Genomic DNA, 113,052 nt, shown 5'->3' on the forward strand with positions numbered 1-113,052 from the left:
CGCCGACGCTCCCCTACGAGATCAAGTCCCGAACTGAGTGAACGGCACGCGGTTGAAGAACGCGCGCTCGGCCCCGCGCGGGTCGTCCTCCAGCCGCGTCGTGGTGTCGAACACCATCGTCTGGCGGCGGGGCAGGGTGTAGGGCTCCCACTTCGGCAGGGCGCCGCCGTTCGGATCGCCGTTGCGGGCGAAGTTGACGAAGGTGTCGCTCATCGTGTTGGACATGGCGACCGACTCCGGCCCCGTCCCGACGATCGAGCCCTTGGCGTCCAGCGTGCCGAACACCAGGCCGATGTCGATGGTGTGCGGCGCGCCGAAGATCCCGCCGTCCTTGGGCGACTTCCAGTTGACCTGGTAGGCGAAGGCCGGAGCGCCGGCCTTGGCGCGTTCCTCGTCCTGGATGATCGCGGCCTTCCACGAGCGGCCGGCCGTCGAGGCGGCGAAATAGACGTCCGACGGCGAATAGGTCGGATAGGTCGCGCGGTAGAAGGCCACCACCGTCTCGGGATCGATGTCGATGCGGGCGTTGAACTGCCCCGGCAGACGGGCGATCACCTCGTCCCAGCTCTTGGGGAACGCCCCGGCGTCCCAGCCGATGAAGCCCTTGGTCTCGTCGTGGGTGTTGCCACACATCATCGGCACGCCAAGGCCCACCGGCGAGGCGTCGGGGAAGAACGGGTGGCGGTCCAGGGTCCGCTCGTCCAGCACCGGCCCCATATAGACCCCGCCCGCGCCGGCGATCGGATCGACGGCCCGCAGCCCTTCGACCATCTTGTCGGCCGAGAGGGCGCGCAAGGACGCCAGGTCCTGGGCGCCGACCTTCTCCATGAACGCCTTGGCGCGCTTCGTCGCATTGAACGGGCCGCCGGCGGTGACCTGCTGGCCGCTCATGGTGGCGGCGCGGTGGAACAGGCCCTTGGCGTTGGGCTGGGCCAGCAGGGTGGCGATCTTGGCCCCGCCACCGGATTGGCCGAACAGCATCACCCGGCCGGGATCGCCGCCGAAGGCGGCGATGTTGTCGCGCACCCATCGCAGGGCCAGGACAAGATCCAGCTGACCCGCATTGCCGCTGTCGGCCACCGACGGATCGTTGAACAGGCGGGCGAGATACAGATAACCGAAGGCGTTCAGGCGGTGGTTGACCGTCACCACCACGACGTCGCCGCGCTTGGCCAGCTTGGTCCCCACGTACCAGGGATGGCTGCCCGAACCGGTGTTGTAGGCGCCGCCGTGGATGTAGACCATCACCGGCCGCTTGCCGCCATCCGCGAGGCCGGTCTTGCCGGCCTTGACCGGGGTCCAGACGTTGAGGAACAGGCAGTCCTCGGACTGGACCTCTTCCTCGCCCTTGCCCTGGGGGCAGGACGCGCCATAGGCCAGGGCGTCCTTTATCTCGGTCCAGGGCTCGGGCCTGACGGGCGGCATGAAGCGCCGCGCGCCGCCGGTGTCTTGGCCGTAGCGCAGGCCCTTGAAGACGCTGACCCCGTCCTCGACATCGCCGCGCACCTTGCCGGCGGTGGTGGCCACGACCGGGGAGCGCTTCTCGGCCGCATGGCCGGCGCGGGGCAGGGCGGCATAAGCGGCCAGGGCGGCGGCGCCGGTGATCAGGGTGCGGCGGGTGGCGGTGTGCACAGCGGTTCCTCCGGCGCCTTCCTGGCGCGCTTTGCCGTAGCGGTAGCACGAATGACACCGGTAACAATCCACTTTCGCCCCGCCGGGACTTCGCACCTTTCGTCGTTTTAACGTGGCGTAGCGGCGTTCGGCGACTAGGAGGCTTGGCGGAGCTTTCCGGGGAGCCCTTCATGATTTCGCGCCTCAGCGCCGCCGTCGCCGCCGTCGCCCTGATGGGCCTCGCCGCGCCCGCCCTGGCCTACGATCCCGCGCCGTGGATCGAGGACGCCCGTCAGATTCGCGCGGCGCTGGGCAGTCGCTACGCCAATCTCGACTGGTTGACGATCGACCGGGGCCTGAACCTCGACACCAGCTTCAAGGCGGTCGAGGCGGGGTTGGCCAAGACCACGTCGGACGCCGAGGCGCGCGCCCTGCTGGATCGCGCCCTGTCGTCGCTGGCCGACGGCCACGTGCAGGTCGACTGGAGCCCGGCCGCGCCAGCGTCCAAGGTCTCCGCCGCCGCCCCGCCCTGCGCCGACCAGCGCCCTTTCCGGCCGCGCCCGGCGGTCGCCTCGGGCCTGCCGGGCTGGACGCCGCTGGACACGGGCGAGGGCGCGCGCGAGTTCCCCGGCGGTCTGGTCACCGTCGACGACCGCAAGATCGGCGTCGTGCAGATCTCCATCTTCATGGTCGACCCCGCCGTCTGTGAGGCCGCGGCCGCCAAGTTGAAGCTGCCGCTGGACAAGCCGTGCGACGGCGACTGCTCGAGCAAGCTGGACACCGCCGTCTACCAGGAACTGACCGATCGTTTCGCCGCGCGTCTGGCGACCGTGAAGGCCGCGGGCGCGCAGGTGCTGATGATCGATCTCGCCGGCAATGGCGGCGGCCGCGAGTGGGCCGAGATCGCCGCCCGCATGGTCACGTCCATACGCCTGAAGAGCGCGCCGGTGCGGCTGGTGCGCTCGCCCCAGGCCGCCGACCAGCTCGACGCCCTGGCCTTGGATATCGAGAACAATGTCGGCGGTGAGCGGGGGGCCGCCAAGGCCGCCCTGCTGGCCGAGGCCAAGGAGCTGCGCCGTCGCGCCGCCGAGGCTCGCGCGCCCTGCGTCGAGGGCCAGGCCTGCCCGTTGCTGATCGACGCCGGCTACAGCAGCGGCGTCCGCGCCTCGGGAGACCCCCTGGCGCTGGCCGACAAGCCGTGGGGCCAGTCGGTGTTCGAGCCGGTGAAATGGTCGTGGCGCGAAGGGGTCTGGTCCGGCCCGCTGATCGTGCTGGTCGACGGCAAGTCGGCCAGCGCCTCCGAGGAATTCGCCGCGATGATCCAGGACAACAGGGCCGGGATCATCCTGGGCTCGCCGACCCTGGGCGCCGGCTGCGGCCACGCCACCGAGGCCGGTCCGGTGGTGCTGAAGAACAGCGGCGGCCGCTTGTCGCTGCCCGATTGCCTGCGCCTGCGGGCCGACGGCTCCAACGAGATCGGCGGGGTCGAGCCCGACGTCCTGGTCGGCTTCCGCGGCACGGACGGCCCAGCCCTCAAGGCCCGCCGCCTGGCCCCGCGCCTGCCCGAGGCGGTGCGGCAGGTTCTGGCGCTGACGGCCGCTCCCTAGAGCGCCTTTACCGCCGCCGCATGCTCGGCGATCACCGCCAGGGTCGCGGCGTCGGTGTCGAAGACGCCGTAGAGGCCCTGCTCCTCCTGGGGCGGATCGCCGACGAAGCTCTTGTCGCCGGGCGCGAACCAGGCGTCGCCGTGCTGGGCGCGGCCCTCGCCGTTCCACGCCCAGAAGTTGGTCCCGGCCGTCGGGCCGCCGGCATTCATGTCGTCCAGGGCCAGACCGTAGATCGTGCGGTAGAACCGGTCCTTGTCGGTCGTCGCCGAGCCGGGCGCGAAAGCGCGGGTGTCGCGGATCAGGCCGAACTCCTCGATGACCAGCGGCTTGTTGAGCGACCTGGCCAGGGCGATGTGGCGGGCCACGTACTCCCGGCAGCGGGCCTCGCCAGCGGCGTAGGTCGCCGGCTGGTTCTTGGGATCGATCCAGCTCCAGTTGTTGGGCCAGACATGCAGCGTGACGTAGTCGATGGTCGCCGGCCGGTGAGCCTCCAGCGCGCAGGCCTCGCTGCGCAGGCACCCCATGCTGCCCTCGCTGCCGGTGCAGACCAGGTGGCGCGGGTCCAGGGACTTGATCAGGGCCGAGGTCTCGCGGATCCACGCGTAGTAAGGCGGAAGTCTGTCGGCGTTGGCTTCCGTCCCGCCCGGGCGGGGTTCGTTGGCCAACTGCCAGGCCATGATCGTGGGGTCGTCGCGATAGGCCTTGCCGGTGACGCTGTTGGTCCGCTGGACCAGGCTTGTCAGGTAGCGGCGGAACAGGGCGTTGGCCTTGGCGTCGGCATAGAACCGGGCCGAATAGTCCGGATACTCCGGCCACGGATGTTTCGGATCGCCGGCCTCGAACCAGGGGCCATTGCCGACCCAGTTCAGATAGGCCGGCATGCCGCCCGACCAGTCCCAGAAGTTGTTGACGTAGATCACCGCCTTCATGTCGCGGCGGGCCATTTCGGCCAGCAGCCAGTCGAGGCCCTTCAACAGGTCGGCGCTGTAGACGCCGGGCTCCTCCTGCATCGTCGGCGAGACGGCGGCCTTGGCCGGCGAGCGCTCGCCCGCGCCCAGGACCCGTAGGTTGGTGACCCCCAGGGCCGTCAGCCGGTCCAGCTCGCGCCCCAGCCGCGCGCGGTCGCCTGTGGGGCCGGGCGAGCCCAGCCAGGCCCCGTACCAGAGGTTCGCGCCGACGAAGCGGTAGGGCTTGCCGTCCAGCGCGAGGCGGCCGTCCTTCACGGCGACGAAGCCCGCCGGCGGCGCGGCGGCCGCGCCGAGCGCAGGCAGGGCGGCGAGGCCCGCCAAGAGCTGGCGGCGCGAGGCGGTCATTTCTTCGCCGCGTGGGCGACGGTCCAGTCGACGATCGTGGCTAGGGCGACGGGAGCGATGGTCTCCTCGATCTGGCCGTACTCGATGACCAGGCCGGTAGCGGCGGTCTGCAACAGGTGGTTCAGGCCCGGCAGTTCCTTGACCGTCACGTCGGCGTCGCCGGCCAGGGCCGCGCGGATCGCGGCCAGGTTGGTCTTGGCGTCGACCTGCAGGTCCTTCGAGCCGCCGATGGCCAGGACGGGGACCTTGATCTTGGCCAGGGCGTCGGCGGGGCGGGCGTTCAGCATATAGTGTCCCGCCGCGCTGGAGAGGGCCAACACCTGGGCGCGCTGGGGCGAAGTCGCGGGAAGGCCTTGACGGTCGAGCACCGCGTTCAGCCGCGCGCGCCCGTCGTCGACGTCCTGGGCGTCGCGGGCGGCCTGGAACCATTCGGCTCGGTTCTTCATCATGATCTCGACCTGATCGGCGGGCAGGCCATTGGCTATGAACAGCGCCCGGTTCTGCGCCAGCAGCAGCGCGGTTCCGTCGACGCCCGGCGCGGCCATCAGCACCAGAAAGGCGATGCGGGGGTCGTCGGCGGCGACCAGCGGCGCGATCTGGCCGCCCTCGCTGTGGCCGATCAGGCCGATGCGGGCCGGGTCGATGTCTGTCCGCGCGCGCAGGAAGGCGACGCCGGCGGCCACGTCGGTGGCGAAGGCGGGGATGCCGGCCGTCGCAGGATCGCCCTTGTCCGAGCCACCGGCCCCGCGATCGTCGACCCGCAGCACCGCGACGCCCTTGCGCGTCAGGGCGTCGGCGATGACCAGGAAGGGCTTGTGGTCGAAGATCGTCTCGTCGCGGTCCTGCGTGCCGGAACCACTGATCAGCACCACGGCCGGGAACGGTCCCGGTCCCTCGGGCAAGGTCAGGGTTGCGGCCAGTTTCAGGCCCGAGGCCGGATTGCGGTACGAGACCTCCTCGGCGCGATAGGGGAAGGGCGGCTTGGGCGTCTGCGGACGGTTCACGACCGGCGCGGCGCGGCTGATGGTCAGAGGCAGGCCCGCCCCGCCCTGGGACCATTCGCCCTGAACGGCCTGACCGTCGGCCGAGACCGTTCCCTCGAAACCCGCCGGCGCGGCGCTCAGCGTGAGGGTCATCTTGCCCTTGGCCAGGGTCGCGCTGGCCGGCATGCCCTTGACCATCTGCCGGGGGCTGTCCAGCGTGGCCGAGCCGTCCGGCTTGATGTGGAACACCACCGGCAGCTTGCCGCGCGGGGTGTCCAGCGTCCCGTACCAGTCACCGACGATCGGCCCGACTTGCGCCGAGGCGATAGCGGGCGCGAACAGGGCGGCGGCGACGACCGCGCGAGGCAGGAAACGCATGTGATCCGAAACTCCCCTAACTCTTGTCGGGAAGCTTAGGCGCTACGCGTGACGGTTGTGAAGATGGGCCATTCAAGATTCAGGAGCGCTGTCTAACGGTCCTCTAGACTGTGCCAGATTCGGGTGACCGTCACATGGGAGCCACTGACGCGATAGCGGATGATGTAGGCGTCGCGACCGAACGGAACCTTGATCTCACGTGTCGTGGGTCCTGTGATGCGGCCCCGCAGAGGCATTTCGGTCAAGCTGTCGAACGCCTTCATCAGCGCCATGCCCAGGCGTTCGGCCGCTTGAGGGGCGAAGGCCGAGAGCCAGTCATCAAGACGCGAAGCGTCTTTCTCGGCTTGCTCGGAAACCAAGACGGTGAAGGTCAATCACGACCGCCGAAACGGCGTAGCTGTTCGCGAAATTCCGACAGAGGAATGGAAGGCATATCGCCCCGCTCAACGGCGTCGGCGATGGCTTCGTCGATGGCGGGATCTGGGTCGATGATCCTTGGCGGGGCGCCGGTCAGGCCGGCCTCGATTAGAGCCAAGGCGTACTCGGACACCGACATGCCGAATCTGTCCGCCCCAGCCTTCAGCTGGGCAGCCTGCTCGTTGTCGATATGGATGTCGAAGCCATCGGCCATGGGCGCATGGTCTCGCCGGCGGCCGATGGCGTCAAGTCCTACAGATTCAGCAACGCCGGGTCGCCGCCCTGGGCGGTGATGTTGACGCTGACCGCGCGCTCGACCGCGAAGCGCAGCAGGGCGTGCGGGCCGCCGGCCTTGGGGCCGGTGCCCGACAGGCCCTCGCCGCCGAACGGCTGGACGCCGACCACGGCGCCGGTCATCGAGCGGTTGACGTAGGCGTTGCCAGCCGGGACCAGGCGCTGGACTTCAGCCGCGAAGCTCTCGATCCGCGAGTGGACGCCCAGGGTCAGGCCGTAGCGACGGGCGGCCAGCGCGCCGGCGACCTGCTCGAGGTTTTCAGGCTTGTAGCGCACCACGTGCAGAACGGGTCCGAACACCTCGCGCTCCAGGAAGTCGGCGGCGGGGATCTCGGCCAGCACCGGCGCGAAGAAGGTCCCGTTCGTCGGCGTCGTCAGGACGTGCAGCACCTTGGCTTCCTCGGTCAGGCGGACATAGTGCTTGGCGAGCGCGTCGCGGGCCTCGGCGTCGATGACCGGGCCGACGTCGGTGACGGCCAGGGCCGGGTCGCCGATGACCAGGGCGTCCATGGCGCCCTTCAGGCCGTCGATGATGTGGTCGGCGGTGTCTTCCGGCAGGAACAGCAGGCGCAGGGCCGAGCAGCGCTGGCCGGCCGAGCCGAACGCCGAGACGATCACGTCGTCGATCACCTGCTCGCGCTGCGCCGTCGTGTCGACGAACATGCCGTTGAGGCCGCCGGTCTCGGCGATGAACGGCACGATCGGACCTTGGCGGGCCGCGAGCGTCTGGTTGATCCGCCACGCGGTGTCGGTGCCGCCGGTGAAGGCGACGCCGTCCAGGCCCTCGTGGCTGGTCAGGGCCGCGCCGACCGTCTCGCCACGGCCGGGCAGCAGGGCCAGCAGGCGCGGGTCCAGGCCAGCGGCGTGGTAGAGCTTCACGGCCTCGAAGGCGATCAGCGGGGTCTGTTCGGCGGGCTTAGCCAGCACGGCGTTGCCGGCGGCCAGGGCTGCGGCGATCTGGCCGGTGAAGATAGCCAGCGGGAAGTTCCACGGGCTGATGCAGACGAAGACGCCGCGACCGGCCAGACGCAGGGTGTTGGTCTCGCCGACCTGGCCCTTCAGCACCTCGCCGTCGCCGAACTGATCCTCGGCCAGCACCGCGTAGTAGCGACAGAAGTCGACGGCCTCGCGGACCTCGGCGATCCCGTCGCTCAGGGTCTTGCCGGCCTCGCGGGCCAGGATGGCGATCAGGCGATCGATGTCGGCTTCCAGGGCGTCGGCCATGGCGCGCAGCACCTTGGCGCGAGCGGCGCCGCCGGCGCGGTCCCAGGCCGGCTGGGCGGCGCGGGCCAGGCGGAAGGCCTCGTCGATCTGCGAGGCCTGGGCTTCCGAGACCGCGCCGACCACCTTATGGTCGTCGGCCGGGGCGACGACCGGCAGCGGCGGGGTTCCGGCGCTGACCTTGCCGTCGATCAGCGGGCCAGCCGCCAGGGTGACGGCGTCCAGGGCGGTGACGGCGGCCTCCAAGCGCTGGCGGTCGGCCTTCACCGACAGATCGAGGCCGGCGCTGTTCTTCCGGCGCGGGCCATAGACCTCGATCGGCGTCGGGATCTTGGCGTGGCGGTCCGGGTGGGCCTCGACGGTGTCGATCGGGTCGGTGACGACCTTCTCGACCGGCACCCGCTCGTCCAGCAGGGCGTGTACGAAGCTGGTGTTGGCGCCGTTCTCCAGCAGGCGGCGGACCAGATAGGGCAGCAGGTCCTCGTGGCCGCCGACCGGCGCGTAGGCCCGCAGCGTGACGCCGTCATAGAGGTCGTCGGCGGCCTTGTAGAGCGCCTCGCCCATGCCGTGCAGGCGCTGGTGCTCGATCTTGACGCCGGCGTTCTTGGCCATGCGCACCACGGCCGCCAGGGTGTGGGCGTTGTGGGTGGCGAACTGGGCGTAGAGATGCGGGGCGCCGGCGATCAGGGCCTTGGCGTTGACCAGGTACGACAGGTCGGTGGCCGGCTTGGTCGTGTAGACCGGATAGTCCGGGCGGCCGGCGACCTGGGCGCGCTTGATCTCGCTGTCCCAGTAGGCGCCCTTGACCAGGCGGACCATCAGGCGGCGACCGGTCTCTTCGGAGAGGGCGCGCAGGCGGGCGATGACCTCGCCGCAGCGCTTTTGATAGGCCTGGACGGCGAGGCCCAGCCCTTGCCAATCGCCCAGCTCCGGCTCGCGGCACAGCTTGTCCAGCAGCTTCAGCGACAGGGCCAGGCGGTCGGCTTCCTCGGCGTCGATCGTGAAGTTGAGGTTGTGGTGGGCGGCGATCTTGGCCAGGCGCAGGGTGCGGGGATAAAGCTCTTCCCACACACGGTCCTCGTGCGTCGCTTCGTAGCGCGGGCACAGGGCCGAGAGCTTGACCGAGACGCCGTGGCCCTTCTCCGGACCGGCGCCGTTCGACAGCTTGCCGACCGTCTGGATCGCGTCGGCGTAGGACTTCTCGTAGCGCTCGGCGTCGGCGGCGGTGCGGGCGCCTTCGCCCAGCATGTCGAACGAGCACATGGTGTTCTCGCCGGCCGCGCGCTTGATGGCGGTCTCGATCGTCCGCCCAAGGACGAATTGCTCGCCCATGATGCGGATGGCCTGGCCGACGGCGGCGCGGATGACGGGTTCGCCCAGGCGACCGGCCATCTTCTTGATGAAGCCGGGCAGGTCCTTCTTGGCGTCGTCGTCGGGCTCGACGATCTTGCCGGTCAGCATCAGGCCCCAGGTCGAGGCGTTGACGAACAGGCTGTCGCTGCCGCCCAGGTGGCTGGCCCAGTCGGCCGAGCCGATCTTCTCGGCGATCAGCTTGTCACGGGTGTCGTCGTCGGGGGTGCGCAGCAGGGCCTCGGCCAGGCACATCAGCGCCAGGCCCTCACGGGTGCCCAGGCTGAACTCCTGCAGGAAACTTTCGACCACGCCCTGCTTGCGGACGGACCGACGGGCCCCGCGGACCAGGGCCTCGGCCTCGGCGCGGACGGCGGCGCGGTCCTCGCTGGACAGGGGCTTGGCGGCCAGCAGGTCGGCGATCACCGCGGCTTCGTCGCGATACTTGCCGTCGTCGAGGCTGTCCCAGTGGGCCAAGTCGGTCATGGTCGTTCCCTTGGTTTAGGATATCATCGGTCTAACTCGGCTTCGGGCAAAGGTGCTTCGTTTGTCGCGTGGCAGCGCTGTATCTTCTTCGGTAAAGTCGCGGAAAATGATCATCCGCTCCAGCATGGCGGAAGGCGCGCGCCGAAGCATGCTCCGGAAGCGAGGATGAAGAAATGGGGAGGGAGGAAGGGGCGCGTGCTGGGGGAGTATCGCGCCCCTTCCTCTCTTGCGCGACGCCCGGTTAGGGGGAGAGGGGCGAGCGTCGCGTGTGTTCCACCCCTACGGGCTGGCCGTTTTCGCCGGGCGCCTTTTAAGGGGGAGGGCGCGGGGCGGGGCTGGAACGATCGGAGGTGTAACGCTAGACATTACGAATGTGCTACGTTTGTATCCGCTGATTTTCGAAGCTTCTTCGGCGAAAGTTCAATATGGCCATTTCCGCTCTGGATGACACCGATCGCCGCCTGTTGAGGGTTTTGCAGGCCGACGGCCGTGTCACCAACGCCGAGCTCGCCAAGCGCTGCAACCTGTCGCCGGCGGCCACTTTCGACCGCGTCCGGCGACTGCGCGAGCGCGGCTATATCACCGGCTACGCGGCTCTGCTGGATCCGGCCAAGGTCGACCGGGCGCTGCTGATCTTCGTCGAGGTGGTGCTGGAGCGCACGACCGGAGAGGTGTTCGAGGACTTCGCCGCCTCGGTGCGCCGCGCGCCCGAGATCCTGGAGTGCCACATGGTGGCCGGCGGATTCGATTACCTGATCAAGGCCCGGGTGCGCGACATGGAGGCCTATCGCGGCTTCCTCGGCGACATCCTGGTCAAGATGCCCGGCGTGCGCGAGACCCGGACCTATGCGGTTCTGGAAGAGGTCAAGAGCACGGTGCAACTGCCGCTCTAGACGTTGGGCTGAGGGGGCGAGAGACCGCGCCAACCTGTGGGGCAGTGGCGCGGCCTTGCCGAGACGACGCGGTTGGATGCGTCGGCCCTGACGTTCGTCACAAGGGTGGACCTTGGGAGAGCCGCCTTCGTGTCGATAGGCCTACATTTATCGCAATCATCTGTCGGGTCACACAACCTCTGGCATGATCCGCCCCATTCCGGGTTGGCCGGTCCGTTCGCGTGCGCGCTGAAGGGGGCGGAACGGGCAAGTCCCACCACAAGGGTGGAAGGGCGCCTCCAGGGATGGGGGGAGGAGAACGCCCTTCCGTTCGCGACCATCGGGGTGGGGGATGATGGCCAGCGAACCACCCCGGCTCTCGCCGGGGAGCTCGTGTTCGTTTCAGCCTCAGGCCGCGGGCGCGCCGCCGCCGAGGGTCTTGTAGAGGGTGACGAGGTTGGTCGCCCGCGCCAGGCGCGCCGTGATCAGGCCCTGCTGGGCCGAATACAGGGTGCGCTGGCTGTCGAGCAGGGTCAGGGCGCTGTCGAGGCCGGCGTCGCGACGCTGTTGCGACAGGCGCTGGCTGTCGGTGGCGGCCACGACTAGGCGCTCCTGGGCGGCGAGGCGGTCGCCGACCGTGTCGCGCACCGACAGGGCGTCGGAGACTTCGCGGAACGCCGTCTGCACGGTCTTCTCGTAGGTCGCCACGGCGATGTCGCGGTTGGCCTTGGAGACGTTCAGGTTGGCCACATTGGCCCCGCCGGCGAAGATCGGCAGGCTGATCTGGGGCGTGAAGCTCCAGGCCTTGCTGCCGCTCTTGAACAGGTCGCCCAGTTCGGTGCTGCTCGAGCCCAGCGAGCCGGTCAGGCTGATGCGCGGGAAGAAGGCCGCGCGGGCCGCGCCGATATTGGCGTTGGCGCCCTGCAACTGGTGCTCGGCCGCCAGCACGTCGGGGCGACGCGCCAGCACGTCCGAGGGCAGGCCCGCCGGCAGGTCGGCCAGGATCCGGGCCGAGGCCAGGCTACCGCCCGGACCATTTGACGGCAGCAGGTCGGCCGGCACTTCGGCGCCGACCAGCAGGGTCAGGGCGTTGCGGTCCTGGGCGACCTGGGCGGTGTAGACCGCCATGTCGCTCCGAGCCGTCTCGGCCTGGACCTGGGCGTTGCGCAGGGTGGCCAGCGAGCCGACGCCGCCGTCGACCTGCTGCTGGGTCAGGCGCAGCGTGTCCTCGCGGGTGGTCAGGGTGTCCCTGGCGAGCGCCAGGCGCTCCTGGTCGGCGGCCAGGGTCAGCCAGGCGTTGGCGGTCTCGGCGATCAGGCTGATGCGAACCGAACGGCTGGTCTCCTGCGTGGCGAAGAAGCTTTGCAGGGCCTGGGCGTTCAGGCTGCGGACGCGGCCGAACAGGTCAAGCTCATAGGCCGTGAAGCCGATGGTGGCGCTGTAGACCTCGGTGTCGATCGACCCGCCGGTCGCGCCGGGGATCTGCGAGACCGCCGCCGGGGAGTGGTTGCGTTGCTCGCTGAGCACGCCGTTGATCCCCGGGAACAGGGCCGATCGCTGGACGCCGTACTGGGCGCGGGCCTTCTCGATGTTCAGCACCGCCACGCGCAGGTCGCGGTTCTGCTTGAGGGCCAGGTCGACCACGCCTTGCAGGCGCGGATCGACCAGCACCTGGCGCCAGTCGAGGTCGGCGGCCGTGACGGACGCCGTGGGCTCCGGCGTCGGCGTGGACCAGGCCTGGGCGACCGGCAGGGCCGGGCGCTCATAGCGCGGGGCCATGGTGCAGGCGCTGACCGCCGTGGAGGCCAGCAGGATCAGGGTAAGACTACGGAACATGATCAGTGGGCCTCCGTCGACGGCGCTTCGCCAGCTTGGGCGACCGCTTCGTCATGGCCTTTGTGCTTGGGTTTGAAGATCTTCTCGACGACCACGAAGAACAGCGGGACGAAGAAGATCGCCAGGAGGGTGGCCGAGATCATGCCGCCGATCACGCCGGTGCCGATGGCGTGCTGGGCCCCGGAGCCGGCTCCGTTGGAGATCGCCAGCGGCAGAACGCCGAAGACGAAGGCCAGCGAGGTCATGATGATCGGGCGCAGGCGCAGACGAACCGCCTCCAGCGTCGCGTCGATCAGGCTCATGCCCTTCTCGTACAGGTCCTTGGCGAACTCGACGATCAGGATGGCGTTCTTGGACGCCAGGCCCATGGTCGTCAGCAGGCCGACCTGGAAGTAGATGTCGTTGCTGAGGCCGCGGACGAAGGTCGCCAGCAGGGCGCCGACGATGCCCAGCGGGATCACCATGATGACGGCCAGCGGGATCGACCAGCTCTCGTAGAGGGCGGCCAGCAGCAGGAACACCACCAGGATGGAGATGCCGTACAGGGCCGGCGCCTGGTTGCCGGATTCACGTTCCTGGGCCGACAGGCCGGTCCACTCGTAGCTGACGCCAGGCGGCAGTTGCGCCGCCAGCTTCTCCATGGCCGCCATCGCCTGGCCCGAGCTCTTGCCCGGGGCGGGCGAGCCCTGGATGTTCATCGACGACAGGCCGTTGTAGCGCTCGAGGCGCGGCGAGCCGTAGGTCCAGCTGGCCGTGGCGAAGGCCGGGAAGGGAACCATCTGGCCTTGGTCGTTGCGGACGTACCAGCGGTTCAGGTCCTCGGGCGTCATGCGGTAGGGCGCGTCGGCCTGCAAGTAGACCTTCTTGACCCGGCCGCGATCGATGAAGTCGTTGACGTATGAGCCGCCCCACGCCGCGCTGAGCGCGCTGTTGATGTCGGCGGTGGTCAGGCCCATGGCGCCGGCCTTGGCCTGGTCGACCTCGATCTTCAGCTGCGGGGTGTCGTCCTGACCGTTGGGGCGCACGCCCACCAGGTTCGGATCCTGCGCCGCCATGCCCAGCATCATGTTGCGGGCGTTCATCAGCGTCTCGTGGCCGACGCCGCCGATGTCCTGCAGCTGGAAGTCGAAGCCCGACGAGGTGCCTAGCTCCGGCACGGACGGCGGGATCACGGCGAACACCATGGCGTCGCGGATCTGGCTGAAGGCGCCCATGGCGCGGCCGGCGACGGCCTGGGCCTTGAGTTTGGCGGCCTTGCGGTGCTCGAAGTCCTTCAGACGGACGAAGGCGAGACCGGCGTTCTGGCCGGCGCCGCTGAAGCTGAAGCCCGAGACGGTGAACACCGACTGCACGGCGTCCTTCTCGGCGCCCAGGAAGTGCTCGCGCACCTGGGTCAGCACGGCCTGGGTCTTCTCCTCCGTCGCGCCGGCGGGCAGCTGGACGAGGGTGATCATGATCCCCTGGTCCTCTTCCGGCAGGAAGGCGCTGGGCAGGCGGACGAACAGCAGGGCCATGACCACGATGATGGCGGCGTAGATCGCCATCCAGCGGCCGCTCTTGCCCAGGATGCCGCGGACGGAGCCCTGGTAGCGCGAAGACAGGTCGTTGAAGCTACGGTTGAACCAGCCGAAGAAGCCGGTCTTGTGCTCGTGGTGGCCGGCCTCGACGGGCTTCAGCAGCGTGGCGCACAGGGCAGGCGTCAGGATCAGGGCGACCAGCACCGACAGGGCCATGGCCGAGACGATGGTGATCGAGAACTGGCGATAGATCACGCCCTGCGAGCCGCCGAAGAAGGCCATCGGCACGAACACCGCGGCCAGCACCAGAGCGATGCCGATCAGGGCGCCGGTGATCTCGTTCATCGACTTGCGGGTGGCTTCCTTGGGGGAGAGCCCCTCTTCGGACATCACGCGCTCGACGTTCTCGACCACGACGATGGCGTCGTCGACCAGCAGGCCGATGGCCAGCACCAGGCCGAACATGGTCAGGGTGTTGATCGAGTAGCCAAAGGCCGACAGCACGCCGAACGTACCCAGCAGCACCACAGGTACGGCGATCGTCGGGATCAGGGTCGCGCGCCAGTTCTGCAGGAACAGGAACATGACGATGAAGACCAGCACGATGGCCTCGATCAGCGTCTTGACCACTTCCTCGATCGAAAGCTTCACGAACGGCGTCGAGTCGTAGGGGACGACGTATTTGTAGCTGGCCGGGAACGACTTCTCGAGCTGGGCCATCTTGGCCTTGACGGCGGCGGCGGTGTCCAGCGCGTTGGCGCCGGGGGCCAGCTTGATGGCCAGACCCGCGGCCGGGTGGCCGTTGAACTTGGCGACCGAGATGTAGTTCTCGGCGCCCAGCTCGACGCGGGCCACGTCGGCCAGGCGCACGGTGGCGCCGCCCGTGCTGTTCTTGATGATGATCTGGCGGAACTGCTCGGGGGTCTGCAGACGCGACTGGGCCGTGATCGTGGCGTTCAGGCCCGTGCCCGGCAGGTTGGGCGCGCCGCCCAGCTGGCCGGCCGAGACCTGGGCGTTCTGGGCCCGGATCGCGGTGGCGACGTCGGCCGGGGTCAGGCTGAAGCTGGCCAGCTTCTGCGGATCCAGCCAGATGCGCATGGCGTACTGGGCGCCGAACAGTTGGATGTCGCCGACGCCGTCGACGCGGCTCAGCGGGTCCTGGATATTGCTGGCCAGATAGTCGGCCAGGTCGGTGTTGGTGGTCTTGGGATCCTCCGAATAGAGGCCCACCACCATCATGAAGTTACGCGCCGACTTGGCGACCGTCAGGCCTTGCTGCTGCACTTCCTGCGGCAGCAGGGCGGTGGCGGTCTGCAGCTTGTTCTGGACCTGGACCTGGGCGATATCGATGTTGGTGCCGGCCTTGAAGGTCAGGGTCACCGTGGCCGAACCCGAGCTGTCGCTGGTCGAGGACATGTAGTCCAGACCATCGAGGCCCTTCATCTTCTGTTCGATGACCTGGGTGACGCTGTCTTCGACCGTCTTGGCCGAGGCCCCGGGATAGTTGGCCGAGATGGCAACCTGGGGCAGGGCGATCTCAGGATATTGCGCGATCGGCAGGGTCCGGATGGCGAGCGCCCCGGCCAGCATGATCACGATGGCGATGACCCACGCGAAGATGGGCCTGTCGATGAAGAAACGCGAAAGCATCGTGGGCCCGCCTTAGTGTTGGGCTTGCTGCGGAGCGGCGGGCTTGCTGCCGGCCGGAACGGGCTTGATCGGCGCGCCGGGGCGCAGCTTCTGCAGACCCTCGGTGATGACCTTGTCGCCTGGGTTCAGGCCGCTGGTGACCAGCCACTTGTCGCCGACCGTCTGGCCCAGGGTCACCGGACGCGGCTCGGCGCCCTTGGCGCCGACCACGCTGACCATGGCGGCGCCCTTCGGGTCGCGCTGGATGGCCGCCTGCGGGATCAGGATGCCGGTGGGCGCCACGCCCTGGCCCAGGGCCGCGCGGACGTACATGCCGGGCAGCAGCTGGCCGTTCGGATTCGGGAAGATGGCGCGCAGGGTCACCGAGCCTGTGCCCGGATCGACCGTGATGTCCGAGAACTCCAGGCGGCCCGGGATCGGATAGGTCGAACCGTCTTCCAGCGTCAGGGTGACCTGGGCGGAATTGGTGCGGCCGACCTTGCCGCTGGCGAACTGCTGCTGAAGCTTGAGCAGCTCGGCCGAGGTCTGGGTCAGGTCGACATAGATCTTCGACAGGTCCTGGACCGTGGCCAGCGGAGCGGCCTGGCTGGCGGTGACCAGCGCGCCCGGCGTCACCGCGCTCTTGCCGATGCGGCCCGAGATCGGCGAGACGACGCGGGTGTAGTTCAGGCTGATGCGGGCGTTGTCCAGCGCGGCCTTCTGCACGGCGACGGCGGCGGCCGTCTGCAGGGCGGCGGCCTGGGCGTCGTCATTGTCCTGCTTGGACACCGCGCCGGTCTCGACCAGACCCTTGTAGCGGTCGGCCTTCAGCCTGGCGGCCGTGGCGGTCGCCTGGGCCTGGGCCAGGGCGGCCGCGGCGCTGTTGACGGTGGCCTGATAGGTCGCCGGGTCGATCTGGTAGAGCGACTGGCCGGCGCGGACGGTCGAGCCTTCGGTGAACAGGCGCGCCTTGATCACGCCGCCCACCTGCGGGCGAACCTCCGAGACCAGGAAGGCCGAGGTGCGGCCCGACAGTTCGGTGGTCAGGCCGACCGGCTGGGTCTGGGCGACGACGTAGCCGACCTCGGCCGGACCGCCCATGCCCATGCCGCCAGCGCCTCCCTTGCCCTGACCGCAGGCGGCGAGGGTGAGAGCGACGGCGGAGAGCCCCGCGGCCGTGATCGCGGCCGAGCGTTGGAATTGCATATTTGACCCCGGATGCGGTGGCTTCGCGGGCTATTGCCCTTGACGAAACCGGCATGATGAACAATTTGAGAATGAACGTTCATTCTCAAGTGGGCTGGACATAGGTGCGGTAGTGTCGCAAGTCAACCTCCGCACCCCATGCCGTCGCCTGACCTAACGGAAATGTAATGCCAAGCGGGAAATTCCCAAGTGAAACCTTCGATGTCTGACGAGACGCATCCGAGCCGACCGTCGCCGGAATCGCGTCGCCAGCAGATTCTGGACGCGGCGTGCGAGCGGGTCAGGCAGTCGGGCTTCCACGGCGCCAGCATGGCGGACATCGCCAAGGCGGCCGGCCTGAGCGTCGGGCAGATCTATCGCTATTTCGAGAACAAGGAGGCGATCATCGCCGCCATCGTCGCCCAGGACCTGGCCGAGATGCGCGACAAGTTCGCCGAGATGGAGAGTCGGCCGGGCGCCCTGCTGGACGCGATCGAGGCGCACCTGCCCGAGGGCATCGACAAGTGCTTCGATCCGCGCCGCGCGACGCTGGCCCTGGAAGTCGTGGCCGAGGCCGCCCGCAATCCCAAGGTCGCCGCCATCGTCCGCGCCGCCGACGATCAGGAGCGGGCCCTGGCCCAGACCATGATGGGGCGCGATCGCAAGCCCGAGTGGAGCGAGGCCGAGTTCCAGGCGCGCTGCGAGGTCGTCGGCATGATCTTCGACGGCCTGCTGATGCGCGGCGTCAACCACCCCGATCTCGACCGCGAGGCCCTGGCCGCGGTGCTACGGTCGACGGTGCGGCACCTGTTGGGGTAGGGGCCGAAAACCCCCAGCGCCGTGTCCCGGGCCTGACGGTCATCCTCGCACCGATGATGGTGGTCGTGGCCGATACGCGGTGTGGGGCGACTAGCTGGACCTTCGGTCGTTCGTTAGGCTAAGCGCGATCTGAGGTTGTCGGAGTCGGGGCGTGAGGCGTTTGTCCGTCGGGGTGCTGGTCGCGCTCCTGCTGGGGGCCGCGGCGAAGGCCGAGCCCGTCCGCTACGCCCTGTCGCCGGTCATCGAGAACGGCGCGCTGAAGGCCCTGGCGGTCGATATCGACTTCAAGGGCGACAAGGACGGACTGACGGTCCTGAAGTTCATCGACAGCTTCCAGGGCGACACCCGGCCTGGCCGCTTCGCCGAAGGCCTGGAGATCACCGGCGCCAGGTCTGTCACGCCCAGGCCCGAGGGCGGGGCCGAGATCCACGCCGCGCCGGGCGCGGCGCTGCACGCGCGCTACCAGATCCGTTCGGGCTACGACAAGGCGCCGACCACTCAGGACGAGACCCAGACCAAGCCGATCATCCTGCCCGACTGGTTCTATGCGGCGGGTGAAGTGGTCTTCGCCTTTCCGGCCGGCCGGCGCGACGAAGCGGCGACCTTCGCTTGGGGCGGCGCGCCCGAGGGCTTTCGCCTCGTCTCCGACCTGAGCGCACCAGGCCCCCAGGCGGTCGAGGACGTTTTGCATGGCGTCGTGATGGGTTCGCCGCGCTTGCGGATCATCAACGGCGCTGGCGCCAACGCGGGGACGCGGATCGCGGCGCTGGGAACCTTCGACCGCTTCGACGATCCGATCTTCGCCGACGCGGCCTTCCGCATCATCAAGGCCGAACGCGACTTCTGGGGCGATGGCGCGAGCCCGTTCCTGGTCACCCTGGCGCCGCTGGTCCCCCGGGTCTTCGAGGCCTACAGCGGCACGGGGCGCACCGACGGCTTCGCGCTATGGGTCGGAACCTCGCTGAGCCTCAAGGAGGTGCTCCCCCTGCTGGCCCATGAGTATTTCCACACCTGGAACAATGGCCAGCTAGGCGCCCAAGCCGCGCACCGCTCGACGGCCTGGCTGTCAGAGGGCTTCACCGACTTCTACACGAAGCGACTGCTGCTTCGCGCCGGGTTGTTCAGCCTGGAGGATTACGTCGCGTCTTGGAACGAATGGCTGCGCGCCTATGGCGTCTCGCCGGCCCGTAACGCTACCGAGAAGCGCATCACAGAAGTCTACTGGACGGATCACGACGTCGAGGACGTCGCCTACAAGCGCGGGGCGATGCTGGCCGCCCTGTTCGACGCCCAGCTACGCCGGGACGGGCGCGGTCTGGACATGGTGATGCGACAGATGCGCCTGCTGAAGAGCCGGAATCCCGAGAGTGGGCTGCGGCCGAACTTCGAGGTGGCCTTCGAGAAGATCGCCGGACGCTCGGCCCTGCCGGACATCGACCGCTACGAGATGCGCGGCGAGACCTTGATCCTACCGCCCGACGCTTTCGCCTGCCTGACGGTGGAGACTGTCATCCAGCCCAATTTCGATGTCGGCTTCGACACCGACGCCACCGCCGCGAAAGGTGTCTTCGCGGGTGTCGATCCAGTTGGGCCCGCATATGCCGCGGGCCTGCGTGACGGCATGAAGCGGCTGGGCCGCGAGGGCGGGGCGGCGAACGACTCCAGCGTTGATCTGACCTATCGTGTCGCTGACGCGGCCGGCGTGGAGCGGGAGATCCGCTACAAGCCCGAGGGCAAGACGCGCGTGACCTTCCAGCGCCTGTCCGTTCCGCTGAATCTGCCGCCGGACCAGCGGCAGGCCTGCGTCAGAACGCTGACCGGCCTTTGAGGCTCTATTTCAAAAGTTTAGAGCATTTTTCGATCCGATAGCCGCTTCACACTTATCGGAAATCTAGTCCAGCGCCCGGTACTGGAAGTTCCGGAACCGCGCCGAGCCCTTGCCAGCGGCGTAGAGGCCCGGCTTCAGCATCAGGAAGCCGCCGCGGACATTGTGGTGATAGCCGCTGACCTCCATCCCACGGTCGAAGCGCTTCCAGGTCTGGCCGCCGTCCCCGCTGGTGTGGAAGGCCACGATGTGGCGGGTGTTGCGCAGCCTCATCAGCATTCGGGCGCCGTGCGGGTTGGCGGGCCGCCCGCGCTCGATGCCGTACTGGTGGGTGACGAAATTCTTCGCGTCGAAGCCCAGGCCGCAATAGAGCTGGCGGTCGTAGAACAGGATCAGGCCGGCGCGGGTGTCCGGGTCGACCTCGATCTCGCACTCGATCTCGTAGGCCTGGTCGCCGTTGACGAAGATCAGCGGCGCGCCGCTGGACGGGGCCTCGCCGGCGCCTTTCAGGGTCATGACGCCATGGGCGCGACTGATGCGGCTCCGCTCGCCGGGCTTCGGATCGAAGAACGCCCACTGCACGCCGTACTTGTCGGTGCGGAAGTCGTCCGACAGGGCCTTGCCGTGCGGGCCGGGCTTGCCGCCTTTCGGCTTCCTGATCGGCTGCGAGAGATCGCCGCCGCCGACCTCGAACCAGCCGTCGGCGGTCCAGGTGACCGGGGCCAGCAGGGTCTGGCGGCCAAGCGTGTAATAGCCGTTCTCGTAGCCGTGATAGACGGTCCACCAGTCGCCGGGCGTCGGCCCCTCGACCAGGGTGGCGTGGCCGCGCGACCACCACTTTTCGCTGTTGTCGACGGTGCGGACGACCGGGTTGCGCGGGTGGTCCTCCCACGGGCCGGCCAGCGACTTCGACCGCGCCACGATGACCATGTGGCCGGTCGGCGGGCCGGCCGTGCCGCCCACGGCGGTGACCAGATAGAAGTACTCGCCGCGCTTCATCACCTTGGGACCCTCGGGCGAGAAACCCTCGACGTCCCACGTGTCTGGATAGCGCCACGGATTATAGACGTGCTCGGGCTGGCCGACGGTCGACAGGCCGTCCGGGGCCAGCTTGATGCGGTCGCCGCCCGACAGGAACAGCCAGCGCTCGCCATGCTCGTCGACGACGTGGCCGGGGTCGATATAGCGGGGCAGCTTCAGGTCGATCGGCTCGGACCACGGGCCTTCGATCCTGTCGGCCCAGATCACATAGCTGGTGTTGTTGTTGGGCTGCTTGGCCGGCAGGTAGATGTAGTAGCGGCCCTTGTGCTTGCAGATCTCCGGCGCCCAGATCGAGCCGACATTGGTCTTCAGCGTGGTGACGACCGGCGTCCAGTTCACCAGGTCCCTGGAGCGCCAGATCAGCAGACCCGGATAGGCGTCGAACGAGCTATGGGTCATGTAGTAGTCGTCGCCGTCCTTCAGGATCGACGGGTCGGGGTGGTCGCCGGCCAGGATCGGATTGAGGAACGTGCCGTCGCCGAGGTCGGCCTTGCGCTGGCCCTCGATCCCCTTGACCCAGGTCGGGCCGCCCATGACTTTTGACGTGGTGTTGGCGGGCGGCAGGCCCATCTGGGCCGCTTCGCTGGCGGCGGGAAGGGCGGCGAGGCCGGCGCCGGTCAGCAGCGAGCCCAGCGCGCCGCGGCGGTTGATGTCGACCATGGTAATGCCTCCCGAACCCTACGCCCCCTTGCACGAAGAGGCGCTCGTTAGCGCCAAACTATCGGTAGGGCGAAGGTGATGTCCACCGGTGTCATTTTTTGTCGCACATGGGGAAGCGGCAAAGAAAAAGCCCGGGAGGCGAACCTTCCGGGCTTTCGCATTCAGCGGGTGGCGGGGGCGCTTAGCCCTCCATCGCCTCCAGTTCCTTGCCGCGCGTCTCGTCGATCAGCTTCTGGACCAGGAAGAACGAGATCACGGCGCAGACGGCGTAGAAGCCATAGGTCGCCGGCAGGCTCGCCTTCTTCATGATCGGGAAGCTGAACGAGATCGCGAAGTTGGCGATCCACTGGGCGAAGCCGCAGACGGCCAGGGCCGAACCGCGCATCTGGTTGGGGAACATCTCGCCCAGCATGACCCACATCACCGGACCCCAGGAGAGGTTGAAGAAGATCACATAGAGGTTGGCGGCGATCAGGGCGATCGGGCCGACGCTGGCGTCCAGGTGCAGGGCGCCGTTGATGGTGGTGGCGGTCGAGAAGCACCAGGTCATCACGCCCAGAGTCACGGCCATGCCGGCCGAGCCGATCAGCAGCAGCGGCTTGCGGCCGATCTTGTCGATCAGGCCGATCGCCAGCAGACAGGCCAGGATCGACAGCCCGCCTGACAGGATGTTGATCTTCAGGCTGTCGTCCTCGGTGAAGCCCACCGACTGCCACAGCACCGAGCCGTAGTAGAAGACGATGTTGATGCCGACCAGCTGCTGGAACACGGCCAGGACCAGGCCGGCCCACAGGATCAGGCGCAGCTTCTTGGTCGTCGGATCCAGCAGATCCGAGAACTTCGGCTGATGGTCGGCGGCCAGCGAGGCGCGGATCTCGGCCACCTTGGCGGCGCCCTGACCGGGGCCGAACAGGCGCGACAGGATGGCTTCGGCCTGGGCGTCCTTGCCCTTGGCGACCAGGTAGCGCGGGCTCTCCGGGATCACCAGCAGGGCGAAGAAGAAGATGCCGGCCGGGATGACCTGCATCCAGAACATCCAGCGCCAGGCCGGCAGGCCCAGCCAGAACTCGGCGGTCGAGCTGCCGGCGGTGTGGGCCAGGGCGTAGTTGGCCAGGAAGGCGCCGGTCAGGCCGGTGATGATCATGATCTGCTGCACGGACGACAGGCGGCCGCGAATATTGGCCGGCGTGACTTCCGAGATGTAGACCGGGCACAGCACCGAGGCGGCGCCGACGCCCAGGCCGCCGATCAGGCGGAAGATCACGAAGACCAGCGAAGTGTGGGCCCCGCCCGTGCCCAGGGCGCTGACCACGAACAGCAGGGCCGAGATGATCATCACCGTGCGACGGCCCCAGACGTCGGCCAGGCGGCCGGCGGCGAAGGCGCCGAAGGCGCAGCCGAGCAGGATGGCGGCCACGTTGAGGCCCTCGCCGGCCTCGGTCAGGTTGAAGGCGGCCTTCAGGCCGGTCTGCGTGCCGTTGATGACGCCGCTGTCATAGCCGAACATGAAGCCGCCGATGGTGGCGACGGCGACGATCGCGGCGATGAAGGCCATGTTGACCTTCAGCCCGTCGGCGCTCATGCTGGCGCTCGGACCGGCGTTGGATACTGAAGCCACAGGTTTCCTCCCCGTTGGGCCTACCGGCCCCGTTTGATGCCCTCGCGGTCCTTGTCAGACCTTTGGTTGCCGGCGACCTTAGTGTTACCGGTATCAGCGCGCAAGCGGTGGTTCTGGCGACCCCATGCCCGTGCGCGGGACTCACCCCTGCGCCTCATCGATAGCAGAGGCGCGCGGGTTTCCGCGACGTCCGTTTCGTAGGACGCGCGAGGGCGGACAAGGCGGAATGGAAATCGGGTGTCCGGCGGCGAGGCCGGACGGCGGCGCTACATGATCGTCCGCGGCGCGCGGAAAAGATGCGCCCGGCGATCCTGGGCTTCGCCGCCAGGTTCGGCGGGGGACAGGCGCGGCCCGAGCTGTTCGATCTCATGCCAGGTCCAGGGCCGGGCGCTCAGCCGCTTCTCGTAGCGCCAGATCTTCAGAGGGTACCAGCCGCCCGGAATCTCGGTCGGAATGGTCTGGGTTCCGGTCAGGACCCAGCCGGCCTTCTGGTAGAAGCGCGCGGCGCGGGTGTTGCCGATGGCGCAGGCCAGCCAGGGCGTCTTGACCCCGGCTTCCAGCAGGCGGTCCTCGGCGTCGGCCATCAGCAGGGCGGCGATGCCGGCGCCGCGGGATTCTTCCTCGACATAGAGCTGGTTCAGCTCGTTGTCCTTGATCAGGTGGAAGCCCAGCGGCGCGCCGACCGGCCCCACGGCGCGGACGTGGGGCAGGGCCATGGCCATCCGGACGATGAAGCTGTCCAGCGTGCGTCGGGTCGCCAGGGCCTTCGGGACCAGCGGCACATGGGCGTCACGCCAGCCCTGCCACCACAGGCGGGCCAGGGGGCCGAGGTCCGGAGTCTGGGCGGCGCGAATGCTCATGACTTGTCCTCCTCGATTGGCGGCGAGGACACGGCGGGCCGCCGAAGGAGGGCGCGCACGGTTTTGACCGTCAGGATGGTTAAGGCCGCGATGGCGGCGGGGATGAGAACCAGCAGCCAGACCAGCACCACCAGGGCGAGCTGGAGCGCACTCGTCACGACCACCAGGGTCGGCGATTCCTTGCGTTCATCCAGGGCTCGGCTCACCGATAACATGCTGTCCGCGCTCAAAAAAACCGCCCCCGGTCTCGTGAGCATAACCTCGTTTTGAGTTTCAACCTAGGAGAGAATTTTACAATTGACTGCAGATTTTTTAGGACTTTCTTAATGTCCTTTTGGGTGGTCAAACTGGTTTACTTGGCTGCGACTGCGTCGCGGTAGCCTGGTTGGGCGGACAACAGCGCCGCACCGGCCAAGCCGCCATGCTGACGCCCCATTGGGCCTTGACGGCCAGCGCCGTCGCCGCCACGGCGGCCGAGGCGCTGGCCCACGGCCGTTCTCGGCGACGGGCCGAGCGGCGATCGTTCTCGCGCGGCGAGGACTAGAAAAAAGCCCCGGATCGCTCCGGGGCTTCTTCGGTCTCAGTGGTTGTGCCGGGGTAGTTTCGACGCCAGGTCCTGGTACTTCACGGCGAACTCCAGCACCCCGCCGGTCTCCAGCTGGCCCGTGTGGGCGCGGTAGATTTCCTGCCAGGGAGTCATCGTCGCCGGGACAGCCGGAATGCCTTCCTTCCGGCGCTCGGCGATGGTCGCCTCATCCACCAGGGCGTCGCAGCGGCCGGTGTTGAGGTCGATGCGGATGGTGTCGCCGGTGCGCAGCCACGACAGGCCGCCGCCGATGGCGCTTTCCGGCGAGGCGTTGAGGATCGAGGGGCTGTCGGCGGTGCCCGACTGGCGGCCGTCGCCCAGGGTGGGCAGGCTCATGATCCCCTTCTTCAGCAGGTGATCCGGCGGCTGCATGTTGACCACCTCGGCCGAGCCGGGCCAGCCGATCGGACCCGCGCCCCGGATGACCAGGATGCAGTGCTCGTCGATCTCCAGCGCCGGATCGTTGATGCGGGCGTGATAGTCGTCCGAGCCGTCGAACACGATGGCGCGGGCCTCGAAGATGTCCTCTTGCCCCGGCTGGCTCAGGTAGCGCTCGCGGAAGTCCGCGCCGATCACGCTGGACTTCATGATCGCGAAGTCGAACAGGTTGCCCTTCAGCACCAGGAAGCCGGCCTTCTCGGCCAGGGGCTGGGCGTAGGGGAAGATCACCTCGCGGTCGTGGGTCTCGCGGCCCTCGAGGTTTTCGGCCATGGTCTTGCCGGTGACGGTCAGGACGTCGCCGTGCAGGCGGCCCTGCTGCAGCAGCTCCCACAGCACGGCGGGGGCGCCGCCGGCCCGGTGGAAGCGCTCGCCCAGATACTTGCCGGCCGGCTGCATGTTGACGATCAGCGGGATGTCGTAGGCCGCGCGCCAGTCGTCGGCGGTGATCTCCAGGCCGGCGTGACGGGCCATGGCCGCGATGTGCGGCTGGGCGTTGGTCGAGCCGCCGGCCGCCGCCACCAGGGCGATCGCGTTCTCGAAGGCCTTCTTCGTCAGGATGTCGAGCGGCTTCACGTCTTCGTAGGCCAGGTCGACGATCCGCTGACCGGTCTTGTAGGCCATCTGGCCGCGCTCGCGGTAGGGAGCCGGGATGGCCGCGCAGCCGGTCAGCGACAGGCCCAGGGCCTCGGCCACGGCGTTCATGGTCGAGGCCGTGCCCATGGTGTTGCAGTGGCCGGCCGAGGGGGCCGACGAGGCGGCGCGGTCGATGAACTCTTCCTCGGTGATCTCGCCGGCCGCCAACTTGCGGCGCGAGCGCCAGATCACCGTGCCCGAGCCGACCAGCTCGTTCTCGTGCCAGCCGTCCAGCATCGGACCGCCGGAGAGGACGATGGCCGGGATGTTGACCGTGGTGGCGGCCATGATCCCGGCGGGCGTGGTCTTGTCGCAGCCGGTGGTCAGCACCACGGCGTCGATCGGATAGCCGTGCAGGGTCTCGACGAGACCCAGATAGGAGAGGTTCCGGTCCAGCGCCGCCGTCGGGCGACGGCAGTTCTCGAAGATCGGGTGGACCGGAAACTCCATGGGGATGCCCCCGGCGTCGCGGATCCCGTCCCGCACGCGCGTCACCAGATCGAGGTGGATGCGGTTGCAGGGCGAGATGTCGCTGCCGGTCTGGGCGATGCCGATGATCGGCTTGCCGCTGCGCAGCTCCTCCGGCGTGATCCCGTAATTCATGAAGCGCTCCAGATAGAGCGCCGTCATGTCGATGTGGTCGGGATTATCGAACCAATCGCGGGACCGGAACCGGCGGGGCGTACGGTTAGACAAGGCGTACCTCGTGTTGGGGCTGGCCCGCGATATTGACCCCGATGGCGAACAGACCGCCGGCCAGCGGATACTGGGCCAGGGTCTCTTCGCTGAGGCCCTTGCGGGCGGTGGTGAAGAACAGGGTTTTCAGATCCGGCCCGCCGAAGCAGACCTTGGTGACGTTGGGCGCGGGCAGTTCGATGCGGCCCACGATCTCGCCGGCGGGCGACACGCGGATGACGCCGAAGCCGCCCCACAGGGCGATCCACAGGCAGCCTTCCGAATCGACGACCGTCCCGTCCGGATAGATGTCGTCGCCCAGCTTCACATGGACGAACGCGCGCTTGTTCGACAGCGTCCCATCTTCGGCCAGGTCATAGGCCCAGATCGTCTTTTCCAGCGTGTCGGTGTGGTAGAAGGTCTTGCCGTCGGGCGAGACGCACGGGCCGTTGGTGATGCAGATGTCCTTGTCCATCCGCGCCACGCCCTGGGCGTCCATGCGGTAGAGCGAGCCGCTCTTGTTCTCTTCGCCGTCGTGCATGGTGCCGAACCAGAGGCGGCCGGCGGCGTCGACGGTGGCGTCGTTGGGCCGGTTGTCGAGCGCCTGATCCTCGACCTCGATCAGCGGGCGGAAGCCGATCGCCGGATGGAAGCGATGGATGCCGCCCTTCAGCCCGACCACGAACCCGCCGCGATCCGGCAGGGGCGCCAGGAAGGCGACCTGATCCGGGGCGTCGAAGCTGAAGTGGTCGCCAGTCACCGGATTGTAGTTGTGGATCTTGCGGCCCTTGATGTCGACGAACCATAGGGCGTCGCCGTGCCAGACGGGGCCCTCGCCCAGCGTGGCCTTGAGATCCCAGACGCAGGTGGCGGCGGTCATGTTCGAAACTTCTCCGTAAAGCCGTAACCTGCGTTCGATACGGCGGCGGGGCGCTTCAGGGAAGGCCCCCGCTCGAAACGGTCGTCTCGGGCTAGAGCCTGTCCGTTTCTGATGGAAACATCAGAAACGGATAAACAGGCTCTATCTCTAACACTTAGAGCGTGGCGGGCGCCGAAACCGCTCACACTTTCGGCTGCCACGCTCTAACGCCAGCCCGCGTCGATCCAGTATTCGTGTCCGGTGCAGAGCGAAGCGTCGTCCGAGGCCAGGAACAGCACCAGCGAGGCGACGTTCTCGGGCACGAGGCGGCCCTTCAGGCACTGGGCCTTGACGATCTCGGCCTCGCCCTCGGGCGTGTACCACTTCTCCTGGCGCTTGGTCTTGACGTTGCCCGGCACCACGCAGGTGACGCGGATGTCGTCGGGGCCCAGCTCGCGGGCCAGGGCCCGGGTCATGCCCTCGATGCCGGCCTTGGCGGTTTCGTAGAGGACCAGATCCTCCAGGCCCAGGTGCCAGCTGATCGAGCCGAAGTTGATCACCGCACCGCCGCCGCGCTTGGCCATGCCTGGGGCGACGGCCTGGGTGCAGAACAGCATGTGGCGCAGGTTGACGTTGATCCGCTCGTCCCAGTAGGCGCCGGTCACGTCGCCCAGCTTGTGGCGGTCGTCGTTGCCGGCGTTGTTGACCAGCACGTCGATGTCGCCGATCTCGGCGAAGGTCGCCTTGATCGCGTCCAGGCTCATCAGGTCGCAGCGCTTGTAGACCGGCGGGATGGCCGAACCCGAAAGCTCGGCTTCCAGCGCCCTGGAGTCCTCGTCGGCGATGTCGAGGAAGATCACTTCCGCGCCCTGCCGCGCGAACCCGGTGGTGAGGCCGGCCCCGATGCCCGAGCCGCCGCCGGTGATGACGACGCGCTTGCCCTTGAGGCTGGGATAGATGGCTGACGACATGCTGCTTAGGACCACGAGTAGGAGGTTTTGGTCTGGGTGAAGAATTCGACCGCCGCGAAGCCTTGTTCGCGCGCGCCGTACGAGCTGCTCTTCGAGCCGCCGAACGGCACATGGTAGTCGACGCCGGCCGTGGCCAGATTGACCATGGTCATGCCGGCCTTGGCGTGACGCTGGAAGTGGCGGGCGTATTTCAGCGAGGTCGTGGCGATGCCGGCCGACAGGCCGAACTCGACGCCGTTGGCGACCTCCAGGGCCTCTTCATACGAGCCGACGCGGATGGTCGAGGCGACGGGGCCGAAGACCTCCTCGTTGTTGATCCGCATGCCGGCCTGCGTGTCGGCGATCAGGGTCGGCTGCACGTACCAGCCGGGATTTTCCAGCTTCAGGCGCTCGCCGCCGGTGACCACGCGGCCGCCTTCCGAGGTGGCGATGTCGATGTACTTGTAGCTCGTCTCCATCTGGTCTTCGGAGACGGCCGGGCCGATCTGGGTGTTGGGGTCCAGCGCATCGCCCACGCGCAGGGCGGCGACCTTCTCGGCCAGCAGGGCCACGAACCTGTCGTGGACGCCGTCCTGGACGATCAGGCGCGAGCTGGCGGTGCAGCGCTGGCCGGTGGCGTAGAACGAGCCGTCCAGGGCGATGGCGACGGCGCGCTCCAGGTCGGCGTCGTCCAGGATGATCAGCGGGTTCTTGCCGCCCATCTCCAGCTGCACGCGGGCCTGGCGGGCCACGGCGGCGGCGGCGACCTGGGCGCCCACGCCCTGCGAGCCGGTGAACGAGACGCCGTCGACGTCCTTGTGCTTGATCAGGGCGTCGCCCATCGAACCGCGGCCGAACAGCATGTTGAAGACGCCGGCCGGGGCGCCGCATTCCATCATGATATCGGCCAGCACGTTGGCGGTGGCCGGGGTCGGACCGGCCGGCTTGATCACCACGGTGTTGCCGAAGGCCAGGGCCGGAGCCGCCTTCCAGGCCGGGATGGCGATCGGGAAGTTCCAGGGCGTGATCAGGCCGAACACGCCGACGGCCTGACGATAGGTCTGCACCTCGACGCCGGGACGGGTGCTTTCCAGGTTCTGGCCGTGGCGACGCAGGGCCTCGCCGGCGAAGTACTTGAAGATGCGGCCGGCGCGGACGGTCTCACCAATGCCCTCGGCGACCGTCTTGCCCTCTTCGCGGGCCAGCAGGCGGCCGATATCGGCGCTGCGGGCGATGATGGTCGAGCCGACCTTGTCCAGCAGGTCCGAGCGGACTTCCGGCGAGGCTTCCGACCACGACGGGAAAGCCTTTTTCGCCGCGTCGACGGCGGCGTCGACCTCGGCCTGGCCGCCCATCGGGACCTTGGCGACGACGTCGTTGGTGTTGGACGGGTTGAGGCTTTCGGCCGGGGCGTCGGCGGCGACGCGTTCGCCGCCGATATAGTGGCGCAGGGTGTCGGTCATCGCCGAGCTCCTTGGATCTGGATTAGAGCAGGCCGCGGCCGGCCAGGTTGCGGATCAGGGCCGAGATGCCGAAGGTCCACGGCTTGGCCTTGTCGCAGGTGGTGACCTCGTTCTCGAGCACGCCCAGCTTGGGGGTCGAGACGCGGACGCGGTCGCCGACCTTGTGGGTGAAGCCCTGGCCGGGCGTGTCGCGGTCCTGGATCGGGGCGAACATCGTGCCCAGGAACAGAGCAAAGCCGTCCGGATACTGGTGCTGCTTGCCGAACGCCTGGCCGGCCAGCACGGCCGGATCACGGCTGATCAGGCTCATGTTCGACTTGCCGTCGAGCACGAAGTTGTCGCGGCCGGTGATCTTCAGCTCGACCTCGGCCGAGCGGACGTCATCCAGCGAGAAGACATCGTCGAACAGGCGGAAGAACGGGCCGATGGCGCACGAGGCGTTGTTGTCCTTGGCCTTGCTGAGGAGCAGGGCCGAGCGGCCTTCGAAGTCGCGCAGGTTGACGTCGTTGCCCAGCGAGGCGCCGCGGATCTGGCCCTGGCCGTCGCACAGCAGCACGACCTCCGGCTCGGGATTGTTCCAGTGGCTGTCATAGCGGACGCCGACATGGTCGCCCCAGCCCATCGACGACAGGGTCGGGCCCTTGGTGAAGATCTCGGCGTCGGGGCCGATGGCGACCTCGAGGTATTGCGACCACAGGCCGTCCTTGATCAGGGTCTGCTTCAGGCGCTCGGCGCCCTCCGAGCCCGGGTTCACGCCGCGCAGGTCGCCGCCCATGCTCTCGGCCAGCTGCTCGCGGATCTTCAGGGCCTCGGCGGCGTCGCCGCGCGCGCGTTCCTCGATCACCCGCTCCAGGGTCGAGACGGCGAAGGTCACGCCGGCGGCCTTCAGGCATTGCAGGTCGACGGGGGCCAGCAGCTTCACGGCCGCCGCGCCGCCGGCGTCTTCCCAGACGGGACGGATGTCGAGGGCTTCCAGCGGACCCTTGTCCTCGCCGCGCGGGATCACGGAGCCGGGCGGATAGGCGTTCATCAGGTCGGCGACGGTGGGGGCGATCTTCGAGACGTCCTCGACACGACCGCCGCGCACCAGCACGGGCGTCGGGCCATCGCCGAAGTCGATGCGGCCCAGCAAGGTCGCGTCTTTCCAGTCTTCCGGAAGGAATTCACTCACGCCCACGGCGTCGTCTCCCCAAGTTCGAGCGTCTGGAAGCTGCCGACAGGCGGCGCTCGTTGATCAGGCACTTGGTAGCGCTAACATGTCTAAGCCGCAAGCGACTTGTCAGACCAATCCGCCAAACGCCGCGTCCCGCGCCGAGGGCGCGGCTGGCTAGGGTGATCTATTTGCTGACCGGCCCGCTGGAATCCCGCACGATCAGGGTGTGGAGATGCACGAGCTGCCTCGGCTCGCCGCTGCCGTCACGCTTGCGGCGGATCTCCTCCAGCACCAGGTCGACGGCGGCGCGAGCCATGGCGGCGATCGGCTGGTGAACGGTGGTCAGGGCCGGCCAGATGTTGTCGGCGATCGAGGTGTCGTCGAAGCCGACGATCGAGACGTCGCCCGGCACGTCCAGGCCCAGCCTGTGCGCCAGGCCCTCGGCGGCGGCGGCCATATCGTCATTGGCGGCGAAGATCGCGGTCGGCCGCGGCTCGGCGGCCAGCAGCCGCTCGGCGGCGTCCAGGCCCGAGCGATAGGTGAAGTAGCCCTGCTCGACCCGGATGTCCTCCATGGGGATCCCGGCGGCCTTCAGGGCGGCCATGAAGCCGTCCAGGCGTTGCTGGCTGACGGTCTGGTTCGGATGGCCCTTGATGAAGCCGAAGCGCTTGTGGCCCAGGCTGATCAGATGCTGGGTCAGCTCGTAGGCGGCCGCCTCGTTGTCGATGCGGATGGTGGCCATGTCGGTGCTGGTCATGCCCGGGGCGACGGCCACGGCGGCGGCGCCCGCGGCGCGAATCTCGGCCAGCACCTCGGGCGACTCGCACAGCGGCGGCGGCAGGATCAAGCCGTCGACGCCGGTCTTCAGCAGGCGAGCCAGGGTGGCGCCGGCCAGCTCCGGTTCGGCGCACTTCTCGATGACGATCTGGGCGCCGGTGCGGCTGCTCTCGTCCAGGGCCCCGACCAGGAACTCCGACAGGTAGCCGGTCGAGGGGTTGTCGTAGAGTAGACCGATGCGGAAGGGCGCGCTGCCGGCCAGGCTGCGGGCCGCGGGGTTGGGGGCGTAGTTGAGGTCGGCGATGGCCTGTTCGACCAGGGCGCGGGTCTCGTCCTTGACGGTGCTCTCGCGGTTGATGACGCGCGAGACGGTCATCGGCGAGACGCCCGCCCGGGCGGCCACGTCGCGGATGGTGGCGCTCTGGGTCGTCCGACGACGCTGGCGCTCGACAGGCTGGCTCATTGTTACTTCGTCCCTTTGCGGGGCGGACACTAGACCGCTTCGGGCGCAGCTTGGAAGACCAGCGCAAAATCCTGCTAAGACGCGGACATGACCTCTTTCGGCGCGATCATTCTGTGTGGCGGCGAGTCCCGGCGAATGGGGCGCGACAAGGCCTTGCTCGACTGGGACGGCGCGCGGGCGGTGGACCGGGTGGCGGCGTTGGCGAAGGCGGTCGGCGCGGAGGCGCTGGTGACGGCGGGAGCGGATTTCGGCCTGCCGTGGGTTCCGGACGACGCGGCCTTCGCGGGACCGGTCGGCGGGGTGCTGGCCGGGGCGCGGGCGCTGGGCGCGGCGCGGCTGCTGGTGCTGGCCGTGGATGCGCCGACCGTGACGGCCGAGGATCTGGCGCCGCTGCTGATGGGCGGCGGCTATTACGAGGGCCTGCCGGTTCCGATGGTGGTCGAGACGCGTGCGATTCCGGCCGACGCCGAGGCCGGGTGGCCGCTGCGGCGGTTCGTGGAGCGTGCGGGGCTGATGGCTCTGCCTGTTTCCGACGAGGCGAGGGACCGCCTGCGCGGGGCGAATACGCCGGAGGAATTCAACATGCTAAATCGCTCAAATAGCTTGTCATCCCGGCCGTAGCGAAGCGGAGAGCCGGGACCCAGGGGCAACCGCACTGCGGCGCCCCCTGGGTCCCGGACAAGCCCTACGGGCTTTCCGGGATGACAAGAATTTTGAACGGCTCAGTACACGTCCCGCCGATAGCGCCCCTCGTCCGTCAGCCGCTCCAGCGTCTCGGCGCCCAGCACCTCGACCAGGGCCGCGTGGACGTCGCGCGACATCCCCTCCAGCGACCCGCAGACATAGATGGCCGCGCCGTTGGCCACCCACCGGCGTAGCACGTCGGCCGCCGCGCGCAGGCGGTGCTGGACATAGACGCGCTCGGCCTGGTCGCGCGAGAAGGCCAGGTCCGCGCGGTCCAGCAGGCCCGAGTCCCGCCAGCCCTCGATCTCCTCGCGGTGGAAATAATCGTGGGCGGCCGTGCGTTCGCCGAAGACCAGCCAGTTCCAGCGGACGCCCAGGGCCGCGCGGGCCTTCAGGTGAGCGCGCAGCCCGGCCAGGCCTGTTCCCGAGCCGATCAGGATGAGTGGGCGCGAGGCCTCGGGGGCGTGGAAGCTGCGGTTCGTCCGCACGCGGGCGTCGATCGTCCCGCCGATCTCGGCGAAACGACACAGCCAGCCCGAGCCCAGGCCCGGCGCGCCGTCGGCGCGGGGCATGAGGCGGACGATCAGCTCGGCGCCGCCGTCGGATGGTAGGGAGGCGATCGAATATTCGCGGTGCGGCAGCGGCGTCAGGCGCTCGGCCACGGCTTGGGCCGACAGGCCGCGCAGGGCCTCGATGGCGGCGGGCTCGTGCGGCAGGCGCAGGCCCGACAGGATCTGGTTGATCGACGCGGGCAGGCCCAAGGCGGCGACCTCGGCCGGGTCGTTGCGCGGGCCGATCTCCAGGATGTCGCCGGCTTCCCAGGTCGCGCCGTCTGTTGGGACGAGGCGGATATGCCAGGCCTCGCCGCCGGGGCTGCCAGGGTTGAGCAAGGTCCGCTCGGCCAGGGTCCAGCGGCCGTAGGCGGGACCGCTCCAGTCGGGCGCGTCGGTGACGCCGGTGAGCAGGCTCAGCTGCCCCTGCCAGTGACGCAGGGCGGCCGGATCGCCGTCGTCGACCTCGACGCGGTCGAACAACGGCGCAGCGCCGGACCGCGTCAGCCAGGCGTCGAGCTCGCGGCCGAAGCCGCAGAACGCGGCATAGGTCGAGTCCCCCAGGGCCAGCACGCCATAGCGCAGGCTGGACAGGTCGACGCCGTCCTTCATCACGTCGCGGATGAAGGCGCGGGCGGGATCGGGCGCGTCGCCCTCGCCGGTGGTGCTGACCACGAACAGGGCGCGGCCGGTCAGGTCGGTGGCGGTGACGCTGGACAGTTCGCGCAAGGTCACCGGCGCGCCGGCCTCGGCCAGGGTCCTTGCGGTGGCGTTGGCCAGCTCCTCGGCGAAGCCGGTCTGGCTGGCATAGGCGACCAGGATGGGTTCGCCGGCGCCTTCCGACAGGGCCAGGGTCGCCTTGCGCGTGGCGCGGCGGCGCAGGGTCTCGCGCAGGGCGACGCCCGCGCAGAACAGGGCGTAGACGCCGGCCACGGCGCCGGCCTCGATCAGGCGGCGGGTCTCGGGCGCGAAGGCTGAGAGGTCGACCATCAGTCCAGCATCGCTCGCAGGGCGGGGGACAGACGTTCTTCCAGGCCGTCGGGGCCTCGGCTGACGATCAACGCGGCCAAGTCATGCCTCGCCGCGAAGGCCAGGGCGGCGTCGGGGGGCATGACCGTCAGGGCCGTGGCCCAGGCGTCGGCGCTCATGCAGTCCTTGGCCAGCACCGTGACGCTGATGGTCGCGTGGGTGGTCGGCGCGCCGGTGGCCGGGTCGAGCGTGTGGGCGTAGCGGCGGCCGTCGTGGTCGAAGAACCGGCGGTAGTCGCCCGAGGTGGCGACGGCCAGGTCGTGCAGGGCGACCATGGTGCGTTCGGCGTCATTGGCGGTCAGGCCATTGGGCGGCGGGCGCTCCAGCTCGACCCACCAGGGCTGGCCGTCGGGCTTGGCGCCGACGCCGCGCAGTTCGCCGCCGACCTCGACCAGGTAGCTCTTCACGCCGGCTCTATCGAGGGCCGCGGCGGCCTGGTCGACGCCGAAGCCCTTGGCGATGCCGTTGAGGTCGAGGCGAAGGCCGCCCGGCTGGAACAGGGCGTCGCCGTCCAGCGTCAGGCGCGTCCAGCCGCCGGCGTCACACAGCGGAGCGACTTCGCTCGCCAGCGGCGGCTTTCCGGAAAAGGGACGCGGGCCGAAACCCCACAGGTCGGTCAGCGCGCCCAGGGTCGGGTCGAAGGCGCCGGCGCTCTGTTCGGCGACTTCGATGGCGCGGCGCAGGACGATGGCGGTCGCGGCCGGCAGCATCGTCCAGCTTCCGGCGGCCGCGCGATTGTAGCGCGAGAGGTCCGACAGTGGCTCCCACGGGCTCATCTGCGCGACGACGGCGTCGAGGGCGCGCTGGACCATGGCCTCGAGGGCGGGGAGGTCGGTGGTGGCCGGCAGCACGGCCTTGACCGCCCAAGTCGTCCCCATGGTCGCGCCACCGAACGCGCGCACCGTCCCGCCGACGGGGCGGGCGGGCGGCGTGGTCAGGACGGGGACGAGGACGCGGGGCATCTGTCTCAAACAGCAAAATGCTTGTCATCCCGGCCGCAGCGCAGCGAAGAGCCGGGACCCAGGGGCGACAGCGATGCGCCGGCCCCTGGGTCCCGGACAGCCTCTGCGAGGCTTCCGGGATGACAAGCTATTTTAGACCTTAAGGCCGCTGGGCTTCGATCGTGGCGGTGTAGCCGGCGCTGTAGCCGTCGCCGGCCAGCGGCGTGGCCGGGCCTTGCTGGCCGCCGCCCATGCCGCCGCCGGGCCCGCCCGGACCGGGACCACGACCCGGCATGGCGCCGGTGCGGACCGTGGCGTTGATCCAGTACATGCCGGCTTCCGGCAGGGTGAACTTCAGGACGCCGTCGGCGCCGGTCTTCACCTTCATGTCGGGACGCGGGCTGTAGCGCGAGCCGCCCTCGGCGATCGTCACTTCAAGATCGGCGGCGGGCTTGCCGTCGACCAGGAACTTGAAGCTGGCGGCCTCGCCGGCGACCAGGTCGTTGGGGTGGGTGATCGGCACGAGCTCAAGGCCCTTGCCGGTCGGCTTGAACACCTCGGTCGTCGGCTTGTCGCGAGTGACGAAAGCTTCGTTGCGGTTGAAGCTCTTGATGGTCTTCAGGTCGGCGGCGCCGGCCGGGACCTGCTTGGCGAAGTCGTCCGGCGAGCCGCGGAACCGCTTGACCTCGCCGTTCTCGGTGTAGCTGGCCATCACGCTCTGGCTGGCCGAACCGATCTTCCAGGTGCCCGGCTTGGTCAGGGCCACATCGAAGGTCGAGCGGTACTTGCCCGTCGCGCCGTTCTGGATCTTGTCGATCGCGCCGTCCGGCGCGGTGACGACCAGGCCGTCCAGGCGCATGGCGTTGTGGTCGGGATAGAACAGCTCGTTGGAGATGGCCGCGTCGAACGTCACCCAGACGTCGCCCGACAGCACGGTGGCCGACGGCACGATCCAGCCCCGGTGGGCCGAGGCGGTCATCGGCAGGGCGAGGGCGGCCACGCCGCCAACAAGCAGGTAGGCTGCGGCGGCCAGCAGGCGCTTCTTGAAGGTCATGGCTTTTCTCACTTCACGGAAACGGTGACGGCGCCGAGTTCCGAGGAACCCTTGGCCGTGGCGGGCTTGCCGGGCTTGCCCCAGACGAACGGCACGCGGACGGCCTCGTGGCCGCCGACCTCGCGGGCGGCTTCGACGACCAGGTTGTAGGCGCCGGGCTTGAGGTCCTTCAGCGCGCCCTTGGAGCCGGCGAAGACCAGCTTCTGCGGGCCTGGGGCGCGCGTCGCGCCGCTGACGCCGTCGGCCGGGAAGCTCATTTCGCGGCCGGCCTTGCGCCACCACTGGCGCATGTCCTTCAGCCACTTGGCGCCTTTGTCCTCGCGGTTGCCGGCGTCGTACCAGACGGCCAGGGTGCCGGCGGCGGTGCTGTCGGCCGGGTTCTCGATCCAGATCGCGACGTAGGGCTTGTGGTACTCGGCGACCGTCAGCTTCGGCACCTCGACGGTGACGTTGAGATCGGCGGCGAGAGCCGGGGCGGCGCCGGCGCCAAAGGCCGCGCCAGCAAAAGTCAGCAGGGAGATCGAACGCTTCACGGGGTCTGCCTCTAAAGGTGGACGAATAGGATGACGAGAATGAGGGGCGCGGCCAGGCCCAGCCCGACCAGCGGCCAGGTCAGCGGCCGGGCGCGGGCGTGGAACTGCAGCAGGATCAGGCCGGTGACCGTGAAGATCACGCAGGCCAGGGCGAAGATGTCGATGAACCAGCTCCAGGCCTTGCCGGAATTGCGGCCCTTGTGCAGGTCGTTGAGCAGGGAGATCGCGCCGCGCGTGGTCTTCTCGTGCTCGACGGCGCCGGTCTCGCGGTCGATCGAGACCCAGGCGTCGCCGCCCGGCCGGGCCAGGGCGACATAGACCTCGTCGGCCGACCACTCGCCTTCGCGTCCGGCGACGTCGGCCCCGACGGCCTTGTCGAGGAACGGCTCGAGCTGGACGGGCAGGGGACGCTTGCCCTCTTCCGGACCCTTGGCCAGCAGGGCCAGCAGGTCCGGCGGCAGGGTCGCCTTGCGCGACACCACCACGGGCTTGGCCTCGATCTGGCCGGCGTGGTTCAGGGTGAAGCCGGTGATCGCGAACAGCAGCATGCCGATCAGCGACAAGGCCGCGCTGATCCAATGCCACTGGTGCAGCTGCTTCAGCCAGAAAGAGCGGCGATGCTGATCGGCGGCGGATTTCACGGCGTCCTGACGAACCTCGGCGTTGGAGGTTCGTCCTTACTTGAGAACGAATTGCAATTTCAAGCCACAAGACTCGGCTGGGCTGTCCCGCGCCCAAAAGAAAGCGGAAGTCTACCGCGCCGCGCTTGGCGCGCCACGGGCCAGGGCGCCCAGGAGAGCGCTGGTGGCGACGGGCTTCCTCAGAATGGGGCCATTGTCGACGTCGGGCTCCTGGTAGCCGGTCAGGTAGACGAACGGGATGCGCCGGTCGGTCAGGGCCGCGGCCACCGGGGTGATCAGGCGGCCGCCCAGATTGACGTCCAGCAGGGCGCGGTCGATCGGCTGGCCGTCGTTCAGCAGATCCAGCGCCTCTTCGATCGTGCCCGCGGGGCCGACGACCTTGGCGCCGGCGGCGGTCAGGACGCGGGCCAGCTCCATGGCGACCACGGCCTCGTCTTCGACGATCAGGACGCGCTGGTCGCGCAGGGCCGGGCCGTCGTCGACCGCCAGGCCGGGGCGATAGGCTGGGATGCTCTCGGCCGCGCGGGCCTGGACGCCGGTCAGGATGTCGAGGCGGACCTCCAGGCCCTCGGGGCGCCAGTCCAGGGTCACGCGGGCGGCGGCCTGTTTCACCGCGCTCTCGATCAGGGTCGAGCCGAAGCCGCGCCGTTGGGGCGGGGTGACCCGCGCGCCGGCTTCCTCGCGCCAGACGAGGCGCAGCGCGCCGTCCCCATTCCAGCGCCAGGTCACCGACAGCCGACCCTCCGGCCGGGCCAGGGCGCCGTACTTGGACGCGTTGGTGGCCAGCTCGTGCAGCACCAGGGCCAGGGACTGGGCGCCCTGGGCGTCGATCAGGACCGGCGGGCCGTCGATGACCAGTTGCTCGGCGCCGCCAACGCCATCAGCGCAGCGATAGGGATCCAGCTCCAGCCGCAGCAGGTCATGCAGGTCGACTCCGCTCCAGCGGGCGTTCGACAGCAGGCTGTGGGCGCGGGCCAGCGAGCCGATGCGGCCCGACAGCGCCTCGACATACTGCGCCTTGCTGTGGAACGGGGTCAGCTGGGCCAGGGACTGGACCACGGCCAGGACATTCTTGGCGCGATGGTCGACCTCGCGGATCAACAGGCGCTCGGTCTCGACGGCGCGCTTGAGGGCTAGGTCCGAGCGGGCGCGCTCGCTGGAAATCCAGATCAGTTCGGCCACGTCGGCGACGAAGGCGATCTCGTCGCTTGAAAAGGCGCGCGGTTCATCGTGAGCCAGGAACAGATAGGCCGACAGCCGTCCGGCCTTGATCAGCGAGATGGTCATGAAGGCCCGCACGCCGAGGGCGGCATAGGCCTCCAGGGCGTCCGTGGCGTTGGTGCGATCGTCCAGGGCCACGTCGCCCACCGCGACCACGCGTCCCGCGCGCATGTCGGCGCTCATCAAGGGGCCGAAGTCCTCGAGGTGGATCCGTTGTCCGCTCAACGGCGCGACGCCGCGATCGGTCCCGCCGTCGTCGGCGACGATATCGGCCAGGTCGTTGACGAGATCCATCTCCGCATAGCCGGCCCGCGCGACGCCGAACTGTTCGGTCAGCATCCGCGCGGCGGTTTGGGCGATGACGATGGGATCGGCCTCGTCGCGCAGCTTCTGGCCGAGATCCAGCAGGGCGCCGCGGCGGCGCTCGCCAGCCAGCATCCGTTCAAGTTCGGCGGCGGTCTTCCTGCGGTCGGTGATGTCGTTGACCAGGACGTAGTAGCCGGGAATCTCGCCGTCGCGGGCGATATCGGGAACGTACTGGGCCTCGATGTGGCGGGCGCCAGCGCCTTGGTAGTTGTGTTCGGCCTCGAAGGTGACGCTCTCGCCGGCCAGGGCGCGGGCCGCGTGATCCCGCACCAAGTCATAGGCTTCCGGACCCAGGATCTCGGCCAGGGTCTTGCCCTCGATCTGCGAGCGGTCGACTCCGAACCAGCGCTCATAGGCGCGGTTGACGAAGCGATAGCGCTGCTCGCGGTCGACATAGCTGATCAGGATCGGAACGGCGTCGGCCATCGCGCTGGAAAAGACGGCGCGTCGCTCCTGCGGCGGATCGCCCGGCAGGCCTTGGTCGTCTCGAGACATACGCGGACGCTCAATCTTGTCGAAGGGCCAAGCCTCACCGTGTCACGTTGTGATCGCCGTCCAAACGGTCGCGCGGTGAGGCAAACGGTCGCAGGCGCAACCGCGCCGCGAGCTTTACCGTGGCGCGTCCGGGTTCTGCCTGTATGTGACGACCAGCACATCGCGCAGGGCGGGCTGCTCCGGATCGTGCGGCCGGATCGGCGTGACGCCGTGCAGCACGCGGTGGTCGTTCAGGAATACGGCATCGCCCGGCGCGGTCAGGGTGAAGGAGCCCAGGCTGGTCCCGTCCGGCGCGTAGATGTCGGTGACGCCGCTGTCGACGTTGCGACGATCCACCAACATGACGATCACCCAGTCGACGCCGTCGCGATGCGCGCCCTCGGGCGTCGGCAGGCCCGCCTCGTCGGCTCGGGCCTCGATGCGGAACTGGTGCAGCTCGACGTGCCACGGCGTGGCGGGCGATCCCGACAGCGGGTGGAAGCGCTCCAGGCCGGCGCGGATGACGCCCTGCGTCACCGGGTGCTCGGCGATCGCGTCGGTGACGGGCTCGAACCAGCGCTGCACGCCGCCGTTCAGCGGGTTGTGGTCGCGGCTCTGCCAGTGCGGCTGGTGCGGCTTGCGCGCGACCTGGCCGGGCTGGGCGGCGAAGGCCGCGAACCGCCGGCGACGGTAGCGGCCGCCGTCGGCCATGAAGCCGTCGAGGGGAAGGTCGTTCCAGCTTTCGGCGAAGGCCGGCCACTGGGCCATGGCCTCGGCGCCAAGCAGGGCTTGGGTCTCGTCGGCCTCGAAGCGGACGAAACCGTCGTCGGCCAAGCCGCTCAAGCGACCGCGTCCGGCTTGAAGAACACGCCGAGCTTCAGGCTGCGGGCGATGCGCTCGGCCTTCTGGCCGACGAGGGCGGCGCGCGGGGCGTCGAACAGCTCGACGCAGGTCTGATGGAAGAGGTTCAGCCACGGCATGAACAGGCCCTCGGTCAGCCCCTCGACGTGCTGATGGACGGTCACCGGCTGGCCCTTGTAGCGGCCGGAGGTGTTCAGCACCGACGACCAGAAGTCCTTCAGGGTCGCCAGGTGCGCGGGCCAGCCGTCGGGACCGATCGCCGTCTCGAAGATCGGACCCAGGCGGTGGTGGCGGCGGACGCGCGCATAGAAGGTCTCGACCAGGGTGTCGATCTCGGCGTCGGTGAAGGGGGGCGGGGGAACGGCCATGGCTGGGAAGATGGCCCTTTACGCCTCGGGACTGAAGTCCCGGTGCGGTAAAGATTGGCTTGCGATTGTTACTTAAGGTTCGCCCGAACCCGATCGCCAAACTCGTCTCCCCGGCGAAAGCCGGGGCCCAGATTCATCCAGAGCGTCTTGGGTTGGCCCGCTAAAGGCTTGGCGAACCCTCCCACGCTCGTGGGTTCGATCTGGGTCCCGGCTTTCACCGGGAAGAACGGATTTGGAAGCTTACGCCACCGTCAGCGTCGCCTTCTTCAGGTCCACCGAGTTCGGCCCGACCAGGATCGAGAAATCCCCCGGCTCGACGACGCGCTGCATGTCGAGGTTCCAGAACCACAGGTCCGACGGCTTGATCTCGAAGCTCACCGTCGTCCTGGCGCCGGCCGCCAGGGTGACGCGCTTGAAGTGCTTCAGCTCCAGCACCGGACGGGTGACCGAGGCTTGCTCGTCGTGGATGTAAAGCTGGACCACCTCGTCGCCGGCGACCTTGCCGGTGTTGGCCACGTCGATCTCGACCTTGACGCTCTCGCCCTGCCCTATCTTCGCTTTCGCCAGGCGCGGGGCCGAGATGTCGAAGGTCGTGTACGAGAGACCGAAGCCGAACGGATACAGCGGGCTGGTGTCGCCCAGCAGATAGCCGCGGCGGGCCGTCGGTTTGCGGTTGTAGTAGATCGGCAGCTGGCCGACGTCGCGGGCGATGCTGACTGGCAGCTTGCCGCCCGGATTGGCGCGGCCGAACAGCACGTCGGCGGCGGCGTTGCCGGTCTCCTGGCCGAGGTACCAGCCCTCGATGATGGCGTCGGCGCGCTGGGCCAGCAGGTTGATCGACAGCGGGCGGCCGTTCAGCAGGAACACCACGGTCGGCTTGCCCAGGTCGAAGATCGCCTTGGCCAGGTCGTTCTGCTGGCCGATCAGGTCCAGGCTGTCGCGGTCGCCCAGGTGGTTGTCGGCCCAGGCCTCGCGGCTGGTCTGTTCGTTGTCGCCCAGCACCATGACCACGACGTCGGCCTTCCTGGCGACCTCGACGGCTTCGGCGATCAGTCTGGCGTTGACGGCCGGGTCGACCAGCTTGACCTCGTCCTGCGCCCAGATGCGCTGTTCGGTGATCCGCACGGCCTCGGCGTAGTCGAGCGTGAAGCCCTGGGCCTTGGCTTCGGCGGTCAGGCCCTCGTGGATCGAGACCACGTGGCGCGGAATGTCGGAATAGCCGCCGATCGGCGTGTCCTTGGCGTGGGTGCCCAAGAGGGCCAGACGTTTGATCTTCTTGCCGTCCAGCGGCAGCAGGCCCTTGTCGTTCTTCAGCAGCACGGCGGCCTTGCGGGCGGCCTCGCGGGCCAGGGCGACGGCGTCGGGCGTGGCCGTCTTGGCGTCGGCCGTCTTCTCGTCGCAGTAGGGGTTCTCGAACAGGCCGCCCTCGAACTTCATGGTCAGGACGCGGGCCACGGCGGCGTCGACCTCGAATTGCGGGATACGGCCGGCCTTCACCAGTTCGGGGATCAGGACGTAGGCCTCGCCGTCGGGCAGCTCGACATCGACGCCGGCGTGCATGGCCATCACCGCCGTCTGGCCGAGATCGGTGGTCAGCTTGTGGCGGGCGATCAGCTCCTTGATCGCGAAGTAGTCGCTCTGGACCGAGCCCTTGTAGCCCCACTCCTCGCGCAGGACCTTGGTCAGCAGCCAGCGGTTGGCGTGCGACGGGACGCCGTCGATCTCGTTGTACGACGGCATGACGGCGCGGACCGGCAGCTCCTTCACCGCCCGTTCGAACGGCGGGAAGAAGTTCTCGCGCAGGGTGCGCTCGGCGATCTGGGCCGGCCCGACATTGGTGCCGTTCTCGGGCTGGCCGTGGCCGGTCATGTGCTTGAGGGTGACGAAGACCTTGTCCTTGGCCAGCGGCAGGGTCGTCCCCTGGAAGCCGCGGATGGCGGCCAGGCCGATCTCGGCGCAGACGTGCGGGTCCTCGCCATAGGTCTCCTCGATGCGGCCCCAGCGCGGGTCGCGGGCCACGTCGACCACCGGCGCCAGCGCCAGGTTCGAGCCGCGGGCGCGCATCTCGCGGGCGGCGACCGCGAAGATCTTCTCGGTCAGCTCGGTGTCGAAGGTCGAGGCCAGGGCGATGGCCTGGGGGAAGCTGGTCGCGTCACGGGCGACATAGCCGTGCAGGGCCTCGTCGTGCATCAGCAGCGGGATGCCCAGGCGCGTCTTCTCCACGGCCCACTTCTGGGCGGCGTTGGTGTAGCGCGCGGTCTCCTTGGCGTTGCGGTTGACCGCGCCGTCGTCGGCGCCGGCCGCCGCGTCGATCACCGTGGCGGGCTTGGCGCCCTTGCGGTCGGACGGACGCGAGATCTGGCCCAGGCCATTGGGGAAGTTCTTGCTGGCCTCTTCGGGCGAGAACTCGCCCTCGGAGGTCTGGATCCTGTTCTTGGTGAGCCAGATGCCGATCAGCTGGGCGGCCTTCTCCTCCAGCGTCATGCGGGAGAGCAGGTCCTTGACCCGGGCGTCGATCGGCTGGGCGGCGTCCTTGTAGAGCGGCTTGTCGGACTTGGTTTTCGCGGCCTTGTCGGCGGCCTGCACGAGGCCGGGCATGGCGGCGGCCGACAGCGCCGCGAGGCTCGCGCCGAACAGGCGGCGGGTGAGGGTGGTGGTCATCCGTTTGTTTCCCCGAAGGTGCGCAATGGCCGGCGGCTCTGAGGCCGCCTTCGTCAAGGCACTATGGAGGCGGTTGTCTGACCACTCAAGCGAGAAATGGTACCGGTCTCATTTTCCCAATCACCCTCATTCCCGCCCTTGCGGCGGAATGACGGAGTCATTTAGGTGTTCGCTCACCCCTGCCAGCGGTCGATCACGCCCTCCAGCACCGTCAGCGGCGCGGGGCCGACCATCAGCGCGGTGTCGTGGAAGCGCTTGATGTCGAACTTGCCGCCCAGGCGCTTCCTGGCCCGCTCGCGAGACGCCGCCCAGACGGTGTGACCGACCTTGTAGGAGCAGGCCTGACCGGGATTGGCGCAGTAGCGGTCGACCTCGCGGGAGATCTTGCCGAGGGAGTCGCCGCCGGTGTCGACCATGTAGGCGATGGCCTTCTCGCGGCTCCAGCCCTTGGCGTGGAGGCCGGTGTCGACCACGCAGCGCGAGGCGCGGAACAGGCGCGCCTGATACATGCCCAGCAGGCTGAGGTCGTCGCCCTCGTACATGCCCATTTCCATGGCCACCTGCTCGGCATAGAGCGCCCAGCCCTCGGTATTGGCCGAGAAGCCCATGTTCTGGCGCAGCTTGGGCAGGTTGCTCTGGGCGACCAGGGCCAGCTGGAAATGGTGCCCGGGGGCGCCCTCATGGTGGATCAGCGTCGCCAGCGACAGGCGCGGCCACTCCGCCGTGTCCTTGAGGTTGATATAGACCGCGCCGGGACGCGAGCCGTCCAGGGCCGGCCGCTCGTAATAGGCGCCCGACGAGCCGGCCTCGGTATAGGTCGGCACGCGGCGGACCTCGACCGGGATCTGGGGCATCAGGCCGAACCACTTGGGCAGCTCGGGCTGCAGCTTGGCTAGTCGCCCTCGGCAATAGTCCAGGATCTGGGCGCGGCCCTCGTCGGTGTTGGGGAACACCTGGTCGGGCTGGGCGCCCAGGCTGGCCATCCGCGCGCCGACCGATCCTTGCGTCAAGCCGCGCTTCTTGAGGATCTCGTCCATGCGCGCCTGGATCTCGGCGCCTTCGTCCAGGCCCAGGCGGTGGACTTCCTCGGGGGTCTTGTTGGTGGTCGTGTAGATCTTCAGCAGGGCGGCGTAGAAGGCGTCGCCGTCCTTCAGGCGGCCGATGCCGGCGTCGTGGACGGCCTTGGGGCGTATGGCTTGCAAGGCGGCGATCTGGCGGTCGAGGGCCGGCTGGATCTCGCCGGTCAGGACCTTGGCGGCCTGGACGTCATAGTCGCCATACTGTTTGGCGCGGCGGGCGACCGAGGCGACCAGCACGTTCTTGTCGGCCGGGATCGCGCGGAACTGGGTGAGCTGGGCGATGGCCTTGTCGACCATGAAGTCCGACGGGATCACGCCCTTGGCGGCGTCGGCGCTGGCCCGTTCGGTCTCTTGGTCGAGCACGACCGCGAAGGCCTTCATGCGGGCGATGTACGTGTCGGCGTCGGCGGCCGACTCGATCTTGTGCTTGCTGTCCAGGAAGTTGGGCGTCGAGATGTAGGCCCCATAATACTGGGTCAGCACGAACGGCCGCGAGCCGCCGCCGTAGTCGAAGCGCGAGGTTCCCTCGCGGGCCTCGTAGTTGAACAGGGCGGTGTCGTAGTTGATGGCGTCGTCGCCGCTCAAAGCCTTGCGGTCGATCGTCTTCAGGCGGGCGATGCGCTTGGCCGGCTCGGCGCGGTCGCGCTTCCAGGCGGCGATCGAGCGGTCCGAGAGTTTCGAGCGGGCGTCGGCGTGCTTGCCGATGTCGAGGCCCAGGTTCGTGGCCTGTTCGGGGCTGTCGCTCAGGTCCTCGTCGAAGAAGGCGTCGAACAGCGCGTAGAGCTGTTCCTTCGGTGTGGCCGCCGAGGCCGGAAGAGCCGTTGCCCCAAAGCCGGCGGTAAGGGCGGTCGCGGCCGTCCCCATCATGATCTGGCGACGGTCGAGCATGGTGATCCCTGACGCTGAAACGCCGTGGGCCCCGCGCCCGGCGCGGCGCATCGTTCCCTCGCCGTCACGCGAGCGTCAATGTCCGGACGAAAAAATGGGGAGGGTCCAAACCAGACGTAAAAAAGGGCCCGCTTGGGAGAGGGGCACGGGCCCTTTTCGGTACGCGTTCAGAGGGATTGAACAGTCAGGAAGGTGACACGGATGTCGGCTTCCCGCCCTTCCCCAAATCGTCGCAGGCTGCGAGCGGCTCGCAGCCTGCTGGCGAACTTCTCTTTCCTTCCACGCATTTTCTTCACGCGAACCGGCATCCGCTTCGCTCGAAAATGCTTGGCCTTATTTGCGCGGCGTCAGGATGTCCCCGAGGCGGTCCGGCGCGCCGGCGATCCGCTCCAGGCGCGGGTAGCGCAGGCCGCCGCGATAGTCGATCTTGACCATCTTGTAGCGGCCGCCGTCCTTGATCAGCAGCTCGACCAGCTGGCCGTCCGGCTTGGCGGCGGCCTTGACGGCGGCCTTCAGCTTGTCGCCGTCGAACTGCTCGCCGTTGACCGCCACGACCGTGAGCCCTTGCGTCAAGCCGGCCTTGAACGCCGGGCCGCCCCACTGCACGTCGGTCAGCACGCCGTCCGAACCCACCGTCAGGCCCAGCGAATAGCTGAGCGGGGTGTTCTTGGCCTTGGTCTCGGCCGACTTCATGAACTCGGTGGGGGTGTCGGTATAGACGACCTTGTAGCCGCCACGCTCGAAGCCATCGAGGGGACCCTTCTCCTGGACCTCCTGGATGCGGGTCTTGAGGAAGCTGGCCCAGTCATAGGCGTAGACGCCGTTCAGCGTGCTGACCACGTCGTCGAACGTGTAGGTCTTTTCGCTGTACGAGCCGTTGTCGACGCCGAAGAAGGCCTTGGCGAAGTCGTCCAGCGACTTCTTGCCGCCGGTCTTCTCGCGGATCAGGGTGTCGGCGTCGAGCCAGACCAGCAGACCCTCGGAATAGTAGTCCTCGCTGCGCTGCCAGGAGAGCCACGACAGCGGCTTGCGGTTGGCGATGATCGGGTCGTTGGTGGTGTCCTGCACGGGACGCCAGTCGCGGCCGCGACGGTTGTCATAGGCGGCGGCCGTGGCGGCCAGCGAGTCCATCGCCTGCTGCTTGGTCAGGAGGCCCGAGCGGGCGGCCAGGACGTTGCCCCAGTACTGGGTCTGGCCCTCATAGACCCACATCATGCTGTCGCGCATCGGCACGTTCAGGTTCGGGGTCCACAGGTCGGCGGCGCGGCGGAACTTGCCGTTCCACGAGTGGGTGTATTCGTGGCTCAGCAGGTCGCGGCCGACGAAGTTCTTGTCCCATTCGTTGAAGTACTTCGGGGCGACGCGGTTTTCGCTGGAGCGATGGTGCTCCAGGCCGATGCCGCCCAGCTTGTCGGACATCGCCACCAGGAAATCGTAGTGGTCGTAGTGATGCGAGCCGTAGAGCTTGTAGGCCTGCTGGACGAGATCCCTGTGGATCTGGATGTATTCCGGCTTGGCCTCGAGGTTCTCGGGGCTGTCGGCGATCAGGTTCAGGCGCACCGGGGCCGGGCCGGTGGGGTCCAGCTCGACCGACTTGAAGTACTTGCCGGCCATCATCGGCGAGTCGACCAGGATCTCGACATTGGTCGGCTTGAAGGTCGTGACCTGGCCCTCGGTCTTGGCGGTCTCCAGGGCGGTGGCGAACTTCCAGCCTTCCGGCAGCTTGACGCTGGCCTCGATCGGGATCTGGCGGGTGTAGTAGCCGGCCGGATACATCGTCACCTGCAGCCATTGCAGGTTCAGCATCTCGGGCGTGACCTCGATGCGGCCGACCTTGCCCTCGACGGCGGTCAGGAACTGGTAGCTGATCTGCAGCTCGGTGACGCCGGCCGGGACGTCGACGTGGAAGGCGTGGACGCTGACCACGTCGCGGGTCCAGGGGATGCGCTTGCCGTTGGCGGTGACCACCAGGCCGGCCAGCTTGTCCAGGTCGTTGCGCGGCGAGTGGCCGCCCGGGACCCACTGCGGATACAGGAACACGAAGTCGCCGGCCTTGCTGACCGGCATGGTCGTGGTGACGTTCCAGATCTTGCGGTCGAGATCGGTGGCGTCGACGGCGACCTTCAGCGTGCCGGCGGCGTAGGGCACATCCCGCGGAGCTTCGATCGGCGGGGTAGGCGGCGCGGACTCCGGCAGGGGAGAAGTCTGGGCCATGGCCGCCGTGGCGACCAGGGACAGGACGGAGACCGAGAAGAACAGCGCTTTCACGAAACACCCCAATGCGACGCGCGGGCGTGCTCCCGCGAAGAGAAGCCGGGATGTTTGTGGCGTTGACCCTCGCTTGTCGAGGGCAAGTTGGCCGGATGGGAAAGAACGTGGGTCTGCGGCCGAATTTGCGTTTCGGCGCTGAAATCAAGCGTCGGAAGGGTAACGCGAAAAGGCGCTCCGCCCGTCGGCGGCGGGCGGAGCTTCTGGCCCTTAACCCAGCGGCGACAGCGGAACGGTGGTCGCCGTCGTGTCGGTCCCTCGGTCGACCCGCAGATTGTTCTGGACATTGTCGACGCCCGAGACGCTCTCGGCCAGGGCCTCGGCGCGCTTCTTGTCCTCGCGCGAGCGGACCGTGCCGGTCAGGGTGACGTCGCTGTCGGAGACCGCGACCTCGATGCCGTTGGCGTCCAGCCAGCTGTCGTCGGTCAGGCGGTCGCTGACATCCTCGCGGATGCGCTCGTCCGAGCGGCGATAGCCCTTGGGGCCCCGCCCGCGATGGGCGCCGTCGGCCTCGCGGCGATGCAGGGCGTCCTGGTCGCCCATCCACGAGGAGACCTCGTCGCGGGCGCGGTCGAACCAGGTGCGCTCCTCCTGGTGGGGCCGCTGGCCGCGCGGGCTGAACGACCGATAGGGATTGTAGTCCCGGCCATAGGCGCCCTCGCGGCCAAAACGATCGCGGTCGGGGCCATCGAAATAGCGCTCGTCGCCATAGTCGGGGGTGCGGCCGGAATAGCCGCTGGAGCCGTAGTCGCCGGTCGCGCCGCCGAAGTCGTGACCGCCGACGCGGCCATAATCGCCCGGCGAGCGATAACCCGTCGCGCCGGCCCCGTAGTCGGCGCCCGAGCGCGTGCGGCCATAGCCGATGTCGCCGCCGGCTTGCGCCGCGCGCAGGAACTCACCGCCGTGGCGGCGCGGACCGCGCTCGGCGCGATAGCCGCCTTCGTTGCGGTAAGAGGTGTCATAGGCCGGATCGCGACGGCGCGAGGCGTCGTAGCCATAGCCTTGCTGGCGGTCGAAATCGCCGTCGGCTTCGACGTCGAAGCGGCCTTCGCGGTCATTCCATTTCTGGGGCATGGGTCTTCTCCGTGGCGGGCTTGGAAGCGGTGGGCGCGTCGAAGCGCCCCGACCTTCAAAACGAAGAGGGCGGAGTCGATGTTCCTAAGGCCGAGCTTGAGATATCCACAGACTCGCCAAACTTGTGGGCGAAGGACCTACGTCCGATATCTGCGCCGCCGCGCTTCACTATGATGCGCGTTCACCGATCGGCCCCCAGCCTCAATGCGTTTCGACGACCGCTTCCTCGAAGAACTGAAGTCCCGCCTTCGCCCGTCCGACGTCGTCGGCAAGACGGTGAAGCTGCGCCGGCAGGGGCGCGAATACGCGGGGCTGTCGCCGTTCACCAAGGAGAAGAGCCCGTCGTTCTTCGTCAATGACGAGAAGGGCTTCTATCACTGCTTCTCCAGCGGCAAGCACGGCGACATCATCAGCTTCCTGCAGGAGACCGAGCGGCTGACCTTCGCGGAAGCCGTCGAGCGGCTGGCGGCCGAGGCCGGCATGAGCCTGCCCGCCGTCGATCCGCACGCGGCCCGCGAGGAGCAGAAGCGCTCGTCCTTGGGCGACTGGATGGAGCTGGCCACCGCCTGGTTCGAGGCCGAGCTGCGCCGCCCGGTGGGCCAGGCCGCCCGCGCTTACCTGGAAAAGCGCGGCCTGCCCGAGACCGAGTGGAGCCGCTTCCGCATCGGCTTCGCGCCCAACAACCGCACGGGGCTGAAGGACTACCTGGTCGCCAAGGGCGCCAAGCCGGGCGATCTCGTCGACGCCGGGGTGCTGATCTCGCCCGAGGACGGCGGCCAACCCTATGACCGCTTCCGCGACCGGATCATCTTTCCGATCACCGACAGCCGGGGGAAGGTCGTGTCGTTCGGCGGCCGGGCCATGGATCCCAACGCCCGCGCCAAATACCTGAACGGTCCCGAGACGGAACTCTTCCACAAGGGGCGGGTGCTGTACGGCCTGTTCGAGGCCCGCAAGATCCTGCACGACGGCCAGAGCGGCGGGGGCAAGCCGCCCATGGTGGTGGTCGAGGGCTATATGGACGTCATCGCCTGCCAGCGCGCCGGCGTGCCGGCCGTGGCGGCCATGGGCACGGCCCTGACCGAGGAGCAGATGGAGGGGCTGTGGCGCCTGCATCCGACGCCCACCCTCTGCTTCGACGGCGACAAGGCCGGCCAGCGCGCCGCCCACCGCGCCATCGACCGCGCCCTGCCGCTGCTGAAGCCCGGCCGCTCGTTCCTGTTCTCCATGCCGGTCGGCGGCAAGGATCCCGACGACATATTGCGCGATCAGGGGCCGGCGGCGCTGAAGGCCCAGCTCAGCGACACCAAGCCCTTCGTCCAGGCCCTGTTCGAGCGCGAGCGCGACGTCGAACCCTTCGACACCCCCGAGCAGCGCACCAACCTCAAGGTCCGCCTGCGCACCCTGGCGGCGACCATCGCCGACAAGGACCTGGCGCACGCCTATAAAGAGGAGCTGCTGGATCGCCTCGACGAGATGCGGGCGGCGCGACGGGTCAAGACCGACGCCAGCGACGCGGGCCGGCAGCTGTCGCGCCAACGCTGGGACAACACGCCCCGCAAGTTCGGCAAGCCCCGGATCGAGGGCTCCACGGCCGAGGGGCGCGCGGCCGCCCAGGCCTTGCAGCATGCCCCCAAGCCGTTCTCGGCCGCTCTGCTGATCGCCGCCATCCGCGATCCCAAGGTCGTCGACGACCGCATCGAGGTCTTGATGAACCAGGGCCTGGGCGACGCGCGCCTGGACGGCATTGCCCACGAGCTTGTGAACCTGCGCATGGAGGTCGACCACGTCGAGACCGGCATGGTGCGCGGCCGCCTGGCCTCGATCGGCTACGACGCCGGGGTCCTGGCGCTGCTGGAGCGGTCGGCCGCCGGCGTCAAGGCGCTGGATGTCGCCCAAAGCGCCGCCCAGAACCCGGAAGAAGCCATCCGCGTCCTCTGGTCGCAGGCCTTCGACCTTTTGATCCGCCTGACAGCCCTGGAGCGCGCGGTCGACGACGCCAAGATCGATCTCGTCGATGACAGCGACTTCCAGACCCTGCTGCGCCTGAAGACCGAAAGGGACGCGGTCAAGCGCCTGATCGACAGCGGCGGATGGACCGATCCCGAGATGGTCTCGCAGGTCCTGCACTAGTCTCCACCCGTCCCGGATGGGGACGGGCGGGCGCAAATGTTTGCAGTTGCAAGGCCATCCCATCTTGACACCGGCGTCACCCAAAGCCATTTGCCGACTCAAGGATTTGCCAAGCAGCTGATTGACATCGCTCGGGCCGCCGTTGCGCGCGCCCTCATCGAAACAGGATGTCACCCTCGCCGCGGCCCCAGGTCCCCAGCGGTCGCCGACCCGATCAGGGAAAGCGTCAGGCCGCGTCCACGCCGTATGGTCTCCGCCGGGTCTCTCGCGGAGCGCTTGTACATGGCGTATCCGGACGCGCTTGGCGAATTCTGACGGGAACGTGATCCTTGGGAAAGCGCTGACTCAGAACCCTGACCTATTGGGGGAAGCGCGCGACGGGCAGGCGACTCCTTTTCGATACGGATTTTTTCGGCGCCGCTCTTGCACGACGGCGGTGTCGATTTCGGAGAGCTTGATGAGCAACAATTCCTCGGCCGAGACGGAAGCGCCCGAAACCAACGGCGGTGACGGCCCTCTGCTCGACCTGACCGACGCCGGCGTAAAGAAGTTCATCAAGCAGGCCAAGGCCCGCGGCTACGTCACGATGGACGAGCTGAACAAGGTGCTGCCGTCCGAGGAAGTCAGCCCCGACGCCATCGAAGACACCCTCGCCATGCTGAGCGAGATGGGCGTCAACGTGGTCGAGGCCGAAGAAGACGCCGAGGGCTCGGAAGGCGGCGAAGTCGCCACGCGCGACGAGAACACCACGGTCATCACCAGCGAGAAGCCGGCCGCCTACGACCGCACCGACGACCCCGTGCGCATGTATCTGCGCGAGATGGGTTCGGTCGAGCTGCTGTCGCGCGAGGGCGAAATCGCCATCGCCAAGCGCATCGAGGCCGGCCGCGACACCATGATCCGCGGCCTGTGCGAGTCGGCCCTGACCTTCGAAGCCATCATGGTGTGGCGCGAGGAACTGGGCACGGGCCGCATCCTGCTGCGTGAGGTCATCGACCTGGAAGGCACCTACGCCGCCATCAACGGCGTCGCCGCCCAACCGGCCGCGGACGAGGAAGAAGCCGAACCGGCCGAGCCCGTCGACCAGGAAGCCGGCGCTGAACCCAAGCCCGAGGGCGAAGGCGACGACGACGACGATTTCGACGACGGCGCCGGCCCGACCGTCAGCGCCATGGAAGGCGAGCTGCGCGAAGGCGTCATGGCCATCCTGGACGCCATCGCCAGCGAGTTCGAAAGCTTCCGCAAGCTGCAGGACAAGCTGGTCGGCAGCCGCCTGAAGGGCGAGGACCTGACCGACGCCGATCGCAAGGCTTACGAAGGCCTGTCGCAGACGATCATCCAGCACCTGAAGACGCTGAAACTGAACAACAACCGCATCGAGGCCTTGGTCGAGCAGCTCTATGCGATCAACAAGCGTCTGATCGGCCTGGAAGGCCGCCTGCTGCGCCTGGCCGACAGCTACGGCATCAGCCGCGGCGAGTTCCTCAAGGCCTATTTCGGCTCGGAGCTGAACCCGACCTGGTCGGATCAGGTCAAGGCCATGGGCGTGCGCTGGACCAAGTTCGTCGAGAACGACAGCCAGTCGGTCCTCGACATCCGGGGCGAGATCGCCGCCCTGGCCACCGAGACCGGCGTGCCGATCGACGACTATCGCCGCATCGTCCAGACGGTCCAGAAGGGCGAACGCGAAGCCCGCCAGGCCAAGAAGGAAATGGTCGAAGCCAACCTTCGCCTCGTGATCTCGATCGCCAAGAAGTACACCAACCGCGGCCTGCAGTTCCTGGACCTGATCCAGGAAGGCAATATCGGCCTGATGAAGGCCGTCGATAAGTTCGAATATCGCCGCGGCTACAAGTTCTCGACCTACGCCACCTGGTGGATCCGTCAGGCCATCACCCGCTCGATCGCCGACCAGGCGCGGACCATCCGCATCCCGGTCCACATGATCGAGACGATCAACAAGATCGTCCGCACCAGCCGCCAGATGCTGCACGAGATCGGCCGCGAGCCGACTCCGGAAGAGCTGGCCGAAAAGCTGGCCATGCCGCTGGAAAAGGTCCGCAAGGTCCTGAAGATCGCCAAGGAGCCGATCTCGCTCGAAACGCCGATCGGCGACGAGGAAGACAGCCACCTGGGCGACTTCATCGAGGACAAGAACGCCATCCTGCCGATCGACGCGGCCATCCAGAGCAACCTGCGGGAAACCACCACCCGCGTGCTGGCCTCGCTGACCCCGCGTGAAGAGCGCGTGCTGCGCATGCGCTTCGGCATCGGCATGAACACCGACCACACCCTGGAAGAAGTCGGCCAGCAGTTCTCGGTCACCCGCGAACGCATCCGCCAGATCGAGGCCAAGGCCCTGCGCAAGCTCAAGCACCCCTCGCGGTCGCGGAAGCTGCGGAGCTTCCTGGACTCGTAGGAGTCCGGCTCGGCCCGAAAACAAAAGACGCCCCGGTCGCGAAGGCCGGGGCGTTTTTCGTTCTCCCCCGCATCGCGGGGGAGCAGCCTGTCAGGCGTTTTCGAGGGTTCGCGCCTGGGGCTGGTGGTCGTTGAGGACCTTGTTTGGGTCGGCCTGCTCGGTCACCGCACGGGCGAAGCCGAGATATTCGGCGGCGAAGGTCGGCGGCAGCAGCTCGACCAGCCAGGTGTTCTCGATCCACACCTCGATCACGCGGAAGTGGCCGCCGCGATCGCAGACGAAGGCGTCCCAGCCCTTGGCCTTGGCGCGGGCCAGAGCCTCGTCCTGGGGCAGGTCGATGCTCAGCGCGAAGTGGGTGGGCGAGCGGCCGAAGGCCTCGGGCTGGCGCAGGAAGATCGCGCCCGGCTCTCCGTTGGGGACCATGACGCTGCCGGCGGGATAGATCTCGATGGCGGTGCCATGGCCGTCGGCCTTGAACACCATGCAACTGCCAGGGTTGGGCGGGAAGTCGACGACGACGCCACCCATGATGTCGGCGAAGAACTGGCCCACGCCTTGAGGATCGGCGGCGGCGACGGACAGATGATGGATCATTTCGTTTCCCTTGGTGGAGGCGCGGCCGATCCCGTGGCGCGCGACAACTGCCGCGCGCGTGATTTAAGCTCGCCTTTTGCTGTTCATTGATCGGCGTTATGCGCCGAGGCCGCGCGATGTACGGGTGGAGCCGGCAAGTCTCAACTTACAAGACCGTCATGAAGCCGATTTAACCTTGAGCTGGACTACCCCGAACCTCGCGTAACCTTGGCGAGCGTGACGGTTACGGGTTGAACGCGGCCGGCGCGCCCGTCTCGGCGTTGGCGACGGACGGGGCCGTGGATGAGACGAGGCGATGAAACCCAGGCGCTCTGACGTCGCCCCGCTCGGCGTGGTCGGCGGTCTCTGACCGGCCTTCCAGCGCCCGGGCGACGGCCGCGAACAGCTCCTCGCGGCGGATCGGCTTGGGCACGTGGCCGTTCATGCCGGCGGCGTGGCAGCGGGCGATCTGCTCGGGCAGGACATCGGCGCTGAGCGCGATGATCGGGACACCGGCCGCCGGGCCGGGCAGGGCGCGGATGGCGCGCGTGGCGGTCAGGCCGTCCATCCCTGGCATGTGCACGTCCATCAGGACGAGGTCGAAGCCGCCGGCCGTGACCGCCTCCAGCGCCTGGGCGCCGTCGCCGGCGGTGGTCACCTCGCAGCCGGCCAGGGTCAGCAGGGCCATGCCCAGTTCGCGGTTCATCGGATGGTCGTCGACCAGCAGCACGCGCGCGGCGCGCGCGGGCGCGGCCTCCGGCGTGGTGCAGCAGCCAGCCGCCTGGGCGGCGGGGCCGCAGGGACCGGCGGTCAGGGTGATCCAGAAGCGGGCGCCATGGTTCAACTGGCTCTCGACGCCGATCTCGCCGTCCATGGCGCTGACCAGGGCCTTGCTGATCGCCAAGCCCAGGCCCGTGCCGCCATAGCTGCGGCTGATCGAACTATCGGCCTGGGAGAAGCGCTGGAAGAGCCTGGCCTGAACCTCGGGGGCGATGCCGATGCCGGTGTCGGTGATCTCGAAGCGAAGAGCGCCGGGGGCGGGGCCGGCGGTCAGGCGGGCGACCACGCCGCCTTCGCGCGTGAATTTCACGGCGTTGGCCAGGAGGTTCAACAGCACTTGGCGCAGGCGGGTTTCGTCGAGGGCCACGGGCGCGTCGACATCGCCCTCGAACATCGCCCGCAGATAAAGGCCCTTGGCGGCCGCCTCGGGGGCGATGATGTCCACGGCGTCGCGCAGCAGGGCGGCGGGCGAGACGGGCGTCAGGGTCAGGTCCAGGCGGCCGGCCTCGACCTTGGCGAAGTCCAGCAGGTCGCCGACGATCTCGGCCAGGGAGCGGCCGGCGCGGCTGACCAGGTCCAGGCGGCGACGGTTCTCGACCGACAGGGTGGGATCGTCGGCCACCAGCGCGGCGAAGCCCAGGATGCTGTTCAGCGGCGTGCGGATCTCGTGGCTGATGGTGGCCACGAAGTCGGACTTGGCGCGGTTGGCGGCCTGGGCCTTGGCCTTGGCGGCGCGAGCGACGGCGGTCCGGCGGACCAGCAGGGCCTGAAGGCGGGCTTGGCGCCCCAGGGCCAGGGCCGAGACCAGGCCGACGGCGTAGAGCACGATGTGAAAGATCAGGGCGTGTCGCAGCGGGCCCAGCGCCGCATTGATGTCCGCGCCGGTCCTAAAGAGCACGGCTGGGATCGCCACGGCCATCGAGCCGGTCACCGCGATCGCCACGGCGCGCGGTCCGCCTCGGAAGGCGGCCAGCAGGACCGGGGCGAACAGCATCACCCTGTACTCGCCGTCGATGGCGAAGATGACGGCCGAGGTCGCGACGACCAGGAACTGGGTCGCGACGCCTTCCAGCGGCCGGACCTTGAAGCCTTCGCGATGGCGGCGATCCATCAGGATCAGGACGACGGGCAGGGCGATGGCCGCGCCCAGAACGTTCGAGGCGGTCCACTCGCTCCAATTTTGGAAGAACGGCCGGGCCCGGCTGGCCATCAGCAGGCCGTTGACCAGGGCCGAGCCGATGGCGGTCAGGATCGAGGCGGAGGCGATCACCATCAGCAGGCCGCGCGCGTCGCGGACCCTGGAGGGCACGCGCATCGCCCGCATCAGGGCCGCGATGGCGATGGTCTGGGGCGCGTCCAGCACCGAGACGATCGCCACGAAGCGCCAGGGCACGCCCAGCGCCAGCTCCAGCCCGATGTGCACCAGCGTGGAGGCGATCAGGAAGTCGATCGCCTGGCGGCGCGGCAGCACCATGAGGGCCGCGATCGCCACCGCGTTGGCCGTCCAGAGCGTCGGCACGTTGCGCAGGAAGCTGGCGAGGAACAGGCTGTAGGCCATGGCCGCCGCATAGGCGCAGAGCAGAGCCGCCGTCCTGGCGCTGGCTTGCGTGTCCTTGACGCTGGCGAAGCCCCACATCGTGGCGATGCCCTAGTCGCGGATCGCGATCAGCGACTTGGTCAGGCCGACGAACGTCTCGTCGACATGTCGCGCGTCGGGGTAGAGGAACTTGAATTGCGCCTTGTCCAGCAGGCGCGCGTGCTGGACGTCGCGCATGGCCGCGCCGATGTCGGGCGCCTTTTCCGAAAAGCCATGCGGCCGCTTCATCAGCAGCCTGGCCCGCGTCTGCTCCGAGCGCCAATGGAAGAACGGGCTGGAGAAGTGCGGCTCGATCGGGAACCAGAAATACGGCGTCTGGACGTAGTAGCGCGGCGCCAGGCGCCGGCTTTCCCTGGCGAAGGCCTCCATCCGCACCCAGTCGCCCACATGCTCGACAACCGAGTTGGAGTGGACGAGGTCGAAGCTCAGATCGGCGTGCTCGTGCATGTCGCAGGCGTCGCCCACGGCGGCCGTGAACAGCGGATCGTCCACCGTGAATGGCTGAGGGTTGAACAGGCTGATATGGACCTTGTTCGCTTCCAGGAATGTCCGGTCGAACAGGATGTTCCAATAGGTCGGCTCGCCCCCGAGGTCGGCGATGCGGCACTGGCCCCGCTCGGCGAAGGTCTTCTCGATCAGGGTCACCACGCGCGCGGCGCGGGCTCGGCGGAAGCGCGCCGACAGCGACTGGTCGCTGTCCATGTCCTGGAGGGCGTGGATCAGTTTCATGCGGTCACCTTGTCGCGGGCCGCTTGAGATTTGGTGTACGTAGAACGACGTTTTCGCGGAAATGTCCTTTACCGCGAAAGCGTTTCCGCCAGGGCCTGGAACATCGGCTTGGGCCGTCCCGCGGCGTCGAAGGGGAGGGGCTGGTCGGTCGGGCGCTGGCCCGACGGGCCGTGCAGCCAGGTGTCGCTGTCGCGCAGGCCCCAGACGGTGAAGGCGAAGCGCTGCTCCCGAGGCAGGTCCATATAGGCTCCGGCCAACTCGCGGGTCAGGTCGGCCTGGCGCTTCCGAAGGTCGGGCAGACGCGAGAAGTCCGGCTTTTCGCCCAGCGAGATGTCCAGCTCGGAGACGTGGATCGGCAGGCCGAAACCGGCCAGCTCGCGCACGGCCGTGCGGCACAGGCCCGGTCGCGTAAAGTCGAGATCCAGGTGGCTTTGAGTGCCGATGCCGCCGATCGGCGCGCCGGCCTTCAGCAGGCGCTCGACCGTGCGCATGAAGGTCGCGCGCTTGGTCGGGTTGTTCTCGAGATGGTAGTCGTTGATGAACAACACCGCGTTCGGGTCGGCTTCCTTGGCGTGATGGAAGGCCAGGACCATGTGCTCGTCGACGCCGAGGTTGCGCGTCCAGATCGACTGGCGCAGGTCCACGCCGTTGTCGGCCACCGTCTCGTTGACCACGTCCCAGCCCACGGCCTGGCCGCGATAACGCCCGGCGACGGCCAGGATGTAGTTGCGATAGGCGTCGGCGAACCGCTTGCCCTGGCCGTCCAGCTTCAGGAAGGCGGGCATGGCCTGATCGTACCAGACCAGGGTGGTGCCATAGAGCCTTATGCCGTTGCGCCGCGCGAACTCGGCGATGGCGTCGGGCCGGTCGAAGCGGAAACGCCCGTCATCCTGGAGGATGTACTCCATCTTCATCTCCCACTCGGGCGTGAGCTGGGCGTAATTCCGAGCGAAGAGCTCGGCGTAAGCCGGGTCCTGGAGAAAAGCGTGCTGCACGCAGGCGCCGACGGGCGTCGAGGCGATCGACTTCAGCGGCGTACTGGTGGCCGGCTGGCTCTTGGCCCCCTGACCGCAGGCCGAGAGAGCCAGCGCCGAGGCGATCGCTGAGCGGCGGGTCAGCCGCATCGCTGAATCTTGGTTGAAGCGCGATCTCATCGCAAAGCCGTCCCCACTTTCGCGGATCGCGCTTAACGGACGCCCATGGCGGCGCGGCGGATGCTCACTTCGTCCATCTGGGCGGCTTCGTAGGCGCCCAGCTTCTTGGCGGCCAGGATCTTGGCCTGTTCGGCGACGTGCTCGTACTTCTTGAGGTTCTCGAAGGCCTCGGAGAGGGCGTCGCGGGCGCCGATCTCTTCCTGCCGGCACTGCTCGATCTGGACCAGCATGTCGGCCTTGCGGCGCTTGTGGCCCTCGCGGTAGCCGATCATGTACCAGCCGGCGCTGGCGTCACCCTCGGCGCTCTTGGCCTCGGCTTCGGCTTCGGCGTCCATCATGGCGATGCGAAGCTCGGCCGCCATGCGGCGTTCGGTGATGTCGGCGAGGCGTTTTTGCAGCGTCTCGACCTCGTGGTTCGAGATGCGGATCAGCGAGGCGGCCCACTTGGTCATCAGTACTCACTCGCCAGGATCTGCCCCAGATGACTGAAAGAGTCGTCCAGAGACGTTGCTTCTTCCTTATCTTGGCTAAGGAAAGCCTCGATCGCGGGATTTAAACGGATCGCGCGGTCGACCACGGGGTCGGCCCCGGCGCGATAGGCGCCGATGCGGATCAGTTCTTCCATGTTGGCGTAGGCGGACATCACCTGGCGCGCGCTCTTGACGATCTCGCGCTCGTGCGGGTGCTGGCAGCCCGGCATGGTCCGGCTGATCGACTTCAACACGTTGATGGCCGGGAAGCGGCCGCGCTCGGCGATGGCCCGCTCCATGACGATGTGGCCGTCCAGGATACCGCGCGTGGCGTCGGCGATCGGCTCGTTGTGGTCATCGCCGTCGACGAGGACGGTGAACAGCGCGGTTATGGGCGCGGCGGTGGTGCCGTCGGCGCGGATCGGGCCAGGACCGGCGCGCTCGAGCAGCTTGGGCAGCTCGGTGAAGACGGTGGGCGTATAGCCCTTGGTGGTCGGCGGCTCGCCGGCGGCCAGGCCGATCTCGCGCTGGGCCATGGCGAAGCGGGTCACCGAGTCCATCAGGCACAGGACTTCCTGGTCCTGGTCGCGCAGATATTCGCTGATCGCCAGGGTCATATAGGCGGCCTGACGGCGAGTCAGGGCCGGTTCGTCCGAGGTGGCGACCACCACGACGGCCCGCTTCAGGCCCTCCTCGCCAAGGGTCTCCTCGACGAACTCGCGGACCTCGCGGCCCCGCTCGCCGATCAGGCCGACGACGACGGCGTCGCAGGTGGCCTCCTTGGCCAGCATCGACAGCAGCACCGACTTGCCGACGCCCGAACCGGCGAAGATGCCCAGGCGCTGGCCGCGGCAGGTGGTGGTGAAGACGTTCATCGAGCGCACGCCAAGGTCCAGGCGCTCGCCCACCCGGCCGCGGGCGTGGGCCGGCGGGGGTGGGGTCTTTAGCGGATAGGGGACTTCGCCCTGGGGCAGGGGCCCGAGGCCGTCGATCGGCTCGCCGAAGGCGTTGATGATGCGGCCCAGCCAGGCCTTGGTCGGGCGGACGACCGCGCCTTCCGGCATGAAGCGGATCTCCGCGCCGGGGCCCACGCCCTCAACCGGACCGAACGGCATCAGCAGGGCGCGGGTCTCGCGGAAGCCGACCACCTCGGCCGGAAGGGGCTTCTGACCGGGGCGCTCGATCTCGACGCGGGCCCCCACCGTCAGTCGGGTCAGGCCGCCGCGAACCTCGATCAGCAGACCGTTCACGGCCGCCACGCGCCCATAGATGGTCAGCGGATCGATACGTTCGACGGCGGCGATGAGGCTACGCAAGACGGCTCCTGCCCGAAACCTGCCCTTTTGGGGCAGGTTCGGATTCTATTCTTTTGAGTGTGGCGGGCGCCAAAACCGCGGGCGCTTTTGGCTGCCACACTCACCCGCGCAGACTCCGCCATCGTGGTTAACCGGGTGTGAAGTCAGCCCTTCGGAAGCGGCTTGGCCGGTGCGACCAATTGGTCGGTGAAGAACCGGGTGACCGCCGTGTTGAACGTCCGGTGGAAGGCGCGGCGGTTGAAGCCCGGCGCGCTCTCGCACAGCGCCTGGCTCGCGCCTTGCGGAGCGGTGTCGCAGGGCGTGAGGAAGTCGAAGTGCCGGGCGCCTTCGACGACGTGATAGTCGTGGGGACGGCCGAGGTCGCGATGCACCGCCTCGGCATAGTCGTCGCCGGGCAGGATCTCGTCGTCGGCGGCCTTCCACAGCTGGATCGGGGCCTTGATCCCCTTCAGGCCCTTCTTGCCGAACGTGAAGCCCAGGGCTGGCGCGGCCGCGACCACGGCCTTGATCCGGACGTCGTGGACCCAACTGGCGGTCAGGGCGTCGGCCGGGATCGGATGGCCGGCGGTCAGCTGGCAGTCGAAGTTTCTCGGATGGGCCAGGCAGTGGCTGGGCATCCGCGACAGATGCGGCTCGCCGCCGGCCGCCGCCAGCACCGTGAAGCCGCCCGACGAGAAGCCGAACGCGCCGACCTTGTCCGGATCGATCTTCGCTTTCAGTGGTGAGCTTTCCAGCATCCAGCCGATCAGGGCCGACAGCGCCGCCGGACGGTCGGCCATGGCGGTGGCGCGGCTCTGGTCCTTGTAGTTGTCGCCCGGGTGGGTCAGGGCGGCGACCACGAACCCGGCCTCGGCCAGGGCCTGGGCGGTGTCGGCGTGGCCGCCGAAGAAGCCGCCGTTGCCGTGCGACATGACGATCAGCGGCAGGCGCTCGCCGACGATCGGCGCGCCGGCCGCGACCGTATGGCCCCAGGAGCCCAAGGCCATGAAGGCGGGCGTGGCGTCGGTCGGATACCAGACCCCGACCTCGACCGGCGCTAGGCCATCGGGGCGGGGCTCGTGCAGCACCATGAACCCGGCGTTGGCGGCGATGGCCTGAGACGAGGCGGCGGCCGTCAGCAGGACGGCGAACAGGAAAGTACGGAACGACATGGCGGCCCTTCAACGAATGACGATGAGGTCGCTGTGACGGCCGGAGCCCCGCCTCGCCAGGGCGTTTGCGCGAATGGGCGAACGGGTTCGCGGGCGGGCGGATGGGCCGAGGGGCGCATATCGCCAGTTGCGGTCACTCCTGCAATGTTCTCATATTGTTCTAGCGTGAACGAATGCGCCGCGCCGACCGTTCTTGCGTTTTGTATCTACATGGATACGATAATGATCGAGGTTCTTGAGACCGATGAGTTCAAGGCTTGGCTTTCTGGCCTGAGGGACAGGCAAGCCCTGCTGGCCATCGGCGTGCGATTGGCCCGCCTGGCCCGTGGGCTGCTCGGTGATCATCGGCCGGTAGGCGACGGCGTTAGTGAGTTACGGATTCACTTCGGACCTGGTTATCGAATCTATCTGGTTCAACGCGGAGATGTCCTGATCGTGCTGCTCCATGGCGGCGACAAGAGTTCACAGGGCCGGGATATCGAGAAGGCAAAAGCAATCGCAAGGAGCCTCGAATGGTGATGCTTACCCGTTTCGATCCCGTCGAGATGATCACGGACGCCGAGGCTGTCGTCGCATTCCTGGCCGACGCCTTCGAGACCGGCGACGCCGACTATATCCAGCATGTCCTCGGCCTGATCGCCCGCTCCAAAGGCATGGCCGAGGTCGCCGAGAAGGCTGGGTTGGGTCGGGAGAGCCTCTACAAGGCCTTGAAGGACGGCGCCTCGCCGCGATTCGACACGATCTTGCGGGTGATCCACGCGCTGGGTTTGAAACTGGCCCTGGTCGATGCGACCGCAGCGAGCCGCGACCAGGATGCCGAAGCGGTCGCCTAGGGAGTGGCGACCCCGCATAGCGTCGCTCTATAGGAGGGCATGGCCATACGCCCTTCCGACCCGCCGCTGCTGGGGACCGCCCGTCAATGGGCGGTCGACCTTGTCGTCGCCCTGGCGGTTGGGCTGCTGCTGGGGCTGATGGGGCCGTACGGTAGCTTCTTCAATGACAGTCCGGCGCTTCGGATCGCTTACTGGATCGTCAGCATCATGGTCGGCATGGTGCTGTTTGGCTGCCTGACGCGCGTGTCCGTGGCGCTGGCCGAACGTATGCGCGCGCCGGACTGGACGGTGATCCCGGTCGTTGTCCTGGTCGGCAGCGCGATCCAGGGCCCTCTGTCCAGAGCCGCCGCCATCGCCATCTGGCCCCACCTGGAGCGCGCCGTGCCGCCGTTGGAGTGGTACGGCCAGTGCGTGGCGACCACGACCCCGATCGTCATCGCCTACTATTTCCTCCGCGTCCGGGCGCGGGAGGCGAGGCCCGCGCCTCTTACCGCCGTCGAGGCCGCGATCCCCGCCGTCGATCCGGGCGCGGTGCTCTATCTGAGGATGGAGGACCACTATGTCCGGATCCGCACCGAACACGGCTCGCGGCTGGAGATGGGGCCGCTGGCGCGGGTGACGGCGGGCCTCATCGGCGTTGAGGGACTTCAGACCCATCGCTCGTGGTGGGTGGCCCGGCGGGCGATCGCGGGCGTCGAGCGCGACGGCCGCAACCTGCGTCTGCGGCTCGTCGACGGCGAAACCGCCCCCGTCAGTCGCGCTTCGGTCGCCAAGCTGCGGGCCGCCGGCTGGCTGGCCGAGGAAAATTCACTCTAAAGGCTGCGGCAGGGCGTCGCGGGCCTCCCCGATCGTCGAGCCTTCGCCCGGCTTCTCCCGCCGGGGGCGCACTCAAGGCGTGAGCATGGCGTGCAAATTTTCGCGGCGGAACGTCGCAATCTCGCCTCAAAGGCGAACGCCGGTCGGACGGGTCTTAACCGCATAACGCTGTTTGGATCGTTGCGAGCGCACGGATTTTAGGGATTTGACCGCCCCAGTTAGGGACTTGGAAAGGGCCCTCGCGGCGCCTGCGACCAATGTGTCCAGCGTCCCGTCCACGGCTTGCACCCGATTCGCAAATCAGATTAACCATTCGACCAACGGAAACATTCACCATTAACCAGTCTTAAATTAACTCACCGGCAGAGTGGCCGAAGGGTTTTCCGGCGGGCTTCCGCCTAAGACGTTCGAATACGCCAGATTTGGCGTGGAGGGGCTCATGCGCGTACTGTTGATCGAGGATGACAGCGCGACTGCGCAGACCATCGAGCTGATGCTGAAGTCTGAAGGCTTCAACGTCTATACGACGGATCTGGGTGAAGAAGGCGTCGATCTGGGCAAGATCTACGACTACGATCTGATCCTGCTCGACCTCAATCTTCCGGACATGAGCGGCCTCGATGTTCTGCGCACCCTGCGGGTCGCGAAGATCAACACGCCGATCATGATCCTGTCGGGTTCGTCGGAGATCGACACGAAGGTCAAGACCTTCTCGGGCGGCGCCGACGACTACATGACCAAGCCGTTCCACAAGGACGAGATGATCGCTCGCATCCACGCGGTGGTCCGTCGTTCGAAGGGTCACGCGCAATCGGTCATCAAGACCGGCGACATCATCGTCAACCTGGACGCCAAGACGGTCGAAGTGAACGGCAACCGCGTTCACCTGACCGGCAAAGAGTACCAGATGCTCGAGCTGCTCTCCCTGCGCAAGGGTACGACCCTGACCAAGGAAATGTTCCTGAACCACCTGTACGGCGGCATGGACGAGCCCGAGCTGAAGATCATCGACGTCTTCATCTGCAAGCTGCGCAAGAAGCTGGCGGCTTCGGCCCACGGCAAGCACCACATCGAGACGGTCTGGGGCCGCGGCTACGTGCTGCGCGACCCGAACGAGCAGGTCAACGCGGCCTAGTCTCGGACGAACTCAGTAAGCGTAACAGTACCGCGTACCCAAGACGCCCGCCGGAAACGGTGGGCGTTTTCTTTTATGGATCATATGGTTGCGCTCCATTCTTTAACGACCGTTAACCAAGTCGTGACAAAACGACCGAAGCGCCGAATAGTCCTTGCCGACGAGAGCACGCCTCGCGCATGGTCCGGCGCGACGATTGCTGGGGGTTACCCGGCCGTGTCATTTTGACTTGCGCGGCATCGAACCGACGGGGGCACGATGCAGGAATTTGATCCGCGACGCAGCGCCACGCGCTGGGCGCCGAGGGTTTTCACCGCCGTGGCCGGCATGGCCGCCCTGGCGCTGGGCTGGAAACTGACCGCCGACGATGCGCAGCCGACCGCGGTCCGCGCGCCGCTCGATCCGGCCGCCCTCACCGCCTTGCAGCACGTGGCCTTCGCCAGCGCCGAGGCTCAGCCCGGCTTCGAGCGTCCCGAGAACATCGCCGTCAAGGTCCGGCCGGGCGAGACCCTGCAAGGCGCCGTGCAGCGCGCAGGCGTCGCCCCGGAAGACGCGCAAGCGGTCGTCGCCACCCTTCAGGGCGCCATCGACACCGTCAACATCAAGGCCGGCATGGCCTTCGAGGCCGCGGTCGCTCAGCGCCGCAGCCAGCGTGGTCCGGCCCGCCTGATCGGCCTGTCCATGCGCACCAGCCCCAACTCGACCCTGACCGTCTCGCGCACCTTCGACGGCGCCCTGCGCCTGCGCGAGCTGGAAGAGAAGGTGAAGGACGAGAAGAAAGTCGCTTGTGGGGAAATGAACGGCTCGTTCTACGAGAGCGTGGCCAATGTCGGCGGCACCCCGGCCGTGATCAGCGAGGCGGCCAAGCTGTTCTCGCACAAGATCGACTTCTCGCGCGACATCCACGAGGGCGACCGCTTCTGCCTGGTGTTCGAGCGCAAGGTCACCGAGAGCGGCCGCACGATCGAGGCCGGCGACCTGGAATACGCCGAGGTCAAGGGCCAGAAATTCTACGCCTTCGATCGCAAGGACAGCGACGGCAAGCGCCAGTTCTTCGACGAGCTGGGCAAGAACATCAAAGGCTTCCTGCTGCGCACCCCGGTGGACGGCGCGCGGATCACCTCGGTGTTCGGCATGCGCAAGCACCCCGTGCTGGGCTACACCCGCGCCCACCAGGGCGTCGATTTCGGGGCCGGAACCGGCACCCCGATCCTGGCCGCCGGCGACGGCGTCGTGCTGGAGGCCAAGCGCTGGGGCGGCTACGGCAACTGGCTGCGCATCCGCCACGCGGGCCAGTGGGACACCGGCTACGGCCACATCTCGCGCTACGCGCCCGGCATCCACGCTGGCTCGCGTGTCCGTCAGGGCCAGGTGGTCGCCTATGTCGGCTCGACCGGCTTGGCGTCGGGCCCGCACCTGCACTACGAGGTCTGGCTGAAGGGGCAGCGGGTCAACCCGATCGGCGCCAAGGTCCCGCAAGGCACGATCCTGGCCGGTTCGGAGCTGGCCTCGTTCAAGTCGCAGAAGTCCCGCATCGACCGCATGCTGGCCGAAGGCGGCCAGGCCGTCAGCGGCGAGGACACGCCGAAGCTGGCCATGGCGGACCTGGAAAAGGCCAAGAGCAGCCTGCGGTAGTCTAACCCACCGCCGCCCGGATTCCCGCCAGCAGGTTCGCCGCCGTGATCGGCTTGGCGACGTGCAGGTCGGCGCCGGCTTCCAGGGTCTGTTCGCGGTGGGCGGTCAGGGCGTTGGCGCTCAGCATGATGATCGGCGTGCGGGCCGCGCCGCTTTCGGCCTCTAGGGCGCGCAGGGCGCGGGTGGCGGCCAGGCCGTCCATGCGCGGCATCTGCACGTCCATCAGCACCACGTCGAAGGTCCCGGCCCGGAAGGCGTCGATGGCCTCAAGTCCGTCATTGACGGTCTCCACCTCGGCGCCCAGGGTCGCGAGGATCAGCTGGGCCACGCGCTGGTTGGTCGGGTGGTCCTCGACCAGCAGCACCCGCAGCGGGGCGTCTTCGTTTTCGATCGGCGCGGCCTGGGCGTCGCGCGGGTCATCGGCCTGCTCGGGCGGCGCATGGGGCAGGTCCAGCACGACGGTGAAGCGGCTGCCGGCCCCGGGGGTCGAGGCGGCCGAGATCTCGCCGCCCATCATCTCGACCAGCGAGCGGCAGATGGACAGGCCCAGACCCGTGCCGCCGAACCGGCGGCTGATCGAGGCGTCTGCCTGGTGGAAGCGGCCGAACAGGCCGGCGGCGTGGTCGGCGTCGAAGCCGATGCCGGTGTCCTCGATCTCGAAGGTGAGGGTGGTCTTATCGCCGGCCGTCTCCGCGCGGACGCGCAGGGTGACCTCGCCGGCCTCGGTGAACTTGACGGCGTTGGACAGCAGGTTGCCGATCACCTGACCGATCCGTGTGCCGTCGCCGAGATAGCGGCCGTCCGTTCCCCTGGCCGTCGCGTCCAGGCCGTGCAGCCGCAGGGTCAGACCCTTTTCCTCGGCCCGATGGCGCATGACCTCGATACACGGGCGCAGGGCCTGGTCGAGGTCGAAGGGGCGATTCTCCAGCTCCATCTGGCGAGCCTCGATCTTGGCGATATCGAGGAAGTCGGAGACCAGCCGTTCCAGGGTCGCGCCGGAGTCGCGGATCAGGCCGACCATCTCGGTCTGCTCGGCGCTCAGCGGCGTGCGGGCCAGGGCGTCGACGATGCCGATGACGCCGTTCAGCGGCGTGCGGATCTCGTGGCTGATATTCGCCAGGAAGTCGGTCTTGGCGCGGTTGGCCGCCTCGGCCGCCGCCTTGGCCTCGACCAGCGCCCGTTCGGCGGCCACGCGCTCGGTCACGTCGCGCGCCACGCCGTAGATGCGATCGCCCAATCGCTGGGCGCGCCACTCCAGGGTCCGGTAGTGGCCATCCTTGTGGCGATACCGGTTGGTGAAGCCCAGCACCGTGTCGCTGTCCCGACGGTTCTCCACCTCCATGACGCTGCTCAGGGTGCCGGGCATGTCCTCGGGATGGACCAGACGCAGCAGCGGGCGGCCCTCCATGTCTTCTGGGCGGTGGCCCAGCTGCGCCTCCCACGAGCGGCTGGCCTTCAGCACGCGCCCGTTGATGTCGCGGATGATCAGCAGGTCCAGCGAGACATCGAAGAAGGCGCTGATGTCGCCGGCCAGATTCTCGTGCGGGGTCGTCTGAGCCATGGTGAACGGGATCCTTGCTGCCGCCGAAAGTTTCGCCAGGGGCGAAGCGTCCAGTAAAGACGTCGATATCAGTGACGCTCGAATAGATGAACAACCAAGAGGGGGTTTGCGAAAGGACGGGCGTTCTGCGTTGAGGGCTATCCACTTAAGGTGGAGAGAACTTGGGGGAAACGTCGTTATCTCAATAGAACTTGGCGAGTGTTCTCGTGCTGGCCTCCAGAAGTCGCGTTTCAGGCGGCGATTGAAGCGCGCTGACCCAGGCTTTAGAAGCTCCGCTTCGGACGAGGTGTTTCGCCCGCAACCTCGAGCGAGCCCGCGTTGTCCCAGCCCCGCGCCGATCTCTATCGCGACCGTCGCTTCGTCGTCGGCGTCGCCGTGCTGTGCTGCCTGCTCTGGGGCAGCGCCTTCCCGGCGGTGAAGGCGGGTTACGCCCTGCTGCATGTGGCCAAGACCGACATGGCCACGCAGATGCTGTTCGCCGGCTGGCGCTTCCTGGGGGCGGGGCTGATCCTGCTGGTCCTGGCCGTGCTGGGCCGCCGGTCGATCGCCGTGCCGCGCGACCGGATCGCCTCGGTGGTGGGGCTGGGCCTCGTCCAGACCACGCTGCAGTACGTTTTCTTCTATGTCGGCCTGGCCCACGCCAGCGGCGTGAAGTCGTCGATCATGAACGGCACGGGGGCGTTCTTCAGCGTGATCCTGGCGCACCTCCTCTATGCCAACGACCGCCTCACCGCCCGCAAGGCGGCCGGCTGCCTGTTGGGCTTCGCCGGCGTATTGGTGGTGAACCTGGGCGGCTCAAAGGGCGTGAAGGGCCTCGATTTCGAGTTCACCCTGCTGGGCGAGGGCTTCGTGGTCATCGCCGCCTTCGTGCTGGCGGCCGCCTCGATCTGGGGCAAGACCCTCTCGCAGAAGCTGGACCCGATGGTGATGACCGGCTGGCAGCTAGCCATCGGCGGCGTGGGACTTCTGGCGATCGGCGAGATCGGGGGCGGCCACCTCTCCGGCTTCGATGTCCGGTCGCTGGCGCTGCTGGCCTATATGGCCGGCCTGTCGGCGGCGGCCTTCGCGCTTTGGAGCCTGCTGATGAAGCACAATCCGGTCGGGATGCTGGCGGTGTTCAACTTCCTGATCCCGGTGTTCGGCGTGCTGCTGTCGGGGCTGTTCCTGCACGAGCCGGTGCTGGCCTGGAAGAACGCGGCGGCGCTGGCGCTGGTGTGCGGCGGGATTTGGCTGGTGACGCGGCGCGGCCGTCCTCGCCCTTCGACAAGCTCAGGGTGAGGACGACTTTTAGCGCGGGGCTTGAGTAGAAACCTCATCCTGAGCTTGTCGAAGGACGAGGTTTCGCTTCTCAGTTCATCCCCGCCACGGCCAGCAGCGCCGCCAGGCCCACCTGCATGCCCTGCACGCTGGGCGCCTTCTCGACGTCGATCCATTCGTCCAGGGCGTGGGCGCGGCCGGCCTTGCCGCCCGAGCCGATGGTGACGGCGGGAATGCCCAGGCTCATCGGCACGTTGCTATCGGTCGAGCTGTCCTGGTGCTCGGGCTTCATGCCCAGGGCCGAGATGGCGGCGGCGGTCAGCACCACGATGTCGGAGGTCTGGGGCGTGGTCCCGGCCGGGCGCTCGCCGATCACCTTGGCGTCGTAGCTGATCTTGCCGGCCCCCGTGGAGCGGGCGGCGTTCTCGCCCGCGACGGCCTTGTCGAGGATGCCGATGAAGGTCTGATCCAGCTTGGCCAGTTCGGCGGCGCTTTCCGAGCGCATGTCGAACTCCATGAACACGCTGTTCGGGATCGAATTGACCGAGGTGCCGCCGCCGGTGACGCTGGCCGAATAGGTGACCTTGGGCTCCTTGGGGGCCTGCACGGCGTAGAGGTCGACGACGGCCTGGCTCATCGCGGTCATCGGGTTCACGAGGCCGAACGCACCGTAGCTGTGGCCGCCCGGACCCTTGAAGGTCACCCGATAGCGCTTGGAGCCGACGCCCCGGTCGACGATCCGCGACGGGTCCGAGCCGTCCATCGAGAAGAAGGCGCTGATCCGGCCCTTGTACGGACCCTTGTTGAACAGGAACCGCGCGCCGCGCAGATCGCCGGGGCCTTCCTCGCCGACATTGCCGACGAACAGGATGTCGGCCTTGGTCGAGATCTTGGCCGCGTCCAGGGCGCGCATATAGGCCAGCAGGGTGGCCAGGGACCTGGTGTCGTCGCCGATGCCGGGGGCCATCAGCCTGGTCCCCTCGCGCTTGACCTTCACGTCCGTGCCTTCGGGGAAGACGGTGTCGAGGTGGGCGGCCAGCACCACGAACGGGCCCTTGCCCTTGGTCACCGTGCCCGGGCGCACGCCCATGACATTGCCCTCGGCGTCCATCTCGACGCTCGTGAGGCCGTGGGCCTTCAGCATTTCGAGATAGGCCTTGGCGCGGGCCTCTTCCTTGAACGGCGGGGCCGGGATCTCGGTCAGGGTGACGATGTCGGCGACCGTGCGATCGAAATCGGCGTCCAGCTTGGCGGCGGCCGCCTTGAAGGCGGGCGACGCGACCATCTTTGCGACGGCCTTGGTCGGGTCGGCCTTAGGCGCGGCGAGTGTCGGTGTGGCGATCAGAACGGCGGCGAGTACGAGAAGCGAAGGGCGGAGCATGGCGAATCCTCGAGGTTCGCCACACCCTAGCCAAGCTGCGCCGCCTGGCTAGGCCGTCAGCCGCGCCGCGCCCCCCATCAGCGGGTCGCTGATCGAGTCCTTGCCGGTCTCGATCCGTCCCGCCAGCCGCCGCAGCCAGGCCGGATCGGCGGCGTCGCGGACGGTCAGGTCGTACCAGCCTTGCTTGGTCGTGAAGGTCTTGGCCTGGGTCGCGCCGGCCGCCAGGCTGACGCGCCAGGGCTCGGAGCCGCCCTCGACCAAGACGGTGCGCGGTTCGTGGCCGGTATTGGTCAGGGTCAGCCGCATCGCGCCGCCGCTGGCCCGCCCGGTGACCTCGACCCCCGTCGCGGTCCCGGTGAAGCGGCGGTGGAAGCCGTTCGGCCCCAGCACCCACAGGTCGTGCGGACCGGCCGGCCAGGCGTCCGCCAGCGAGGCCTGCGGACCGATCGTGTAGCGGCGCGGAACCGCGTCCAGCCGCAGGCGGTCATAGACGTGCAGCACCGCCGCCTGGGCGCCCGCATTGGTCAGGCTCAGGGTCATGGCCCCGTCCTTCACCCGGCCGTCCACGGCCAGGGCGTAGGGCAGAGCGCGCGAGGGACGGGTCCCCTTGGCCTGGACCGGGGCGACGATCGTCGTCGGCGTCGGCGGCTTAATCTCCTTCAGCTTGGCCGCGCGGGCCGCGGTCTCGGCGGTCGGCGGCAGCGGGGCGAAGGGCTTGTGGTTCGGGGTCTTGAAGTCGAAGCACGAGGTCAGGTCGCCGCACACCGCCCGCCGCCAGGGCGCGATATTGGGCTCCATCACCCCGAAGCGCGTCTCCAGGAAGCGGATCACCGAGGTGTGGTCGAAGACCTGGCTGTCGACCCAGCCGCCCCGGCTCCACGGCGAGATGGCGTAGAGCGGCACGCGGGGACCCAGGCCATAGGGCCGGTTCATCAGGTCATCGCGCTCGGACTTGGCCTCGGTCGGGTTGCGCACGGTGTGGTGCATGCCCGTCAGGTCGATGGTCGAGCCGCCGATCAGCTTGCCGTCCGCGTCCTTGGACGGCGGCGACGGGGGCGGCATGTGGTCGAAGAAGCCGTCGTTCTCGTCGAAGTTGACGATCAGCACCGTCCGCGCCCAGACCTTGGGATCGGCGGTCAGGGCGTCGATGACCCGGGCGGTGTAGTCCGCGCCCTGGGCCGGGCTGGACGGGGCGGGGTGCTCGCTGTCGGCGGCCGGGGCGATGATCCACGACACCTGCGGCAGGCGGCCGGCGACGACGTCCTCGCGCAGCTTGTCCAGGTGCCAGGTGCTCAGGGCCAGGTCCTTCAGGCGCTTGTCCGAACCCGGAGCGTCCTTGTGGGCGTCGCGATAGGCCTTGAAGCCGGCCAGCGGGTTGTCGGTGAAGTTGTCGGCCATGTCCTGGTAGATCCGCCAGGAGACGCCGGCCTTCAGCAGCCGCTCGGGATAACTAGTCCAGGTGTAGGATTCCGCCGCCCCGCCCTTGTCCGGGAAGTCGTCGTGCGAGTTGGAGATCGACGGGCCGCCTTGCGTGCCGGACGGGTCGTTGGTCCCGGTCCACAGGAACAGGCGGTTGGTGTTGGTCCCGGTCTGGGTCGCGCAGTGATAGGCGTCGCAGAGGGTGAAGGTCTCGGCCAGGGCGAACTGGAACGGGATGTCGGCCCGCTCGTAATAGCCCATCGACCAGGCGTGCTTGGCGTCGGGCCAGCGGTCCATGCGGCCCTGGTCCCAGGCGTCCTGGGCGTCGGTCCAGCTGTGCGGGGTGCTCTCGACCCGCATGTGGGCGAAGGTCTTGGTGGTCTCCAGCGGGAACGGCGCCAGCAGCTGGTCGCCGTAGCCCTGGACGAAGACCGAACCGCCCTTGCGTTTGGCGGTGTCGCGCACCGGAATCGGGAAGCGGTCGCCGAAGCCGCGCACCCCGGCCATGGTTCCGAAATAGTGATCGAAGCCGCGGTTTTCCTGCATCAGGATCACCACGTGCTCGACGTCCTTGATCGTGCCGGTGCGGACGTCGGCGTCGATCGCCGCCGCCCGGGCCAGGGCCGGCGGCAGGGTCATGGCGCCGATCGCGGCGAGCAGACTACGGCGGTCGAGCTGGGGCATGAGAGAGCGCTCCGGAGAAGGGTTCGCCGGAATTAGCACAGCTGATTGATCAGGGATGTGACAACTGGACTAGACCAATCCAATTCTTGTCATCCCGGCCGAACCCCGGCGAAAGCCGGGGGTAGAGCCGGGACCCAGGGGGTGACGAAGCGCGATGCGCGCCGCCCCTGGGTCCCGGACAGCCTCTACGAGGCTTCCGGGATGACAAGGTTAGGATCAATCAAACACGATCACCGACCGCGCCAGTTCCCCGCGCTTCAGCTCGTCGAACGCGCTGTTGACGTCCTCCAGCTTGATCCGGCGCGAAATCAGTTCGTCCAGCTTCAGCCGGCCCTGCATGTAGAAGTCCACCAGGCGCGGCATGTCGACCGGGAAGCGGTTGGAGCCCATGTAGCTGCCCTGGATCCGGCGCTCTCCGAGAAAGTCGACGCCGTGCAGCTCGATCTTGGTTCCGACCGGGATCATGCCGATCACATTGGCCGTGCCGCCCCGGCGCAGCATCTTGAACGAGGCTTCCGCCGTGGCCTTCAGGCCGATGGCCTCGAAGCTGTGGTGGACGCCGCCGCCGGTCAGCTCGACCACGGCCTTGGCGATATCGTCGACGGCCGAGGCGTCGATCACGTCCGTCGCGCCGAAGGTCTTGGCCAGGGTCAGCTTGGAGGGCATGCGGTCGATGGCGATGATCCGGCCCGCGCCGGCGATCGCCGCGCCGTTGATGGTGGCCAGGCCCACGCCGCCGCAGCCGATCACCGCCACGGTCTCGCCCGGCCGGACGTTGGAGGTGTGCATCACCGCCCCGACCCCGGTCATCACCGAGCAGCCGATCAGGGCGGCGCGGTCGAACGGCATGTCCTTGCGGATGGCGACGCAGGCGTGCTCGTGCACCAGCATGTACTCGGCGAAGGACGACAGGTTCAGGAACTGGGCCATCGGACCGGTCCCGCCGCCCAGGTCTTCCTTGAAGAGGCGCGGCTCGCTGCCTTTCGGACGCTTGGTCTCCGGGCTGACGCACAGGTTCATGTGGCCCGTGAGGCAGACCTCGCAGTGGCCGCAGTAGGGGTTGAGGCAGGTGATGACGTGGTCGCCGACCTTCACGGTCCGCACCTCGTCGCCGACCGCCTCGACGATCCCGGCGCTCTCATGGCCCAGCACGGCGGGCAGGGGATGGGTGTAGGAGCCCTCGACGAAGTGCAGGTCGGAGTGGCAGACGCCGGCGGCCTTGGTGCGGATCAGCACCTCGCGCGGTCCCGGCTTGCCGATGGCCACGGTTTCGATCTCGAGGGGCTTGCCCACCTCGCGCAGAACAGCGGCCTTCATGCGTGTCTCCCTTTGACCTGCGGGGAGACTAGCGTTCCGTCCAGCCCAAACGGAAGAGGTATTCGAACAAATGTTTGGACTGGTCGGCTTTACGCGGCCAGCGCCTGTTGGCGTTCCGGCAGGATGCGGCTGACGGCCAGCAGGACCGTCATGTCGCCTTCGCCGCTGGTGATCACGGCCGCGACCAGCGGGGAATCCTCGCCGTCGCCCAGGGACGGGGGCGCATTGATGTGCTCGGCCTCGACGGTGAAGCTGTCGCAGACGGCGTCGACCAGCAGGCCGGCGACGTCGTCATGGTTCTCGACCACGATGATCACCTGGCGCGCGCCGTCCTGGGCGGGGCCCTTGCCGAGGCGCCACGACAGGTCGATGACCGGCATGACCTGGCCGCGCAGATTGATGACGCCGCGCACGTAGGGCGGGGCTTCGGGCAGCGGAGTCGGCGGGGTCACGCCGCGGATCTCGCGCACCGCGCTGACGGGGACGCAATAGGTCTGGGCCCCGACCTCGAACGAGAGGACCTGCAGGGCTTGGCCTTGGGCGTAGGACACGGTGTCGGTCATGAGGGCGGTCTCCGTGGAGGTCGCAAAGATCTGTTCCGACCCACCTTTCCTGAAAAAGATGAACAAACCCGTTCCGACGATCGTTGAAAGACTTCGTTCAGGCGCCGTTCAGGCTCGGAGTCCGATCGTCCACATGACGCTTGAGACGACGCGCCGCGCCGCCAGAAAGCGAAGGACCCAAGTTCGAGAGAGCCAAGGAGGCCATCATGGCCAGCAAGATCATCACCACGGTCGGTCGGGTCGCCGCCGGCGTCGCCGCGCTCTCGCTGGTCGCCGCCGCGACCACGGCCTCGGCCGACCCGCGCTACGGCCACTATCGCGGCCATCGCGGCAATGACACCGCCGCCGTGGCCGTCGCCGCCGGCATCGTTGGTCTGGCGGTCGGCGCGGCGATCTCGGACGGCAACCGCAACGATCGCTACGACCGCGGCTACTACGACCAAGGCTACTACGCCCCGCCGCCGCCCCCGCCGCGCTATGGCTATGGTTATGGCTACGGGTACGCCCCGCGACCGTACTACGGCCGCCCGGCTCGCGATTGCTGGACGACCCGCGAGTACGACCGCTGGAACGGCGCGTACTACGAGCGGACCGTCTGCCGCTAAGCCATCATCGGATCAGGTCGCCGTTGTGAGCCGGCGACCGGATAGGCGCTGTCCGCCCCGACACGCCGTCAGCCCCGACGTCTTCGGACGTCGGGGCTTTTTCGTTTTGGGGATTCGGGGACTCGACTCCGGCGAACAATGTGAACAAAAAAGGAACATTACCGCGCCGCAGGAGGATCGCCCATGTCGTTCGCCGATCAGACTTCCGTGTTCCAGAGCCCGTTCGGCGCCGGCCTGCGCCTGACCGACGATCGGCTGGACATCGCCGAGGCCGTGCTGGCGGGGGCGTGGCGCACCTTGCGCGCGGCCGGGTTCGGCGAGGCCGAGGTCCAGGCGCTGTTCGACCAGATCGCCGACCGGCCCGAGGACCTGGCGCGCCGCCTGCGCAAGATGGCCAATGCGGCGGCCTGAGCTGCGCTTGCCATAGGCCATCCTACTCCTGACGAGTCAGGACCGATGATGCACCATGGGACTACACACCTAGTGCGCGACGTGGCTGTACGGCGTCTGCGACGCCGACGGCGGAGCGGTCGGCGCCGGTTGCGGGGCCGGCTGGGCGTGGGCCTGGGGCTGAGCTTGAGCCGCTTGCGGTTGCGGTTGCGGTTGAGCCGGGGCCGGGGCCGGGGCCGGGCGGCGGAACTTCAGGCTGCGGCCCTGGAACTGGGCGCCGGTCTCCATGGCCAACTGCTCATGGGTGATGTCGCCGTCGATTCGCGCCGTGCCGTACAGGCGCACGGCCTGGGCCGTCACCGCGCCGATCACCAGGCCGTGGATCTCAATGGCCTGGGCGATGATCGAGCCCTCGATGCGGGCGTTCGGACCGACGATCAGCTTGCCCACCTTCACATCGCCCAGCACCACGCAGTCGAGATGCACCTCGACGTCGCCGACGATGTCGCCGCGGATGGTCAGACCCTGGCTGAACATCGAGGCGGGCTTAGGGCGCGCGGGCGCCGGCGCGGCCGGTTGCGCTTGCGGCGCCGCGGCGCGACCTTGATCCAGCGGGGTCAGGGCCAGCGGCGCGGCGGTGTCTTTCTTCTTGGCGAACATCGGCGGCGACCTTTGTCTCAAAATGGGCTTCAGGAAGCACCATCCCGCAAGAACCGGGCCGATTTCAGGACTGAGCCGTCAGGCGTCCTTGACGTGAGTGGTGGGGCGATCCTCGCCGGACGAGACTTCCTGATGCCAGACGGCGTTCTTGTCCTCGTAGGTGATGCCCTCGGTCTCGCCCGAAACCCGCTGCTCGCCGGCCGCGCGTTGGGCCGCCTTCAGCGCCGCGTCGTGGCTGGGAAAGGTCTCGGAGAAGGTGTCGCCCACCTTATAGGCCCAGCCGCCGTCGTGCTCGACGATGATGTAGGTGAGGTCGGTCATGGGGCGTCTCCAAGTAAGCGTCGCAGGTGAACGGGGCGCCAGGGGAGGGGGTTCCGGATGGCGAGTCTTGTCGGATCGTGCGGCAGATGACGATCGCCGTCCATCGATTGCGATGCAATCTATAGTAACATAAATCTACCATGGCGAGTTTAATGAGGGCGCCATGATTGAACCGCATAACGTTATGCGTTATGGTTCTCCAAGGTGATCAGAGGTTTCGCCAATCGCGAAACCCAGCTCATCTGGGAAGGCGCGCGCTCGCGTCGACTGCCTGATGACATACAGGCCTCGGCTCTGCGGAAGCTGCGTATTCTCAATCGCGTGGCGCGCCTCGATCAATTGCGCGCGCCGCCGGGCAATCGGTTGGAGGCGTTGCAGGGCGATCGCGCCGGGCAACACTCCATTCGCATCAATGACCAGTGGCGAATCTGCTTCCGCTGGCGCGACGGGAATGCCGAGGATGTCGAAATCTGCGACTACCATTGAGATCGACCCGGCCGATTGGCTGCACAATCCCACGCCGGGCGATATCTTGCTGGAGGACTTCCTGAAGCCGATCGGCATGAGCCAGACGGCCTTGGCCAAGGCGATCGGCGTGCCGCCGCGCCGTATCAACGAGATCGTCCTGGGCAAGCGGGCGGTGACGGCTGACACCGACCTGCGGCTGGCCCGCTACTGGGGTCTGTCGGAAGGCTTCTGGCTGCACCTGCAGACGGATTTCGACCTGATGGAGCAGAAGCGGAAGATGGGCGCGGAGCTGGACAAGATCACGCCGCGGGCGGCGTGATCTTTTAGGCCACCTTCACCCGCGCCGCGCTTTCCGGCAGGTCCGTTCCGAACGCGCGCTGGAAGAACTCGGCCACCGTGGGGCGTTCGAGCTCGTCGCACTTGTTGAGGAAGGTCAGGCGGAAGGCCAGGGCCACGTCGTGATCGAAGATCTCGGCGTTCTGGGCCCAGGTGATCACCGTGCGCGGGCTCATGACCGTCGAGATGTCGCCGTTCATGAAGGCGTTGCGGGTCATGTCGGCGACGCGGACCATGGCCGAGATCGTGCGCTTGCCCTCCGTCGTGTCGTAGGACGGGTTCTTGGCCAGCACGATCGCCGCCTCGACGTCGTGCTCGAGGTAGTTGAGCGTGGTGACGATCGACCAGCGGTCCATCTGACCCTGGTTGATCTGCTGGGTGCCGTGATAGAGGCCGGTGGTGTCGCCCAGACCGATGGTGTTGGTCGTGGCGAACAGGCGGAAATACGGATTGGCGCGGATGACGCGGTTCTGGTCGAGCAAGGTCAGCTTGCCGCCGGCTTCCAGCACGCGCTGGATCACGAACATCACGTCCGGACGGCCGGCGTCATATTCGTCGAACACCAGGGCGATCGGGCGCTGCAGGGCCCAGGGCAGGATGCCCTCGCGGAACTCGGTGACCTGCTTGCCTTCCTTCAGGACGATGGCGTCCTTGCCCACGAGGTCGATCCGCGAGACGTGGCTGTCCAGGTTCACCCGGACCAGCGGCCAGTTCAGGCGCGCGGCGATCTGCTCGATGTGGGTCGACTTGCCGGTGCCGTGATAGCCCTGGACCATCACGCGGCGGTCCTTGGCGAAGCCTGCGCAGATGGCTTTCGTCGTCTGCGGATCGAACTTGTAGGCGGTGTCGATCTCGGGAACGTGCGGGTCGCGGTGCGAGAAGGCAGGAACCTTCATGTCGCTGTCGACGCCGAACGCGTCTCGGAGCGTCACCCACTTGTCGGGGACCAGGGTGATCAGCGGATCGGCGGCGGAGCTGGTTTCGGCGAACTCGGGCATGACATCGGATTAAACGCTTGAGCCCCCCCGTTTCAATTGGAATCCAATTGAAACGAAAGTTTGAGTCCGCGGAGCGCGACCAAAGTCACGCTTTGGGGCAGGGAAGAAGGCGCCGCGTCGCGGCGCCCGCTCCAGCGCTATTTCTAGTGGTTGGCGATGATCACCGAGGCGATCAGGCCGGTCGCGACGGCGGCCAGGACGTATTGGTCGTTCACGCGCTGCCAGCGATAGCCGCGCGGCGGCTGGCGCAGGCCGTAGCGACGATAGTCGCTGACGTAATAGCTGTTGCCGCGATAGCGGTGGTCCAGGCGTTGGCCCTTGGCCCAGCGGCGATACTCGCGTCGGTCGTCTCGGCGGTCGTCGCGGCGATCCATACGGTTTTCGTGACGCGCCTGGTCGCGGCGGCCTTGTTCATAGGCCTGGTTGCCGCGATGGTTGTCGTTGCGATAGTCCTGGGCCGAAGCGGCGCCAGCGCCGCCGGCCAGCATCAGAACGGCGAGCGAAGCGGTGATAAGACGTTTCATGGTCGGTCTCCTTGGAAGGTGAAAGCACCCTAGGATGCTCGACCTAGAGGCGGGATGAACGGCCCCGCTCAGCTTAAGTTCATGTTTCATTTGAGATATGTTGTTGCGAGAAGTGTCGGCTAGATGACCATCCGTTTGATCCGCATCGGCTTTCCGGGATTGCTGTCCGCCGCGCGCCGCGAATTGGGCGCGACCAGCGCCCTGCTGGTGGTCACGCTGGGCGGCTGGGGCTTCCTGTCGATCGCGGATGAGGTGGCCGAGGGCGAGACCCGGGCGCTGGATCTCTCGGTGCTGAAAGCCCTGCGGGTCGACGGCCAGCCGCACGAACTGATCGGGCCTGGATGGCTGCACGTGGCCGCCGCCGACGTCACCGCTCTGGGCTCGGTGACGGTGCTGGGCCTGATCATCCTGCTGGCCTTCGCTCTGCTGGCGTCCCTGCGCCGCTGGAGCGAGGGACTGCTGCTGGTGGCCGGGGCGGGGGGCGGCCTGCTGATCAGCCAGGGCCTGAAGCGGGTGTTCGAGCGCGAGCGGCCCGATCCGGTCTACCGCGCGGTCGAGGCGGTCAACGCCAGCTTTCCGTCGGGCCACGCCATGCTGTCGGCCGTCGTGTTCCTGACCCTGGGCGTGCTGGCCGCGCGCTTCGCCGAGCGGCGGCGGGTCAAGGTGCTGGCGGTCGGGGCGGCTGTGCTGGTCAGCCTGCTGGTCGGTCTCAGCCGCGTCTATCTGGGCGTCCACTGGGCCAGCGACGTCCTGGCCGGCTGGTGCATGGGCGCGGCCTGGGCCATGGCCTGCTGGCTCGTGGCCTTCCTGGTGCGGCGGCGGATTTTCGCCGCCTAGGTGTTTCCCGCTCGCGCCCAGGTGTAGGGCCCATATAAGGCGCAGCTATGCGGCGACCTGCGCCGCGTCGGGGATCTGTGATGCTGTTTCTGTGGGGCTCCAAGCGAGTCAGCAAGCCCATCTGGAACATCGGCTATTCAGGCTGTGAGCAGTGCCGGCTCGAGCAGCCTTGTTCGGCCCGGCTGGACTATACCATCCGTCATTTCTGGTATGTGTGTCGGTGGGTCACGGGCAAGGAATACACGGCTTTCTGTGACGTCTGCCGCAATCGAATTGGCCTGCTGGATCCGAAGATCGTCGAGGCCAAGCTAAAGAAAAACCCGGTTCCGTTTCTGGATCGCTGGGGATGGGTGTTCGCCTTGGCCGCGTTCGCTGGTCTGGCCGCTTGGGTGGCCGTCGAGGAGAAAAAGGCAGGCATGCGGGATGTGGTCTACCTGAGCGCGCCGCGTGTCGGCGATATCTACAGCATCGTCGACGACCGTCTCGCCGCGCCAGGCTGTTCGGATTGCCGCTATGGCGGGGCTCTGGTTGCGGCTGTGCAGCCTGAAGGGGTCTATGTCCGCGAGACCAAGACCGTGTCGAACAAGCCTTTCAGTCCTAGGGGCGAACACTACTACATGGATCAACGCGAGTTCGTCTCGATGAGCCAGTTGCGAGACATGAAGGCGCGGGGCGTGATCACTCGGGTAGACCGTGAGGCGCCCTAAGCGGCCTTCGGCTTTGGCCGCCACCTGAGTTCCAGCGTCGTCCACACGGCTCCGACCATGTCGAACAAGCCCACGGCCAGCCAGGCCTTGGGCAGCCAGTCCAGCAGGACGAAGGCGCCGATCACCACCAGAGAGAACACCCGCAGCACCACCGAGGCCCGCATATAGGTACGCTGCCCGGTCCAGCCGGCGACGTGATAGCCCATGGCGTAGGCCATCAGCAGCAGGCCGGCGAATCGCACCCAGGGCAGGGAGGCCGTCTCGACGTGGGCGTGCAGCAGGGCCAGCACGGGACGCGGCGCGACGGCCAGGGCCAGGCCCGCCGTCGAGATCAGGCCGCCCCAGGCCCAGATGCTCCAGGGTTTGCCGAACGGCACCGGGGTCACCGGCGTCGGCGGATCGACCGGCGCGCGCCAATCTGGGTCGGTCATGAGATGTCTGTCCCTCGCCCGGAAAGGCGGCGCGAGGATGGCCCAGGCGTGGGTCGCTTCGCAAGCTCGGAGCGATTTGGCCGTCGCGCGGCCGGGAGCGCGGGGAGGGGAGGCCCTAAGCCTTCACCATCCCCGACTTCTGCAGGGTCTTGTACGCCTTGATGACCCTCTGGAGCTTGTGCTCGGCGCTGCGGTCGCCGCCGTTGGCGTCGGGGTGGCAGCGCTTGAGCAGTTCCTTGTACTTGGCCTTGATCGCGGCGCTGTCGGCGCCGGCTTCCAGGTCGAGGTCGGCCAGGGCCTGGCGTTCCAGCTTGCCCAGGCTGCGCTCGGCGGCGTCGCGCGCGGACTCGGCCTTGCGCTGCTGGGCCCGGAAGATGCCGAACGGGTCGGCGAAGGCGCGGGCGTCGCGGGCGGCCGCCGCGGCGGCTTCCCGGGAGTTGGCGTCGGCCTTGAAGCTCCACGTCGGGCGACCGCCGGTCTGGCGCTCAGCCTCCTGGGCGGCGCGGATCTGCGCCTCGCTCATGCCGGCGTAGAAGTTCCAGTTCTTGTTGTACTCGGCCGCGTGCTGCTGACAGAACCAGTAGTGCTGGTTCGGCAGGTCGCGCGACTTCGGCGCCTTGGTCGATCCCGCCAGTCGGCAGTCGGGATGATCGCAGCGCTTCTCGCCGGGCTTGAGGCCCAGGACGTCGTTGACCACGTCGTCCTCGCCCTTCTTGGGAGGGCGGACGCGGATGTCGGTGAATTTGGGGCGATACTCGAACGGCCGGTTCATGGCGCTTAGAGTAATCCCGCGCTATTTCCGTTCAAGGATTGACATGCAAGAGACGCACATGGGCGACGTCACGGACACCCTGCTTCGCAAGCTGAACGAGGCTTTTTCGCCCTCGAAGCTCGAACTGGTCGACGACAGCGACCGCCATCACGGCCACGCGGGCCACACCGGTTCGGGCGAGAGCCACTTCAATCTGCGAATCGAGGCCGAGGCCTTTGCCGGCAAGGCCTTGGTGATGCGCCAGCGCATGGTGATGAAGGTGCTGGCCGAAGAGTTGGCGGGGCCGGTCCACGCCCTGTCGATCATCGCCAAGGCGCCCGGCGAGGCGTAAGGCGGCGCTTAATTTTTTGCTGGCCGGCGATGTTTGTCGTTGATTTGGGGCTCTGCGGCTGATTGCCTCTCTCCCCGGCGCGATCCTGCCGGCAGGCCAGAAACCGCATGAGCGCCGACGTCACCCAAAGCCCCGAATCCGTCGAACAGGACGCCGCGCGGATCCTGCCGGACCTGCTGTCGCGCGCCTACGCCCGCTATTCGAACTTCACGGTGGCCGCGGCGGTGATCGACGACGAGGGCCGCGCGCACTACGGCGTCAATATCGAGAACGCCGCCTATCCGGTGGGCACGTGCGCCGAACAGACGGCGATCGGGGCGATGATCACGGCCGGCGGCTCGCGGAAGATCGACAAGGTGCTGATCGCCGCCGGCTCCGACGCGGTGGTCCAGCCATGCGGCGCCTGCCGTCAGCGCATCGCCGAGTTCGCGGGCGAAGCCTGCGAGATCATCTCGGTCCAGGGCGGCCGAACGACCGAGCGGATCCCTTTCTGGACCTTGCTGCCCCATTCCTTCGGGCCGCGCGACCTGGACTGACTGGCCGCGCGAAATTCTTGCGATGAGCCGTTTCTCTGGAGGGGAGCGGCCTAAGCCGTCTGGCCGACCAGGGTCTCGAGCACACGGCGCAGATCGGCCTCGCGGAAGGGCTTCTGCAGCACGGTGGCGCCGCGGTGGTCGTCGGTCAGGCCCGCCTCGCCATAGCCGCTGGCGAAGGCGAAGGGCACGCCGCGCGCCTTCAGGGCGTCGGCGACCGGGAAGATCGGGCGGCCGCCCAGATTGACGTCCAGCAGGGCCGCGTCGATGTCGGCCGACCCCGCCAGGCGCAAGGCTTCCTCGATCTCGGCCGCGGGACCGACGATCGTGCAGCCGAGGTCCGTCAGCATGTCCTCGACCAGCATCGACACCAGCGCCTCGTCTTCGACGACCAGGACCTTCAGGGACGTAAGAGTCTTCATGTTTCAGGGCTCCAGCGCGCGCAGGGGCAACGCCATTTGGCAGACGAGACCAGCGGCATCATAGGTCAGCTCGACCCCGCCGGATAGCTCGGCCGCAAGACCGCGCTCCAGAAGGCGCACACCGAAGCCGCGGCGGGCGGGCGGGGTGACCGGCGGACCGCCGCTTTCGGTCCAGGTGAGACGTAAAACGCCATCCTCGATGGCCCAATCGACGGCCACGTGGCCGTTCGGGGTCGAGAGAGCGCCGTACTTGGACGCGTTGGTGGTCAGTTCGTGAATGCCCATGCCCAGGGCCACCGCGGCCTTCGGATTGAGGCGCACGTCGCCGGCATAGGTGAAGCCGACGCGGTCCTCGCCGGCCATGGCGTGCAGCTCGAGGTCGAACACCTCGCGCAGGCTGGCGCCGGCCCAGCTTTCGCGGGTCAGCAGGTCGTGGGTGTGCGACAGGGCGATCAGCCGGGTCTCGAAGGCGTCGCGGAAGAACTCCGGCGCGGCGACCGACCGCAGGGTCTGGGCGGCGATCGACTGCACGGTGGCCAGGCTGTTCTTCACCCGGTGATTCAGCTCGTTGACCAGCAGCTTCTGACGTTCCTCGGCGCGCTTGCGCTCGGTGATATCCAGCGACACCCCGGCCAGGCGCCGCACGCCGCCGTTGTCGGCGCTCGTGGCCGCGCGGCCGCGAGCGTGCAGCCAGCGCAGCTCGCCGGTCGGGTGCACCACGCGATACTCGATGTCGTAGTTCGCCCCGTCACGAATGGCGCTCTCGATCGCCGCCAGGACGCGCGGACGATCCTCGGGATGGATGGTCTCGATCAGGTCGGCGAAGGTGAAGACCTCGTCCGGCCGGCGCCCGTAGTTGAGCTTGCAGAGGTCCGAGGCCTCGTAGGTCTTGGTGGCGACGTCCAGATCCCACGACCCCATGCGGCCGCTGTCGAGCGCGAACTTCAGCCGCTCCTCGGCCCGCCGGCGCTGGGTCAGTTCGGCCACGGCTCCGGCGTTCAGTTTGATCGAATCGATGGTGGCCGCCACCTGGGCGCCCAGGCCGATGACCAGGGTCTCGTCGTGGAGGCTGAAGCGGCCCGGCTCGGGATGGCCGAAGAACAGGCCGCCCAGCACCTCGCCCCGCCGCGTGGCGACCGGAATGGCCAGGTAGCTGCGAACCGGAAGATGCCCCTCCGGCATGCCCTTGCGCGGGGCGTTCCTGCCATAGCGCGGGTCCTGGGTGATGTCGTCCGACCGCACGACGCCGGCGTTCTCGAAGGTGGGGGCGAAGACCTCGGTCTTGCGGAGCTTGGGGAAGCTGGCGAACGCTTCGGGCGCGGCGCCCGACAGGCGATAGAGCGCGTAGGATTCCCCATCCGGCTCAAGCTGATTGTAGAAGAACGCCCCGAACGCGGCGCCGACGATCTCGCGCGCGCCGTCCAGCACCACCTGCACGCAGGTGTCGATGTCGGTGCTGCTGGTCACGGCCGCGTTCACCCGGGCCAGGGTTTCGGACTTACGGATTTCGTCGGCGAGGGCGGCTTCCAGCTGGGCCAAGCGCGCTCGCGCGTCCGGCTCATCGCCGTCGCGAACCCTGCTCTCAGCCACCAAGCTGGCCAAACACGCCCCCTAGAGTCCGGACCGCCCCTGGTCCGCAAGGACGCAAAACGCGCCTTTTTCGATCCGGTTCCCAGTCATCGAAATGGGCGACCTTGACTGTAGAGATTCAGAGTTCGGCGTCTTCGTCCAGGGGGGCGCTGATCCGCAGGGCGGTGATCTGGTTCCTCTGCCGGCGGAAGACCTGGAAGCGGTGATGGTGGAAGATGAAGGTCTGGCCCGGCTCGGGGATCATCTGGGCCTCGTGGATGACCAGGCCGGCGATGGTGACGGCGTCGCCTTCGGGCAGGCGCCAGTCCATGGCGCGGTTCAGGTCGCGCACCGTGACGTGGCCGTCGACATAGACCGAGCCATCCTGCTGGCGGCGCACGCCTTCCAGCGCGGTGTCGTGCTCGTCGTCGATCTCGCCGACGATCTCCTCGAGGATGTCCTCCAGCGTCACCAGCCCCTGCAGGGCGCCGTACTCGTCGACGACCAGGGCGAAGTGGCTCTTGCGCTTGAGGAAGGCGTTGAGCTGGTCCTTGAGGTTCGTGGTGTCGGGAATGAACCAGGGCTCGCGCAGGATGGCGGCGATGTCCAGGCCCTCGACGCCCGTCGGCGATTGCGCCAGGGCCTTCAGGAGGTCGCGGGCGTGCAGCACGCCGATGATGTTGTCCGGCTCGTCGCGATAGAGCGGGATGCGCGTGTGCTGGGCCTCCAGCACTTCCTCGACGAGGTCGCGGGTGGGCTGGTCGGCGTCCAGCAGGACCATCGACTTGCGGTGGACCATGATCTCCGAGACGTCCATGTCCGACAGGTCCAGCACCCCGCCCAGCATCCGCCGGTCGTCGGTCTCGACCAGGCCCTCGGAATGGTGGTAGTCGACCGCGCCGCGGATCTCCTCGTGGGCGGCCAGCACGTCGACGGCCATGTCCAGCTTGACCCCGAACACCCGCAGGGCGCGGCGCACGATCCACTGGATCACGTAGATGATCGGCCCGAACGCCCGGACGATGAACAGGGTTGGGCCCGACAGGGCGCGGGCCGTGTCGTCCGGGCGGACGATGGCCACGGTCTTGGGCAGCACCTCGGCGAACACCAGCACCAGCACGGTCATGGCGGCGGTGGCCACGGCCACGCCCCACGGTCCGGGGATCAGGCGGGTCAGCACCTGGGTCGCCAGGGCCGAGGCCAGGATGTTGATCAGGTTGTTGCCCAGCAGCACCGCCCCGATCATCGTCTCCTGGTCGGACAGCAGCTTGTTGACCCGCCGGGCCGGCGCGTCGCCCTCGCGCTCCAGCTGATGCATCCGCGAACGGCTGGCGCCGGTCATCGACGTCTCGGCGGCCGAGAAGATCGCCGACAGGGCCAACAGGGCGATGACGATGGGCGCGAGGCCGAGCAGGGCGGTGAGCATGGGGGTGTTCTACTGCCTGGGCTGGTCGCTGACAAAGCGCGCGACCGAGTCCCGGAACGCCTGGACGTCTTTGTTGAGCTGGACGAGACGCGCGACGTCCATGCCGGCGGCGGCGAACAGGGTCTGGCCCAGGCACGTGCTGCGCGCCTGCATGTCGCGGCCGGCGTCGGTCAGGCTGACCACCACCTGGCGTTCGTCGGCCGGATTGCGCACGCGGCTGACCAGGCCCGCGCCCTCCATCCGCTTGACCAGGGGCGTGACGTTGCTGGAGTCCAGGCCCAGCCGCTCGCCGATCGCGCCGACCGAAAGGCCATCGGTCTCCCACAGCGCGCTCAGCACCAGGTACTGCGGATAGGTGATCTCCAGCGCGTCCAGCAGCGGCTTGTAGGCGCGGTTGATCGCCAGGCTGGCGCCGTACAGCGAAAAGCACAGCTGCTGGTCGAGCGTGGGCATGTAGTCGGACACGGCGAGGCTCCTGATCGTCGGTGTTTCCTACCGCGAAATTAGATGTCGTGACAAATATTGGCTGGACTCGCCGGAGGCGGCTCTGTAGAGCATCATAATATGTCACGACATATAATGTCTCGGCATGAAATTTCAGCTCCAGAACTTCAGCATCAGGGAGGCCGTCATGGCCCAGGTCGACAACGTCCAGCGCGACGGTCTCAAGCGCTACTATTTCCTGCGGGCCGGCGTCTCGGTGGCCTGGATCCTCGCGGCCGTGGCGGTGGGGACGCACAGCCCGCTGGCGGCCGGCGCGCTGCTGGTGGCCTATCCGGCCTGGGACGCCCTGGCCAACGCGCTGGACGCCCGGTCCAACGGCGGCTTCGCGGCCAACGGGCCGCAGACTTTCAACCTGGTCGTCAGCCTGCTGGTCGCCGGCGCGGTGCTGCTCACGCTGCAGACCGATCCACGCCGGGTGCTGACCGTGTTCGGCGTCTGGGCGGCCTTCTCGGGCATACTGCAACTGGCCGCCGGGATCCGTCGCTGGCGCTCGGTGGGCGGCCAGTGGCCGATGGTGCTGAGCGGCGCGCAGTCGGTGCTGGCGGGCGTGTTCATGATCAGCCAGTCGCTGGTCGCGGGCGGCCATCCGATGACGGCCGTGGCGATCGCGCCGTACGCCGGCTTCGGGGCCTTCTACTTCCTGGTGGCGGGTATCGCGCTGGCGGTGAAGGGGCGACGCAAATAAGGGCTCTCCTCCCCCTTCATGGGGGAGGTGGATCGGCGCGGATACGCGACGAGACGGAGGGGGCTAGTCATGAGCCGATGGCGCGGCGCTGACCCCCTCCACCGCCGTTCGGCGGTCCCCCTCCCTCAAGAGGGGAGGAGAGAATACCGACCGCTCTAAACCGCGCCTTCCTCCACCAGGAACGCCTTCAGCGCTTCCCGGTCGACGTCCTTGGCCACGAAGGCATCTCCGATCCCGCGCACCAGCACGAAGGTCAGCGCGCCGCCCTCGGCCTTCTTGTCCTGGCCGCAGTGGGCGATCAGGGCGTCGGCGTTGAACGGTTCGGGGCGGACGTCGCTCATCCGGGTCGGCAGTCCCGCCGCCTTGATCGCCGCCTCGGCGCGGACCGCGTCCTGGCTAGGGCAGAGGCCCAGCTTGGCCGAGAACCGGAACGCCTGGGCCATGCCGACGCCCACCGCCTCGCCGTGCTTGAGCGCGTCGCCGAAGCCCATCTCGGCCTCGATGGCGTGGCCGAAGGTGTGGCCGAGGTTCAGCAGGGCGCGGCGGCCGGCTTCCTTCTCGTCCTCCTCGACGATTTCGGCCTTCATCTCCACCGAGCGGCCGACGGCGCGGACCAGGGCGTCGACGTCGCGCTCCAGCACCTTGGCGACATTGGTCTCCAGCCACTCGAAGAAGGCGAAGTCGCCCAGCAGGCCGTACTTGACGATCTCGGCATAGCCGCAGGCCAGTTCGCGGGCCGGCAGGGTGGCCAGGACGTCGAGATCGGCCAGCACCAGGCGCGGCTGATGGAAGGCGCCGATCAGGTTCTTGCCGCGCGGCGTGTCGATGGCGGTCTTGCCGCCGACCGAGCTGTCGACCTGGGCCAGCAGGGTGGTCGGAACCTGCACGAAGTCGATCCCGCGCTTGTAGATCGCCGCCGCGAAGCCCGCGAGGTCGCCGACCACGCCGCCGCCAAACGCCACGATCTGGTCGCCGCGCTCCAGGCCCAAGGCGAGCAGGCGGTCGGAGAGATCGGCCAGGCCCTCGAAGCTCTTGCTCTCCTCGCCGGGCGGGATGGTGATGACGTCGACCGCGACGCCGGCCTTCTCAAGCGAGACGGCCAAGCGCTCGCCGTGGTGCTCGCCGACATTGGCGTCGGTGACGATGGCGACCCGCTTGCGCTTGCCCAGCCCACTTCTACCAAGCACCGGAGCGATCCGCTCGCCGGCCTTGTCGATCAGGCCCGGACCGATGACGACGTCATAGGCGCGATCGCCCAGCCCCACGGAAACGGTGCGGATCATGGCGATACTCCTATTTGGCGGACATGTGGGCCAGCAGCGCGGTCAGGATGGCGTCGACCGCCACCCCGTGCGGGGTGTCGCCGGTCTCGACATGCACCTGGGCCTCGGCATAGGCGGGATAGCGCGCCTTCGCCAGTTCGGTCAGGACCACCACCGGATCCTTGCCGCGCACCAGCGGGCGGTTGTCCTTGCGCGAGACGCGGCGGGCCAGCAGCTCGACATCGGCCTTCAGCCAGACCGAGACGGCCTTGGCGTTGATCAGGGCGCGGGTCTCGGGACTGACGAAGGCCCCGCCGCCGGTGGCCAGCACGTGCGGCGGCTCGTCCAGCAGGCGGCCGATCACCCGGCGCTCGCCGTCGCGGAAGGCGGCCTCGCCCAGCTCGGCGAAGATTTCCGAGATCGAGCGGCCGGCGGCGGCCTCGACCTCGTTGTCGGCGTCGCGGAACGGCAGGTCCAGCACGGTCGCCAGCCGCCGTCCGACGCTGGACTTGCCCACGCCCATCAGGCCGACCAGCACGATGGTCCGCTGGCGCAGGGCGGCGAGTTCTTCGGGGGAAAGGACGATGGCGGTCATGATGCGGTCGCGGGTTTACACGAGGCTGGGCCAAACCGCCAAGTTTGCGAGAGCGCCGCGATGCGTCATAACCGGTCCATGGTCTTTTCGAAGCGTCACACGCAAGCCGTCGCGCTCTCCGCGCTCCTGCTCACGTCCTCGGGTCTGGGGACCATCGCCAGGGCCCAAGAGGCGGGGCAGGAGGAGGTCAGGGTCAAGAGCCTGGCCGCGCCCGACTATTTCTCCAGCCCGGTGGCCGAGACCGGCCTTCCCGGTGATCTTTGGAAGGACACCGCGCCCGACATCATGCGCGATGTCGTGCCGAAACTGGCCGGGACCAAGTCGCTGTCGCCGGCCTTCGCGAACCTGGCCAGGCGGATGCTCTCGACCGGCGCCAACGGTCCGGCCGGGGTGGGCGACAATGTCGACATGGGCGCGGCGCGGGCCATGGCCCTGGTGGCCCTGGGCGAGGCCAAGGGCGCCAACGCCATCCTGGACCGCGCGCCCGGCACGCCTGGCAGCGCCCCACTGTCCATGGCCACCGCCGAGGCGGCCCTGATCACTGGCGACGACGACAAGGCCTGCCGCGTGCAGGACGCCCTGACCGTCGATCGCGGCGCGGCCTACTGGCTGCGCCTGCGGGCCTTCTGCCAGCTGAAGGCCGGCCAGGCCGACGCCGCCCAGCTGACCTTCCAGCTGGCACAGAACGCCACGAAAGACACGGACTACGCCCGCCTGATGGGCGCGGCCCTGGGCGGAACGGCGCCGGGCGCGGCCAACCTGAAGAACGGGGTCAACTACGCCCTGTCGCGCCGCCTGAACCTCGACCTGCAATCGGCCGCCGCCGTCGCCTCGGCCTCGCCGGCCCTGAAGCCAGTGCTGAAGCCCGCCAGCGGCGACCTGGCCGGCGTCGCGCCGGGCGCGGACCTGACGGCGCAGGAGGCCTCGGACCTGGCGTTCCTGCGTCAGGCCAAGACCGTGCCCGCCTTTGTCGAGGCCGCCCACGCCGCGGCCGCCTCGATCGCCGCCCTGGCCGCCGCCGGCGCGCCCTTGCAGGATCCGGTGCTGATGGCCCGCGCGGCCGTCGCGGCCGGCGATGTCGCCAGCGCCCGAACCATCCGCGGCCATCTCGTCCAGGACAGTATCCCGGGCGCCGGCCCCGCTGATCTCGCCATCCTCGACGCCCTGATCGCCGCCGCTTCCGGCAAGCTCGACAACCAGGTGCTGGGCAATCTGGTGGCGCGGGGCGCCTCGGGCGGGGCCAGGTCGGCGGCCCAGTCGGCTTCCGTGCTGCTGGCCAGCCTGGGCGGCGCGATGGACGCCGACGCCCGCGCGCAGTTCGCCAATTTCGACCTGGGCAAGCCGGCCGCTTCGTCCGCGCGGGCAATCCTGCTGGAGGACGCCGCCGGCGCCAAGCGCAAGGGCGAGGCGGGCCTGCTGGCCCTGTCGATCGCGCTGGACGCCGGGGCCACCGGGCCGCAGCCGGTGGATCGCGCCCGCATCGCCCACGCCCTCAACCGCGCCGGCCTGACCGCCGACGCCCGCGCCGTCGTCGTCGAGGGGCTGCTGTCGCTCGCCTTCGTCAAATGAGTACGAAGGGCTCCGGCTGGGTCGACGCCTTCCTGGAGATGATGGCCGTCGAGCGCGCCGCGGCCCGCAACACCCTGACCGCCTATGGTAAGGACCTGGAGGACGCCCGAGGCTTCCTCAGCCGCTCGGGCCGCGACCTGGATGACGCCGACGCGGAAGACGTCGAGGCCTATTTCCAGGACCTCGGCGCGCGGGGCCTGTCGCCGGCCACCGCGGCCCGCCGCCGCTCGGCCGTGCGGCAGTTCTACCGCTTCGTGCTGGGCGAGACCTGGCGAACCGACGATCCCTCCCGCCGCGTCGCCGCGCCCAAGGCCGGCCGGCCGCTGCCCAAGGTGCTGGAGCGCGAGGAGATCGAGCGCCTGCTGGCCGCCGCGATCGCGAAAGACGGCGCGCAAGGCCTGCGCCTGTCCTGCATCATCGAGCTGATCTACGCCTCGGGCCTGCGGATCTCCGAGCTGCTGGCCCTGCCGCTGACGGCCCTGGCGCGGGACCCGGCCTATCTGATCGTCAAGGGCAAGGGCGGCAAGGAGCGGCTGGCGCCCCTGAACGACGCCGCCCGGACGGCGGTGAAGGCCTACCTCGTCGCGCGTCCGGCCTTCTTTCCCAAGGGCGTGAAAGACAGCCCGTGGCTGTTCCCTTCGCGCGGCGTGTCCGGCCGCCTGACCGCTCGCCGCGTCGGGCAACTGCTCGAGGACGCCGCCATCGCCGCCGGCATCGACCGCGAGAAGGTCAGCCCGCACGTCCTGCGCCACGCCTTCGCCACCCACCTGCTGGAAGGCGGCGCCGACCTGAGGGTCATCCAGACGCTGCTCGGCCACGCCGATATCGCCACCACCCAGATCTACACCCACGTGGCCGGCGAGCACCTGCAGCACGTCGTCCAGACCAAGCATCCGCTGGGGCGCAAGAAGACGCCGTATTGACGCGCGGCCTTGGCAGCCCTTAGGAAAGCCCCCATCAAATCTACGGGTTTGCCTCTTGGGCCGCCCTATCCCGAAAGGCCCGACATGTCGGAAGAAACCCGCGACTCCAACGGAACCCTGCTGGCCGAAGGCGACACGGTGACCCTGATCAAGGACCTGAAGGTCAAGGGTTCGGGCGGCGTGACGCTGAAGCGCGGCACGGTGGTCAAGAAGATCCGCCTGACCGGCGATCCCGAGGAGATCGAGGCCAATGTCGACAAGGTCCGGGGCCTGGTCCTCCGCACCGAGTTCGTGAAGAAGGCCTAGCTTAACCCTCCCGCGCTAGGGTCTCCGTCGAACGGGCGGAGAACCGCCGGGCGGGGCTGAAAGCCATGGTGACGACGGCGGGGCAGGCGGGACCGATGGTCCTGGCCGCCTACGGCAAGACGATGGGGCTGGTCGGGGCGACGTCTCCTGAAGCGTCCAAGGACGCCCCCGTGGCGGCCAGGAGCCCCGAGGCCGAGGCGCTCGACCGCCTGAAAAGCGACATGCGGACCAACCGCAAGACCCAGATTGGCGACGCCAAGGGCCGCGCCCGCGAGAAGCTGCAACGCGTCATCGAGAAGATGAAGCTGCTGAAGAAGCTCTACGCCAACGACCCCAAGGCCATGGCCAAGGCGCTGGCTGGCGTGGCCAAGGAGCTGCAGGGCGCGGTCAAGGATTACGGCAAGGCCGCCAAGGAGGCCGGCGAGATGTTCAGGGCGGACTTCGCCGCCGCCCCGGACGCTTCGCTGACCCCCGACCAGCAGGCCGCCGCCCGCGAGGACCTGGAGGACCAGGCCAAGGGCGAGGCCAGCGGCGACATGGACTTCATCAAGTCGGTCCGCGCGCTGAGCAAGGCCCTGAAGGACGAGCTGCAGACCGCCAAGACCAAGGGCATCCTGACCCAGCCGGGCAAGTTCGAGCGCTCCGACGAGGTCAAGGACGCCGAGGGCGGCCTCGAGGACCTCGACCAGATGACCGAGGACCTGGACACGCAGATCCGGCAGGACATGCCGCCGGGCAGCCTGATGAAGCTGGCGGCCTAGGAACAGGCGGCGCCAGGTTCATCTCTCCTCCCCCTTTGGGGGAGGGGGACCGCCGAACGGCGGTGGAGGGGGATTGCTCGGCGCTATCGTGCAGACCCTCTCCGTCTCGCTGCGTATTCGCAGCGATCCACCTCCCCCAACGGGGGAGGAGAGGCTAGCTCGGCCTCCGCCTCACTCCCCCTTGAACGCCTTCTCGATCGTCGCGACGTCGATCTTCTTCATCGTCATCATCGCCTGGAACGCCCGGCCGGCGGCCGCGCGGTCGGGGCTGGTGGTCGCTTCGATCAACTGCCTGGGCGTCACCTGCCACGACAGGCCGAAGCGGTCCTTCAGCCAGCCGCACTGGCTTTCCTGGCCGCCGTCGGCCGTCAGGGCGTTCCAGTAGTGGTCGACCTCGGCCTGGCCGTCGCAGTCGATGACGAACGAAAAGGCCTCGTCCAGCTTGAAGGTCGGGCCGGCGTTCATGGCGATGACCTTCTGGCCGTCCAGCTCGAACTCGACGATCATCACCTTGCCCTCCTCGACGCCCTCCGGCCCGTCGCCGGGATAGCGGGCGATCCGGTGGATCTTCGAGTTGGGGAACAGCGAGACGTAGAGCTTGGCGGCGTCCTCGGCCTGGTGGTCGAACCACAGGAACGGGCTGATCTTGGGCATGGGTCTTCCTCCGTTATCGTGAGCCTAGGACGGTCGGACGACAGCCGTTCCGACACGGCCCGAAGAAAATTGATTGTCCGGCGCGCCGGGAAGATTGCCTGATCCTCCATATCGACGCGAAGGCCCTAGGCTTGCCGCGCGCGGGTCCCATCTTCATCGTCATCCCACACCTAAGGAGCATCCCATGAAGACGCGCAAACTCGGCGACGGCCTCGAGGTCTCGGCCATCGGTCTCGGCTGCATGGGCATGGGCCAGGTCTATGGCACCGCCCTCGACAGCGCCGACGCCCACAAGGTGCTGGCCAAGGCCGTCGAGCTTGGCGTGACCTTCTTCGACACCGCCGAGGTCTATGGTCCCTATCTGAACGAGATCCTGGTCGGCGAGGGCCTGAGGCCCTTCCGCGACAAGGTCGTGATCGCCACCAAGTTCGGCTTCGACATCGCGCCGGAAGGGACGGGCGAGGGCTTCTCGCGGATGCGCGGGACCGACAGCCGCCCCGAGCACATCCGCGCCGTGGCCGAGGCCTCGCTGAAGCGCCTGGGGGTCGAGGTCATCGACCTCTTCTATCAGCACCGCGTCGACCCCAACGTGCCGATCGAGGACGTGGCCGGGACGGTCAAGGACCTGATCGCCGAGGGCAAGGTCAAGCATTTCGGCCTCTCCGAGGCCGGCGCGGCGACCATCCGCAAGGCCCACGCCGTCCAGCCGGTCGCGGCCCTGCAGAGCGAATATTCGCTATGGTTCCGCGAGCTCGAGGCCGAGATTCTGCCGACCCTGCGCGAGCTGGGCATCGGCTTGGTCCCCTATAGCCCGCTGGGCCGGGGCTTCCTGACCGGGGCGCTGAAGAGCGAGCTGGCCGCCGACGACTTCCGCCGCAACCTGCCGCGCTTCCAGGGCGAGGCCCTGACCAAGAACCTCGGCCTGGTGGAAGCCCTGACCCAGATCGCCGGCGAGAAAGGGATCACCCCGGCCCAGCTCGCGCTCGCCTGGATCCTGCACCAGGGCCCGGACATCGTCCCGATCCCCGGCACCACCAAGATCGCCCGCCTGGAGGAGAACATCGGCGCCGTCGACGTCATCCTCTCGGCCGAAGACCTGACCCGCATCGCGGCCGCGGTTCCGGAAACGGCCATCGAGGGCGAGCGCTACACCAAGGCCGGCATGGCGATGGTGGGGCGGTAGGGGGGGCCACGGCTAAATCTCTCCTCCCCCCTTGGGGGAGTGGGACCGCCGAACGGCGGTGGAGGGGGTCAGCGCCGCGCCTGCTGAGTCATGACCAGCCCCCTCCGTCACGCCGCGCTTCGCGGGCGCGCCACCTCCCCCAAGAGGGGGAGGAGAGGGCCCTTGATCCCTCCCGCCCGATCCGCCCACACTCCGCCCCATGGCCGCCAACTCGCTCCGCACGCTCGATTCCTTCGAACTCCTGAAGCTGGGCAAGGCCTCGGTCACGGTCGGAGGCCTCGCGGCCGGGGTGCTGATCGTGGCCGTGGCGCTGTTCGCCGCGCGGCTGAGCTCGGCGGGGCTGCGGCGGTTGCGCGAGCGGGCGGCCGGGGACGCGGCCTCGCTCTACATCGTCGAGAAGGTCCTGACCTATGGCCTGGTGATCATCGGGGTGACGGTGGGCCTGTCGACCATGGGCCTGGACCTGACCTCGCTGGCCGTGTTCGCCGGCGCGGTCGGCGTCGGTGTCGGCCTGGGCCTGCAGGGCATCATCAAGGACTTCGCCTCCGGCGTGAGCCTGGTGTTCGAGCGGCTGGTGGCGGTGGGCGACTTCGTCGAGCTGTCCAATGGCGGGCGCGGCGTGGTCCACGAGATCGGCCCGCGCGCCACCCGCATCCGCACCAATGACAGCACCGACATCATCGTGCCCAACTCGGTGCTGGTGAACGACCAGGTGATCAACTGGACCCTGCGCAACACCAACCGCCGCTTGCGCGTGCCGTTCGTCGCCGCCTTCGGGGCCGACAAGAACCAGGTGCGCGAGGCGGTGCTGAAGGCCGCCAAGGCCGCGCCCTACACCTCGCCGGACGACGCCGTGCGCCGGGCCCAGGTCTGGCTGGTCGGCTATGGCGAGAGCAGCTTGAAGTTCGAGCTGGTGGTCTGGCCGACGGTCGAGGCCGTGCGCCGGCCGGCGGCGATCCACGCGGCCTATACCTGGCTGATCGACGACGCCCTGCGCGAGGCGGGAATCGAGATCCCTTATCCGCAGCGCGATATCCGGGTGCGGGGGCTGTTCGGCGAGGAGGGCGAGGACGCCCTGACCAGTCTCAAGCTGGAACCCGCCGCCCGCCGCCGCAAGGCGGCCAAGGCCGTCAAGCCCGGCTCCAGCAACGACGCCGCCGCCGACCTCGAGCGCGAGGACCCCGACGAGGCGCCCAAGCCGGTCCCGCCGCCGGCCGCCAAGGCCTGACCCGCGCGTCAGCCTTGACCTTGATGCCGCGTCGCCGCAGTCTTCTCGCAACTGCGAAACGGCAGTGCGACAACCGAAGGCGGATGCCGGTTTCGGCGACTGTCGCGCGTCAACAAAGACTGTTCGGGGAGTGATCGGCATGAAGACGCCGCGCGGCTTTTTCAAACCCTTGGCCATCGGCGCGCCGGCGCCCTATCGCGAGCTTCCGGCGCGCGTCGAGCGGATGATCCACTTCGTCCCGCCGCACCTGGACAAGGTCCGCGCCAAGGTCCCCGAGATCGCCCCGACCGTCGACGTCATCCTGGCCAATCTGGAGGACGCCATCCCCGCCGACGCCAAGGGCGCGGCCCTGGCCGGCCTCGTTTCGATGTCGCGCGAGGTCGACTTCAAGGCCCTGGGCGTCGGCTTCTGGACGCGGATCAACTGCCTGAACTCGCCCTGGCACCTGGATGAGATCAGCACGATCGTCGAGAAGGCCGGCGACAAGATCGACGTGATCATGGTCCCCAAGGTCGAGGGGCCGTGGGACATCTTCTACATGGACCAGCTGCTGGCCTCGCTGGAAGCCAAGCACGGCGTGACTAGGCCGATCCTGCTGCACGCCATCCTGGAGACGGCCGAGGGCGTGATGAACGTCGAGGCCATCGCCGCCGCCAGCCCGCGCATGCAGGGGATTTCGCTGGGTCCGGCCGACCTCGCCGCCAGCCGGGCCATGAAGACCACGCGGGTCGGCGGCGGGCATCCGGGCTACCGCGTCATCGAGGATCCGCATGCGGACGGCTCGCCCCGCGTCTCGGTGCAGCAGGACCTCTGGCACTACACCTTCGCCAAGATGGTCGACGCCTGCGCGGCCCATGGGATCAAGCCGTTCTACGGCCCGTTCGGGGCGATCGACGACCCGGTCGCCTGCGAGCAGCAGTTCCGCAACGCCTTCCTGATGGGCTGCGCCGGGGCCTGGAGCCTGCACCCCAGCCAGATCGAGATCGCCAAGCGGGTGTTCAGCCCCGACCCGGCCGAGGTGGCCTTCGCGCGCAAGATCCTGGAGGCGATGCCGGACGGCACGGGCGTGGCGATGATCGACGGCAAGATGCAGGACGACGCCACCTGGAAACAGGCCAAGGTCATGGTCGACTGCGCCCGGCAGATCGCGGGCAAGGACGCGGAATACGCGGCGCTTTACGGGTTTTAGAGCGGCGCTGTCCCCCTCCACCAGCTTCGCTGGTCCTCCTCCCCCAAAGGGGGAGGAGAGTCACTCTCCGCCACCCCTTTGGGAGCGGACAGACCTCGCGTAGCGAGGTCAGGTGGGGGGAGTGCCGAGCCTAGTCCTGATCCGCCACCGTCGTCACGATCCTCGCCCCCGCCGTCAGCAGCTTGTGGATCGGGCAGCGATCGGCGATCTCGAACAGGCGCTCGCGCTGTTCCTCGTTGAGGTTGCCGTCGAGGCTGATGACCCGCTCGAAGCGCTCGGGCGGGGTCTTGTCGGCGTCGTAGTGCGAGAAGACCTCGACGTGCAGGCCGCTGACGTCCCAGTTCTTGCGGTTGGCGTAGAGGCGCAGGGTCATGGTGGTGCAGGCCGCCAGGCCCGCGGCGACCAGCTCGTGCGGGTCCGGACCGAGATCCAGGCCCCCCTGGGCTGCCGAGACGTCGGCGACGATGGTCGACGGGCCGGCGGTGACGAAGGTCTGCAGGACCCCTGTGCCGGTGTCCGTGGCGGTGGCGAACGGACGGGTCTGGGCGACTTCGGTCATGGGGGGATCCTTGCAGAGCGGTGGTCGGAAGCTGGCGCTTCCTGCCCCGCCGATCAAGGCCGGGCTTGTACGATCGGCTCCAGACGGAAATCCGGGGCGTGGTCCGGCCCCAGGGTGATCGAGGCGCGCGGCAAGACGGGCCGGTCGCTGGCCATCGAGACCTTGAAGCGCGCCAGCAGGCTGGCCAGCACGATCTGCGCCTCGGCCAGGGCGAAGCCCGCGCCGATGCAGACGCGCGGCCCGGCCCCGAACGGCAGGAAGGCCTCCAGGCCCCACGGGTGAGGCTGGTCGATGAACCGCTCGGGCTTGAAGGCGGTCGGGGCGTCCCACAGCTTGCGGTGCCGGTGGATGACCCACGGGCTGATGGTGATCATGCAGCCGGGAACCACGTCGCAGCCCGAAACGACGTCGGCCTCCAGGGCCTGGCGGGCGATCAGCGGCGCGGTCGGATAGAGCCGCAGGGTCTCGAACAGCACCGAGCGCAGCAGCGGCCAGGCCTTCAGATCGTCCAGGCTGGTCACCCGCTCGGCCGGGAGGGCCAGAACCTCGGCGCGGACCCGGTCCTGGGTCGCCGGATCGAGGGCCAGCAGATAGGTCGCCCAGAACAGCAGCCGCGAGGTGGTCTCGAAGCCGGCGGCCAGCATCGAGCTGCACTGGTCGCGGATTTCCTGGTCGGGCAGGGGCGAGCCATCCTCGTTCCGCGCGGCTAGAAGGCGGTCGAGCAGGTCGCGGACTTCCGGATGCGGCTTGGCCCGTCGCTCCTCGATCAGGGCGTCGACCGCCGTGAACCAGCGCTTGCCGAGCCGTCGTCGCTCGCCGTCCATGAACAGCAGGTCGTCGGCCCCCTTGGCGACGAAGTCCATCAGGTTGAAGTGCGCCGGCCCCTCCATGTAGCGGCGCGCCAAATCCGCCAGCACGGCGCCTTCCTTGTCGGCGCGGCGCGAGAATAGGGCCCGCAGCACGGCGTCCAGGGTGGCGCGGTGGAAGTCCTGGGCCAGATTGGCGCGGTCACGGTTCTCCAGCCCTTCCGCGAGACCCGCGCCGGCGGCGACGAAGTGAGACAACAGGCCGCCGATCGCGGCGGGGGTGAAGACGGGCGCCAGGCTCTTGCGCTGACGCCGCCAGGTCTCGCCCTCGGACATCAGCACGCCCTCGCCGACCAGCGGCTTCAGCGAGCGGGCGGCCTTCACGGGCCGGGCGTATTTCGGGGAGGTCAGCACGTGGCGGACGCTGGCGGGGTCGTTCAGGAACAGGCCCGGCTGGCCCATGAACATGTATGGCGCGGCGAGGCTCTCATAGTCCTCCTCGCAGTAGGCCGCGATCAGGCTGCGGCTCATCTCCCAGGCCACGCGGAGCTGGCCCAGCGGGGTGACGCCCAGCGGCGTGGGGTGGATCTTCGGGGCGGGCGGGATGAGCGGCGCGGGGCGGACGGCGGCGAGCATGTCCATGAGGCGGCCTTCCGGTAACCGGAGCGCGGTCGGGCTCCATCCGGACGTTGACGCTATAGCCGCTCACGTCGCGATGCAATTATTCATCGCGGTCGGAATTCTTGGCCCGCAACCTCGTCCTTTGACAGGCTCAGGATGAGGTTTCTACGGACGCGTCGAGAGTAATCCTCATCCTGAGCCTGTCGAAGGACGAGGATGGACCCTCAGGCCGCGACCGCCCGCAGCGGGCTGACGTCGAACACACGCTGCGATCCGCGCCAGACCTCCACGAAGTCACAGCGGTGGTGCATGTCGAGAAGTTCGAAAGCTCTCGCGCGCGCGGCCGAGTCGTCGGCGCAGGGCGTGACGTCGAAGCGCGGCACCGAGCCGTCGGATTCGACACAGAAAAAAGTGAACACCTGCATGGGCGCTACGCACTCTCTACAGGCGGGGCCGCGCACGTTCGATGGCGGGGGCCGCGGGGCGCAGATCGACTTCCGCGACCTGCTACAAAAGAACATAGGACTCTATGTCGCGATTCACCAGGGGAGAGAGTCTCGATTCGAGACTCACCTGTGAACCGCACCATTCAGCCTGTGGATAAAACACGTCGGATTCGCGGCGGTTCCCGGCCTGAATCTGGCCCCTTTCCCTCGGGGGATTCCGCCACTAGGTTCGCACCCTTTCATCAACGGCGACGTTCAAGAGTCCATGGCCGCCCATTATCTCGATTTCGAACGCCCAATCGCTGATCTGGAAAGCAAGATCGAGGAGCTGAGCAAGCTCTCCGAGACCGCTGGACCGGGGGCGTTCGACCTCGAGATCCAAGCCCTGCGCGACCGCGCCCAGGAGCTCCGCAAGGAAGCCTACGCCAATCTGGACGCCTGGCAGAAGACCATGGTCGCCCGGCATCCCCAGCGGCCGCACCTGCGCGATTATGTCGCGGGCCTGATCGACGAATTCGTCGAGCTGCGCGGCGACCGCAAGTTCGCCGACGACCAGGCCATCGTCGGAGGCCTGGGCCGGTTCCGCGGCCAGCCGGTCGTGGTCATGGGCCACGAGAAGGGCCACGATACGACGACGCGCCTGAAGCACAATTTCGGCATGGCCCGCCCCGAGGGCTACCGCAAGGCCGTCCGCCTGATGGACATGGCCGAGCGCTTCAGCCTGCCGGTCATCACCTTCGTCGACACCGCCGGCGCCTATCCGGGCCTGGGGGCCGAGGAGCGCGGCCAGGCCGAGGCCATCGCCCGCTCGACCGAACGCTGCCTCACGCTCGGCACGCCGATGGTCGCCACGATCGTTGGCGAGGGCGGCTCGGGCGGGGCCATCGCCCTGGCCGGCGCCAACCGCGTGCTGATCCTGGAGCACTCGATCTATTCGGTGATCTCGCCGGAAGGCGCGGCCTCGATCCTGTGGCGCGACGGCGCCCGGGCCAAGGACGCGGCCACCCAGATGCGCATCACCGCCCAGGACCTGATCAAGCTGGGCATCGTCGATCGCATCGTCGAGGAGCCCGCCGGCGGCGCCCACTCGAACGGCGAGGTCGCCATCCAGGCCGTCGGCGACGCGGTCGAGGAAGAGCTGAAGGCCATGGCCCACATGAGCGCCGAGCAGCTGCGCAAGCAGCGCGCCGACCGCTTCTACGCCATCGGCCGCGCCGGCCTGCAGTAGGGCCTCTTTGGCCTCTTGCCTGACCCTAGGGTCACCCCCGCATAGTCTCCGAAAACCAGAGGGAGACCTGCGGCCATGGCCATCAAGACCCGTTTCACCGCGCTGTTCGGCGTCGAGCACCCGATCGCCCAGGGCGGCATGCAGTGGGTCGGCAAGGCCGAGCTGGTCAGCGCCGTCGCCAACGCCGGGGCGCTGGGCTTTCTCACCGCCCTGACCCAGCCGACGCCGGAAGCGCTGGCCAAGGAGATCGCCCGCACCCGCGACCTCACCGACAAGCCGTTCGGCGTCAACCTGACCATCCTGCCGGCCATGACCCCGCCGCCCTATGCCGAGTACCGGGCCGCGATCATCGAGAGCGGGATCAGGATCGTCGAGACCGCGGGTTATAAGCCTCAGGAGCACGTGGACGACTTGAAAGCCCACGGGGTCAAGGTGATCCACAAGTGCACCGCCGTCCGCCACGCCCTCAGCGCCGAGCGGATGGGCGTCGACGCCATCTCGATCGACGGCTTCGAGTGCGCCGGCCACCCGGGCGAGGACGACATCCCCGGCCTGATCCTGATCGCCGCCGCCGCCGACAAGGTGAAGATCCCGATGCTGGCCTCGGGCGGCATCGCCGACGCCCGCGGCCTGGTGGCGGCCCTGGCCCTGGGCGCCGACGGCGTCAACATGGGCACCCGGTTCTGCGTCACCCAGGAGGCCCCGATCCCGATGGCCTTCAAGGAGCAGATGGTCGCCAACGACGAGCGCCAGACCGACCTGATCTTCCGCACCCTGCACAATACCGCCCGCGTGATGCGCAACGCCGTCAGCCAGGAGGTGGTGCAGATCGAGCGGGCCGGCGGCGCGAAGTTCGAGGACGTCGCCCACCTGGTCGCCGGAACCCGCGGCCGCGACGCCCTGGCCAAGGGCGACACCGACGGCGGCATCTGGAGCGCCGGCATGGTCCAGGGCCTGATCCACGACATCCCCACCGTGAAGGCGCTGGTCGACCGCATCGTCGCCGAGGCCGAGGCGATCATCCGCGGGCGGCTGGCGGGGATGGTGGGTTAGGACGCAACGCCGTCCGGCATGGGGACCGGTGTCGATCTGACCGGAATGCTCCGGCGCTCCACACGTCTCGGAAGGTCGCTTAGCCTCAAGGGCCGACCGCGAGATAGATGGGGTTGCCGATCACGAGCAATCGCCCCGCCGGGTCGCGCGAATTGACCCGCACCCAGCTGGCGCCCTGCCCCACGCGGATCGAGAACTCGCCCGCCGGAGAGATGCTCACGGCGGCCTTGGCCCCGTCGCGGATCACCTCCAGGCCCGCGACATCGAGGTTGGAGACGACGGCGGTGAAGGTCACCGTCTCGCCGGCTTTAACCGCCAGCGTCTCGCCCATGGCGGCCTTTCGGCCGCCTGTCGTGGCCGTCAGGTCGAGCATACGGTCGCGGGTCCCGTCCAGGTCGATGAACACCCGGCCGGCGCGCAGGCCGGCGAGAATGGCTTCGGTCGAGAGGCCTTCGGCATGGACGACCGTCGCCGGACGACCGACGGCGGACGGCTTGTCGTGCGGGATGCCGGCGTCGTGGTTGTCGCTGCCGCCCACGGCGGTGATACGCCGGCCCTGGTTCAGCAGGGCCTCCCAGAAGGGCACGCCCGACAGAACGCCCTCGAAGTCGCCCAGGGCCTTTTCGTTGCCGCCGTTGGCGACCTCGATCGCCTGGACGGCGTCGTAGTCGGTGTCCTTGACGGTCCAGCCGCAGCCCATGCACTGCTCGCCGGACGGCGCGGCCGGGTGGTTGATGGAGAAGACGCCGCCCGCCGCCTTCACCGCCTGCTGCAGGCCGCGAATGGTCGGCACGGTCTTGGATCCCAGGCGGAAGTCGATGAAGGCCGTGGGGCCGAAGACGTTGGCGTGACCCTGGAAGGTGGTGACCTCGCGGCCCGGGATCAGCAGCAGGCCGGGAAACGCCGGCTGGAGCTCGGCCATCGCCTCGGCCTGACTGGTCGTGTTGTGGTCGGTGATGGCGATGAAGTCGAGACCGGCGGCCTGAGCAGCCAAGACGGTGCGGTAGACAGGGCAGGGCGCGCGCGGGGCGTCGCCGGTCACGCAGCCGCCGTCGCTGTGGGCGGTGTGCATGTGCAGGTCGCCGCGATACCAGCCCGGCGTCGTGGCCTTGGGCAGGACGGCGGGAAGCGGCGCGGGCGTGCGCTGGAACCAGATCCGGGCTTCGTAGGTCGCCTTCGCGTTCGGCCGAGCATTGGGCACGCCCAGCAATAGCGTCCACTTCCCGGCCGGCAGCGGTCCGGGCAGGTAGCCGGCCGTCGCCGCCTCGGCGGAGACGAAGAACGCCTTCCTGGCGCCGCCGCTCCAGCCGCGGAAGCGGATGGGGTCCATCAACCCCAGGTCCAGCACGGTCTTGTCCTCTCGACCGGTGTAGTCGAACGCGACCGACAGGCGCGTGACGCCAGCCGGCACGTCGAAGGTCACCGGCTTGTAGGTCTGGTGGTCGGCGCCGGTGATCTGACCGGTCAGGACGAGATCGGGCCCGCCGGACTGGGCCCAGGCGGGCGCGGCGATCAGAAGAAGGGCCAGGACGAGCCAGCGGATCATCGGAAGCTCCAATAAAAAGAAGGGCGGCCGAAGCTGCGGCCGCCCCAAGTTTCAGGGGAAGGAAGTCAGGCGGCGCGCCCTAGAACTTGTAGAGAAGCGCCGCCTTGAAGGCCCGGCCGAACTCCGGCCGGCCGACGCCGTACAGCGATCCGGCCTCGCTGCTGATGATCTGGCCGGCGCGGGGATTGCCCTCGGTCAGGCCCAGTTCGTTGGTCAGGTTCGTGCCGTAGACATAGGCCGAGAGCTGGTCGGTGAGGTTGAACCGCACCGTGGCGCCCACCAGGGTGTAGGCCGCCAGCTTGGAGGTGTTGGCCGCGTCCGAGAACCGGTCGCCGTAGCGCTCGATGGTGCTCTCGATCCGCAGGCGGCCGTCCATCAGGTTGAAGCCGGGCGTCAGGCGGAAGGCCGTCTTTGGCGCGCGGATCAGCTGATTGCCGGTGAAGTCGCGAGTCCGCGTCGCCGAGCCCGCCGGCGGCTTGATCTGGCAGGTCGGGTCCGAGGCCGAGACCGTGCAGCCTTCCTCGAACTTGTAGTCGCCGAACTCGGGGTTCTGGATCGTGGCGCTGAAGCCCAGGTCGAACCACGAGACCGGGCGTAACGTCCCTTCCAGCTCCAGGCCCAGGGTCTTGGTGTCGGTGATGCTGGTCTGGTTCACGTAGGCGCCGGTGGTGGGGTTGAACACCAGGCTGCCGAAGGTCAGGGCGTCATAGGCGGTGTGGAACACCGTGGCGTAGAGATCGAGCTTGCCGGCGCTCAGCTTGTAGCCGGCTTCCCACAGATCCATCGTCTGGACGATCGGCGCCGTGTTGGACGCGTTGGTGATGTAATCGCCCAGCGAAGGCAGGCGGAAGGCCGAGGTGTAACGGGCGAAGAGGCCCATGCGCGGGCTGATCCGATAGTCCGCGCCGACGGTCCAGCCGCTGTGCTCGAACTTGCGCGTGAAGCGGTCATAGACGCCCGAGCCGGCCAGCACGGTGTCGTCGGCCGGAGTCGGCGAGAGGCCCAGGTTGATGGTCGCCGTCCGCTCGCTGCGACCGGTGAACTCGACCTTCTCCCAGCGCACGCCGGCGTCGATGCGAAGACTCGGCGTCACCTGCCACTCGTCGGTCAGGTATAGGGCGGTGGTGTTGGACTTGCCGTCGCCATTGGCGAACTCGGCGCCGTAACGGCTGATGCCGTTCTCGGTGAAGCCGTAGAGCGCCTTGCCCGTGGCGTCGACGGCGACCAGGTCCAGGCGGCGGGCGTTCTCGCGCACGTCCAGCAGGGTGTTGGCCGAGTAGCGGTTGAACGCCTCCTCGACGTGGGCGTGGTAGAGGCCGGCGGCGACGTCGTGGGTCTGGTCGCCGATCTCGAACTTGTGGACCAGGCGCGTGTCGCTGATCAGCTCGTCGAGCGGAACCGAGACGTAGCGCAGCGAACCGTCCAGGACGAGGCCATTGCCGTTCTGCCCCGCGCCCGTGGTGCTGAACACCTCGCTGGGGTTGGTGGCGTAGCGCAGTTGCAGGGCCACCGCGCCGGGGACGGCGTCACCCAAGGTCGCCGCGCCGCGAGCTTTCAGGAAGTCGGCCTGGACCTGGGCGATGCGATTAGCGCCAAGCACCGGCGTGTTGGGGAAGAGGCCGATGCGCTTGGACTCCGAGGTCCGGTAGCGCAGCGTCTCCTGCAGACGCCAGCCGTCGGCGATCTCGTAGTTCAGGGCGGCGGTGGCCTGGGTCAGCTTGACCTCGGTGCCGCGCGACAGGTCCCAGTCGAACGGGCCCTTGGGGCCGCGCAGGGTCAGTTTCGTGGTCTCCGGACCCGCCAGCGTGCCGGTCAGCGGATCGAAGCCCGGCGCGGCGCTGGCCTCGCCATTGGAATTGAACTTCAGCGGCACGCCGGCGAACAGGATGACGTTGTCGTCCAGGTGCTTGATGTTGAAGTCGAAGCTGCCGCGCTGGAAGTCGCGGCCGATCGAGGCGCGGACCTGATAGCCCTTGTTGGCCGTGAAGCCGGGATCGCGGATGCCGTCGTCCTCGCGCCAGAAGCCGCCGACGCTGGCGCGCCAGTCGCCGATCGGGCCGCCGTAATAGGCGTCGACGCGCTTGAGGCCGTAGTCGCTGGCCTGGACCTTGACGACGCCCTCCTTTGTCTCGCCCTTTCGGGTGATGAAGTTGACCGTGCCGCCCGGGGCGTAGGAGGCGAAGATCGAGGATGGACCGCCACGCACCACCTCGATGCGCTCGATGGTCTCGTCCAGGCGGAACGACTGGTCGGCGTTCAGATAGCCCAGGCCGCCGTCGTGCTGGACCGGCGCGCCGTCTTCCTGCAGGGCGATGGCCGAAAAGCCCTCCTGCGGGATGCCGCGGGCGCGGATGTTGGCGCTGGCCTCGCCGCCCGAGGCCTCGACCCAGAAGCCGGGCACCGACTTCAGAGCGTCGGCCACGCCCATCGGCGAGCGCAGTCGCAGGGTCTCTTCGTTCATGGTGGTGACGGCGTAGCTGGTGGCCAGACGCGTGCGGGCGTCGGAGCCGGCGCGCGAGGTGACGATCAACTCCTCGACCGTCGACACCTCAGCGGCGGCCGAGCCGGCGGCCAAAGGGCCGGCGCCCCGCTGGCGCAGGGTGATGACCTGGGCGGTGGCCGAGGCGATCTCCAGGTCGCTGCCGTCGATCAGCTTGCGGACCGCGTCCTCGCGGCCATAGGCGCCTTGCAGGCCCGTCGCGCGGTGCTTGGCGGCCACGTCATAGGGGAACAGGATCTGCACGCCCGCCTGGCGCGAGAAGGCGGTCAGGGCCTGGGCCATGTCGCCGGCCGGGATGTTGAACTCCACCCGCGCGGCCGCCTGGGCCTGGGCGACGACCGGCGCGACCAGCGCCGTCGTGGCCAGAAGCAGACATGCGCCGATGCGCGGCGCCCCAAATCGCGTCCAAGACTTGATCATCGTATTCGCCCCTCTTTTCGTCCGCCGAAAACCGGCGTCTCGTTCGGCCAGATGGAGGGGGCGCGAAAAACCGCTATCGAGATTTTAGAAGAATTCGTGACGATCCGTCGTCGATAATCCGTATGCCGAACGTTGTGCGCAAGGCGTCCAGGAAGTTCTCGGGATTGTCCGTCAGGAACCGGCCGCCCAGACGCATGGCGCCGACCTTGGGGTCTTCTATGACCAACTTGCGGGTGAGGTAGCGATTGTACTCCTCGACAGCGTCGGCCAGGCGCTGACCGTCGAAGACGATTTCACCGCGACGCCAGGCCTGCACGGCCTGCACCTCGGATTCGGGAGCGGGCGCGATGACGACGCCGGTCGTCGTCACCGCCAGCGCCTGGCGCTCGTCGGTGGCGCTCTCGACGACGGCCCGGGTCTCGCCGGCGGCCGTCTTGATCGCCGCGCGGCCGGCCAGGACGATCAGGTCCAGGCCGACGGGGCGCAGTCGGGCGTTGAACTGGCCCGAGGCCAATTGCGCGAGCCCCTGCCGCGTGAACAGCTCGAACGGCCGCAGGGCGTCCTGGGCGATGGTCAAGGCGACCTCGCCGCGCTCCAGCCACAGGCGACGGCGCTTGCGGTCGAACCGCCACAGGACCTCGGTGTCGGTGTTCAGCTCGACCGAGCTGCCGTCGGGCAGGGCCAGGGTCCGCCGTTCGCCGACACCCGTGAGGGTTCGGGCGCGCAGCAGTTGATCGCGTCCCAGATAGGCCGCGCCGACGACGCCCGCGGCCAGGGCCAAGCCTCCGCCCAGCCAGGCGCGACGGCTCATGGCCGGCCGCCCGACCAGGTCGGGGCCGGGCTCGGCGTCGCGCAGGGCGTCCAGCTTGCTCCAGGCGGCCGCGACCTCGGCGAAGGCGGCGGCGCGGCGCGGATCGGTGTCGCGCCAAGCCTCGAACTCGGCGGGATCCGCGCGGCCGGCGTCCAGACGCGCCAGCCATTCCGAAGCCTGGGCGATCAGCGCGTCTCTGTCTTGATCGCCCGTTTTCGCCATGTACTCGCTTTACTCCCGATCCTTCGGTCTTCGCTCGCCGCCAGGGACTTGGTCAGCAGCATCAGCCCTTTGGCTAGGTGCTTCTCAACCGTAGAGATGGACAAGTTCAACCGAACCGCTATCTGGCCCGGCGAAAGGCCTTCCATTTTCCGCAAGGTGACCACGCGCCGGCACTGTTCGGGCAGGCGGTTGACCGCCTCGAGGACCCGCGACAGCTCCTCGCGGGCGCTGGTCACGGCGTGCGCGTCCGGCGCGGGGTCGGGCAGAGCTTCCATCTCAAGCACCCCGATCTGGCGAATACCCACGACCTTGGCCCGGCGGAAACGCTCGAAGGCCAGGTTGCGGATGATGGTCAGCACAAAGCGCTCCGGTTGCTCCAGGCGCCGCCAGTCGGGCACGCTCAGCACCTTGGCGTAGGCTTCCTGCACCAGGTCCTCGGCCTCGACGGCGTCGCCGGTCAGCTTGCGGGCATAGGCGCGGTAGGTCTGCGCGAACGGCAGCACCGCCTCGGCGAACCACTTGTCTATGTCACGTAGCCAAGCCATCGCGCCGCGTCCCGCCGGCGACGACCGCCAACTCCCAGAGCGCTGGAGTAGCGAAGCGAGGTGTCAGTTTGGCGACGGTCACCGTTTCACGCAATCTGGAGCGCGGCCGGCTCCGGCTGAACCGGCCGCTTCTTCGTCGCCGCGCCGGGCCGCTCCGCGTTTCGGGTCAGGCCGAGGGACTGGCGGTCAGGATCAGAACTCCTCCCAGGATTCCTGAGCCACGGCCGCCGCGCCGCCTCCGCTCGGCCGCGTGAAGCTTGCGATCTTGGCCTGCATCTTGGCCACGGGATTGCGCGGCGGGGCCTGACGATCAGGCCGAGCCGGTTGGGCGCGGGCTGGCGCGGCGCGGTGCGCGCCCTGGCCGGTTTCAAAGCGCAGCACCAGGCGCGCCAGCTCATTGGCCTCGTTCTTGAGGTTGGACGCGGCGGCGGTGGCCTGCTCGACCATGGCCGCGTTCTGCTGGGTCACCTGATCCATCTGATTGACGGCGACATTGACCTGGTTGAGGCCCGTGGCCTGTTCCTGGGAGGACTGGGCGATCTCCGAAATCAGCAGGTCGATCTGACTGACCTTGCCGACGATGTCGGTCAGGGCCTCTCCGGTCGCGCTGACCAGTTTCACCCCGCGCCCGACCTGAGACGAGGAGTTGGCGATCAGGGTCTTGATCTCCTTGGCCGCTTCGGCCGAACGCTGGGCCAGGGCGCGCACTTCCTGGGCGACGACGGCGAACCCGCGTCCGGCTTCACCGGCCCGGGCGGCCTCGACGCCGGCGTTCAGGGCCAGGAGATTCGTCTGGAAGGCGATCTCGTCGATGACGCCGATGATCTGGGTGATCTGGCCCGAGCTCTGCTCGATTTCGGTCATGGCCGTGACCGCTTCCTGCATGATCCGCCCCGATTTCTCGGCGTCGACCTTCGCGCCCGTGGCGGCGCCGGAAGCCTGGCGGGCCCCCTCGGCGCTGCGCCTGACCGTGGCGGTGATCTCGTCGAGCGCGGCGGCGGTTTCCTCCAGGCTGGCGGCCTGCTGCTCCGTCCGCCGCGACAGATCGTCGGACGCGGCGGCGATCTCGTCGGAGCCGCCGCGGATGCCGTCGGTCGTCCCCGAGATCGCGGTCATCGCCTCGCGCAGACTGGCGATGGCGTCGTTGAAGTCGGACTTGATCTGGGCGTACTGACCGTTGAATTCCGCATCGATCTGGGTCGTCAGATCGCCTTGGGCCAGCTTCGCCAGACTGGCGGCGAGCGCGGAGACCACCATCGCCTGTTCGGCTTCGGTCTTGCGACGTTCGGCTTCGGCCCGCCCGCGCTCCCCCTCGGCCTCGGTCCGCAGCCGATCGGCGTCGCTGGCCAGATCGCGAGCCTTCAGGCCATTGTCCTTGAAAACCTGGACGGCCTTGGCCATCAGGCCAACCTCGTCGCCCCGCGCCTGGCCGTCGACCTCGACCTCGAGATCGCCGGACGCCAAGCGGCGCATTCTGTCGGCCAGGTGGTCGAGCGGCCGGGTGATGCTGACACCGGTCATCCAGAGCGCGCTGCCCACGCCCACGGCCGTGCCGAGCGCGGCGATGATCAGCAACTGCCAGCGCGTGCGGCTGGAATTGGCGCTCAAGGCGTTGGATTGTTCGTGGCCGTCCTTGATGCTGGCGTCGACGATCTTGGTGTTGGCCGCGCCGAAGGTCTCGACTTGCTTGGCCGCAATGATCATCGCCTGGGCCGCCTCATCGTTGCGGTTTTGTAAGCCGAATTCAACGACCTTGTCCAAGGCGGCCTTCACGCCCACGGCGTTCGCCGACAGCGCCTTGATCTGGTCGCTCTGGCCGGGCAGGCCCTCGGCGCCGTTCTTCAGAAAACCCTGGAGCTTCGCATAGGCCTTGTCGTAGTTGGCCTTGGCGCTGCGTCCTTCAGGCGAGGCGCCGTCATAGAACACGGTCATGGCGGCGAAGTAAGCCATCTGGTTCAAGCTGCGATTTGCTCGCGCCATCTCTACCCTGGCGGGACCACGCACGTCCGCGAGAACAGAGTAGGTTGCATCGCTTTTCCTTAGTTGCTCACCGCCATAAGTGGCGACGAGCATACAGATCAGCCCAAGCGCGATCATCATAGAGGCGATTTTCACGCCGATCTTCGTATTCTCCAACAGGCGCACAGATGTCTCCCCTCCGCGCGCCAAGGAGCGCGGGATTATTGTTCGTCTGAATATGTATTTTTGGGAACGCCAAACAGGCGGGCGAAATACACTTGCCCGCCCGCGAACTCTTTGGCTCTGGAGTTTGACGAAATCTTAATTCGCGACCCCAGACGCTGACTTGCGTCAATGGGGCGCAGGTCATTGACCTGGCTATCCTCGGAAGGCGGCGCCGGGTCGAACGGGGACGTGGGCCGCATTGGCCTCCCTCCCCCGCGACGCGGAGGAGGAGCCGATCCCCGCTACTTCCGCTTCTTCCTGAACTCCTCCGCCTTCTCCTGGCGGATCTCGGCGCGCAGGCGCTTGGGGGCCGACTTGTCGACCTCGTCCCCCGTCGCCGCCAGAACCTCGTTGGCGAATTCCAGGTCCATCAGTTTCATGCGCTTGATCTCGTCGCGCAGGCGGGCGGCGGTCTCGAACTCCAGGTTGGCGGCGGCCTCGCGCATCTTGGCCTCCAGGTCCTTGAGCGCGGCCTTGAAATTGTCGCCGCTGAACGGGCGGTCGTCGGTCTCGGACATGCCCATCGGCACCAGCACGCGGTCGCCGCGCTCGTAGGGGCTGTTGAGGATGTCCTTGATGTCGCGCTTGACGCTCTCGGGCGTGATGCCGTGCTCGAGATTGTAGGCGTGCTGCTTCTCGCGGCGGCGCGAGGTCTCGGCCATGGCCCGCTCCATCGAGCCGGTGATCCGGTCGGCATAGAGCACGACCTTGCCGTCGACATTGCGCGCGGCGCGGCCGATGGTCTGGATCAGGCTGGTCTCCGAGCGCAGGAAGCCTTCCTTGTCGGCGTCGAGAATGGCCACGAAGCCGCACTCGGGGATGTCCAGGCCCTCGCGCAGCAGGTTGATGCCCACGAGGACATCGATATTGCCCATCCGCAGTTCACGGATGATCTCGATGCGCTCCAGGGTGTCGACGTCCGAGTGCATGTAGCGGACGCGGATGCCCTGTTCGGTCAGGTATTCGGTCAGGTCCTCGGCCATCTTCTTGGTCAGGACGGTGACCAGGGTGCGGTAGCCCTTCTTGATGGTCTGGCGGATCTCGTCGACCACGTCGTCGACCTGGCTGGCCCCGTCCTTGGAGACCGGGCGCACCTCGACCGGAGGGTCGATCAGGCCGGTGGGGCGGATCACCTGCTCGGCGAAGACGCCGCCGGCCCGCTCGATCTCCCAGCCGGCCGGGGTGGCGCTGACGTGCACCGTCTGCGGCCGCATGGCGTCCCACTCCTCGAACTTGAGGGGGCGGTTGTCCAGGGCCGAGGGCAGGCGGAAGCCGTACTCGGCCAGGGTCCATTTGCGGTTGCGGTCGCCCTTGTACATGGCGCCGATCTGCGGAACCGTCTGGTGGCTCTCGTCGGTGAACAGCAGGGCGTTGTCGGGGATATATTCGAAGAAGGTCGGCGGCGGCTCGCCCGGCTGACGGCCGGACAGATAGCGGCTGTAGTTCTCGATGCCGGCGCACGAGCCGGTGGTCTCGATCATCTCGAGGTCGAAATTGGTCCGCTGCTCCAGGCGCTGGGCCTCCAGCAGCTTGCCGTTCTCGTACATCCAGGCCAGGCGTTCCTTCAGCTCGGCGCGGATGGCGATGATCGCCTGACGCAGGGTCGGGCGCGGGGTGACGTGGTGGCTGTTGGCGTAGACCTTGATGGTCTCCAGCTCGGCGGTCTTCTTGCCGGTCAGGGTGTCGAACTCGCTGATCGACTCGACCTCGTCGCCGAACATGGTCACGCGCCAGGCGCGGTCCTCGTAGTGGGCGGGGAAGATCTCGATGGTGTCGCCGCGGCGGCGGAAGGTGCCGCGCTCGAAGGCCATCTCGTTGCGCTTGTACTGCTGGGCCACCAGGTCGGCGATCAGCTGCTTCTCGTCCACCCGGTCGCCGACCGTCAGGGTGAAGGTCATGGCCGTGTAGGTCTCGACCGAGCCGATGCCGTAGATGCAGCTGACCGAGGCCACGACGATGACGTCGTCGCGCTCCAGGATCGCCCGGGTGGCCGAGTGGCGCATCCGGTCGATCTGCTCGTTGATGGAGCTGTCCTTCTCGATATAGGTGTCGGTCCGGGGCACGTAGGCCTCCGGCTGGTAGTAGTCGTAGTAGCTGACGAAGTACTCGACCGCGTTCTCCGGGAAGAACGACTTCATCTCGCTGTAGAGCTGGGCGGCCAGGGTCTTGTTCGGGGCCAGGATCAGCGCTGGGCGCTGGGTGGCGGCGATGACCTGGGCCATGGTGAAGGTCTTGCCCGAGCCCGTGACGCCCAGCAGCACCTGGTCCTGCTCGCGGTTATTGATGCCCTCGACCAGCTCCTTGATCGCCGTCGGCTGGTCGCCGGCGGGCTGGTAGTCGGAAACGAGCTTGAATTTCTTGCCGCCCTCGGACTTGTCTGGCCGCGCGGGGCGGTGCGGGGTCCACAGCATGGGCATGGTCGCGTCGGCGACGTCCTGGACGGTGTCCCCAAGGGTATCCAGGACGAAGGGCGTCGAGACGTCGGAAACGCCCCCAAGAGGCGCGGTGTCGGGGGTGCGAGGCATGGCCCCAAGTTAGGGACCCGCGAGGCTCACGGCTAGAGGGCCTGCTGACGGGGAGTGGCAGCAGCGTGGCGGGAGGACCGGCTGGGCGGCCTATGGCGCCAGCTCGCCTCACACCGGCTGGCGCGTCTTCCAGACACTACCGGCCAGGAGGAGAGCGGCCAGCACTACGCAGGCGTCGGTGATCCAGCCGACTGGATCGGCCATTCGCGCGCCGTTTAGCGCGGCATGAACGCCGGCTGTCAGCAGCAATAGGGCCGCCGTAGCCAAGCGCAGGCGGATCGAGATGGCCGCGGGCGTCCAGACCATCGCCGTCCCGCTGGCCGCCAGGGTGGCGACGATCCAGACGGTCACCGGTGGGACGGGTAGGATCAGGGCGGCGACGGCCGAGGCGGCGTAGGCGAAAGGCTGGCTCCAGACGAATGCGGTCCAGACGCGCTCCCAGCGCGGCGCGGGGCGACCCTTGTCGCGGCGGCGGGCCAGCCAGATGGCGACGCCGCTGGACGTCACGGAGGTCAGGCCCAGTCCCAGCAGCAGATAGGCGACCTTAACCGGCCAGCCGCCGAACCAACCGAAGTGCAAGGGCGTCATCGACGACAGCACCTTGAGTCCCAGGGCGCCGCTCTCGTAGCCGACCTCGCCGAGCAGCTTGCCATCACCATCGAGCACAAACGTCTCGCCGCGCGACAAACGGCCAGGGGTGACGGCGTTGACCGTGACGTGTTGGCCGCGCTCGCCGGGGTGTTCGACATAGAGGTAGGCCGGGCGCGCATTGGGACGAGCGGCGCCCAGGGTCTTCAGCGACTTGGCCAAGTCTAATACCGGCGCGGGGCGTGGATCGTCGGCCACCGTCGGGCCGCTGAACAGGGCGTAGGCCTTGGCGGTGTCGCCCTTGAACGTGGCCAGGGCCAGCACGCCGACAATGATCACTGTCAGGCCCAGGAACGCGCCGGTCAGCGACACCACCAGGTGGAAGGGCAGGCCCCAGATGCTGATGCGATTGTGAAGGTCGGCTTCCTGCAGGCGCTTGGATCCTCCCCAACGAAAGGCGAAGGCGTCCTTGAAGACGCGTGGATGCGACAGGACGCCCGAGATCAGAGACGACAGCAGGGTCACGCCGGTGAGCCCTACGACGAAGCCGCCCCAGGCGCGGGGCAGGTGCAGCACGGTGTGGAGCTCGGCCTGGAATTCGGTCCAGGGCGTCTTCATCTCGCCGACGATCGCGCCCGAGGCGTCGGCGACAACGGTGCGCTCCGCCTTCCTGGCGTCGTCGAGATGGACGGTCAGGCGCGGGCGGACGGACTGGGGCAGCTGGATCAACAGGTCATGGGCGGCGGGATTGATCGCCAGGGCCTGGCGGAAGGCTCCGTCCACCGCCTGGGGCGTGGTGTGCTGCAGCACCGGCCCCGCCGGCTGTTCCCAACGGGTATATTCCTGGGTGAAGACGGCGATCGAGCCGGAAAAGCAGACCAGGTAGATCAGGGCCGCGAAGGCAAGGCCCAGGGCTGAATGGCCGGCCAGCATGGCCCGCACGAACTCGGCGGGGACCTTGGGCCAGATCGGCTTGCCGATCGCGCGCGGCTTGGCGGAAGGCGTCGTTTTCGCGTCCATTACAGCGCCCCCTTCAGGAAGGCCGCGCCCAGGGTGACGACCGAAACGCCGGTCAGCACGGCGGTGGCGCGAAGGATCTTGTCGTCGGATAGTGTCCAGGCCATGCCGCCGGCCCATAGGAACGGCACTATCAGTCCGCCGATCACCATGCGGCTCTGTATCGCGCCGGGCGCGCAGATGGCGATGGCCAGGCCGCAGCCCAGGGCGGCGATCCCGGCCAGCGGGCCGGCCAGGAAGCCCCGCAGCCAGCCGCGCCAGGCGATGCGTCGGCGCTCGGACGGCTCGAGAGCCAGTTCGCGCGGAGCCTTCTTCTTGGCGCTGCGAAACTCGACGCCGGTCGCGACCAGCTCCAGGGCCACGGTCGAGCCGAGCGCCAGAACGATGGCCGGCCCCCGTGCGCCGCCCAGCAGGAAACCACTGGCTGCCAGGATTACCCCCAGCAGCGCCCAGGCGCCGGAGATCAGCCAAGGGCGGCCTAGGCTGTTGCGTCTCCAGGCTTGGCGCAGCAACAGGGCCGCGACCAGAACAAGGGACGTCAGGGCCAGGCCGACTAAGGCGTCGGGGGCCAGCGAACCGGTCACCAGCGGGTCTCGAGCGAGACGCCGATCACCCGAGGATCGCCGAGCAGGGCGATGTTCTGGTCGGAACGGG

General features: G+C 68.3%; 103 protein-coding genes and 1 pseudogene (2 of these 104 cut by a window edge). 35 read left to right on the forward strand and 69 right to left on the reverse strand.

Translation table 11 applies throughout. The annotated features are described in order from the left end of the window. Positions 1–41, forward strand: partial view of a hypothetical protein gene (locus AC07R7_RS07320; protein ID WP_492886231.1) — the 3' portion only. It extends 115 nt beyond the left edge of the window; 41 of the gene's 156 nt are visible here — the last part of the coding sequence; its start codon lies off the left edge, out of view; it ends in the stop codon at positions 39–41. Here AC07R7_RS07320 and AC07R7_RS07325 read toward each other — a convergent pair. After that, positions 22–1,632 (reverse strand): carboxylesterase/lipase family protein, encoded by a 1,611-nt coding sequence (locus AC07R7_RS07325; protein WP_494634668.1) that lies wholly within the window; start codon positions 1,630–1,632, stop codon positions 22–24. The two genes, AC07R7_RS07320 and AC07R7_RS07325, sit on opposite strands and share 20 nt — an antisense overlap. A 170-nt stretch (positions 1,633–1,802) precedes the next feature. Between AC07R7_RS07325 and AC07R7_RS07330 the strand changes: the two genes are divergently transcribed. Continuing rightward, complete coding sequence (locus AC07R7_RS07330) at positions 1,803–3,218, forward strand: S41 family peptidase (protein ID WP_494634669.1); 1,416 nt, start codon at positions 1,803–1,805, stop codon at positions 3,216–3,218. Here the strand turns inward: AC07R7_RS07330 and AC07R7_RS07335 are convergent. From AC07R7_RS07335 to putA, 5 genes are all read right to left on the reverse strand, one after another. After that, on the reverse strand, positions 3,215–4,531 hold the full coding sequence (locus tag AC07R7_RS07335) for a glycoside hydrolase 5 family protein (RefSeq protein ID WP_494634670.1): 1,317 nt from the start codon (positions 4,529–4,531) through the stop codon (positions 3,215–3,217). The two genes, AC07R7_RS07330 and AC07R7_RS07335, sit on opposite strands and share 4 nt — an antisense overlap. Continuing rightward, positions 4,528–5,892: an alpha/beta hydrolase family protein gene (locus AC07R7_RS07340; protein WP_494634671.1), complete on the reverse strand. Its 1,365-nt coding sequence runs from the start codon at positions 5,890–5,892 to the stop codon at positions 4,528–4,530. The genes AC07R7_RS07335 and AC07R7_RS07340 overlap by 4 nt, the downstream gene beginning before the upstream one ends. A gap of 92 nt (positions 5,893–5,984) precedes the next feature. Continuing rightward, the gene (locus tag AC07R7_RS07345; protein ID WP_494634672.1) at positions 5,985–6,266 is read right to left on the reverse strand and encodes a type II toxin-antitoxin system RelE/ParE family toxin; all 282 of its coding nucleotides are present in this window, start codon (positions 6,264–6,266) and stop codon (positions 5,985–5,987) included. Beyond that, positions 6,263–6,523, reverse strand: coding sequence for an antitoxin (locus tag AC07R7_RS07350; RefSeq protein ID WP_494634673.1), 261 nt, complete (start codon positions 6,521–6,523; stop codon positions 6,263–6,265). Before AC07R7_RS07350 ends, AC07R7_RS07345 begins: the two co-directional genes overlap by 4 nt. 38 nt (positions 6,524–6,561) lie before the next feature. Then, entirely contained in the window at positions 6,562–9,651 is a 3,090-nt protein-coding gene (putA, locus tag AC07R7_RS07355; RefSeq protein ID WP_494634860.1) for a bifunctional proline dehydrogenase/L-glutamate gamma-semialdehyde dehydrogenase PutA, read from the reverse strand. 434 nt (positions 9,652–10,085) lie between these two features. On the opposite strand from putA, the gene AC07R7_RS07360 reads away from it, so the two are divergent. Further along, positions 10,086–10,553 (forward strand): Lrp/AsnC ligand binding domain-containing protein, encoded by a 468-nt coding sequence (locus tag AC07R7_RS07360; protein WP_492837129.1) that lies wholly within the window; start codon positions 10,086–10,088, stop codon positions 10,551–10,553. Positions 10,554–10,940: 387 nt separating this feature from the next. Here the strand turns inward: AC07R7_RS07360 and AC07R7_RS07365 are convergent, their stop codons facing one another. From AC07R7_RS07365 to AC07R7_RS07375, 3 genes are read right to left on the reverse strand one after another with little or no spacing between them, the layout of a single operon-like run. After that, positions 10,941–12,368: an efflux transporter outer membrane subunit gene (locus AC07R7_RS07365; protein ID WP_494634674.1), complete on the reverse strand. Its 1,428-nt coding sequence runs from the start codon at positions 12,366–12,368 to the stop codon at positions 10,941–10,943. A gap of 2 nt (positions 12,369–12,370) precedes the next feature. Next, a complete protein-coding gene (locus AC07R7_RS07370) occupies positions 12,371–15,535 on the reverse strand; it encodes an efflux RND transporter permease subunit (RefSeq protein ID WP_494634675.1) in 3,165 nt (1,054 codons plus the stop codon). Positions 15,536–15,547: 12 nt separating this feature from the next. Continuing rightward, positions 15,548–16,720 (reverse strand): efflux RND transporter periplasmic adaptor subunit, encoded by a 1,173-nt coding sequence (locus AC07R7_RS07375; RefSeq protein ID WP_494634676.1) that lies wholly within the window; start codon positions 16,718–16,720, stop codon positions 15,548–15,550. Between the two features lie 201 nt (positions 16,721–16,921). Here AC07R7_RS07375 and AC07R7_RS07380 point away from each other — a divergent pair, with 201 nt between their 5' ends. Next, positions 16,922–17,518: a TetR/AcrR family transcriptional regulator gene (locus AC07R7_RS07380; RefSeq protein WP_494634677.1), complete on the forward strand. Its 597-nt coding sequence runs from the start codon at positions 16,922–16,924 to the stop codon at positions 17,516–17,518. Between the two features lie 151 nt (positions 17,519–17,669). Then, positions 17,670–19,346, forward strand: coding sequence for a M61 family metallopeptidase (locus tag AC07R7_RS07385; RefSeq protein WP_494634678.1), 1,677 nt, complete (start codon positions 17,670–17,672; stop codon positions 19,344–19,346). Positions 19,347–19,409: 63 nt separating this feature from the next. Here AC07R7_RS07385 and AC07R7_RS07390 read toward each other — a convergent pair whose 3' ends face one another. The 4 genes from AC07R7_RS07390 to AC07R7_RS07405 all read right to left on the reverse strand — a co-directional run bounded on the left by AC07R7_RS07390 (position 19,410) and on the right by AC07R7_RS07405 (position 23,752). Further along, entirely contained in the window at positions 19,410–21,044 is a 1,635-nt protein-coding gene (locus AC07R7_RS07390; protein WP_494634679.1) for a family 43 glycosylhydrolase, read from the reverse strand. Between the two features lie 181 nt (positions 21,045–21,225). Continuing rightward, on the reverse strand, positions 21,226–22,662 hold the full coding sequence (locus AC07R7_RS07395; protein WP_494634680.1) for a sugar porter family MFS transporter: 1,437 nt from the start codon (positions 22,660–22,662) through the stop codon (positions 21,226–21,228). A 266-nt stretch (positions 22,663–22,928) separates the two neighbouring features. After that, positions 22,929–23,522: a GNAT family N-acetyltransferase gene (locus AC07R7_RS07400; RefSeq protein ID WP_492886206.1), complete on the reverse strand. Its 594-nt coding sequence runs from the start codon at positions 23,520–23,522 to the stop codon at positions 22,929–22,931. Then, entirely contained in the window at positions 23,519–23,752 is a 234-nt protein-coding gene (locus AC07R7_RS07405) for a hypothetical protein (RefSeq protein ID WP_492837122.1), read from the reverse strand. The genes AC07R7_RS07400 and AC07R7_RS07405 overlap by 4 nt, the downstream gene beginning before the upstream one ends. Positions 23,753–23,943: 191 nt before the next feature. Between AC07R7_RS07405 and AC07R7_RS07410 the strand changes: the two genes are divergently transcribed. Next, positions 23,944–24,066: a hypothetical protein gene (locus tag AC07R7_RS07410; RefSeq protein ID WP_494634681.1), complete on the forward strand. Its 123-nt coding sequence runs from the start codon at positions 23,944–23,946 to the stop codon at positions 24,064–24,066. Between the two features lie 36 nt (positions 24,067–24,102). On the opposite strand, the gene xylD is transcribed toward AC07R7_RS07410, so the two are convergent. The 6 genes from xylD to xylR all read right to left on the reverse strand — a co-directional run bounded on the left by xylD (position 24,103) and on the right by xylR (position 31,522). Beyond that, complete coding sequence (xylD, locus tag AC07R7_RS07415; protein WP_494634682.1) at positions 24,103–25,878, reverse strand: xylonate dehydratase XylD; 1,776 nt, start codon at positions 25,876–25,878, stop codon at positions 24,103–24,105. Then, positions 25,871–26,737, reverse strand: a complete 867-nt coding sequence (gene xylC / locus AC07R7_RS07420; RefSeq protein ID WP_494634683.1) for a D-xylonolactone lactonase — start codon at positions 26,735–26,737, stop codon at positions 25,871–25,873. The genes xylD and xylC overlap by 8 nt, the downstream gene beginning before the upstream one ends. A gap of 203 nt (positions 26,738–26,940) precedes the next feature. Further along, a complete protein-coding gene (gene xylB / locus AC07R7_RS07425; protein ID WP_494634684.1) occupies positions 26,941–27,687 on the reverse strand; it encodes a D-xylose 1-dehydrogenase in 747 nt (248 codons plus the stop codon). A gap of 5 nt (positions 27,688–27,692) precedes the next feature. Beyond that, complete coding sequence (locus AC07R7_RS07430) at positions 27,693–29,129, reverse strand: aldehyde dehydrogenase family protein (RefSeq protein ID WP_492837118.1); 1,437 nt, start codon at positions 29,127–29,129, stop codon at positions 27,693–27,695. Between the two features lie 22 nt (positions 29,130–29,151). Continuing rightward, complete coding sequence (locus AC07R7_RS07435) at positions 29,152–30,306, reverse strand: fumarylacetoacetate hydrolase family protein (protein ID WP_494634685.1); 1,155 nt, start codon at positions 30,304–30,306, stop codon at positions 29,152–29,154. 160 nt (positions 30,307–30,466) lie between these two features. Further along, complete coding sequence (gene xylR / locus AC07R7_RS07440; protein ID WP_494634686.1) at positions 30,467–31,522, reverse strand: transcriptional regulatory XylR; 1,056 nt, start codon at positions 31,520–31,522, stop codon at positions 30,467–30,469. Positions 31,523–31,609: 87 nt separating this feature from the next. Here xylR and mobA point away from each other — a divergent pair, with 87 nt between their 5' ends. Both mobA and AC07R7_RS07450 read left to right on the forward strand, forming a co-directional pair. Then, positions 31,610–32,143, forward strand: a complete 534-nt coding sequence (mobA, locus tag AC07R7_RS07445) for a molybdenum cofactor guanylyltransferase (protein WP_492886189.1) — start codon at positions 31,610–31,612, stop codon at positions 32,141–32,143. Beyond that, positions 32,112–32,237 (forward strand): annotated as a pseudogene (locus tag AC07R7_RS07450) (hypothetical protein); the annotation flags it as partial. The gene mobA and the pseudogene AC07R7_RS07450, both read left to right, overlap by 32 nt. 7 nt (positions 32,238–32,244) lie before the next feature. Here AC07R7_RS07450 and AC07R7_RS07455 read toward each other — a convergent pair. The 12 genes from AC07R7_RS07455 to AC07R7_RS07510 form a co-directional block, all read right to left on the reverse strand. After that, a complete protein-coding gene (locus AC07R7_RS07455; RefSeq protein ID WP_492886187.1) occupies positions 32,245–33,747 on the reverse strand; it encodes a sulfite reductase subunit alpha in 1,503 nt (500 codons plus the stop codon). After that, positions 33,747–34,748, reverse strand: coding sequence for an FAD:protein FMN transferase (locus AC07R7_RS07460; RefSeq protein WP_492886185.1), 1,002 nt, complete (start codon positions 34,746–34,748; stop codon positions 33,747–33,749). Before AC07R7_RS07460 ends, AC07R7_RS07455 begins: the two co-directional genes overlap by 1 nt. A 139-nt stretch (positions 34,749–34,887) precedes the next feature. Further along, on the reverse strand, positions 34,888–35,781 hold the full coding sequence (locus AC07R7_RS07465; RefSeq protein WP_492886183.1) for a DUF4198 domain-containing protein: 894 nt from the start codon (positions 35,779–35,781) through the stop codon (positions 34,888–34,890). Between the two features lie 8 nt (positions 35,782–35,789). Then, the gene (locus AC07R7_RS07470) at positions 35,790–36,314 is read right to left on the reverse strand and encodes a DUF2271 domain-containing protein (RefSeq protein ID WP_492886181.1); all 525 of its coding nucleotides are present in this window, start codon (positions 36,312–36,314) and stop codon (positions 35,790–35,792) included. A gap of 11 nt (positions 36,315–36,325) precedes the next feature. After that, the gene (locus AC07R7_RS07475; protein ID WP_492886179.1) at positions 36,326–36,955 is read right to left on the reverse strand and encodes a PepSY-associated TM helix domain-containing protein; all 630 of its coding nucleotides are present in this window, start codon (positions 36,953–36,955) and stop codon (positions 36,326–36,328) included. Positions 36,956–37,066: 111 nt separating this feature from the next. Continuing rightward, on the reverse strand, positions 37,067–39,037 hold the full coding sequence (locus tag AC07R7_RS07480) for a PAS domain-containing protein (RefSeq protein ID WP_492886177.1): 1,971 nt from the start codon (positions 39,035–39,037) through the stop codon (positions 37,067–37,069). A 114-nt stretch (positions 39,038–39,151) separates the two neighbouring features. After that, positions 39,152–39,859, reverse strand: a complete 708-nt coding sequence (locus AC07R7_RS07485; RefSeq protein WP_494634687.1) for a 2OG-Fe dioxygenase family protein — start codon at positions 39,857–39,859, stop codon at positions 39,152–39,154. Beyond that, the gene (locus AC07R7_RS07490; RefSeq protein WP_492886173.1) at positions 39,856–40,245 is read right to left on the reverse strand and encodes a group III truncated hemoglobin; all 390 of its coding nucleotides are present in this window, start codon (positions 40,243–40,245) and stop codon (positions 39,856–39,858) included. The genes AC07R7_RS07485 and AC07R7_RS07490 overlap by 4 nt, the downstream gene beginning before the upstream one ends. 240 nt (positions 40,246–40,485) lie before the next feature. After that, a complete protein-coding gene (locus tag AC07R7_RS07495) occupies positions 40,486–42,906 on the reverse strand; it encodes a glycoside hydrolase family 3 N-terminal domain-containing protein (RefSeq protein WP_494634688.1) in 2,421 nt (806 codons plus the stop codon). Positions 42,907–43,079: 173 nt separating this feature from the next. Then, positions 43,080–44,879 (reverse strand): DUF885 domain-containing protein, encoded by a 1,800-nt coding sequence (locus AC07R7_RS07500; RefSeq protein WP_494634861.1) that lies wholly within the window; start codon positions 44,877–44,879, stop codon positions 43,080–43,082. A 327-nt stretch (positions 44,880–45,206) separates the two neighbouring features. Next, entirely contained in the window at positions 45,207–47,153 is a 1,947-nt protein-coding gene (locus tag AC07R7_RS07505; RefSeq protein WP_494634689.1) for a M61 family metallopeptidase, read from the reverse strand. 198 nt (positions 47,154–47,351) lie between these two features. Then, the gene (locus AC07R7_RS07510) at positions 47,352–48,215 is read right to left on the reverse strand and encodes a BON domain-containing protein (protein WP_494634690.1); all 864 of its coding nucleotides are present in this window, start codon (positions 48,213–48,215) and stop codon (positions 47,352–47,354) included. Between the two features lie 204 nt (positions 48,216–48,419). Here AC07R7_RS07510 and dnaG point away from each other — a divergent pair, with 204 nt between their 5' ends. Both dnaG and rpoD read left to right on the forward strand, forming a co-directional pair. Continuing rightward, positions 48,420–50,348 (forward strand): DNA primase, encoded by a 1,929-nt coding sequence (gene dnaG / locus AC07R7_RS07515; RefSeq protein WP_494634691.1) that lies wholly within the window; start codon positions 48,420–48,422, stop codon positions 50,346–50,348. A gap of 457 nt (positions 50,349–50,805) precedes the next feature. Continuing rightward, on the forward strand, positions 50,806–52,767 hold the full coding sequence (rpoD, locus tag AC07R7_RS07520; protein WP_492837100.1) for an RNA polymerase sigma factor RpoD: 1,962 nt from the start codon (positions 50,806–50,808) through the stop codon (positions 52,765–52,767). 90 nt (positions 52,768–52,857) lie between these two features. Here rpoD and AC07R7_RS07525 read toward each other — a convergent pair whose 3' ends face one another. The 7 genes from AC07R7_RS07525 to AC07R7_RS07555 form a co-directional block, all read right to left on the reverse strand. After that, positions 52,858–53,361 (reverse strand): VOC family protein, encoded by a 504-nt coding sequence (locus AC07R7_RS07525; RefSeq protein WP_494634692.1) that lies wholly within the window; start codon positions 53,359–53,361, stop codon positions 52,858–52,860. Positions 53,362–53,584: 223 nt separating this feature from the next. Continuing rightward, positions 53,585–55,756 (reverse strand): hybrid sensor histidine kinase/response regulator, encoded by a 2,172-nt coding sequence (locus AC07R7_RS07530; RefSeq protein WP_494634693.1) that lies wholly within the window; start codon positions 55,754–55,756, stop codon positions 53,585–53,587. A 12-nt stretch (positions 55,757–55,768) separates the two neighbouring features. After that, complete coding sequence (locus AC07R7_RS07535; RefSeq protein ID WP_494634694.1) at positions 55,769–56,446, reverse strand: class I SAM-dependent methyltransferase; 678 nt, start codon at positions 56,444–56,446, stop codon at positions 55,769–55,771. A gap of 68 nt (positions 56,447–56,514) precedes the next feature. Continuing rightward, positions 56,515–57,570, reverse strand: a complete 1,056-nt coding sequence (locus AC07R7_RS07540; protein ID WP_494634695.1) for an endo-1,4-beta-xylanase — start codon at positions 57,568–57,570, stop codon at positions 56,515–56,517. Positions 57,571–57,632: 62 nt separating this feature from the next. Then, a complete protein-coding gene (locus AC07R7_RS07545; RefSeq protein WP_492837096.1) occupies positions 57,633–58,052 on the reverse strand; it encodes a flagellar export protein FliJ in 420 nt (139 codons plus the stop codon). Continuing rightward, entirely contained in the window at positions 58,052–59,386 is a 1,335-nt protein-coding gene (gene fliI / locus AC07R7_RS07550) for a flagellar protein export ATPase FliI (protein WP_492837095.1), read from the reverse strand. Before fliI ends, AC07R7_RS07545 begins: the two co-directional genes overlap by 1 nt. 143 nt (positions 59,387–59,529) lie before the next feature. Continuing rightward, positions 59,530–60,537: an alpha/beta hydrolase family protein gene (locus AC07R7_RS07555; RefSeq protein WP_494634696.1), complete on the reverse strand. Its 1,008-nt coding sequence runs from the start codon at positions 60,535–60,537 to the stop codon at positions 59,530–59,532. Between the two features lie 222 nt (positions 60,538–60,759). Between AC07R7_RS07555 and AC07R7_RS07560 the strand changes: the two genes are divergently transcribed. From AC07R7_RS07560 to AC07R7_RS07580, 5 genes are all read left to right on the forward strand, one after another. After that, positions 60,760–61,056 (forward strand): type II toxin-antitoxin system RelE/ParE family toxin, encoded by a 297-nt coding sequence (locus AC07R7_RS07560; RefSeq protein ID WP_492837093.1) that lies wholly within the window; start codon positions 60,760–60,762, stop codon positions 61,054–61,056. Further along, on the forward strand, positions 61,050–61,370 hold the full coding sequence (locus tag AC07R7_RS07565; protein WP_494634697.1) for an addiction module antidote protein: 321 nt from the start codon (positions 61,050–61,052) through the stop codon (positions 61,368–61,370). Before AC07R7_RS07560 ends, AC07R7_RS07565 begins: the two co-directional genes overlap by 7 nt. Before the next feature lie 39 nt (positions 61,371–61,409). Then, positions 61,410–62,186, forward strand: a complete 777-nt coding sequence (locus AC07R7_RS07570; RefSeq protein WP_494634698.1) for a LytTR family DNA-binding domain-containing protein — start codon at positions 61,410–61,412, stop codon at positions 62,184–62,186. Between the two features lie 439 nt (positions 62,187–62,625). Then, positions 62,626–63,321: a response regulator transcription factor CtrA gene (ctrA, locus tag AC07R7_RS07575; RefSeq protein WP_492837090.1), complete on the forward strand. Its 696-nt coding sequence runs from the start codon at positions 62,626–62,628 to the stop codon at positions 63,319–63,321. Positions 63,322–63,579: 258 nt separating this feature from the next. Then, positions 63,580–64,956, forward strand: a complete 1,377-nt coding sequence (locus tag AC07R7_RS07580; protein ID WP_492886145.1) for a M23 family metallopeptidase — start codon at positions 63,580–63,582, stop codon at positions 64,954–64,956. Between the two features lies 1 nt (position 64,957). On the opposite strand, the gene AC07R7_RS07585 is transcribed toward AC07R7_RS07580, so the two are convergent. Beyond that, complete coding sequence (locus AC07R7_RS07585; RefSeq protein ID WP_494634699.1) at positions 64,958–66,517, reverse strand: ATP-binding protein; 1,560 nt, start codon at positions 66,515–66,517, stop codon at positions 64,958–64,960. A 318-nt stretch (positions 66,518–66,835) separates the two neighbouring features. Here AC07R7_RS07585 and AC07R7_RS07590 point away from each other — a divergent pair, with 318 nt between their 5' ends. Then, complete coding sequence (locus AC07R7_RS07590) at positions 66,836–67,795, forward strand: DMT family transporter (protein ID WP_494634700.1); 960 nt, start codon at positions 66,836–66,838, stop codon at positions 67,793–67,795. 70 nt (positions 67,796–67,865) lie between these two features. Here the strand turns inward: AC07R7_RS07590 and AC07R7_RS07595 are convergent, their stop codons facing one another. The 4 genes from AC07R7_RS07595 to AC07R7_RS07610 form a co-directional block, all read right to left on the reverse strand. Continuing rightward, a complete protein-coding gene (locus tag AC07R7_RS07595) occupies positions 67,866–69,155 on the reverse strand; it encodes a M20/M25/M40 family metallo-hydrolase (protein WP_494634701.1) in 1,290 nt (429 codons plus the stop codon). 48 nt (positions 69,156–69,203) lie between these two features. After that, on the reverse strand, positions 69,204–71,258 hold the full coding sequence (locus tag AC07R7_RS07600) for a phosphocholine-specific phospholipase C (protein ID WP_494634702.1): 2,055 nt from the start codon (positions 71,256–71,258) through the stop codon (positions 69,204–69,206). 216 nt (positions 71,259–71,474) lie between these two features. After that, positions 71,475–72,575, reverse strand: coding sequence for a Zn-dependent alcohol dehydrogenase (locus AC07R7_RS07605; protein WP_492886135.1), 1,101 nt, complete (start codon positions 72,573–72,575; stop codon positions 71,475–71,477). A gap of 89 nt (positions 72,576–72,664) precedes the next feature. Continuing rightward, on the reverse strand, positions 72,665–73,138 hold the full coding sequence (locus AC07R7_RS07610; RefSeq protein ID WP_492837081.1) for a chemotaxis protein CheW: 474 nt from the start codon (positions 73,136–73,138) through the stop codon (positions 72,665–72,667). Positions 73,139–73,344: 206 nt separating this feature from the next. Between AC07R7_RS07610 and AC07R7_RS07615 the strand changes: the two genes are divergently transcribed. Together AC07R7_RS07615 and AC07R7_RS07620 are read left to right on the forward strand one after the other, a co-directional pair. Continuing rightward, on the forward strand, positions 73,345–73,743 hold the full coding sequence (locus tag AC07R7_RS07615) for a hypothetical protein (RefSeq protein ID WP_494634703.1): 399 nt from the start codon (positions 73,345–73,347) through the stop codon (positions 73,741–73,743). Between the two features lie 183 nt (positions 73,744–73,926). Continuing rightward, a complete protein-coding gene (locus tag AC07R7_RS07620; RefSeq protein WP_099581075.1) occupies positions 73,927–74,154 on the forward strand; it encodes a hypothetical protein in 228 nt (75 codons plus the stop codon). Between the two features lie 69 nt (positions 74,155–74,223). Here AC07R7_RS07620 and AC07R7_RS07625 read toward each other — a convergent pair whose 3' ends face one another. Together AC07R7_RS07625 and AC07R7_RS07630 are read right to left on the reverse strand one after the other, a co-directional pair. Continuing rightward, positions 74,224–74,793 (reverse strand): bactofilin family protein, encoded by a 570-nt coding sequence (locus tag AC07R7_RS07625; protein ID WP_494634704.1) that lies wholly within the window; start codon positions 74,791–74,793, stop codon positions 74,224–74,226. Positions 74,794–74,871: 78 nt separating this feature from the next. Continuing rightward, positions 74,872–75,114 (reverse strand): DUF2188 domain-containing protein, encoded by a 243-nt coding sequence (locus tag AC07R7_RS07630; RefSeq protein ID WP_494634705.1) that lies wholly within the window; start codon positions 75,112–75,114, stop codon positions 74,872–74,874. A gap of 204 nt (positions 75,115–75,318) precedes the next feature. Between AC07R7_RS07630 and AC07R7_RS07635 the strand changes: the two genes are divergently transcribed. Together AC07R7_RS07635 and AC07R7_RS07640 are read left to right on the forward strand one after the other, a co-directional pair. Then, positions 75,319–75,600 carry a type II toxin-antitoxin system RelE/ParE family toxin gene (locus AC07R7_RS07635; protein WP_492886126.1) on the forward strand — a complete coding sequence of 94 codons (282 nt, stop codon included), beginning with the start codon at positions 75,319–75,321 and terminating at the stop codon, positions 75,598–75,600. After that, entirely contained in the window at positions 75,575–75,901 is a 327-nt protein-coding gene (locus AC07R7_RS07640) for a HigA family addiction module antitoxin (protein WP_492837075.1), read from the forward strand. The genes AC07R7_RS07635 and AC07R7_RS07640 overlap by 26 nt, the downstream gene beginning before the upstream one ends. Positions 75,902–75,905: 4 nt before the next feature. On the opposite strand, the gene cobS is transcribed toward AC07R7_RS07640, so the two are convergent. Then, complete coding sequence (gene cobS / locus AC07R7_RS07645) at positions 75,906–76,916, reverse strand: cobaltochelatase subunit CobS (RefSeq protein ID WP_494634706.1); 1,011 nt, start codon at positions 76,914–76,916, stop codon at positions 75,906–75,908. A 143-nt stretch (positions 76,917–77,059) separates the two neighbouring features. Next, positions 77,060–77,440: an RcnB family protein gene (locus tag AC07R7_RS07650; RefSeq protein ID WP_492837073.1), complete on the reverse strand. Its 381-nt coding sequence runs from the start codon at positions 77,438–77,440 to the stop codon at positions 77,060–77,062. A 123-nt stretch (positions 77,441–77,563) separates the two neighbouring features. Here AC07R7_RS07650 and AC07R7_RS07655 point away from each other — a divergent pair, with 123 nt between their 5' ends. Continuing rightward, a complete protein-coding gene (locus AC07R7_RS07655) occupies positions 77,564–78,277 on the forward strand; it encodes a phosphatase PAP2 family protein (RefSeq protein WP_494634707.1) in 714 nt (237 codons plus the stop codon). Between the two features lie 80 nt (positions 78,278–78,357). Further along, entirely contained in the window at positions 78,358–78,984 is a 627-nt protein-coding gene (locus AC07R7_RS07660) for a hypothetical protein (protein WP_494634708.1), read from the forward strand. On the opposite strand, the gene AC07R7_RS07665 is transcribed toward AC07R7_RS07660, so the two are convergent. Together AC07R7_RS07665 and AC07R7_RS07670 are read right to left on the reverse strand one after the other, a co-directional pair. Beyond that, positions 78,981–79,415, reverse strand: a complete 435-nt coding sequence (locus tag AC07R7_RS07665) for a hypothetical protein (protein WP_494634709.1) — start codon at positions 79,413–79,415, stop codon at positions 78,981–78,983. The genes AC07R7_RS07660 and AC07R7_RS07665 overlap by 4 nt on opposite strands. 115 nt (positions 79,416–79,530) lie before the next feature. Next, positions 79,531–80,187 (reverse strand): J domain-containing protein, encoded by a 657-nt coding sequence (locus AC07R7_RS07670; protein ID WP_492837070.1) that lies wholly within the window; start codon positions 80,185–80,187, stop codon positions 79,531–79,533. Positions 80,188–80,245: 58 nt separating this feature from the next. Between AC07R7_RS07670 and AC07R7_RS07675 the strand changes: the two genes are divergently transcribed. Together AC07R7_RS07675 and cdd are read left to right on the forward strand one after the other, a co-directional pair. Further along, a complete protein-coding gene (locus tag AC07R7_RS07675) occupies positions 80,246–80,518 on the forward strand; it encodes a BolA family protein (protein WP_492886118.1) in 273 nt (90 codons plus the stop codon). Positions 80,519–80,625: 107 nt separating this feature from the next. After that, positions 80,626–81,054: a cytidine deaminase gene (gene cdd, locus AC07R7_RS07680; protein WP_494634710.1), complete on the forward strand. Its 429-nt coding sequence runs from the start codon at positions 80,626–80,628 to the stop codon at positions 81,052–81,054. Between the two features lie 50 nt (positions 81,055–81,104). Here the strand turns inward: cdd and AC07R7_RS07685 are convergent, their stop codons facing one another. The 4 genes from AC07R7_RS07685 to AC07R7_RS07700 all read right to left on the reverse strand — a co-directional run bounded on the left by AC07R7_RS07685 (position 81,105) and on the right by AC07R7_RS07700 (position 84,933). Next, a complete protein-coding gene (locus tag AC07R7_RS07685) occupies positions 81,105–81,473 on the reverse strand; it encodes a response regulator (RefSeq protein WP_125155551.1) in 369 nt (122 codons plus the stop codon). 3 nt (positions 81,474–81,476) lie between these two features. Beyond that, positions 81,477–83,012, reverse strand: coding sequence for an HWE histidine kinase domain-containing protein (locus tag AC07R7_RS07690; RefSeq protein WP_494634711.1), 1,536 nt, complete (start codon positions 83,010–83,012; stop codon positions 81,477–81,479). 169 nt (positions 83,013–83,181) lie between these two features. Further along, positions 83,182–84,468 (reverse strand): HlyC/CorC family transporter, encoded by a 1,287-nt coding sequence (locus tag AC07R7_RS07695; RefSeq protein WP_492837066.1) that lies wholly within the window; start codon positions 84,466–84,468, stop codon positions 83,182–83,184. Positions 84,469–84,477: 9 nt separating this feature from the next. After that, the gene (locus AC07R7_RS07700; RefSeq protein WP_494634712.1) at positions 84,478–84,933 is read right to left on the reverse strand and encodes a MarR family winged helix-turn-helix transcriptional regulator; all 456 of its coding nucleotides are present in this window, start codon (positions 84,931–84,933) and stop codon (positions 84,478–84,480) included. 124 nt (positions 84,934–85,057) lie between these two features. Between AC07R7_RS07700 and AC07R7_RS07705 the strand changes: the two genes are divergently transcribed. Then, positions 85,058–85,657, forward strand: coding sequence for a DUF308 domain-containing protein (locus tag AC07R7_RS07705; protein WP_494634713.1), 600 nt, complete (start codon positions 85,058–85,060; stop codon positions 85,655–85,657). A gap of 69 nt (positions 85,658–85,726) precedes the next feature. Beyond that, positions 85,727–85,816: a hypothetical protein gene (locus tag AC07R7_RS07710; protein WP_494634714.1), complete on the forward strand. Its 90-nt coding sequence runs from the start codon at positions 85,727–85,729 to the stop codon at positions 85,814–85,816. Here AC07R7_RS07710 and aroB read toward each other — a convergent pair. Together aroB and AC07R7_RS07720 are read right to left on the reverse strand one after the other, a co-directional pair. After that, positions 85,813–86,940, reverse strand: coding sequence for a 3-dehydroquinate synthase (gene aroB / locus AC07R7_RS07715; RefSeq protein ID WP_494634715.1), 1,128 nt, complete (start codon positions 86,938–86,940; stop codon positions 85,813–85,815). The two genes, AC07R7_RS07710 and aroB, sit on opposite strands and share 4 nt — an antisense overlap. Positions 86,941–86,950: 10 nt before the next feature. Beyond that, positions 86,951–87,514 (reverse strand): shikimate kinase, encoded by a 564-nt coding sequence (locus tag AC07R7_RS07720; RefSeq protein WP_492886107.1) that lies wholly within the window; start codon positions 87,512–87,514, stop codon positions 86,951–86,953. A gap of 60 nt (positions 87,515–87,574) precedes the next feature. Here AC07R7_RS07720 and AC07R7_RS07725 point away from each other — a divergent pair, with 60 nt between their 5' ends. The 4 genes from AC07R7_RS07725 to AC07R7_RS07740 all read left to right on the forward strand — a co-directional run bounded on the left by AC07R7_RS07725 (position 87,575) and on the right by AC07R7_RS07740 (position 91,073). Then, positions 87,575–89,083, forward strand: coding sequence for a hypothetical protein (locus AC07R7_RS07725; protein WP_494634716.1), 1,509 nt, complete (start codon positions 87,575–87,577; stop codon positions 89,081–89,083). Continuing rightward, on the forward strand, positions 89,080–90,006 hold the full coding sequence (locus tag AC07R7_RS07730; RefSeq protein ID WP_494634717.1) for a site-specific tyrosine recombinase XerD: 927 nt from the start codon (positions 89,080–89,082) through the stop codon (positions 90,004–90,006). The genes AC07R7_RS07725 and AC07R7_RS07730 overlap by 4 nt, the downstream gene beginning before the upstream one ends. Positions 90,007–90,090: 84 nt before the next feature. Next, positions 90,091–90,312 carry an alkylphosphonate utilization protein gene (locus AC07R7_RS07735; RefSeq protein WP_099581025.1) on the forward strand — a complete coding sequence of 74 codons (222 nt, stop codon included), beginning with the start codon at positions 90,091–90,093 and terminating at the stop codon, positions 90,310–90,312. Positions 90,313–90,377: 65 nt separating this feature from the next. Beyond that, positions 90,378–91,073, forward strand: coding sequence for a hypothetical protein (locus tag AC07R7_RS07740; RefSeq protein WP_494634718.1), 696 nt, complete (start codon positions 90,378–90,380; stop codon positions 91,071–91,073). Here AC07R7_RS07740 and AC07R7_RS07745 read toward each other — a convergent pair. Both AC07R7_RS07745 and AC07R7_RS07750 read right to left on the reverse strand, forming a co-directional pair. Beyond that, complete coding sequence (locus AC07R7_RS07745) at positions 91,070–91,147, reverse strand: hypothetical protein (protein ID WP_494634862.1); 78 nt, start codon at positions 91,145–91,147, stop codon at positions 91,070–91,072. The two genes, AC07R7_RS07740 and AC07R7_RS07745, sit on opposite strands and share 4 nt — an antisense overlap. A 97-nt stretch (positions 91,148–91,244) precedes the next feature. Then, positions 91,245–91,727 carry a VOC family protein gene (locus AC07R7_RS07750; protein WP_494634719.1) on the reverse strand — a complete coding sequence of 161 codons (483 nt, stop codon included), beginning with the start codon at positions 91,725–91,727 and terminating at the stop codon, positions 91,245–91,247. Positions 91,728–91,911: 184 nt separating this feature from the next. On the opposite strand from AC07R7_RS07750, the gene AC07R7_RS07755 reads away from it, so the two are divergent. The 3 genes from AC07R7_RS07755 to AC07R7_RS07765 all read left to right on the forward strand — a co-directional run bounded on the left by AC07R7_RS07755 (position 91,912) and on the right by AC07R7_RS07765 (position 95,327). Further along, the gene (locus AC07R7_RS07755) at positions 91,912–92,910 is read left to right on the forward strand and encodes an aldo/keto reductase (RefSeq protein WP_494634720.1); all 999 of its coding nucleotides are present in this window, start codon (positions 91,912–91,914) and stop codon (positions 92,908–92,910) included. A 199-nt stretch (positions 92,911–93,109) separates the two neighbouring features. Then, positions 93,110–94,138: a mechanosensitive ion channel family protein gene (locus AC07R7_RS07760; RefSeq protein ID WP_494634721.1), complete on the forward strand. Its 1,029-nt coding sequence runs from the start codon at positions 93,110–93,112 to the stop codon at positions 94,136–94,138. Positions 94,139–94,268: 130 nt separating this feature from the next. Next, entirely contained in the window at positions 94,269–95,327 is a 1,059-nt protein-coding gene (locus AC07R7_RS07765; RefSeq protein WP_494634722.1) for an HpcH/HpaI aldolase/citrate lyase family protein, read from the forward strand. 130 nt (positions 95,328–95,457) lie between these two features. Here the strand turns inward: AC07R7_RS07765 and AC07R7_RS07770 are convergent, their stop codons facing one another. The 3 genes from AC07R7_RS07770 to AC07R7_RS07780 form a co-directional block, all read right to left on the reverse strand. Beyond that, positions 95,458–95,886: an OsmC family protein gene (locus AC07R7_RS07770; protein ID WP_494634723.1), complete on the reverse strand. Its 429-nt coding sequence runs from the start codon at positions 95,884–95,886 to the stop codon at positions 95,458–95,460. A 53-nt stretch (positions 95,887–95,939) separates the two neighbouring features. Continuing rightward, positions 95,940–97,334 (reverse strand): cytochrome P450, encoded by a 1,395-nt coding sequence (locus AC07R7_RS07775; protein WP_494634724.1) that lies wholly within the window; start codon positions 97,332–97,334, stop codon positions 95,940–95,942. 203 nt (positions 97,335–97,537) lie between these two features. After that, positions 97,538–97,738 carry a hypothetical protein gene (locus tag AC07R7_RS07780; protein WP_099581009.1) on the reverse strand — a complete coding sequence of 67 codons (201 nt, stop codon included), beginning with the start codon at positions 97,736–97,738 and terminating at the stop codon, positions 97,538–97,540. 286 nt (positions 97,739–98,024) lie between these two features. Between AC07R7_RS07780 and AC07R7_RS07785 the strand changes: the two genes are divergently transcribed. Beyond that, positions 98,025–98,987, forward strand: coding sequence for an acetyl-CoA carboxylase carboxyltransferase subunit alpha (locus AC07R7_RS07785; protein ID WP_492886087.1), 963 nt, complete (start codon positions 98,025–98,027; stop codon positions 98,985–98,987). Between the two features lie 75 nt (positions 98,988–99,062). Next, positions 99,063–100,040, forward strand: a complete 978-nt coding sequence (locus AC07R7_RS07790) for an NAD(P)H-dependent flavin oxidoreductase (protein ID WP_494634725.1) — start codon at positions 99,063–99,065, stop codon at positions 100,038–100,040. Between the two features lie 85 nt (positions 100,041–100,125). On the opposite strand, the gene AC07R7_RS07795 is transcribed toward AC07R7_RS07790, so the two are convergent. The 9 genes from AC07R7_RS07795 to AC07R7_RS07835 form a co-directional block, all read right to left on the reverse strand. Then, positions 100,126–101,586, reverse strand: a complete 1,461-nt coding sequence (locus tag AC07R7_RS07795) for a CehA/McbA family metallohydrolase (protein WP_494634726.1) — start codon at positions 101,584–101,586, stop codon at positions 100,126–100,128. A gap of 79 nt (positions 101,587–101,665) precedes the next feature. After that, positions 101,666–104,506 (reverse strand): TonB-dependent receptor, encoded by a 2,841-nt coding sequence (locus tag AC07R7_RS07800; RefSeq protein ID WP_494634727.1) that lies wholly within the window; start codon positions 104,504–104,506, stop codon positions 101,666–101,668. A 73-nt stretch (positions 104,507–104,579) separates the two neighbouring features. Then, on the reverse strand, positions 104,580–105,539 hold the full coding sequence (locus AC07R7_RS07805; RefSeq protein ID WP_494634728.1) for a FecR family protein: 960 nt from the start codon (positions 105,537–105,539) through the stop codon (positions 104,580–104,582). Further along, complete coding sequence (locus AC07R7_RS07810) at positions 105,503–106,084, reverse strand: RNA polymerase sigma factor (RefSeq protein ID WP_492837047.1); 582 nt, start codon at positions 106,082–106,084, stop codon at positions 105,503–105,505. The genes AC07R7_RS07805 and AC07R7_RS07810 overlap by 37 nt, the downstream gene beginning before the upstream one ends. A 192-nt stretch (positions 106,085–106,276) precedes the next feature. Beyond that, on the reverse strand, positions 106,277–108,034 hold the full coding sequence (locus tag AC07R7_RS07815; RefSeq protein WP_494634863.1) for a methyl-accepting chemotaxis protein: 1,758 nt from the start codon (positions 108,032–108,034) through the stop codon (positions 106,277–106,279). Between the two features lie 476 nt (positions 108,035–108,510). After that, positions 108,511–110,793, reverse strand: coding sequence for an excinuclease ABC subunit UvrB (gene uvrB / locus AC07R7_RS07820; RefSeq protein ID WP_492837046.1), 2,283 nt, complete (start codon positions 110,791–110,793; stop codon positions 108,511–108,513). 108 nt (positions 110,794–110,901) lie between these two features. Continuing rightward, on the reverse strand, positions 110,902–112,401 hold the full coding sequence (locus AC07R7_RS07825; RefSeq protein ID WP_494634729.1) for a PepSY-associated TM helix domain-containing protein: 1,500 nt from the start codon (positions 112,399–112,401) through the stop codon (positions 110,902–110,904). Beyond that, positions 112,401–112,982 carry a hypothetical protein gene (locus tag AC07R7_RS07830; RefSeq protein ID WP_494634730.1) on the reverse strand — a complete coding sequence of 194 codons (582 nt, stop codon included), beginning with the start codon at positions 112,980–112,982 and terminating at the stop codon, positions 112,401–112,403. Before AC07R7_RS07830 ends, AC07R7_RS07825 begins: the two co-directional genes overlap by 1 nt. Continuing rightward, on the reverse strand, positions 112,979–113,052 hold the 3' end of the coding sequence (locus tag AC07R7_RS07835; protein ID WP_494634731.1) for a TonB-dependent receptor. Its footprint extends 2,245 nt past the window's final position; 74 of the gene's 2,319 nt are visible here — the last part of the coding sequence; its start codon lies off the right edge, out of view; it ends in the stop codon at positions 112,979–112,981. The genes AC07R7_RS07830 and AC07R7_RS07835 overlap by 4 nt, the downstream gene beginning before the upstream one ends.

Source organism: Caulobacter sp. GW821-FHT05F04, from assembly GCF_059419665.1.

Bases quoted from the DNA above. Each gene is read 5' to 3' on its own strand.
- AC07R7_RS07795 (WP_494634726.1), bottom strand. From the start codon at position 101,586: ATGATCCGCTGGCTCGTCCTGGCCCTTCTTCTGATCGCCGCGCCCGCC.
- AC07R7_RS07430 (WP_492837118.1), bottom strand. From the start codon at position 29,129: ATGACCGACACCCTGCGCCACTATATCGGCGGCGAACGCGTCGCCGCC.
- AC07R7_RS07640 (WP_492837075.1), top strand. From the start codon at position 75,575: ATGTCGAAATCTGCGACTACCATTGAGATCGACCCGGCCGATTGGCTG.
- AC07R7_RS07675 (WP_492886118.1), top strand. From the start codon at position 80,246: ATGGGCGACGTCACGGACACCCTGCTTCGCAAGCTGAACGAGGCTTTT.
- AC07R7_RS07620 (WP_099581075.1), top strand. From the start codon at position 73,927: ATGTCGTTCGCCGATCAGACTTCCGTGTTCCAGAGCCCGTTCGGCGCC.
- AC07R7_RS07825 (WP_494634729.1), bottom strand. From the start codon at position 112,401: ATGGACGCGAAAACGACGCCTTCCGCCAAGCCGCGCGCGATCGGCAAG.
- AC07R7_RS07630 (WP_494634705.1), bottom strand. From the start codon at position 75,114: ATGACCGACCTCACCTACATCATCGTCGAGCACGACGGCGGCTGGGCC.
- AC07R7_RS07455 (WP_492886187.1), bottom strand. From the start codon at position 33,747: ATGGTCGACCTCTCAGCCTTCGCGCCCGAGACCCGCCGCCTGATCGAG.
- AC07R7_RS07365 (WP_494634674.1), bottom strand. From the start codon at position 12,368: ATGTTCCGTAGTCTTACCCTGATCCTGCTGGCCTCCACGGCGGTCAGC.
- AC07R7_RS07335 (WP_494634670.1), bottom strand. From the start codon at position 4,531: ATGACCGCCTCGCGCCGCCAGCTCTTGGCGGGCCTCGCCGCCCTGCCT.
- AC07R7_RS07725 (WP_494634716.1), top strand. From the start codon at position 87,575: ATGCGTCATAACCGGTCCATGGTCTTTTCGAAGCGTCACACGCAAGCC.
- AC07R7_RS07755 (WP_494634720.1), top strand. From the start codon at position 91,912: ATGAAGACGCGCAAACTCGGCGACGGCCTCGAGGTCTCGGCCATCGGT.
- AC07R7_RS07605 (WP_492886135.1), bottom strand. From the start codon at position 72,575: ATGAAGGCCGCTGTTCTGCGCGAGGTGGGCAAGCCCCTCGAGATCGAA.
- AC07R7_RS07770 (WP_494634723.1), bottom strand. From the start codon at position 95,886: ATGACCGAAGTCGCCCAGACCCGTCCGTTCGCCACCGCCACGGACACC.
- AC07R7_RS07705 (WP_494634713.1), top strand. From the start codon at position 85,058: ATGAAATTTCAGCTCCAGAACTTCAGCATCAGGGAGGCCGTCATGGCC.
- AC07R7_RS07695 (WP_492837066.1), bottom strand. From the start codon at position 84,468: ATGCTCACCGCCCTGCTCGGCCTCGCGCCCATCGTCATCGCCCTGTTG.
- AC07R7_RS07735 (WP_099581025.1), top strand. From the start codon at position 90,091: ATGTCGGAAGAAACCCGCGACTCCAACGGAACCCTGCTGGCCGAAGGC.
- AC07R7_RS07685 (WP_125155551.1), bottom strand. From the start codon at position 81,473: ATGAAGACTCTTACGTCCCTGAAGGTCCTGGTCGTCGAAGACGAGGCG.
- AC07R7_RS07410 (WP_494634681.1), top strand. From the start codon at position 23,944: ATGCTGACGCCCCATTGGGCCTTGACGGCCAGCGCCGTCGCCGCCACG.
- AC07R7_RS07565 (WP_494634697.1), top strand. From the start codon at position 61,050: ATGGTGATGCTTACCCGTTTCGATCCCGTCGAGATGATCACGGACGCC.
- aroB (WP_494634715.1), bottom strand. From the start codon at position 86,940: ATGATCCGCACCGTTTCCGTGGGGCTGGGCGATCGCGCCTATGACGTC.
- AC07R7_RS07535 (WP_494634694.1), bottom strand. From the start codon at position 56,446: ATGAAACTGATCCACGCCCTCCAGGACATGGACAGCGACCAGTCGCTG.
- AC07R7_RS07360 (WP_492837129.1), top strand. From the start codon at position 10,086: ATGGCCATTTCCGCTCTGGATGACACCGATCGCCGCCTGTTGAGGGTT.
- cobS (WP_494634706.1), bottom strand. From the start codon at position 76,916: ATGCCCGAGTTCGCCGAAACCAGCTCCGCCGCCGATCCGCTGATCACC.
- mobA (WP_492886189.1), top strand. From the start codon at position 31,610: ATGACCTCTTTCGGCGCGATCATTCTGTGTGGCGGCGAGTCCCGGCGA.
- AC07R7_RS07810 (WP_492837047.1), bottom strand. From the start codon at position 106,084: ATGGCTTGGCTACGTGACATAGACAAGTGGTTCGCCGAGGCGGTGCTG.
- AC07R7_RS07585 (WP_494634699.1), bottom strand. From the start codon at position 66,517: ATGGCTCAGACGACCCCGCACGAGAATCTGGCCGGCGACATCAGCGCC.
- AC07R7_RS07495 (WP_494634688.1), bottom strand. From the start codon at position 42,906: ATGACCACCACCCTCACCCGCCGCCTGTTCGGCGCGAGCCTCGCGGCG.
- AC07R7_RS07775 (WP_494634724.1), bottom strand. From the start codon at position 97,334: ATGGACATGCTCGCCGCCGTCCGCCCCGCGCCGCTCATCCCGCCCGCC.
- rpoD (WP_492837100.1), top strand. From the start codon at position 50,806: ATGAGCAACAATTCCTCGGCCGAGACGGAAGCGCCCGAAACCAACGGC.
- AC07R7_RS07760 (WP_494634721.1), top strand. From the start codon at position 93,110: ATGGCCGCCAACTCGCTCCGCACGCTCGATTCCTTCGAACTCCTGAAG.
- AC07R7_RS07670 (WP_492837070.1), bottom strand. From the start codon at position 80,187: ATGAACCGGCCGTTCGAGTATCGCCCCAAATTCACCGACATCCGCGTC.
- AC07R7_RS07600 (WP_494634702.1), bottom strand. From the start codon at position 71,258: ATGCCCCAGCTCGACCGCCGTAGTCTGCTCGCCGCGATCGGCGCCATG.
- AC07R7_RS07460 (WP_492886185.1), bottom strand. From the start codon at position 34,748: ATGCCCCGCGTCCTCGTCCCCGTCCTGACCACGCCGCCCGCCCGCCCC.
- AC07R7_RS07805 (WP_494634728.1), bottom strand. From the start codon at position 105,539: ATGGCGAAAACGGGCGATCAAGACAGAGACGCGCTGATCGCCCAGGCT.
- AC07R7_RS07560 (WP_492837093.1), top strand. From the start codon at position 60,760: ATGATCGAGGTTCTTGAGACCGATGAGTTCAAGGCTTGGCTTTCTGGC.
- AC07R7_RS07340 (WP_494634671.1), bottom strand. From the start codon at position 5,892: ATGCGTTTCCTGCCTCGCGCGGTCGTCGCCGCCGCCCTGTTCGCGCCC.
- dnaG (WP_494634691.1), top strand. From the start codon at position 48,420: ATGCGTTTCGACGACCGCTTCCTCGAAGAACTGAAGTCCCGCCTTCGC.
- AC07R7_RS07400 (WP_492886206.1), bottom strand. From the start codon at position 23,522: ATGAGCATTCGCGCCGCCCAGACTCCGGACCTCGGCCCCCTGGCCCGC.
- AC07R7_RS07790 (WP_494634725.1), top strand. From the start codon at position 99,063: ATGGCCATCAAGACCCGTTTCACCGCGCTGTTCGGCGTCGAGCACCCG.
- AC07R7_RS07800 (WP_494634727.1), bottom strand. From the start codon at position 104,506: ATGATCAAGTCTTGGACGCGATTTGGGGCGCCGCGCATCGGCGCATGT.
- AC07R7_RS07650 (WP_492837073.1), bottom strand. From the start codon at position 77,440: ATGAAACGTCTTATCACCGCTTCGCTCGCCGTTCTGATGCTGGCCGGC.
- xylB (WP_494634684.1), bottom strand. From the start codon at position 27,687: ATGTCGTCAGCCATCTATCCCAGCCTCAAGGGCAAGCGCGTCGTCATC.
- AC07R7_RS07530 (WP_494634693.1), bottom strand. From the start codon at position 55,756: ATGTGGGGCTTCGCCAGCGTCAAGGACACGCAAGCCAGCGCCAGGACG.
- xylC (WP_494634683.1), bottom strand. From the start codon at position 26,737: ATGACCGCCGCCACCTGCGTCTGGGATCTCAAGGCCACGCTGGGCGAG.
- AC07R7_RS07625 (WP_494634704.1), bottom strand. From the start codon at position 74,793: ATGTTCGCCAAGAAGAAAGACACCGCCGCGCCGCTGGCCCTGACCCCG.
- AC07R7_RS07750 (WP_494634719.1), bottom strand. From the start codon at position 91,727: ATGCCCAAGATCAGCCCGTTCCTGTGGTTCGACCACCAGGCCGAGGAC.
- AC07R7_RS07665 (WP_494634709.1), bottom strand. From the start codon at position 79,415: ATGACCGACCCAGATTGGCGCGCGCCGGTCGATCCGCCGACGCCGGTG.
- AC07R7_RS07780 (WP_099581009.1), bottom strand. From the start codon at position 97,738: ATGCAGGTGTTCACTTTTTTCTGTGTCGAATCCGACGGCTCGGTGCCG.
- AC07R7_RS07655 (WP_494634707.1), top strand. From the start codon at position 77,564: ATGACCATCCGTTTGATCCGCATCGGCTTTCCGGGATTGCTGTCCGCC.
- AC07R7_RS07570 (WP_494634698.1), top strand. From the start codon at position 61,410: ATGGCCATACGCCCTTCCGACCCGCCGCTGCTGGGGACCGCCCGTCAA.
- AC07R7_RS07525 (WP_494634692.1), bottom strand. From the start codon at position 53,361: ATGATCCATCATCTGTCCGTCGCCGCCGCCGATCCTCAAGGCGTGGGC.
- AC07R7_RS07815 (WP_494634863.1), bottom strand. From the start codon at position 108,034: ATGGCTTACTTCGCCGCCATGACCGTGTTCTATGACGGCGCCTCGCCT.
- AC07R7_RS07555 (WP_494634696.1), bottom strand. From the start codon at position 60,537: ATGTCGTTCCGTACTTTCCTGTTCGCCGTCCTGCTGACGGCCGCCGCC.
- AC07R7_RS07580 (WP_492886145.1), top strand. From the start codon at position 63,580: ATGCAGGAATTTGATCCGCGACGCAGCGCCACGCGCTGGGCGCCGAGG.
- AC07R7_RS07545 (WP_492837096.1), bottom strand. From the start codon at position 58,052: ATGACCAAGTGGGCCGCCTCGCTGATCCGCATCTCGAACCACGAGGTC.
- ctrA (WP_492837090.1), top strand. From the start codon at position 62,626: ATGCGCGTACTGTTGATCGAGGATGACAGCGCGACTGCGCAGACCATC.
- AC07R7_RS07380 (WP_494634677.1), top strand. From the start codon at position 16,922: ATGTCTGACGAGACGCATCCGAGCCGACCGTCGCCGGAATCGCGTCGC.
- AC07R7_RS07740 (WP_494634718.1), top strand. From the start codon at position 90,378: ATGGTGACGACGGCGGGGCAGGCGGGACCGATGGTCCTGGCCGCCTAC.
- uvrB (WP_492837046.1), bottom strand. From the start codon at position 110,793: ATGCCTCGCACCCCCGACACCGCGCCTCTTGGGGGCGTTTCCGACGTC.
- cdd (WP_494634710.1), top strand. From the start codon at position 80,626: ATGAGCGCCGACGTCACCCAAAGCCCCGAATCCGTCGAACAGGACGCC.
- AC07R7_RS07785 (WP_492886087.1), top strand. From the start codon at position 98,025: ATGGCCGCCCATTATCTCGATTTCGAACGCCCAATCGCTGATCTGGAA.
- AC07R7_RS07660 (WP_494634708.1), top strand. From the start codon at position 78,358: ATGCTGTTTCTGTGGGGCTCCAAGCGAGTCAGCAAGCCCATCTGGAAC.
- AC07R7_RS07615 (WP_494634703.1), top strand. From the start codon at position 73,345: ATGGCCAGCAAGATCATCACCACGGTCGGTCGGGTCGCCGCCGGCGTC.
- AC07R7_RS07730 (WP_494634717.1), top strand. From the start codon at position 89,080: ATGAGTACGAAGGGCTCCGGCTGGGTCGACGCCTTCCTGGAGATGATG.
- xylR (WP_494634686.1), bottom strand. From the start codon at position 31,522: ATGAGCCAGCCTGTCGAGCGCCAGCGTCGTCGGACGACCCAGAGCGCC.
- AC07R7_RS07370 (WP_494634675.1), bottom strand. From the start codon at position 15,535: ATGCTTTCGCGTTTCTTCATCGACAGGCCCATCTTCGCGTGGGTCATC.
- AC07R7_RS07350 (WP_494634673.1), bottom strand. From the start codon at position 6,523: ATGGCCGATGGCTTCGACATCCATATCGACAACGAGCAGGCTGCCCAG.
- AC07R7_RS07375 (WP_494634676.1), bottom strand. From the start codon at position 16,720: ATGCAATTCCAACGCTCGGCCGCGATCACGGCCGCGGGGCTCTCCGCC.
- AC07R7_RS07710 (WP_494634714.1), top strand. From the start codon at position 85,727: ATGAGCCGATGGCGCGGCGCTGACCCCCTCCACCGCCGTTCGGCGGTC.
- AC07R7_RS07465 (WP_492886183.1), bottom strand. From the start codon at position 35,781: ATGACCTTCAAGAAGCGCCTGCTGGCCGCCGCAGCCTACCTGCTTGTT.
- AC07R7_RS07330 (WP_494634669.1), top strand. From the start codon at position 1,803: ATGATTTCGCGCCTCAGCGCCGCCGTCGCCGCCGTCGCCCTGATGGGC.
- AC07R7_RS07595 (WP_494634701.1), bottom strand. From the start codon at position 69,155: ATGCTCCGCCCTTCGCTTCTCGTACTCGCCGCCGTTCTGATCGCCACA.
- AC07R7_RS07510 (WP_494634690.1), bottom strand. From the start codon at position 48,215: ATGCCCCAGAAATGGAATGACCGCGAAGGCCGCTTCGACGTCGAAGCC.
- AC07R7_RS07540 (WP_494634695.1), bottom strand. From the start codon at position 57,570: ATGCGGCTGACCCGCCGCTCAGCGATCGCCTCGGCGCTGGCTCTCTCG.
- AC07R7_RS07490 (WP_492886173.1), bottom strand. From the start codon at position 40,245: ATGGCCGTTCCCCCGCCCCCCTTCACCGACGCCGAGATCGACACCCTG.
- AC07R7_RS07720 (WP_492886107.1), bottom strand. From the start codon at position 87,514: ATGACCGCCATCGTCCTTTCCCCCGAAGAACTCGCCGCCCTGCGCCAG.
- AC07R7_RS07610 (WP_492837081.1), bottom strand. From the start codon at position 73,138: ATGACCGACACCGTGTCCTACGCCCAAGGCCAAGCCCTGCAGGTCCTC.
- AC07R7_RS07480 (WP_492886177.1), bottom strand. From the start codon at position 39,037: ATGTCTCGAGACGACCAAGGCCTGCCGGGCGATCCGCCGCAGGAGCGA.
- AC07R7_RS07390 (WP_494634679.1), bottom strand. From the start codon at position 21,044: ATGGTCGACATCAACCGCCGCGGCGCGCTGGGCTCGCTGCTGACCGGC.